The sequence below is a fragment of the Sphingomonas sp. SORGH_AS_0789 genome (genome assembly GCF_031453055.1).
Classification (GTDB): Bacteria; Pseudomonadota; Alphaproteobacteria; order Sphingomonadales; family Sphingomonadaceae; genus Sphingomonas.
Genome location: NZ_JAVIYV010000001.1, coordinates 4,012,487 through 4,127,829, shown reverse-complemented (window position 1 = coordinate 4,127,829; position 115,343 = coordinate 4,012,487). Strand labels below are relative to the sequence as shown.

The window sequence follows — 115,343 nt, the reverse complement described above, 5'->3', positions numbered from 1 at the left end:
CGGCGTCGCCAAGACGGTCGTCAGCCATCAGGTCGCCCGTCTGGAGGAGGAACTGCGTGTCGCGCTGCTCAAGCGCACCACGCGCAAGCTGCACCTGACCGATGCCGGGCGGCGCTTCCACGAACGTGCGATGGCGATCCTGCGCGATGCGGACGATGCGTTCGCCGAGGCGGCGCAGGGGGTGGAGACGCCGACCGGCACGCTGACGGTGACGGCGCCCAGCGATTATGGCCGGGCGGTGGTCGCGCCCGCCATGGCGGCATTCCTCGCGCGCTTTCCGGCCGTCCGGGCCGAGGTGACGTTCGACGACGCCGTCCTCGATCTGATCGATGCCGAGGTCGATGTCGCCATCCGGCTCGGCTGGTTGCCGGACAGCGGGTTGCAGATGCGTCGGCTGGGCAGCTTTCGCCAGTTGCTGGTCTGCACGCCCGACATGGCGCGCCGCGCCGTGGACGCCCTGTCGCCGGACGCGCTTGGGGCGATGCCGTGGATCGGCAACCGGCTGCTGCGTCATCCGCTCGACTGGACTTTCTCCCGCGAGGGGGAGGAGCGTCGCTGCACCGGGTCGCCCGTGGTCATGGCGGACAAGACGCCCGCCACCCATGCCTGTGTCCTGGCCGGGTGTGGGCTGGCCGTGCTGCCGGACTTCGTGGTCGCGGCGGACCTGGCGGCGGGGCGGCTCGTCCATCTGCTTCCCCAATGGTCGCTGCCGGACGGGGGCGTCCATGCGGTCTTCCCCGAGGCGCGGTTCCGCTCGGCGCGGGTGCGGCATTTCATCGACGTGCTCGCGGACATCGAGCGCAGGCGATCAGCCTAGCCCGGTTCAGCGGCCTGCGGCGCGGAAAATGGCACGCAGCGGCGCCAGCATGTTGCGACGGTCGACACGGGCGCGTTCGGGCGTTTGCCCCAGCCGGGCCGACAGCCGCCGATGTGCCGTGGCGAGCGCGTGATAGGGGACCGACGGCAACAGATGATGCAGCGCGTGATAGCGGAGACCGACCGGCGCCCAGAGCGCGGGCAGCAGCGCGGGCGGCGGCACATTGACCGAATCCAGATATTGCGCGGTCAGGCTCATCGGCGTGCCCGCCTCATTCTCCCACAAATGCGCGACGAGCGTGCGGAACTGGTTGATGACCGCCAGGCCCGAGCCGAGGAGGAGCGCCAGCCCCGCCTGTGTCATGCCGACGGTCCCGGTGGCGACCAGCAGGATGACCGCGACGGCCCATGCGGCGGCCGCGATTTCGAGGCGGAGCCATTCGCGACGCGCCTGTCCTTGCGGCTCGGTCCGGCGAAAGGCCGGGTTGATCGCCAGCGCGGAATAGCGGGCGACGGTCGCCCGGCGCAGGCGGGCGCTGCCGATGCCGAGCGGCGCCAGCAGGCCGAAGCGGATCAACAGGCCCAGCGGGGCCAACCCCGCCGCCATGAGGAAGAGGATCAGATGCTGCGGTCGCATCGAGGCCAGCGGCAGATATTCCGGGTCGCGCGTCGTGCCATAGATGGGGCGGGCATGATGCCGGACATGGACGTCGTCATAGAGGAAGGACGGAGTCAGCAACGGAATGCCGAACAGGAGATTCCAGGCAGCCGTGAACCCCGGAAGCTGCGACCGGCGCAGATGCGCCAACTCGTGGATGAAGCTGAGTCCGCGATAAAAGGCGAGCATGGCGACCAGGCCCAGGACGATCGTCGCGCCCCCGAGCGGAAGCCGCATCACGCCCGCAAGGCTGGCATAGGCCACCATGGCGGTCAGCAGCAGGTCGGCCCAATAGATGCGCGGATCGGGTCGCATGAGGTCGCGGCCGATCGCGGCGGCGGCCGCCAGCAATTCGCGATCCTCGGGGCGCTGCGCCGTCGGGTCATCCATGAAGCGTCTTCCAGCGCGATACGAAGGCGGCCGCCCGGACGGCCACATCCGCGGCCGTGTCGCCGGGGCGGTAGAGCGCGCCGCCCAGCCCGAAGCCATCGGCACCCGCCGCGACATAACGGGCAAGGTCCTCGGGCTCGATGCCGCCCGTGGGGCAGAGCGGAACGCCGGGGCCGATCACCGTCCGGAACGCCTTCACCGCGCTCGGTGGGATCATCTCCGCCGGATAGAGTTTCAGGCCGTCGGCCCCGGCGTCCAGCGCCGCGAACGCCTCGGTGGGCGTGGCGACACCGGGCAGGGTGACGAGTCCGCGCGCACAGGCGGCGGCGATCAGCGCGGGATCGCCATGAGGCGTGACCATCAGGCGGCCACCCGCCTCGATCAGCCGGTCGAGTTGGTCGACTCTGCGGACGGTCCCCGCGCCGACGATCGCGCTTTGTCCCCATCGCCCGGCCAGACGCGCGATGCTGTCGAACGGATCGGGCGAGGTGAGCGGCACCTCGATCAACCGGAACCCCGCCTTGACCAGCTCGTCGCCGACCGCCTCGACCTCCGCCGGTGCGATCCCGCGCAGGATCGCGACCAAGGGAAGGTCCGCCATGATCTCGGAAAAAAGCGTCTTCATGCCGCCGCCTCCATGTCGGTGGTCGGCCAGGTCGTATCGCTGTTCATGTCACGCGCTCCGTCGCAGCGTTCGGGGTCAGGGGAGGAGCCAGTGGCGGATGAGGCTGGCGACGATACCGAGCGTCAGCACGCTCGCCAGCCAGATCGCGGCCATCCAGCCGAGGCGGCGCCACAGCGGCGCGGGGGGCTGGCGGACCATCAGTGATAGCCTTCGGTGACGGTCTTCCCGCGAAACACATAATAGGCCCATGCCGTGTAGGTGATGATGATCGGCAGGATGAAGACGGTGCCGACCAGCATGAAGATCTGGCTCTTCTCCGGTGCGGCGGTGTCCCAGATGGTCAGCGCGCGGGGCACGATATAGGGGAACATGCTGATCCCCAGACCGACAAAGCCCAGCGCGAACAGGATGAGCGTGACCAGGAAGGGCAATGTCTCGCGACCGCGCTTCAGGCTCCAGAAGAAGATGAAGCCGAAGACGATCGTGGCCAGCGGCACTTGCGCGGTGAACAGGACGCCGGGCATCCGGAACCAGCGGTGCCAATAGTCGATCGCCAGGAACGGCGTCGCGGCACTGACCGCCGCCATCGCGACGAGCGTCGCGATGCCGAGGCGGAACGCCATGCGCCGCGCATGGTCCTGAACGTCACCATGCGTCTTGCCGATCAGCCAGCTCGCGCCCAGCAGCGCGTAACCCGCCAGCAGCGCGACGCCGGTCAACAGGCTGAACGGCGACAACCAGTCGAACGAACCGCCCGCATAGGCCCGGCCCGCGACCCGGATGCCCTGCAACACCGCGCCCAGCATCACGCCCTGGGCCAGCGTCGCCACCACCGAACCGCCGCAAAAGGCGATGTCCCAAAAGGCCCGGTGCCGGGGGTCGCGCCAGCGAAACTCGAAGGCGACGCCGCGAAAGATCAGGCCGAGCACCATCGCGATGACGAGCGGATAGGTGGCGGGCAGGATGATCGCATAGGCCAGCGGGAAGGCCGCCATCAGGCCGCCGCCGCCCAGCACCAGCCAGGTTTCGTTCCCGTCCCAGACCGGCGCGATCGAATTCATCGCCTGATCGCGCTCTTCGCCGACCTTCAGCGTCGGAAACAGGATGCCGATGCCCAGGTCGAAGCCGTCCATGACGACATAGGCGAACACGGCGAAGGCGATGATGAACGCCCAGATGGTGGCGAGATCATAATCGTAGAACATCGCCGGTCACTCCTTGTCGAGCGCGGGGGCGGGGGTGATGCCCGCCGCGCGTTGCGGGGTGGAGGCGGGCTCGGTCTCGTGCGCCTCCGGCGGCTTGGCCATCAGGCGGAGCAGGTAATAGGTGCCCGCCCCGAAGACGACGAAATACACGACCACGAAGGTCAGCAGCGACGTCGCCACGGCGGAGGCCTTGAGCGGCGAATGCGATTGTGCCGTCAGCAGATAGCCATAGACGGTGAAGGGCTGGCGGCCGACCTCGGTCGTGATCCAGCCCGCGATCACCGCGACGAAGCCGGACGGCCCCATGGCGATCGCCAGCCGGTGCAGCGGCGTCCAGTCATAGAGCTTGCGGCGGAACCGGGCCGCCAGGCTGGCCAGCCCCAGCAACAGCATGACCATGCCCAGCCCGACCATCACGCGAAACGACCAGAACAGGATCGCCACGGGCGGCTCGCGGTCGTCGGCGACGGTGTCCAGACCGGCGAGCGGCGCGTTCGGATCGTGCTTCAGGACGAGCGACGACGCCTTGGGCACCTCTATCGCATAGTCGATATGCTTCGTGGCCGGGTTGGGAATGCCGAACAGGATCAGCGGCGCGCCGTCGGGATGGCTGTCATAATGACCCTCCATCGCCATGATCTTGGCCGGCTGATGCTCCAGCGTGTTCAGCCCGTGCGCGTCGCCCGCCAGGATCTGGGCGGGGGCGGCGATCGCGACCATCCACATCGCCATCGAGAACATCTTGCGCGCGCCCGGATTGGTCCGGTCCTTCAGCAGGTGCCACCCGCCCACCGCGCCGACGACGAGCGAGGTGGTGAGATAGGCGGCGATGACGACGTGCAGCAGGCGATAGGGGAAGCTGGGGTTGAAGATGATCGGAAGCCACGATCCGGCGGGGACGAACTGCCCCTGCGCGTTGATCGCGAACCCGGTCGGGGTGTGCATCCAGCTGTTGGTGCTGATGATCCAGGTGGCGGAAATGAAGGTGCCGAGCGCCACCATGCAGGTTGCGAAGAAATGGAGCCGCGGGCCGACCTTGGTGATGCCGAACAGCATGACGCCCAGGAACCCCGCCTCCAGGAAGAAGGCGGTCAGCACCTCATAGGCCATGAGCGGGCCGACGATGGGCCCCGCCTTTTCGGAGAAGACCGACCAGTTGGTGCCGAACTGGTAGGACATGACGATCCCGGACACCACGCCCATGCCGAAGGCCACGGCGAAGATCTTCAGCCAATAGCGATAGAGATTGGCATAGACGCCGCGCCCGGTCCGCAGCCAAAGCCCCTCCAGCACCATCAGGAAACTGGCCAGCCCGATCGAAAAGGCCGGAAATATGAAGTGGAAGGAAACCGTGAACGCGAATTGCGCACGGGCCAGTAACAGGGCTTGGTCACCCATGGCGAACTCCTTGTCTCGGGCGCGCCGTCGGGGCGCGTGACAACACGGCATGGCTTTCGCCACGCGGCAAAGAAAATGCGTCGGTGCGTTCGGTCCGGCGGACCGGATCGGATCAAATCAACTCAGATCAGCGATATCTTTCGCGTGGCGTCCGGCGCGATCATCGCACCGAGCAATCGCAAGCCCCGCTCCAGCCGGTCGTGGGACAGCATCCCGCCGATCGACACCCGCAGCGCCGAGGACACCGCCGAACGATCGACCGCAAAGGCCTCGCCGGGAATGGCCGACAGGCCATGCGGGCGGACCGTCTGCGCGATCGATCCGGCGTCGGCATCGGCGGGCAGGGGAACCCACAGATGATAGCCTTCGTCCTGCATATGATAGCTCCCCCTGGGCAGGCATTTGCGCACCATCGCCTGACGGGCCTGCGCCTCCCTTCGCACCGCCGCCACCAGGCGCGCGAAGGTTTCGCCGCCCACCCAGTCCGCGACCGTCGCGGCATTGAGGGGAGGGGCCATGATCGCGGTTTCGTGCATGTCCGCCGCCAGTCGCCAGGCCTTGGCGATGTCGGGCACATGCAGCCAGGCGACGCGCAGGCCCGGCGACAAGATTTTCGACACGCTGGCGATATGCCATGTCCGGTCGGGGGCGAAGGATGCGATCGGCGCGAGCGGCCGTTCCGGCAGCAGTCCATAGGCGTCGTCCTCGATCACCATCAGTCCGTGCCGCTCCGCTACCTCGGCGATGGCGCGGCGACGATCCAGGCCCATCGTCGCGGTCGTCGGATTGTCGTTGGTCGGCACGATATAGACGGCGCGTATCGTCCCCGCGCGGCAGGCGGCGTCCAGCGCGTCCGGGACCATCCCCTGGGCATCCACCGAAACCGGCTGGAGCAGTACGCCGTAGCGCCGCGCCAGCGCCAGGAGGCCCGGATAGGCGAACGGCGCCACCGCCACGCGATCGCCCGCCGCCAGCTCGGCCCCGAAAAACGCGTGCAGCGCCTGTTGACCACCGGCGGCGAGCAGGACCATGTCCTCCTGCGTGGCGATGCCGCGCCGCCGCAACAGCGCCGCCCCGGCTTCGCGCAGCGACGGCAGGCCGCCGGTCGGCTGATACTGGAACAGCGCGCCGCCATCCGGCCCGCCGAGCAGGGCGGCAATCGTCTGGCGAAAGGCATCGACCAGCTCTCCACCGGGGAGTTCGGGCGGCGCATTCATGCCCGGATCGATCCGCTCGACCAAAGGAGGCCGCGCCATGTCGGGTGCGGCGGATCGGACGGGCTGTTCGCGCACGAAGCTGCCCCGGCGGCCATCCCCCTCGATCAGCCCGAGCCGCTGCGCTTCGCCATAGGCCCGCGTCACCGTCGTCAGGTCGACCCCCAGCGTCTCGGCCAGCGCGCGTTGCGGCGGCAGGCGGTCCCCCGGTCCCAGCATTCCGGCCTCGATGTCGCGGGCCAGCGCGTCCGCAATCGCCAGATATTTGGGTCCGGATGACGAATCGATATCGGGTGTCCAGCTTTGCATGGGGATTTCCTTATTCTTCGATCCATGCAATGTCCATGCATAATTCATCGGCTGGACATTTTGTCCTGTCAGTCGCGGTGCAGCTCGAACGCTTCACGACCCGCCAGCGCGGCGCGAGCCATGGCGCCCCCATCATGCACGGCCAGCGGCTCGCTATGCGGGTGCGCTTCCCACAGGGTTTCGTCGGCATAGCATCGCAGGGCGCGTTCCAGCCGCTGGACCTTTGCGGCCATGCCGCAGAGCGCAAGAAGCCCGACGCGGACTTCCGGGAAATCGTCTCCGCCGCCCGCCCGGATGATCCGGGCATCCTCGTGGCGACCAAGGCTTTCCAGCAGTTGCGCCGCCGCGCGACGGGCGTCCTCCCGCAATTCGCCGGTCACCCGGTCAGTCGCCGAAGCGGTTGTCATCCCGTCCATCCATCCGGTTCCAAAGCGCTTCGGTGCCTGCTTCCACCGACCGGTTCACATATTGCGATGCGACCAGCCACCCCTTGATCGGACGCAGCGGCAGGAGGCAGCCGAGCAGCATCAGCGGCATGGAGGTTAGCAGATGGACCCACCAGGGCGGGCTATAGGCGACCTGTATCCACACCACGACGAAGGTCAGCGGGAACGCGACGATGCACAGCGAGAAGAAGGCCGGCCCGTCATCGGGGGCGGCAAAGCGATAGTTCAGGCTGCAGCATTCGCATTGGGGCGCGAGCTTCAACCAGGACGCGAACATCCGGCCCTTGCCGCATCGGGGGCAGAGCCCCTTCCAGCCACTCTTCAAAATCCGGCGAAAGCCGTCGGAAAGGATATTTGCAGGCATAGCAGCACCATCGCATGGTCGTTTATCCATGCATAATGCATTATGTATGGTTTGTCGAATCTTATGTATGGCTGGGCGAATTTCCCAAGGGAGCGAACTGGACCTGCATCCACTTGGCGACCGCCCCTTGAGATTATCGGGGCGCCATCGCCAAGTGGGTGCAAATCATGGGCCCTGGCCCTAACGCGCGGGCACGCCGACGATAATGGGTGCGGGGGTGCTCAGCGGCGGCGGTTCGCCTCCTCCTACAAAGCGGAACAATTCTGCCATCTTCTGCAATACCCGGAGGCCGCTGACCTGTTTCTGCGTATAATTCGAAAGCTGGTTCTGCTTCGCTTGAAATAACGCCTGCTGGCTATCGAGCAGATCGAACACGGAACGCTGACCGGATCGAAACTGTTCGCGGTAGAGCGTTACCACCTTTTGAGCAGCATCGATCTGCGATTCGATCGTGGCCATTTTCTCATTGGCTGCCTTGAGCGACTGGAAATCGACTCTCAGATCCTGTTCGACGTCGCGCCGAACTTTCAGCAACTGGTAATCCGCCTCGCGCAGCCTTGCTTCGATCCTGCGTTTCAGCGCCATGTCCGCGCCGCCGTTGAGCAGATTGTAGCTGATCGTGACGACGGCGCGAGCATCGTCGGCGCGTCCCGTGCGACCCAGCACCTCGTAGCGATGGTTGCCCTGGAGATCGAGGCCGATGCGCGGGAAGAAATTGCCTTTTTGACTGGCAAGCTGACGCTCGATCGAGCGGCGATCCTGACTCGCCTGCGCCAGATCGGGGTTTCGCTGTTCGATCACATCGACGGCGGAATCGGGGTTGGGCGGCAGGGCCGAGTCGACGGGTGGCAGATCGGTCGCCCGGTCGGGAAGGCGCCCTGTCAAACGGCGATAGGCTTCGCGCTGCTGTTGAAGCTGACTCTGCGCGTCGAGCAGCAACTGTTGAAGATTGTCCTGTCGGACCTGTGCGCGGCTGACATCCGCGCTGGTCGTGAGCCCCAGATCCTTCTGCACCGCGATCATCTTGGACATTTTCGCTTGCGTCTCGATCTCCTCGCCGATCAGGTCGACAAGCTTCTGCTTTTCCAGAACGCCGAGATAGGCGGATGATATTTCGAACGATATCTGTTCGATCTTCTTGCGCGTGCCCCATCGCGCACTGGCATAAGCGGCGTTGGCGCGCTTGATGTCATTGATCGTGACACCGAAGTCCCATAGGTTCTGATGAATATTCAGCACGCCCTCGCGTCGCTGGAGCAGCGAGTCGCTGGCCGCATTCGGTTGGACATATTCGGGGCCGCTGGCCAACGTCATGTCGACCCGGGGAAGATATGCCGCGCGTGCTTCGTTCACGCCATATTTTGCGTCGTCCTGCTGCGCGAGGGCGATCTGGATATCCGGGTTCTGCTTGAGCGACGCGACGATGGCGTCACGAAGCGACTCCTTCGCTACGGCACTCGGCTGAGCATCAGGCTGAACGGTGGTCGTGGGGGCGGCGGCGGCGCCGCGCCTCCCGCCCTGCTTGGTCGGAGAGCGTGTCTCCGCGCCACTGGCCTGTGCGGCTATCGCAATTGCAACCCCAAGGACAAGCCCGTTCCCGGCATACCACGACGGCTTGGATTTATTCGTCATTGTCGCATTCCCCCCGGAAAGAAAGATTGGTGGATCATCGTTATTCGCGGAAAGCCCCATCCCGCACACGGATCAGAGGCCCCAAAATGTAGCTGAGCACCGTCTGATGACCGGACCGGATGTCTACTTCTGCGGTCATGCCTGGCAGCACGGGCTTTGTTTTGTCGAACCGGCGTGTATCGGCGCGCAGTCGTACCCGATAATAAAGCTCACCCTTGGGATCTTGCAGGGCGTCCGCTGAAATATCCTCGACCTTGGCATCGAGTCCGCCGAAGATGGTGGAATCATACGCGCTGATCTTCACGACCGCCGGTAGGCCAATCCAGATGTTGCCGCGGTCGCGCGGCGAAACGCGCGCTTCGATCATGACGGCATCGTCGACGGGCACGATCTCGACCAGAGGCTCGCCCGGCTTGGCGATGCCGCCCAGGGTCTGGACAAGCAGCTTGTTGACATAGCCGTCGGTCGGGGCGCGAACCTCCTCGCGAAAATTGCGATCCTGAAAGGCGTTGAGCGCGTGCCCGGCCTTGGTCATTTCCAGCCTCAGGGTCGCGGCTTTCTCGCGGGTGTCGGACAGATATTTCGTCCAGGCTTCGCCGCGCTTCGCCGTCGCCTCCGCAAGCCCGGCCTGGGATTTGGGAATTGACGTGATCGTATCGGAGATACGGGTGCGGACCTGCTGCAGTTCGCCCTGTTTCTCGAGCACGGCATTTTCCGACACCGCTTCGGATGCCAGGGCACGCCGCAGCCGCTCCAGTTGCGTTTCGACCGTGCCCTCTTCTTTGCGGAGGCTGGCCAGTCGCGCCGTGGAACTCGCGATGTCGGCACGGAAACCCTGGATTTGATGGTCGTATACGCTGACTTGCTGCTGAATATCGGCGCGCTGGGACGCAAAGAATGCCTCTTCCGACCGAGCGATATCAGGAGCCAATCGTGCCAGTTCGGGCGGCGCAGTAAAATGATCTGCGCCGGATGCTTCGGCTTCAAGGCGAAGGATGCTGATATGTTTCGCCGCAACGTCGGTCTGGGCGTTGTCGAGTTCGGCGTTCGATTGCTGGTTGGATAGGCGCAGAAGGATATCGCCCTTGCGGACGCGTTGTCCTTCGCGAACCAGAATCTGCTTCACGATCCCGCCTTCCAAATGCTGGACCACCTGGTTTTGGATCGAGGGCAGGACGCGACCGGTGCCGCGCGTGACCTTGTCGATCTGGAACAGCGCCGCCCATAGCAGGAGGCTCGCAAGAGCAACGGCCAGCACTTTCAAGATGTTGAAAGACTTGGAAGTTTCAATTCTTGCACTCCAAGGTTGAAGTCCGTCTATCCTTGTAAAATTTAGGTTTTCCTGCGTTAACCCGCCATCGGCATGGAATATCCTGCTGATAGAGCATGATAAATCAGTAAGAAATCGAGTCATGCGTATTAGCATTGTTCCAATATGCCCTTGCGGTACCCTGTTTGTCTGTGATTTACGCTTAATATATAAAAAGAGTGTAGATGTGGAGATGCAATGAGGGAATCGTGCTTGTTATGAGGAAGCGAAAGTCATACTTTCAAATGTTTATCGCGACTGTGATGCGGAGTCGCGCGAGCTTCCGTGGCACGAAACTTAACGGCGTTGTTGGGCTTGGGCTGGTCGATGCAATTGTAAAAATTGCCGAAAATTCGGGTATTACTGTCGGCTCTGTCGATTTGAGCGCGTCACTGCCGATGAGCGGTGGTGATCTCGATGCCCGGTTCGCACCGTTCGCATGCGCGCGCGTGGATATGGATGCCAGATGGGAACGGCGCAACGTGCGGAAGCTGACCGAGGCGCATCTGCCTGCGGTGCTTTGCCTGATCGATGGGGGCTATCTGGTCGCCAGGGCGAAATCCAGCGCCGGAGAATTGACGATAATCGACGGTACGGGCGAACGGCTTGTCCCGATCGATGAGGTTGCCGCAGCGACCACCGATCAGATGCTGGTCGTGGGCCATGTCGATTCCGTCAACGGTAGTTTGGCCTGCGACCAGCGTGAACGCATACGGGCCAATCCCCGCACTTGGCTGTTCTCATGTTTTCTTTCGGAACGGCGAAATTTCGCACAATTGTTGCTGGCCGCGTTGCTGCTCAACATGTGCGCTTTCGCCATCCCATTGTATATGCGGGCCATTTACGATCGGGTGGTACCGAACCTGGCCGTCGATACCTTGTGGGCGCTCTCTTTCGGCGCTCTGCTCATCCTGGTCTTCGAATGCCTGTTCAAGCAGACGCGGTCGGTTTTCATCGACGCGATCGGTCTGCGCGTCGGTCAGGGCATACAGCATCGCGCCATGGCCTCGGTGTTGCACGCGCGGATCGACAAGTCGAACTGGACCGTCGGAAGCCTGATGACGGCGCTTCGCGATATTGAATCGATGGCGATGCTTGCACCGCACGCGGCGGCCACCTTCTGCGTGGAAATTCCCTTTTTCTTCGCCTTCCTTGCCCTGATTGCCATGATCGGCGGCTGGGTGGCGGTGGTGCCGCTATTCGGCGCTCTTGCGATGTCCCTGATCGGACTGGCTTCGGCCTATGGACTGAAGTTCGGCAGCCATCGGTCCAGCAAATTGGTGCAGGCGCGCAGCAACCTGGTCGCGGACGTCGTCGGCAGCCTGCATACGATCAAGAGCAATCAGGCCGAAGGGCGCTTTCTGCGCCGATGGGATATCCTCTCGGACCATGTCGGCATGAATGGCAAGGCCACCCGACATTGGCAGGAGATTCCGGCGGTCGCCTCGGCCTTCATCGTCCAGGCGGTGACGATCGGGATCGTCGTCATCAGTATCTATCAAATCCGCGCCGGGGTGATGACGGCTGGTGCGCTGATCGCCTGCAACATGTTGGCGGGTCGCGCCATGGGCCTCGTCTCGTCGGCGATCGGAATCATCGGCAAGGGCTATCAGAGTCTGACGCAATTCGGGGCGCTGGCCAAGCTCCTGGCGCTCGAGCCGGAGGTCGAAACATCGGACATGGCAGTCAAAGCCCGTCCCTTTGTCGGGCAATTGGCCTTCGAGAATGCAGGCTATTCCTATCCCGATACAAGCGCACCGGTTCTGCATGACATAAACCTGGAGATTAGGCCTGGCGAGAAGATCGGGATCATCGGGCTGGCCGGCTCCGGCAAATCCACGCTGCTCAAACTGCTAGGGGGCCTGGTCGCGCCCACTTCAGGCGCGTTCCTGATCGATGGTCATGCCGTAGAGCAATATGCGGCCTCTCTCCTGCGGGAAAACATCGCTTTCGCAACGCAGGATGCAACGCTTTTCGACGATACGATCTATGAGAATATCGTGCTGGGGCGTGCGGCTCCCGATCCGGCATTGCTGGAGCGGGCCCTGAAGACTTCGGGCGTCCATCAGTTCGTCACCCAGTCGAAGGAAGGTCTGAGCCGCACGGTCGGGGGCGGGGGCTGCCGGCTTTCCGGTGGTCAGCGCCAGGCGGTGGTGCTGGCGCGTGCCTTCATGCGCGACCCTCGCATCCTGTTGCTGGACGAACCCACCGCATCGATGGACATCGATGGGGAACAGGCCGTGATCCGCGGACTGCGGGAATTCAGCACCGACCGGACATTGGTCATCGCCACCCATCGGTTCGCCGTGCTCGACCTCGTGGACCGGGTACTTTGGATGGAGAATGGACGCATCCTGGCCGATCAACCCAGGGACCAGCTTCTGGCGCACCTGCGCCAGCGTCAGACGGCACGCGCCGCGTGAAGGGCGCCATTCACGGGCAAGCAACCGGACAATCAGGGAAAGGGGTAACGTGGCAGGGGCATCTGAAGACGGCGAAGTCAATCACTGGCCGGCATTCGTGGACGTACTGACCGCGGTGATCATGGTCGTGACCTTTCTGCTGGTCATCATGAGTGCGGCGGTCATGGAACTGTCCAAGCGGACGGTTCAGGTCATGCAGCAGAAGATCAATGAGATGCAGCAGAGCAACGGGCAGCGGGCGGTGGCAGGGGAAACGGCACCGACGGCGAGCAGCCCTGCGAATAAGGCGGCCAGCCGGGGTGTCGAGGGCATGCGGCCTGTCCAATCCCCGTCCGATGCAGCGTCGGGCAGTTCCATCGCGCAACTCGGCTCTCCACTGATGTCCGAAACCGCGACGAACGGAAAGGACCAGTTGTCCATCCTGACCCGGGATACGCCCGATACGATGCGCATCGCTGCCAAGTCGACGGAGCGGCCCAGCGAGACAAAGGGCATGCGCATCACCACCGCCTCGACGCTCTTGCGGGTCGACTTCGATCCGAACGCTGTTCGATACACCGATGAGGACGCGGCAAAGGTGCAGTCTTTCCTGAAAGGCGCGGCACAGCCAGGCCGGAAATATGGGATCTGGTCCTTGGTCAGCAGTACCGGGGCGATCTCCGAGCCGATGCGGATCGCATATTATCGGGCGGCGGCCACCCGCAACCTGCTGATCCAGGCCGGTATCAAGCCCGACGATATCGTCACGGAAACCCGCGTGGTGGACCCCAAGTCCGATGACGCGAACTCCGTCCGCATCGTCGTCAAGAATTGAGGGGCATGGCCATGAAACGCCAGATACGCGACGAACTCATCAAGATGTCGGCGGTCATGACGATCATGATCGGCGTCGGCGTCTATGCGCACGACTTCGTCATCGCGGGCATCAAGGCCAAGATGGCGCTGAACCTGTCGATATTTGCGCTGTTTTCCGTCGCTGCGATCATCGCCTTCCGCAACGTCCTGGCGCTGAGCAACGAAGTGCAGGCCCTGCGCGCGCTGCAACAGAGCAGCGCGATCCTGGAGGCGGACGACAGCGTCTACGAAACGCCCGCGAGCATCTTCCACGAGCCGCACCTGCTGGGACAGGGCTATCGCCTGATCGCGGAACAGCTCGCCAAGGACGGGGTCGTCAATCTGCCGTCCAAGGTGGCGGAATCGCTCGTCCACAGCGTCGACCAGCGCATCAACGAACAGAAGTCGGTCATTCTCTACTTCTCGGGCCTGATGGTCTTCATGGGCCTGATCGGGGCGTTCATGGGCCTGATGCATACTGTCGGGTCGGTGGGCGACCTGATCGGGGGTATGGATGTCTCCGGCACGGCGGGCGGCGACAGCTTCGGCAAGATGATCGAAGGCATGAAGGCCCCGCTGCGCGGTATGTCGGTGGGTTTCAGTTCTTCGCTCTTCGGCCTGTCCACATCGATGGTGCTTGGTGCGCTCGAGCGTTGCATGACCAAGGCGGCCAAGTCGCTGAGGGACGATTATGAGCATTGGCTGTCGAGCGTCACGACCCTCGAAGGTGCCACGGAAGTGGAGTCGCGAGGCGTAGTCGGGGCCGGGGCTCCTTCATTGGTGCGCGCGATGGACGTGGCGGCGCGTCAATTGTCGACCTTGCACCAGGCGGTGGAGCAGGGGCAGCGGAATGACCTCGGGATACAGGTGACATTGTCCCGTCTGCACGACGCCATGGCCGACCTGTCGAACATGGTGGCACGCGTTACCGACCCCACACCGCTGCTTCAGCCGATCGCCGATGTCGTGGCCGATCTGGGGCGGCACCAGGTTCGATTGGCGGCCGATATGGAATTGCTCTTCGCTGAGGTTCGGTTCGACCGCGCCCATTTGCATGACGTGATGACGTCGCTGCGCGAAATGGCCTGGCAGCAGCGTCATGCCGAGAATGAGCGCGAGGATCGTATCGTCCGAACGCTCGACCAAATTCTCGCATGCGGGGAAGCTTTGCTCGATCGGGAACCCGTAACCCTGCAATGGCCGGTCATGAAGGACGATGCATCCACGCGCTTCGATGCGCGAATGCTGCATCATCGTCTTCTGGCGGCTTTTGGCAGGCGGCGGGACGAAATCCGGACGAAGCGTGACTATCGCCGGTTCGCCATTGAGATCCGGGAGACGATGGAACGGCAATATCGTCTCCAAGAGGAATTGCAGCGGGAAGTCGCCCGGTTTCGGAATGCCGTCTCGGCCGACCGCGTCAAGGCAGCCACGCTTCTCGATGCGCTGGCGCAGGAGAGCGAACGTCTTTCCGCGCTGGCCGGGATGATCGAAGCCAGCGGAATGGCGGCGACCGTGCGGGGCGAGCTTGAGCATGCCCGTGCGCATATGAATGTTCTGACCGCACGTGCGGAGCGTCTGCGTGACGATATCACCGAGACGCGTATCAACGACAATCTGGGGAAAAATTGATGGGCATGTCTCGCGCCAAGGCGGTCGTCTGGAAAGTCTTCCATCGGGATTATGCCGCCGCCCGATCTCAGCGTCGGCTCGAATGTCGGCTGGATGCCAGCCTGACACTGATCGAGAGCGGTATCGTTCTAAAAGGAAAGATACTGGATATCGCCAGCAAGGGGGCGTTGTTTCGTCCGCCGCAAGTCTATCTCCTCAATCGCGCGGGAGGCTTTGTGCGATTGTCGGTAGGAGAAAGTGTCGTGGAAGGTGTGATCGTCAACACCACGCCGCGCGGCTATGGCGTTCATTTTAGAGAGATGTTGTCACTCGACGCGATCATATCCTGATCCGAGTCGAAGGCGGCGTCTTCTCCAAAAGCCTATTGCATTACACGGGCGGCATTGTCGGAATGATGGCGAGTTCACCCGTTTTATTTGATATTTAACCTCAATCGGTCTGGCAGGTCAAAAATGGTTCAGGCGAACAAGGCAGCGCAGCAGGGCGCAGGCAAACCGGATAAGACCAACACGGCGTCGCAAACGACGATGCCGGGTAACGGTGAAGCGGCGATGCTGGGCGATATCCCCTCCCTGGGTGCCTTGAAGGTCGTGCAAATGGGCCCCGATGGAAAGGCGCTTTTGGGAATTCCCTATGCGTCGTTCACGGCCCAGATCGCCGATGTCGATCTCATTCTGGTGTTCGCCGATGGTAGCCGGGTCGTCATTCCCGGCATGGCCCTGGCGACCTTCTCCGGGCAAACGCCGACCTTGGTCTTCAACGATAAGACGATCACGTCCGCGCAGGTCATCAATACCGTCGGCGAGATCAACGATAAGAGCGCGCTGATCAACGTCAGCCTCTCGTCGGATCAGGCCGATGAGAAGGCCGCTAAGCCGCGCAAGGAACCGTCCGCCACCAAAGAGGATCAGGCGCAGGCTCAGGCTCAGTCCCAGATCCAGCCGCAGGATGCCACCCAGATCCAGCAGGCCGAAGTCCAGAAGCAGCAGCAACAACACAAGTCGGACGAGGATCGCCAACGGCTGACGCAGAAGATCAGCGATACCAACGCGTCTTCCTCGCCCCCACCCAGCAGCGGCAACCCGGCTGGCACTTCACAATCCAAGGACACTGTCGACAAGGGAACGGGCATAGGGCTGGGCAAGCTCGTGCCGACGCTGACCTTCACCCTGTACAATCAGGAGGGCGTCAAGACGACGTCGGAGAGCGGGGCGAACCACATCACCGGATCGACGGGCGGGGCCAGTTCGTCCACCGACAAATCCTATGGAGCGCAATCGGCGCGGGAGACGATTTCGGGAACCGGCAGCGACGACGTGATCGTCGTGGACAGTGCGGCGCAGGCGCCGTCCGGCACCAGCTCGCGCACCCTGCATGTCGAGGCGATGGTGCCGGCGGGCAGCCTCGCCCTGCAGCAGGTGCTCGTCCCCACCCTGCCGGACGGCTATTCGGTCCAGAACGCGACCAAGACCGACAAGGGCTGGGTCATCTCGATCGACCAGGGCAATATCAAGGTCGTCACCTCGGGCGTCGACGCGACGGGCGCGACCGTGACCTATCCGTCGACGGAAACGCACTTCACCTTCGACGTTCAGCTGACTTACGTTCTGCCGAAACTCGGTACGCCGGTGGCATCCAGCGGATTCCAGAACGAATTCTTTCTGCCGATCGCGCTGGGCCTCTCCACGGGGGGAGCCGATTACACCTATTCCGTCGACGTTTCGACGCACTTCGGCATCCACATGGTGTCCGGCGAAGCCGACATGAAGGCGGTCGATCCAGTCACGGGCGCGCCGATCTATGTGCTGTTTTCGAACCCGCCGGGCAATATCGTCAACGCAGGCGACGGCAACGACCTGATCGTCGCGGGCGCGGGCGCCGACCAGATCGATGGCAGCGGCGGCACCGACACGGTCAGTTACACCATGTCGAACGCCGCGGTGACGGTCGACCTGAAGGCGGGGACCGGCAAGGGCGGCTATGCCGAGGGCGACAGCTACACGTCGGTGGAGAATGTCATCGGCACCGCGTTCGACGACACGCTGACCGGCAGCGACGCCGACAACGTGCTGAAGGGCGGCGAGGGCGCGGACAAGATCGATGGCGGCGGCGGCTTCGACACCGTGTCCTATGCCGATGCCTTCGCCAATGAGAAGACCCCGCCCGCCGATAAGACCAAGGGGTTGGAAATCCACCTCGACGGCACCGCCAGCCATGGCGGCGATGCCGAGGGCGATATGATCGTCAACGTCGAGCATGTCATCGGCTCGGATCGCAACGACGCCCTCTATGGCGCGGCGGCGAACGACACGCTGGAGGGCGGTAAGGGCGATGACCTGCTGGTCGGTGGCGGCGGTGCCGACACGCTGACCGGCGGTGATGGTATCGATACCGCGAGCTACGCCACCGCGAGCGCGGGCGTGAAGGCCTATCTGGACGGCACGCCGGGGAGGGGCGGCGACGCGGACGGCGACAAGCTGTCGGGGATCGAGAATCTGGTCGGGTCCGCGTTCGACGACAATCTGTACGGCGATGCGGGCGACAATGTGCTGACCGGCGGAGCCGGGGCGGACCATGTCGACGGCGGCGCTGGCATCGACACCGTCAGCTTTGCCGATAGCAAGGTCGGCGTCAGCGTCTATCTCGACGGGCGGGTCAGCCATGGCGGTGATGCCGAGGGCGATACCTATGCCAATATCGAAATCCTGGTCGGCTCGGACCTGAACGATCGCCTGGTGGGCGATGCCGCCGACGATATTCTGAGCGGCGGCAAGGGCGACGACATTCTGGAAGGCGGGGCCGGGGCCGATACGCTGAAGGGCGGCGACGGTTTCGACATCGCCAGTTACGCCGGTGCGGCGTCTGGCGTGCAGGCATCGCTCAACGGATCGCCGATGACGGGCGATGCGGTGGGCGACACGTTCGTCTCGATCGAGGGGCTTGAGGGCTCTGCCTTCGATGACGTGCTGACCGGTGACGACACCGCCAACACGCTGATCGGCGGCGCGGGCAACGACAATCTCGTCGGTGCGGGCGGCGCGGATGTGCTGGACGGCGGCGACGGGGTGGATACCGCCGACTATAGCGGCTCGCGCGCGGGCGTGACGGCCTATCTCGACGGAACGGCCGGTGTGGGCGGCGATGCCGAAGGCGACAGGTTGCGCAACGTCGAGAATGTCACGGGTTCCGTCTTCAACGACGTTCTGACCGGTGACGCGGGTGCGAACCGCCTGAGCGGCGGGGCCGGTGACGACGTGCTGGTGGGCGGCGCGGGCGCCGATACGCTGGACGGCGGCGCGGGCCATGACATCGCCGACTATGCGAACAGCGCGGCGGGCGTGCAGGTCGCGCTCGATGGGTCCGTGTCCCATGGCGGCGATGCAGATGGGGATATGCTGACCGGCATCGAGGAAGTGCATGGCTCCGCGTTCGACGATGTGCTGAAGGGCAGCGCCGGAGACGACGTGCTGGTCGGCGGTACGGGCGACGACATGCTGGTCGGCGGCCTGGGTGCCGACGTGCTGGACGGCGGCGACGGGTTCGACACCGCCGATTATTCGGACGCCTCGGCCGGCGTGAACGTCTATCTGGACGGCCGTGCCTCCACTGGCGAAGCGATGGGCGACCGGCTGATCAACATCGAGCGTGTGTTGGGCGGTGGATATGACGATCTGCTGGTCGGTAACGCGGGGGCGAACGACCTGGCGGGCGGTGGTGGTGACGACGTCTTGGTGGGCGGCGCGGGCGCCGACACGCTGGAAGGCGGGGCGGGCGAGGATATCGCCGATTATTCCGCCTCCAGCGCCGGGGTGACGGTCGACCTGTCGACGGGGCAGGGGCATGGCGGGGACGCCGAGGGCGATCGCCTGAGCGGGATCGAGGACATCATCGGTTCCGCGTTCGACGACGTCCTGATCGGCGACGACCAGAACAACCGGTTCGTCGGCGGCACGGGCGCTGACCAGATGGTCGGCGGCGGCGGCATCGACACGGCGGATTTTTCCGGCTCGACGGCGGGCGTGTCCGTCTCGCTGGACGGCAGCGTCGGGCAGGGCGGCAGTGCGCAGGGCGACACATTGTCGGGCATCGAGAATCTCATCGGGTCCGACCTGGACGATCACCTGGGCGGCGATGGCGGTGCCAACACGCTGACCGGCGGCAAGGGCGACGACGTGCTGACCGGGCGTGGCGGGGCCGACCAGCTGATCGGTGGCGCGGGCTTTGACACGGCGGATTATTCGGACTCGACGAGCGCGGTCGATATCGGGCTGGACGGTGGCGCCAACCATGGCGGTGACGCCGAGGGTGACGCCTATGACAGTATCGAGGCACTGGTCGGTTCGGCATGGAACGACCGCCTGCGGGGTTCGGACCGCGCGGACGAGCTGCACGGTGGTGGCGGCGACGATATGCTGACGGGCTCGCTGGGCGCGGACGTGATGGACGGCGGTGCCGGGTTCGATACCGCGGACTATCATGCGTCCTCCGCCGCGATCACCGTCGACCTGCAAGCGGGGACGGGCGCCGGCGGGCTGGCGGGCGGCGATACGCTGATTTCGATCGAGCATGTCGTCGGAACCGACTTCAACGATATGTTGAAGGGCAGCGCCGCAGACGAGACGCTGGAGGGCGGTGCGGGAGACGATATGCTGTCCGGCGGCGGGGGTGCCGACACGCTGGACGGCGGCGTGGGCTTCGATACCGCCAGCTATGCCGATTCGAGCGCGGGCATCACGATGGCCATGGACGGCTCGGTCGGCAGCGGCGGTGACGCGCAGGGCGACCGGCTCGTCTCGATCGAACATGTCATCGGCTCCTCTTTCGACGATCGCATCACCGGCACGGCCGGGGCCGATACGATCGACGGCGGGGCGGGGGCCGACGAGCTGATCGGCAACGACGGCGACGATATCCTGTCGGGCGGCAGCGGCGACGACCGTCTGATGGGCGGCGCTGGCGCGGACACGCTGACCGGCGGCGAGGGCGACGATGATCTGGTCGGTGGCGAGGGCGCCGACGTGCTGACCGGCGGCAGCGGCAGCGACACGGCGGACTATGCCACGTCTGCGGCGGCGGTTCGGGTGAACCTGGCGACGGGCCTCGCCCATGGCGGCGACGCCGAAGGCGACACGCTGTCGGGGATCGAGAACCTGACCGGATCGTCGGGCAATGACGTGTTGACCGGCGATGGCGGCGCCAATGTCCTGACCGGCGGGGCGGGGGACGACCTGCTGACCGGCGGGGCGGGCGCGGACACGCTGGTGGGTGGCGACGGCGTCGACACGGCCGATTATGCCGCCTCGTCCGCCGGCGTTGCGGTCGACCTGACGACCGGCTTCGCACAATATGGCGATGCCGAGGGCGACCGACTGAGCGGGATCGAGAATGTCATCGGCACCGCCTTCGCCGATCGGCTCCGCGCGGCAGCGTCGGGCAGCAGCCTGACCGGCGGGGCCGGCAACGACGTGCTGATCGCGGGCGCGGGTGCCGATCGGCTGGATGGCGGCGCCGGTATCGATACCGCGAGCTTCGCCAATTCCGCGGCGGGCGTGACCGTCGACCTGAAGGCGGGCCGCGCGGATGGCGGCGATGCGACCGGCGATACGCTGACCAGCATCGAAAGCCTGATCGGATCGGCCCATGACGACGTGCTGACCGGCGGGGATGGCGGCGCGGTCATCGACGGCGGCGCGGGCGACGACGTCGTCACCGGCGGTGCGGGTGCGGACACCCTGATCGGCGGTTCGGGCGACGACCTTCTGGTTGGGAGCGCCGGGGCGGATAGCCTGCAGGGTGGCGCGGGCTTCGACACTGCGGACTATCGCGCATCGGGTGCGGGGGTGACGGTCGATCTGTCGGCGGGCACCGGCCGGGGCGGCGATGCCGAGAGCGACCGGCTGAGCGGCATCGAAGCCGTCCTGGGCAGCGCCTATGGCGATGTGCTGACCGGCAATGCCGGGGCCAATAAGCTGGTTGGTGGCGCCGGGGACGACGTGCTGATCGGCGGCGCGGGGGCGGACGATCTCCAGGGCGGCGCGGGCATCGACGCCGCCGACTATAGCGCGTCGAGCGCGGCGGTGACGATCAACCTGACGACCGGCGTCAACAGCGGCGGCGATGCGCAGGGCGACGTGCTGGACAGCATCGAGCGCATCGTCGGGTCGACGTTCAACGACGCGCTGACCGGATCGGACGCGGCCGACACGTTGCAGGGCGGCGCGGGCGACGACGTGCTGACCGGCGCCGCAGGCGCGGACGTGCTGGACGGCGGCGACGGCCGCGACACCGCCAGCTATGCGCAATCGGCCGATGGCGTGCGCGTCGACCTTGGAACCGGTGTCGGCCATGGCGGCGATGCCGAGGGCGACGTCCTGATCTCGATCGAGAATCTGACCGGGTCCGACAATGATGACGTGCTGATCGGCGATGCCGCGGCGAACACGCTGTCGGGCGGAGCGGGTAGCGATCGGCTCGATGGCGGAGCGGGCAATGACGTGCTGCGCGGCGGTTCGGGCGACGACATCCTGGTCGGTGGCGCCGGTGCCGACACGCTGCAGGGCGGTGACGGGGTCGACACCGCGGATTATTCGACCTCCGGAGCGGGCGTGTCGGTCGATTTGTCGTCCGGCACGGCATTGGGCGGCGATGCCGAGGGCGACACGCTGTCGGGCATCGAAGCCGTGGTGGGCAGTGCCTATGACGATGTGCTGGTCGGTGCGTCAGGCATCAACAGGCTGTCGGGTGGAGCGGGCAACGACGTCGTCCGCGGCGGCGCGGGGGCAGACGTGCTCGACGGCGGCGTCGGCAACGACACGCTCGATTATACCACTTCCGCACAGGGGGTGACGGTCAACCTGGCCACCGGCGCGACAGCGGGCGGCGATGCGCAGGGCGATCAGATCAGCGGGTTCGAGAACGTCACCGGCGGCAGCGGCAACGACGTGCTGTCGGGCTCCAGCGGCGCGAACGTGCTGCGCGGCGGAATGGGCGACGACGTGCTGGCGGGCCTGGGCGGCGCGGACGTGCTGGATGGCGGTGACGGCAGCGACACGGTGGATTATTCCGCCTCGTCCGCTGGCGTGACGCTCGACCTTGCGGCGGGAACGGCAAGCGGCGGCGATGCGACGGGCGACGTGCTGGTGTCGATCGAGGATGCGATCGGATCTGCGCATGACGACGTGATCCGCACGGCGGCAGCGGGGTCGGTGATCGTCGCGGGTGCCGGTAACGACGTGATCTATGCCGGGGCCGGTGCGGATACCATCGACGGCGGTGCGGGGAGCGATCGTATCGATTATTCCGCTTCCAGTGCGGGGGTCAGCGTCAGTCTGGCGACCGGCACGGGTACGGGTGGTGACGCGGCGGGGGATCGCATCTCCGGCGTCGAGGATGTCACCGGCTCGGCCTTTGCCGATCGGCTGACCGGCGATGCGGGCATCAACCATCTGGTCGGCGGCGCGGGCGACGACGTGCTGGTCGGCGGCGCGGGGGCCGACACGCTGGAAGGCGGCGTGGGCTTCGACACGATCGACTATAGCGCGTCGACGCAGGGCGTGACGCTGGATCTGGCGAGCGGCACGGGCCAGGGCGGCGATGCGGAGGGCGACAGCTTCTCGGGCATCGAGGCCGCGATCGGCAGCAACCAGGGCGATGTGTTCGTCGGCGACGCCAATGCGCATGTCCTGTCGGGGCAGGGCGGCGACGACCGGCTGGAGGCGGGTGCGGGGGCGGAGAGCTTCGACGGCGGTTCGGGCACCGACACGGTCGACTATTCGCGCTCCACTGCGGCGGTGACGGTGGACCTTGCCGCGGGGACGGCGAGCGGGGGCTATGCCACCGGAGACGTGTTGCGCAGCGTCGAGGCGGTGGTCGGCAGCGGGTTCGACGACGTTCTGAGCGGTACGGCCGGGGCCAATACGCTGCTGGGCGGGGCCGGCAACGACGTCATCCGCGGCGGGGGCGGGGCGGACCAGCTCGATGGCGGGGACGGGATCGACACGCTCGATTATGCGACGTCGCAGAGCGGCGTGACGGTCAATTTGACGACCAACACGGCGAGCGGTGGCGACGCGAGCGGCGACCAGATCGCAAATTTCGAGAATGTCACCGGCTCGGCAATGGCCGATACGCTGACCGGCACCAGCGGTGCGAACACCCTTACGGGCGGTGCTGGCGACGACGTGCTGGCGGGTCTGGGCGGTGCCGACTTGCTCGACGGTGGCAACGGATTCGATACGGCGGACTATAGCGCCTCGGGCGCTGGCGTGACCGTGGACCTGTCGACCGGCACCGGGGCTGGCGGCGATGCGGCGGGCGATCGCCTGATCTCGATCGAAAAGGTCATTGGTTCCACCTTCAACGACCGACTGGTCGGCGTCGCCGGTGCCGAGACGCTGCTGGGCGGCGCGGGCGACGATATCCTGGTCGGCAGCGACGGTGCGGACACGCTGTCGGGTGGCGACGGTAACGACACCGTCGATTATTCCGGCTCCGCCGCTGGCATCGTCGTCGGACTGGACGGATCGGTCGGGCATGGCGGGTACGCCGAAGGCGATGTGCTGCGCGATGTCGAGAATGTGATCGGCACCGCGCAGGCGGACACGATCACCGGCAATGGCGCCGCCAACACGCTGACCGGCGGTGCGGGCAACGACATGCTGGACGGCGGCGCGGGCAATGACGTGCTGGACGGCGGCATCGGCGACGACGTGCTGCGGGGCGGTGTCGGCGCGGACGTGCTGCGCGGCGGCGACGGCTTCGACACGATCGATTATGCGACCTCGGGCGCCGGGGTGACGATCGACCTGCAAACCGGCACCGCCAGCGGCGGCGACGCGACCGGGGACAGCTTCTCCAGCATCGAACGGGTCGTCGGCTCGGCCTATGACGACAGCCTGTCGGCGGCGGCAACGGGATCGACGCTGGACGGCAATGCCGGCGCGGACGTGCTCAGAGGCGATGCGGGCACCGACGTGCTGCGCGGTGGCGAGGGCGACGACCTGCTGGTCGGCAGCGGCGGCGCGGACGTCATGGACGGCGGCAGCGGCGTCGATACGGCGGACTATTCCGCCTCCACGGGGGCGGTGACGGTCGATCTGGCCGCAGGTACCGGCCGGGGCGGCGATGCCGATGGCGACACGCTGACCTCGATCGAGCGGGTCATCGGTTCGGCGGGCGACGACGTGCTGATGGGCGACGGCAATGCCAACACGCTGATTGGTGGCGCGGGCGACGATCTGCTCGCCGGTGGAGCCGGCGCCGACGTGCTGGACGGCGGGTCCGGGAGCGATACGGCGAACTACGCCGGGTCGGCGGCGGCGGTGACCGTCGACCTGACCAGCGGCACGGGCATCGGCGGCGATGCGCAGGGCGACACGCTGCTCCGCATCGAGAATCTGGTCGGCTCGGCAATGGCCGATACGCTGACCGGCGATGCGGGGGCGAACCGGCTGACCGGCGGTGCTGGCGACGACGTGCTGGCGGGCCTGGGTGGCGCCGACGTGCTGGACGGCGGTGACGGCAGCGACACGGCGGACTATAGCGCATCGGGTGCGGGCGTGACGGTCGATCTGCTTGCCGGGACGGCGCAGGGCGGCGACGCGCAGGGCGATGCGCTGGTCTCGATCGAGAATGCGATCGGCTCGGCCTATGCCGACGTGCTGACCGCAGCGGCGGCGGGCGGTCGGCTGACCGGCGGCGCGGGCGACGACCGGCTGGTGTCGGGCGCGGGCAGCGACACGCTGGACGGCGGCAGCGGCACGGATATCGCCGATTACGCCCGCTCGAGTGCGGGGGTGACGGTCAATCTGGCGACGGGCACCAATAGCGGCGGCGATGCGCAGGGCGACACGCTGGTGTCGATCGAACAGGTCGTCGGCTCCGATTTCGCCGACATTCTGACCGGCGACAGCGGTGCCAACATGCTCGTTGGCGGCGCGGGCGATGACATGCTGGAAGGCGGCGTGGGCGCGGACGTACTGGACGGCGGCGCTGGCAACGACACCGCGAGCTATGCCAATGCGACGGCGGGCGTGGCGGTCAGCCTTGCATCGGGTCAGGGCAGCGCGGGCGAGGCCACCGGCGACGTGCTGGTCGATATCGAGAACCTGACCGGATCGCGCTACGCCGACACGCTGACCGGCGACGCGGGCGCCAACGTGCTGATGGGTGGTGCCGGCGACGACGTGCTGGCCGGCCTGGGCGGTGCGGACGTGCTGGATGGCGGCACCGGCAGCAATACGGCGGACTATTCGGCGTCCATGGCGGGTGTTCAGGTCAACCTGTCGACTGCGACGATCACCGCCAACCAGCTGACCGGCGGTGCGATCACGGCCGGTTCGGGGCAGGGCGGCGATGCGCAGGGCGACACGCTGCGCAACATCCGGAACGTCATCGGCACCGCGTTCAGCGACTATCTGATCGCAGGGGCGTCGGGTGGCCGTCTGTCCGCTGGCAGTGGGAATGACGTTCTGTTGGCGGCCGTCGGCGCGGACGTGCTGGACGGCGGTGACGGCAGCGACACCGCGAATTACTCGCTCTCCACGGCAGGGGTGGTGATCGATCTCTCGCTCGGCACCGCCAGCGGCGGCTATGCTGCGGGCGACACGCTGATCGCGATCGAGGCTCTGTACGGCTCGAATTTCGCAGACACGCTGACGGGCACATCGGGCAGCAACGATATCCGTGGCGCCGCCGGCGACGACGTGATCGAGGGGCTTGGCGGCGCCGATCTGCTCGACGGCGGCGCTGGCATCGACACGGTGTCCTATGCCCGGTCGGGCGTCGGTGTCACCGTCGATATGGGCCTGGCCACCGCGCAGGTGTCCGCAGGCGATGCGTCGGGCGATATCCTCAGCGGGTTCGAGAAGGTGCTGGGCTCGGCCTATGCCGACCGGCTGACGGCGGCGGCGACGGGCAGCACGCTGATGGGCGGCGCGGGCAACGACACGCTGGTCGCAGGCGCCGGTGCTGACACGATCGACGGCGGCGCCGACAATGATACCATCGACTATTCCGGCTCGACGGCGGGCGTAACGGTCGATCTGGCGACGCAGACGGCCTCGGGCGGCGATGCGCAGGGCGACGTCATCACCAATGTCGAGAACGTCATCGGCACGGCCTATGCCGATACGCTGACCGGCGATGGCGGCGGCAACATCCTGCGCGGCGGCGCGGGCGACGACGTGCTGGCGGGTCTGGGCGGTGCGGATGTGCTGGACGGCGGCGACGGCATCGATATGGCGGATTACAGCGCGTCGTCCAATGGCGTCACCATCAACCTGACGGCCGGCACGGGGGCGGGCGGCGACGCCGATGGCGATACGCTGATCGCGATCGAGAACGTCACCGGCGGCAGCGGCAACGACGTGCTGACCGGTACGGCAGGCGTCAACCTGCTCAAGGGCGGCGGCGGAGACGATGTGCTGGCGGGCCTGGGCGGCGCGGACGTGCTGGATGGTGGCGCGGGCAGCAACACCGCCGACTATAGCGCCTCGGGTGCGGCGGTCTATGTCACGCTGGGTAATCTTCAGATCGCAACCCCGTTGGGGATGGTCACCAGTGCGGTGGGGCGTGGCGGCGATGCCGAGGGCGACACGCTGGCCAACATTCAGAACCTGATCGGGTCGGCCTATAACGACATTCTCGCCGCGTCCGCAGGCGGAGGCAAGTTGCAGGGCGGCGGCGGCGGCGACAATCTGGTCGCCAATGCCGGCGCCGATCAGATCGACGGTGGCGCCGGCTTCGATTTCGTCAACTATGCATACAGCAACGGCGGCGTGACCGTGAACCTCACCACAGGGGTCGGGTCGGGCGGCTATGCGCAGGGCGATACCTATACCGGGCTCGAAGGCATCTATGCCTCCGGTAACGCCGACACATTGACCGGCACCGGCGGCGTCAACATCATCAAGGGCTTTGCCGGCAACGATATCATCGAGGGGCTGGGCGGCGCGGACACGCTCGATGGCGGGGACGGCATCGACACCGTGTCCTACGCCAATTCGGCGCAAGGCGTCACGGTCAACCTGAACCTGACCACGGCGCAGCTGTCGGGCGGGGACGCATCGGGCGATATCCTGAGCAATTTCGAGAATATCCTCGGTTCGGCGCAGGCGGACATCCTGACCGGCAATGCGGGTGCGAACACCCTGACCGGCGGCGCGGGCGACGACGTTCTGGAGGGCGGCGCAGACGCGGATACGCTCGACGGCGGCACGGGCAGCGACACGGCGAGCTATGCCGGGTCCGGCGCGGGCGTGACCGTCGATTTGAGGGTGGCGACGGCGCAAAGCTCCACGGGGGATGCGTCCGGCGACGTGCTGACCGGGATCGAGAACCTGACCGGCTCGGCGCTTGACGACATGCTGACCGGCAATAGTGGCAACAACGTCCTGCGCGGCGGTGCGGGCAACGACACGCTCGTGGGGCTGGGCGGAGACGACACGATCGACGGCGGCGACGGGACCGATACCATTACCTATGTCGCCTCGCTGACGGGTGTCACCGTCAACCTGACCACCAACGTCAATCTGGGCGGCGACGCGCAGGACGACCTGATCCAGAATGTCGAGAATGTCACCGGCTCCGCCTTTGACGACACGCTGACCGGCGACGCCAACGCCAACGCCCTGCTGGGTGGCGACGGCAACGACGTGCTGGCGGGCCTGGGCGGCGCCGATACGCTGGACGGCGGCGCAGGCAGCAACACGGCCGATTATTCCGCATCGGGTGCGGCCGTGTCGGTTAATCTGAGCCTGGTCAACGGCACCTATGCCAATGCCGGTCAGGGTGTCGGTGGCGATGCGCAGGGCGACACGCTGGTCAATATCCAGAACGTCATCGGTTCGGCGTTCAACGATTATCTCTACGCTACTGATTCGGGCGGCGTGCTGAAGGGCGGCGCGGGCGACGACGTCATGGTCGCAGGCGCGGGGAATGACGTCTTCGATGGCGGTGCGGGCAATGATCTGGTTAATTATTTGCGGTCAAATGCGGCCGTTACGATCAATCTGACCACCAGAACCGCATTTGGCGGCTATGCCACTGGCGACACGTTGACCGGTATCGAAAGCCTGTGGGGATCGACGTTCAACGACACGCTGACCGGCGATGCGAATAACAACAAGATCAGCGGTGACGCAGGCAACGATGTGATCGACGGCGGTGCGGGCGACGATACGCTCGATGGCGGTGCAGGCACCGACACGCTGAGCTATGCCAGCGCGACCAGTGGTGTCATGGTTGTCGCGAACTATAACGGGTGGTTAAATAACGTCTGGCAATATTTGCCGCGCAATACCGTCGGCGCTGGCGCAGACATCACGAGCAACTTCGAAATCCTGGTCGGTTCCGCATATAGCGACATTCTGAAGGGGACTCGGGAACTCTATGGGTTCCAGGCTGGCGCGGGCAACGACCTGATCTATGCGAACAGCAATGCGAACAGCATCGATGGCGGCGCAGGCATCGACACGCTGACCTATGTCGAAACGAGTAGCTGGGGTGGCGTAACGGTCGATCTGGGCGCCAACAGCAATGGGGCGACCAAGGCATCGGGTGGCTGGGCCAATAACGATCAGATCACGAATGTCGAAAACCTGATCGGGTCCAACTTCACCGACTATCTGGCGGGTGATGGCGGGGTGAATGCGCTGGACGGCGCGGCGGGCAACGACACGCTGGTCGGCGGCGGCGGCAACGACGTGCTGTTCGGCGGCGACGGGGACGACATCCTGATGGGCGGCACGGGAGCGGACGCCCTCATTGGTGGCAGGGGCACCGATACCGCGAGTTGGGCGGGGTCCAGTTCCGGTGTCAACGCGAGTCTCGCGACGGGCGTCGCCTCTGGCGGCGATGCGGGCACGCCCGGCGCGGCAACGCCCTATGCCAATGCCAGCCTGATCGCCGGCTGGAGCTTTTCGGAAGGATCGGGCAATACCGCCACCGCAATTGGCGGGACGCAGAGCATCGTGCTGAGCAACGCCAACTGGGTCGCCGACGATCATGGCGGCAAGGCGGTCGATTTCGCGGGGAACAGCAACAGCAATGCAAGGGTCGGCGCGCTGACCTTCGGCGAAAGCTTCACCATCGCTACCAAGGTCAATTTCGATCAGCCTGCCGGCTCGAACGAGGGAATATTCCGCTTCGGGATCAGCAACTCCACCAATTCCGCCGGCCAGATCTTTCTGAACCGCACCACGTCGGGGGGGCTGTACTTCGAGATTCGTGATGGTGTGACCGGCAACGTTTTTGGGGCCCAGACGGCCGCCGGCCTTACCACCCCAGGCACTTGGTACGACGTGGCGGTGACCTATCAGGCTGGTCGCATGACGATCTATCTGAACGGGAATGTGGTCGCCAATTCGGAAAACACCGTGGTATTGGCGAACGCCACCTATTCCGACAACTATATCGGTCGGGACTGGTCGAACACGCGCGCGCTCGATGGGAAGATGGACGACTTCGCCGTCTTCAAATCCGCGCTGACCCAGGCGGAGATTCAGCAGCTCGCGACGCAGACCAAGGGGCAGGAAGGTTCCGGCCTGGTGACCGACACGCTGTCGGGGATCGAAAACCTGACCGGTACCGATTATGCCGACACGCTGACCGGTGATGCCGGTGACAACGTGCTGGACGGCGGTCTGGGCAACGATACGCTTTCCGGCGGTGCGGGGGACGATGTCCTGATCGGTGGCATCGGCGCGGACCGGCTGGACGGCGGGGCGGGATCGGATGCCGTCTCCTATGCGGGATCCGCAGCGCCTGTCACTGTCAACCTCGCCACGGGCGCTGTCCTGGGCGGGGATGCGCAGGGTGATACGCTGATCAGCATGGAAAGCGTCACCGGGTCGGTCGGCAACGATACGCTGACCGGCGACGGTAACGCCAATGTCCTGACCGGTGGGCTGGGCGACGACACGATCGCTGGTGGCGATGGAAACGACACCATCTATGGTGACGGGGCGATCCCTGGCGATCTCAGGAACCTGATCACCTATGGCAATCCGGCCAATTTGTTGGTGAACGGGAATTTCGAATCCTATACCGGCGCGGCGCGTGGTACCAATACGTCCTTTGCGGCGACCGCCGCGACCGGCTGGAGCAGTCCGGCCGGAAGAATCGATATCTTCAGCAACTATACCAACTCCGACGGAACGCCGCTGAATCAGGCGATGCGCCTTCAGTCGGGGCAAGTCGCCGATGTCTGGCAGAACGTCACGACAACCGCCGGTGAAACCTATATCCTGAAATTTGATCTGGGGAACTGGAACGCAACTACAACTGGTACGGTCAACGTGCTGTTCAACGGCACGGTCATCGCCACGATTGATACGGCCAATGCGGCCAATAGCTGGCAGAGCTTCGCCTATCTCGTCACCGGCACGGGGGGCAGCGACAAGATCGAATTCACCACGGCAGGCGGCGGCCTCCTGATCGACAAGGTGGTCTTTGCCGATGCCGGCGGCAACGACACCCTGTCGGGCGGCGGTGGCGACGACGTTATGGATGGCGGATTCGGCAACGACCGGATCTCTGGCGACGACGGCAATGATACGATCATCGGCGGCAGCGGCAACGACGTCATAAATGGTGGTGACGGCGACGACACGATCAGCGGTGACACTAATGCCTTTGGAACCAGCGGTCTGGAAACCTTCGATACCGGAGCATCGGGCTGGAAGAATGCGGCTGGGTCGGTTCCTGCCACCTACACCCTGCTAGACGGCAGCGTGGTTCTGGGACCGTTCGCCGGTTCGGGCAACACCAACGTCTATTCGCAGCAGATCAGCAAGAGTTACATTCTGGATGCCCCCGGGGCGGGGACGACTCAGGTCAGTTTCGATCTTTACTTGCTCGACTCGTACGACACGAACGAAGGCGTGTATGTCTATGTGAACGGCGTCGCAACGCTGATGATCGTTGCGCCGCGCGGGATGAGTTCGTCCAGCCTCTCCGACTTCACGATCACGCCCGTCAACGGTGCCACCTGGACCGGCAGCATGACGTCGGGGAACTATTCGAATAGCTGGAGTGGGGGTGGGCTCGATACCAAGCTGACACTGACGCTGACGGTTCCGACCCCGGCTTCGGGAGTCCTGACGCTTGGCTTCGGATCGAACATGAACGAGGCGGTGACGAACGAAAGCTTCGTGATCGACAACGTCACTGTCCCGGGCAAGGGCACCGACCCCATCACCGGGGGTGGCGACGATGTCATCCGCGGCGGCGCCGGTGACGATCGTATCGACGGCGGTGGGGGCGTGGACACCGCCATCTATTCCGGCAATCGCGCCGCCTATACCGTCTCCTACAACGCGACGACGCAGACCTATACGATCAACGGGCCGGACGGAAACGACACCGTCACCAATGTCGAGAAGTTCCAGTTCGACGACGGCACGCTAAGCGCGGCGCGGTTGATTGCGGGCATGACGATCACGCCGACCGGCACCATCGCCGAGAACAGCGCCGCCGGCACCGTCGCCGCGACGCTGGCGATGGCGGACGGCAACAGCGCGACCTATGCGATCACCGGGGGTCCCGATGCGGCGTCCTTCACGGTGTCGGGCAACACCATCGTCCTCGCCAACGGGGCGTCGCTGGATTACGAAGCGGGGGCGACCCGCAACGTCCAGGTGACCGCGACCGATGCGGACGGATCGACCCATATCCAGACGGTGACCATCGCCGTCACCAACGTCAACGAAGCGCCCGTCATCACCTCGCCAGCGACCCTCTCGATGGCGGAGAACGGAACGGTAGTGGGAACGCTGACCGCCAGCGATCCTGATGCGGGCACGACGCTGAACTGGGCGATCGCGGGCGGCGCGGATGCCAATCTCTTCACGATCAACCCCAACACGGGGGCGTTGACCTTCCGCTCCGCGCCCGATTTCGAGGTCCCGCATGATGCGGGCGGCGACAATGTCTACAACCTGACGGTATCGGCGAGCGACGGCACCAACGTCACGACGCAGAACCTGGCCGTGACCCTCACCAACGTCAACGAGGCCCCGTCGCTGACGCTGAGCGGTGTCGGCACGGTGATGGAGAAACAGATCGCGGCGACGGTGGCGACGTTCGTGGCCAGCGATCCCGATGCCGGGGATACGCTGACCTATACGCTGGGCGGTGCGGATGCGGCGCTTTTCATGGTGGACGGCAATATTGTACGCCTGAAGGACGGCGTCAGCCTCGACTATGAGCAGGCGGCGACCCGCAGCCTGACGCTGACCGTGACGGACTCGCACGGTCTGTCGCAGACACGGGCGCTGACCTTCAATGTCGGCGACGTCAACGAAGCGCCGGTGTTCACGACGCCGACGACGGTATCGATGGCGGAGAACGGCATGGCGGTGCAGGTGGCGCATGCCAGCGACCCCGATGCGGGCGCGGTCCTCACCTATTTGCTGGGCGGCACGGACGCGGCATTGTTCGCGATCGATCCGCAGACCGGCGCGATCACCTTCCGCACCGCCCCCGACTTTGAGGCGCCGCAGGATGCGGGCCGCGACAATGTGTACGACCTGACGGTGTCGGCGAGCGACGGCACCAACGTCACGACGCAGAACCTGGCCGTGACCCTCACCAACGTCAACGAGGCCCCGTCGCTGACGCTGAGCGGTGTCGGCACGGTGATGGAGAAACAGATCGCGGCGACGGTGGCGACGTTCGTGGCCAGCGATCCCGATGCCGGGGATACGCTGACCTATACGCTGGGCGGTGCGGATGCGGCGCTTTTCATGGTGGACGGCAATATTGTACGCCTGAAGGACGGCGTCAGCCTCGACTATGAGCAGGCGGCGACCCGCAGCCTGACGCTGACCGTGACGGACTCGCACGGTCTGTCGCAGACACGGGCGCTGACCTTCAATGTCGGCGACGTCAACGAAGCGCCGGTGTTCACGACGCCGACGACGGTATCGATGGCGGAGAACGGCATGGCGGTGCAGGTGGCGCATGCCAGCGACCCCGATGCGGGCGCGGTCCTCACCTATTTGCTGGGCGGCACGGACGCGGCATTGTTCGCGATCGATCCGCAGACCGGCGCGATCACCTTCCGCACCGCCCCCGACTTTGAGGCGCCGCAGGATGCGGGCCGCGACAATGTGTACGACCTGACGGTGTCGGCGAGCGACGGCACCAACGTCACGACGCAGAACCTGGCCGTGACCCTCACCAACGTCAACGAGGCCCCGTCGCTGACGCTGAGCGGCGTCGGCACGGTGATGGAGAACCAGATCGCGGCGACGGTGGCGACGTTCGTGGCCAGCGATCCCGATGCCGGGGATACGCTGACCTATACGCTGGGCGGTGCGGATGCGGCGCTTTTCATGGTGGACGGCAATATCGTACGGCTGAAGGACGGCGTCAGTCTCGACTATGAGCAGGCGGCGACCCGCAGCCTGACGCTGACCGTGACGGACTCGCACGGTCTGTCGCAGACGCGGGCGCTGACCTTCAATGTCGGCGACGTCAACGAAGCGCCGGTGTTCACGACACCGACGACGGTCTCGATGGCGGAGAACGGCATGGCGGTGCAGGTGGCGCATGCCAGCGACCCCGATGCGGGCGCGGTCCTCACCTATTCGCTGGGCGGCACCGACGCGGCATTGTTCGCGATCGATCCGCAGACCGGCGCGATCACCTTCCGCACCGCGCCCGACTTTGAGGCACCGCAGGATGCGGGCGGCGACAATGTCTACAACCTGACGGTGTCGGCGAGCGACGGCACCAACGTCACGACGCAGAACCTGGCCGTGACCCTCACCAACGTCAACGAGGCCCCGTCGCTGACGCTGAGCGGTGTCGGCACGGTGATGGAGAACCAGGTCGCGGCGACGGTGGCGACGTTCGTGGCCAGCGACCCCGATGCCGGGGATACGCTGACCTATACGCTGGGCGGTGCGGATGCGGCGCTTTTCATGGTGGACGGCAATACCGTACGCCTGAAGGACGGCGTCGGCCTCGACTATGAGCAGGCGGCAACCCACAGCCTGACGCTGACCGTGACGGACTCGCACGGTCTGTCGCAGACGCGGGCGCTGACCTTCAATGTCGGCGACGTCAACGAAGCGCCGGTGTTTACCACGCCAACGACGGTATCGATGGCGGAGAACGGCATGGCGGTGCAGGTGGCGCATGCCAGCGACCCCGATGCGGGCGCGGTCGTCACCTATTTGCTGGGCGGCACCGACGCGGCACTGTTCGCGATCGATGCGCAGACCGGCGCGATCACCTTCCGCACCGCGCCCGACTTTGAGGCACCGCAGGATGCGGGCGGCGACAATGTCTATAACCTGATGGTCTCGGCGACGGACGGCACCAACGTCGTGACGCAGAACCTGGCCGTGACGGTAACCAATGTGAACGAGGCGCCCCAGATCACCTCCACCACGGCGGCTACCGTGGTGGAAGGTACGACGGCGGTCGCCACCGTGGCTAGCACGGACCCGGAAGGACAGACGCTGCGCTATGGCCTGTCCGGCACCGACGAGGCACGGTTCACGATCGACCCGACGACGGGCGTGTTGCGGTTCATCGCGGCGCCCGATTTCGATCACCCGACGGACCTGGGCGGCAACAACCGCTATGACATCGTCGTTTCGGCCAGTGACGGCACCAATGTCACCACACAGGCGATGACCATCGACGTGGTGCGCGATCAGCGGCCGCCGACGATCACCTCGCCAGCGACGTTCACGATCGCCGAGAATGGGACCAGTGTCGCGACGGCCACCGCGACCGATCCCAATGCGGGCGATACGATCAGCTGGTCGATCGCAAGTGGAGCGGATGCGGCACGCTTTACGATCGACAGCAGCACGGGAGCTTTGCGCTTCGTCGCGGCACCGGATTACGACACCCCCTCCGATGCGAATCGCGATAATCAGTATCAGGTCGTGTTGCGTGCGACGGACCAGACCGGGCTCTTCAGCGACAAGGCGGTCACCGTGACCGTGACCGATGTCAACGAGGCTCCCGCTTTCGTGACGGGCGCAGCGCTCAGCGTGCCGGAAAACAGCACGGCGGTCGGGACGATCCTGGCCGTCGATCCAGAGCATGGCGCGGTCAGCTATTCGATCGTCAATGGCGGTAATTCCGCCCTGTTCACGATCGACAGCCGGACAGGCGCCTTGTCGCTGGTGTCGCCACAGGACTATGAAACCGTCGGAGCGGCCCATTATCAGGTCACCATCGCGGCGTCCGATGGCACGCTGAATGCGACGCAGACCTTCGATGTGGCGATTACGAACGTCAATGAAGCGCCTGTGCTGACCCCGACCGCGACGGTGACGGTGGCGGAAAACCAGACGGCGGTGACGACGATCGTCGCGCATGATCCCGATGCGGGTGCGCAACTGGTCTACGCCATCGCAGGCGGCGCGGACGCCAATGTCTTCGCCATCGACTCGCGTACCGGCTTGCTCAGCTTCCGCACCGCTCCCGATTACGATGCCGGCCCGCATAGCTATGAGGTGAAGGTGCTCGCCTCCGATGGCTCGCTGGCGACGACGCAGACGCTGACGGTCAACGTCACCGACGTGGACGAAGCGCCTGTAATCACCTCGCCCAACAGCGCGACCGTGGCGGAGAACGGCACGACGGTCATGACGATCGCGGCGCGCGATCCCGAAGGGCATGCGCTGCAATATTCCATCACGGGCGGGGCGGATCGGTCGCTGTTCTCGATCTCGTCCACCGGCGTTCTATCGTACAAGACCGCGCCGGATTACGAGACCGGCAGCCATCTGGACGAAGTGCAGGTGTCCGTATCGGACGGCACGCTAACCACCAGCCAGATGATCCGCGTTGCCGTCACCGACGTCAACGAGGCTCCGGTCATCACCTCCGGCGATTTCACGATCGACGAGAACCAGCTTGTGGTCGGAACGATCCAGGCGCGTGATCCAGAGGGCGCGTCGTTGATTTACGCGGTGGGCGGCGGCAATGACGGCGCGCTCTTCAATGTGGACTCCGCCACGGGGGCGATCAGTTTCCGTAACGCCCCCGACTTCGAGGCGCCCAGTGACGCTGATGGCAACAACATTTATGACGTCGATGTGCTGGTGTCGGACGGCACGCTGGTGACGATCCAGCATGCCCATGTCACCGTGCGTGACGTGCAAGGTGAGGTGGTCGTCGGCACCAGCGGCGACGATTTCCTGAATGGCGGCGTCGGCAACGACAGCCTTTCCGGTTTGGGCGGAAACGATATCCTGATCGGCGGTGTCGGCGCGGACCGGCTCGATGGCGGAGATGGCAGCGACCAAGTGGATTATGGCCAGTCGTCCGCGGGCGTGACGGTCTATCTGGACGGAACACCGGGGGTCGGCGGCGATGCCCAGGGCGACGTGCTCGCGGGGATCGAGAACATAAACGGATCGTTGTACAACGACGTCCTGCTCGGCAGCAGCGGTAGCAACGTCATCGATGCTGGACCCGGGGACGATGTGCTGAACGGTCATGGCGGGGGCGACACGCTGATCGGCGGTACCGGTACCGATACCGTCAGTTACGCCGATGCCACGACCGGCATCGGGATGACGCTCGGCATGGGGTCGGGGCAGGGTGTCGGTACGAGCGGAGCCGCCAATGGCGACACGCTGAACGGTATCGAGCGGGTCATCGGGACGGATTATGACGACCAGTTCGTCCTCAGCCTGTCGGGAGGAATTTCAATCGACGGCGGGGCGGGGAACGACATGGTGACGCTTGCGCCCGGAAGCGGTTCAGTCACGAACACCGATCTCACCTCCGTGCTAAGCCATGTGGAAGAGATATCGTTCACGCAGAACAATGTCAGGGCGAACCTGACCGTGGACGCGGATTTCATTCGTGCCCTGGCTGGTGCAGGCAATAGTTCTCATTTGACGTTGCATACGGACGGGAACGACACCCTGACGATGGGCGCGAACGTGGTCCAGAACGGCAACGAATACACCTTCTATAGCGATAGCAGTCACCAGCTTCAGATCGCATCCTTGACACTTGCGGGATAAATCGAGTGCCTGTTGCTGCGCCAGCCGTCCGAAGCCTCGGCAATCCGCCGTGACGTTCGTCGTCAGCGGTCGTGTGCCGGGCGTCGATCGACTCTATGATGCGATGCGCGGCACCACCGCTGTTCCGACGAAAACTTCGCCCGCCTATGCATCCTGTGGTGCGATCCGCGGTACGAGGCGGGCGAGCGCTTCAGGGATACTTATCCGGGATGCGGATATTCTGGGCCAGGATCGCAGGTTGGCGAACCTGTTCGATCGCTTGATGCCGAACAATCGGGACGAGGAGAGCTTCAAAATAGAGGCTGGTGTGGAGTTGCGTGGATTGCTGCTCATCCGTGATGGGATAGGCGTTTGTCACAAGCCATATCCCTCAGACATATGCGGCGAGAATGGCCGCCGAATGTGCCATGCCCGCTATTTTACACAAGGCTGTCGGCCAGCAGGAGGCACGACCTGTGTGAGGTGTTCAACGTGCTTTGCAGCATCGTGAAGACAATCGCCCCGTGGCGGTGGATGCCCAACGATCTGCCGCCTGGGTAGCGGTGTAACAACGCAGGTCTGGTTGACGCCCGGGGCCAAGCCGAAGAAGATCTCGAAGATCCACATGGCCATCACTTCGCCGGATCATCTGCTGGCTGTCCTTATAGCGCGGCTTTGTCCGTCTGCCATGAGGTTGGGGCGAGCGGTGATTTGCATCGGCAACCCGCTTCGCCGCCTCGTCGAAGACTATAAGCGTTACGCCGAAGCTCGCCGGACTGCATCATGATGAACCAGGCTGCCGCCCTCGCCGCAGATGCATAAAATCCTTCACGCCGAGTGGTATAATTCGGTCAGGATCAACCTGCTCTCGAACATGGCTAACGCGGGAATGTGAGACGCAATGGCATGCCCGAAGCGAGAAATTTCGATCGATGAGGGGGGAGCCTCGAGCCATCGTGGTCAGGCTGTTTTGAATGGACCAGGCGATGTCGCTAATCCCACCATGTCCGCAAAAACCGCAGATTTCTGCGGCTTTTGCCTTGGAAATGGTGACCCCTACGGGAATCGAACCCGCTCAATAAGCATTGGAGAGCACTATAGAGCAAGTAAATGGCTGAAATCGCCAATCTGATGTGCTCTGTTATGCTCCTGAATGCACCGTAACTCCCACGCTATCTCCCACGGCGATTTGTCGCTGGTTGGGTTTATATGACGGACACTTACCAATCTGTGAAAAGTGGGGGTGCGGAATGAGGGTTAACGGCTTGCTCGACCATGTATTTGAACGCTTGCCGGTTACTCGATGGTTCAAAATCCAAATGGTGTATCTGGGCCGCACGAAGTCATGATCCGGTTGCAGGGAAGGGTAACGGGGCGTTATGGTTGAGGCGATCTGCGGGCCTTGGCGTTCTGAAGCTGCCGCCTGGGCAGGCCGCACGAGCGTCAGGCCTCTCCGGACCAGAGCCGGCCGCTCGCGTTCACTCCAGCGAACGTCTGCTCCCAACCGTAGCTGTCGTTCGCCTTGATCAAGGCCAGTGACCGGAACATGCCGAATGGACGAACGTCTGCGCCGCCCCCAAATCTTGGGCCGCAAACCGGCACGCCGGAACTCTGGTGGGGGGCGGATTGGCCGCTGTGGAGCCGCGAACTTCGTATTTGGCCGTTCGTTCACCCGCACCGATACCCCACGCGCGCGGCAACGTTGATTGCCTGCCCCCGGACCACCGACTAGACAGGTCGCGATGGCACGGATCAACCTCAAGAAATTTATCGCCGAGCATTACAAGGGCGGTGTCACTGCCCGCGACGTCATTCGCGAAGGCGTGACCAATTCGATCCATGCCGGTGCCGACGCCATCACCGTGGATCTGTGGTTCGATCGCCAGCCGGGCCTGTTCGGCGACGAGGTGCGGAATGTCCTCGAGAAGATCACGATCACCGACGACGGCGAAGGCTTCACCCAGGACAATCTCAATTATTTCGATGAGATCTGTACCGGCCATAAGGACGATATCGGCGGCAAGGGCGTGGGCCGGTTGGCTTTCCTGAAATATGCCAACCGCGTCGAGGTCCGCAGCCAGCTAGCGAGCGAGCTCGTCGAATTTCGATACACGCCGGATTTCACGCTAGGCGACGTGAAGCGGACCGCTTCGGCCGGTCGCCGGGAAACGACGATCACGATCTCGGAGCTCAAGGAGAAGATCAACACACAGGTCACCAAGCTCGTCAATGCGATGTGCGACGATCTCCGGCTGTTGCTGTTCCTCAAGAAGCAGGCCGGGCGGACCATCGCGATTCGGTTCGCGCACAACAGCAAGCAGCCTTTCCCCGACGAGTTCACCTTCTCGGGCGAGGCGATCGAGGCGCAAAAGACTCGCTCGTTCGAGCTCGAGGGAGAGACCTTCGACTGCTATCTGTTCCGCGACGAGGCGCCGCGCCGTGGGATCGTCGCAATGCTGTGCGCGGACGAGCTGTGCGTCGAGGAGTATCAGATCAGCAGGCGGTTCGACATCTGCCGCTATCTCATCTCGATCACCTCAACCTATCTCAACCGAAGCTCGAATATCGAGCGACAGAAGCTCGAAATTCCAAAGAGTGATGCCGACGCCGACATGGCTTCGCCGATCAGCCGGGAAGCGCTGATGCCCCGCATCCATGCAGAATGCGTGGCGATGATCAACGAGGCGGCGGAAGGCGACATCGAGGCGTTCAAGCTCGCGAACGTCGACAAGCTCCGCAAATATTATCCGTTTATCCAAATCGAATCGCTCAACGGCGAAGCCGCCATGCTCGACGCGGACGAAATCGTGCGGACCTACCGCGCGCAGCAGGCGCGGCGCGAAGACCAGCTTGTGGAAGCGCTGGAGGAAGGCCGCATTGTCGCCTTTGACGACATCTCACATCTCGCGAGCGACGACTTGGCCCGCTTCATCGTCCACCGCGCACTGGTCATCGACTCGCTTGCCAAAATGCCGCGCGATTCGGCCGAGGACGTCCTGCACAACGCCATCCTGCGCAAGCACAGCAATGGCAGCGACATCCGTGAGAACAATGTGTGGCTCGTGGACGACAAGTTCCTGTCCTACAGCAACATCTATAGCGACGAGACGCTGGCGCGGATCGTTCGCGAGGTCGGGGTCGAGACAGAGTCAAAGCAGCAGCGCAAGCCGGACGTTGCCGCGTTCTTTTTCAAGGATAATGAAGGGCGCCCGAACAAGCTCGTCATCATTGAGTTCAAGAAGCCAGGCGCTGCATCTTCGAGAACAACAAGGCCTTGGTGCAGTGCCGGCTCTACGCGAGCGAGCTGGTCGATCGCATCGCGACGGTGCGGGAAGTGTTCGCTTTCTCCGTCGTCGAGATCGACGACGAATTCTACAAGGACATGAAGCGCACCGGTTTTAAAGACGTGTTCTCACTCAGCGAACGTGTGGTCTATGACGATTTCGTCATCGGCGTCTCCGACGATATCCCGCTACATCTCTATGTGATGCCGGCTGCCTCGCTCATAACGGACGCCAAGGCGCGCAACCGTGTCTTCGAGGAAGTTCTGCGGTTCAACATGGACAAGGAAATGCCGGCCGCGGGCGGGTAACGCCGCACCCTGACCTGGCATGGCTCAGTCTCCCTCGTGGGCCGGCGCGACATTGGCGAGCAGCAACGCTTGCTCGGCGTCGAGCTGCGCCGCCTCATAGCGATGTCCCTCGAAGCGGGCCGCGATCTGCTGCTGAATGGTAAGCGTGGTCAGCAGGCCACCTTGCGGTAGCGCCGGTAGCCGGGATGCTTGTCGCCTTTGACGAGGGCGCGAGCGGTGCGGGAAGTTCTCGGTTCTACGACTGGTCATACGAGCACTCGTATGACCAGTCGGATGGAGGTGGTCGGCCGGGTGTCGGGTCGACGGCGATGGTCTGACGCGGAGAAGCTGGAGATCTTGGCCGAGGCGTTCCGGCCGGGGGTGCGGGTTTGCGACGTCATCGCGCGGCGCGAGGTGTCGAGCAGCCTGATCTACACGTGGCGCAAGCAATTGCGTGAAGGCAAGCTGGCGGGCGTCGTGGCTTCGTTGCCGGTATTTGCCGAGGTACAGGTTGTCGCCCCGGTCGCGCCGACACCGCAGCCGGCACCATGTCCACCGGGGTTCATCCATATCGAGCTGCCGGGCGGCGTGCGGGTGAGCGTGGATGCCGCGGTGGATGCAGGCGCGCTGACACGGGTGCTGTCGGTGCTGCGATGAGCCCGACGCCGCTACCGACACGGGTGTTCCTGGCGTGCGGTGTGACCGACATGCGCAAGGGGTTCGATGGCCTGGCGGTGCTAGTGCAGGAGGTGCTGGCGCAGAACCCGCATTCAGGTGCCTTGTTCGCGTTCCGGGGCAAGCGCGGGCATCTGGTCAAGCTGCTTTGGTTCGACGGCCAGGGGCTTTGCCTGTTTTCCAAGAGGCTCGACCGGGGCCGCTTCGTCTGGCCGGTGACCGCGACCAGCACGGTGACGCTGACGCCCGCGCAATTGTCGATGCTGCTGGAAGGCATCGACTGGCGGCGGCCCGAGCGGACGTTCGCACCAACGCTGGCTGGGTAGGAACGGCGGTTTTTCGCCACTTTCCCTCGCTCGCCGACCTGCAATCTGCTATGGAAACAGGGTGTCGGAAGCGCCCGTTTCCCCTGTTGATGCCACCGCGCGGATTGCCGCGCTGGAGGCTTCGCTCGCCCGGGCCAATGCCGCCCTGGCTGCCCGCGACCTGCTCATCGATACGCTGCGCGGACAGATCGCGCGGCTGCGACGCATGCAATTCGGCGCCTCGTCCGAGAAGCTTAGCCGCGAGATCGCGCAACTCGAACTGGCGCTGGAAGAACTCGAGACGGAGCGCGACGCGCCTGTACCCGAGGCAAGCATCCCTGGCGTGCTGGCGCGTCCCGTGCCCGTCCGCAGTCTACCCGGACATCTGCCGCGCGAGGAAGTCGTCCATGAGCCGGCGTCGGGTGCCTGCACCTGTCCGGACTGCGGTGGTGCGTTGCGTCCGCTCGGCTCGGATGCGCACGAGATGCTCGACATCGTGCCGGTGCGCTGGCGGGTCGTGCGCAACGTCCGCCCCAAATACAGCTGCCGGTCCTGCGAGAAGATCGTCCAGGCACCCGCGCCGGTAAGCGCCATCGCGCGAGGCAAGGCGACCTTCGCGACGCTGGCGCATGTCGTCGTCTCCAAGTTCGACCACCATCTGCCGCTGTACCGCCAAGCCGAGATGATGGCGGCGCAAGGGCTCGACATCGACCGCTCGACATTGGCGGGCTGGACCGGACAGGCCGCAGCACTTCTCGACCCCATCGTCAGCCGCATCCGGGACGAAGTCCTTAAGGCCGACAAGGTCCATGCCGACGACACACCCGTGCCGGTGCTCGACCCCGGCCGGGGCAAGACCGCGACCGGGCGGTTGTGGGTGTATGCCGCAGACGACCAGGCATCTGGCAGCACGGCGCCGCGTGTGACCTGGTATCGCTTCACGCCAGACCGCACCGCGGCGCACCCGCTGGCCCATCTCACCAGCTTCCGCGGCTTCCTCCAGGCCGATGCCTATGCCGGCTATGACGGGCTCTACCGCAGCGGCGTGACCGAAGTCGCGTGTTGGGCACACTTTCGCCGAAAGGTCTTCGACCTGCATGAGCGGTCACCCACGCCGCTGACCACCGACATCCTCGAGCGGATCGGCACGCTTTACGCTGTCGAGGCCGAGGTCCGTGGCCAACCACCCGACGTGCGATGTCGAGCCCGACAGGAGAAAAGTCGACCGCTGGTCGACGCCTTGCGCGAGGTGCTCGACGCCAGCTTGCGCCGCCTGTCACCGAAGTCCGACATGGCAAGGGCCATCGCCTATGGCACGAAGCGCTGGACAGCGCTGTCGCGCTTCCTCGACGATGGCCGCTTGGAGATCGACAACAATATCGCGGAGCGTGCGCTGCGCGGTGTCGCGGTCGGACGCCGCAACTGGCTGTTCGCCGGTTCGCGCACAGGCGGCGAGCGGGCCGCGGCCATCTACACCGTCATCCAGACCTGCAAGGCCAATGGCGTCGACCCGCAGGCCTATATCGCCGACGTCATTGCCAGGGTCGCGGGCGACTGGCCTGCCAGTCGGTGGGACGAACTCATGCCCTGGAACTGGATGCCCCCGGCAGATCAGCCAACCGCACAAGCTGCGTAATCTGCGGCCTCCACGCCGCGCTAACGCTGAATGTCGCCGGGGGCCACTTGCGACACGAAGTGGAGGTCGAGGAAGTTACGCAGCGCGAAGCGGTAGAGCAGCGGGGCGAAATGGCCAACGAACCGACCGCTTTGCGCAATCTGCAGCGACTTCACCGTCACTGGGTTGCCGTGCAGAAAGTCGTTCCGCACACGGTACAGCCGATCATAGAGCTTTTGGGCGAGAGTCACGCTAAGCTGCCGTCCGCCATAGCGGACCCGGTAGAGCCGGGCATTTAACCTGCGCATGTGGAACGGCTTCATGTTGAGCAGCGCGAACACGTTGGCGAGATTCGCGCGGCCATGTTCGAAATGCGCGAGAATCTCAAACGCGCTGATCCATAATCCGCATTGGCGCCCATAGTCGAAGATTGTCGCGGCCGTCGCCGCCGGCATTCGCATCGCAGCGGTCGCCATGTTGAGCGAGCGGAACAGCGCGCGGTCCATTGGCGTCATCCGCGGCTGTCCATAGGCGGCGTTCCAATGGTTGAGAATCTCGCCGAGTAGAATGCGATCGATGCTGGTCCGCGGGAGCGTATGAACAGGTGATCCGGGCAAAGGCTGACCGGCAAAGTCGTTGACCCGGTGGATCGCCATGCTAGCCGGCGTGATGCTGATCATACGGTCGAAATCACGATCGAGGTTCCAAGGATAGAAGTCGAATGGATCGGTGAAGAGGATGCGGTGTCCCTGAGGGTACAGCAGCTCGACCGCGGTCTGCTGGAGCACGGTCGATACGGCCAGCGCGTTGCGGATACCGACCATCGCCTCGCCGGTGCGCTTAGAAACGGGAGCCTGCGCATCGAACAGCAGGATCGCCGGGTGGATCACCCGTCCGTGCGAACCTGTGAATCGCGCGAGGAATTGGTCCAGATTTGGGTGCTCGCCTCGCAAGGCAACGACGCGCTCGTCCGTTGGCGGCACGATGGCGACCTGTTCGGCGGCGACCTCAACGCGCAAGTCGATGTTCGGGAGGATAGAGAGGATAAGCCAGGACATGATTACGGTCTGCCCTCAACCCGGCAGCTTGAATAGATCGCATCGTTGCGACGCATGGGGATGGTCGCCGCCGGCTCGAGCGTCGCAAGGCCGAGTTGCGCGACGAGTTCAACTCTGCCTCACGCACCAGCCAGTACCCGCTCCGCGTGATGCGGCTTCGCCGCCCGGACGGGTTCGTGCTGACCGTGGGCGCGCTTCAGTCCCGCGAAACTGCCGAGGAGATCCTCGACGAGCGGAAGCGCCGTCCGACGCCTCTCACCATGACGCTGGTGAGGTCGGACGGCGTGGTCCGACCCAGCGACCAGTTGCCCGGCGGCATCCGTGACGCGTCGGTGAACGCGCCCGATGCCGGACGGCTCGGATGAGCTTGTTTAAGAAGTATCCGACCTGATGGCACTCTCTGTAGAGGCGCCAGCCGATGGCGGGCTTGGCGGTTCGGCTCGGATTGGCCTTGATATGCGCGGTGGCGTCAAGGTCATCAGCGATGAAGGTACGCAGCGGATCGCTATGATAATGACCTGCTTGCTTCGAAATATGAGGCTGTCACCAGCTACCGCTGACTGTACTGCTTCATGTGCTGCGGGCGATCCTTTCTGAAAGCAAGCGACCGGCGCGAGCGCCGGCTGGCGTCAGCTGTGCGCCACGGTGGCACAGACCCGGGGCAGCAGAAACCAGGGCGTCCGATTAGGGAACAGCAGTGCTGCCAACATCGCCGCTGTCCTCTCCTCGCCGGATGCTTCGGCGGCGGGGTGCCATGCCGCTTCCAGTTCGCTCACGGTGAAAACGTCGCCGCCGATGCGATATCCCGCGTTTACCCCGCCGCGAACGGTATCTGCGCCGAACCCGACATAGTCATCCGGCAGGAAGGCGTTGAGATCGGTACCGTCCAAGCGGATCAACCAAGAATCAAACTCGTCGTCGAGTCCGAACAGCGAAGCGCCCCTCAACATGACCGTGAGTAGCTCCGTAGGTCGCGCCAACGCCGATCGCACACGATCGAACTCGCCCGTCGAGCGGGCGATCAAGAATCGCAGGATATCGCCCCCGTCGATGCTCGCGCACGCGACGTTTCCGCCGGCGTCGATGGCGGAGGCGAAGAGCGCGCCCAGCAGCGTCTCGGCCTCGGGTCGGGCATCGCCGGTCCGAGCGGCTGCCAGGATGCATGTCAAGGGTGCGGCTTGGGAGTCGCTTATCGCAACCAGCGACGTCGCGAGCTGCGCGATCGCAGCAGTTAAGAAGCGCCGCAGCACGCAAGTGTCGGTGGTTTCTCCCTTCCAGGAGCGGATCAGCTGAGCGACCGCGGCCCAGCCGGCGAGCCGTGTCAACCTGAGCGGCAGAACGAACAGGTCGGAGATGCCGCCCGCAGAGCTCAGAAGCGCGAACCTGTCCGCCTCGAGCGCCGCCGAGGCGCTATCGACCACCCGCTCAGCGTGAACCGCCACCTCCGTTGCCAGCGATCCCATCGTACCCGCAACCTCGGATTCACTGGCGTGAGGGAGAGCGGCGACAATGATCGCCGCGCGAACCTCCACGGAGCGGAGCCGGTCCGAGGTCGCGTCCGTCTTTATGGTGGCCGCAGCGGTCAGCCTTTCCAGCAGTTGCCCGCGGCTGGCGCTGTCCGGCAGGGAAGCAAGGGCGCCCGTCAACCCGTCGACGACCTCTCGCATCGAGAGATCAGGATGGTCGAGCCGGTCCCAAACGCGCCAGAGGGCGGGCATCACAGCCTCCACCGCGCGTCGGGTGGTGGGACTGTCCCAGTCGCCAAGCGTCGCCCTCAGCGGTCCTGCTCCACCGCCGAAGGCAGGGTTGCGGCAGAAACGTCTCGGCCCGAAAAGGTTTAGGCCCCAGAGCACCGGTGCCTGCCCACCGGCGACCGAAAGCGCCTCAGCGACCCGGTGCCCGATCTCCAGCAGGTCGAGCGTCGGCCGGCTGTCCGAGACGAAGCTGCGCCCCTCGATGCAGTCGAGGAGGGCGGTGGTGCCGACACCCGCGCCATCGATCTCGATCGCATACTGATCGCGTGCCGCCATCGCCAGCACGGTCACCCCGGGTGTGCTGGTCGCACCGAGGTCCTCGGGCCGGAGCAACGCGCGGACGTCGCCGGCCACGCCGCCCGCCTCGCACGCGTCGACGATCAGGTTCGTCTGCAACGGCGCTGCCTCGGCGATCATCGCGAACAGCTCGGCGGTCGATAGCGCCGTGGCCGACAGCAGCGCGGACGAGGCGTCGCGCGGTAGCAGGTGGAACGTGCCGGCCTTCACTCCGCCATGGCCCGCGAAGAAGATGGTCAGGGTGTCGATCGGTCCGGGTCGGATCAGGACACGCCGGATCGTCTCACGCACCTCGCCCAGCGTCGGGGAGAGGAGGAGGTGCGAGTCCGCAGAGTCGTAGTCGCCGACATCCGCGCGCATCAGCGCGACGAAGACGTTGCTTGCGTCGGCTTCCGCGCCGGTGAGATCGTTCTCGGTGTCGTAGCGATCGCAGCCGATAGCGATCAGGCAGCGCCGGCTCAATCCGGCGACGCCTGCCGATAGCGTTCTAGCCGCGCCCTCTCCCGCGATAGAGCTCCGGCCTTCTTCTCCGCGATCATCGCCTCGGCCCGCGCCTGGAATTCGGGCGGCTGAGTTTCTAAGCTCGCCAGCATCCTCTCGCCCATCCCCGGACCGACCGCGATGGTGGGCATTTCCACCTCGCCGTTCCGATCGATGCCAAATTCGATCTTCTCGAGCATTTCCATGAAGGCGTCCGGCAGCGCTCGATTGACGGCGTCGACGACGTTGCCGCTGCTGTCACAGGCCTTGGTGATCGCCTGGAAGACGTTGATCACCTGCTGTTCCGCCATGCCCTCGGCGGCTCGCGTGATCGTCGCCAGAACCTTCGAGAGGTTCTGGTCGGCCACGTCGGCGAAACCGATGGAAGTCTCCTGCCGTATCGTGACCATATCGTCCGGCGCGCGGTCGGGTGAGGCGGGGGAACTCCACCCCTGGCCATGAAAGAAGCGGCGGGTGTTCTCCTCCGGAACCAGCGCGTGCACCTTCTTGCGCGCAAGAGCGGCTATTGCCTCGCCGACGGCGTTCCTGATCGCCCTGGCCTCGCGTGGATAGCTGCCATACTCGCGGCGCGGGGGTGCGACTTGCTGATCCTCGTGGACGTGCATTCACCTAGGCGTAGCCGTTCGGGTACGATCGCGCCAGTCGATCTGGGGTGTTCCGAACAGCAATTCTCCACATGAACGACTGTGGACACGACCAGCGGCGTGCGTGAACTCAATCTAGCGCTCTTCGCATCGAGATAACCATGATTCGGCCGTTCGGACGCAGCGAGGCAATGCCGATAAATTTCGTTCTTCCGTCTGCATCAGCAGTAGGTAATCTCCTGATGAACGACAGGAAAATACGGCGGCACGAAATGGATATCGCAGAGGCTATTGAACTGGATCGTGGCGCCCGCTTCTTCCGCGGCGATCTCCATATTCACAGCATCGCCGGCTCGCATGATGTTACCGACCCGGCCGCAACGCCGGAGGCGATCGTGCGGACCGCCATCGCCGAGCGGCTCGACCTCATCGCTATCGCCGATCACAACGAGATCTGCGGCGTGGCTACCGCTATTGCCGCCGCCGAAGGCACATCCTTGCTGGTCGTACCGGGCGTCGAGCTGTCGACCTCGCATGGTCATCTTCTATGCTATCTGCCGACCCTTGATGCACTGACCCGCTTTCACGCCAAACTGACGCTGGCCGATCGCGGCTTGGCGAACTCGCGCTGTTCCAACGGCGTGGTCGACATTCTCAATCTCGTGGCGGAGGGGCGCGGCTTTGCCGTCCTTGCCCATGTCGATGGGGGCAAGGGTCTCGAAACTGAGGTGCCGGGCAGCCCGCCGCACAAGCGGGACATCCTTTGCCATGCGGCACTGCTCGGCATTGAACTCAAGCGTGCCGATAGTGAAATATCATATTCTGACCTGGACCCAGATGGCGATCGCAAGCTTCTAGGGCGGCAGCGGATCGAGGCACTCGGGCTCGGAAAGAAGCAGTTCCTGGCACGTCTGCTCAACTCCGATTCGCATACGCTGACGGCGCTGGGCCGAAACGCGGCCGGTGATCGCAAGGTCACCCGCTACAAAATGCAGACGGTAACGTTCGATGCCTTGCGGCTCGCGCTCGAAGATAGTGACGCGCGCGTGCGCATCGAGGAAGAAGTACCAGCTCGGATACCCGTCGTCCGCGCGCTGTCGATGGAAGGTGGCTTTCTCACTGGCCAGGGCGTGCACTTCAGTCCCAACTTGAATTGCATCATCGGTGGCCGCGGCACGGGCAAATCGACTACCTTTGAGGCCATTCGCTGTCTGACCGGCCAAGCGGACACCGGCGAAGTCGTCGATTCCGAAGTCTGGCCGGACCTGATCGACCTGCTCGTCGAGGACCAGTCGGGCCATGAGTTGAAGCTACGGCGCCGGCGAAGCGGCGAGGTCGAGGACGCCGATGACCCCGATGCGCTGCTGCCCGAATTCGGCGTAGAATGCTATGCACAGAGTGAAGCGGCGACGATCAGCCAGAATGCGACCAGCGACCCTGCAGGCTTGTTAAGCTTTCTCGACCGCTTCATTGGTGTGGCCGCGGATGCAAAGGAAGAGCGTGAGATACGCCAGTCGCTGCTTGATTCCGAAACGGAGCTAAAGATGGCTGCCGACAATGTAGCCAAGATTCCCCAGGTCGAGCGAGACCTCCGCTACAAGAAGTCGCAGCTCGCCGCTTTAGAAGCGCAGCGAGGCAAGGAAGTAATCGTGCTCATCCGTAAGCTCGACCAGGAAAGGGAAGTTCGTCTATCGCTTCGCCGCGATCTTCAGGAATTGCTTGGACTGACCAGTAACGATGCATTGCGCGAACGCATCGAAAGCATCGAGACGTCGGTCGACCCAACGGAACTGACGATCGGCGGACCGGAATACCAAGCCATCGCGCACCAAGCGGCGGCATTTAAGGCCAAGGTGGCGAGTGCCGAATCCGATCTTCAGGCCGCCGCAAGGTCACTGAGCGACGTTGTCGAACGGCAGCTTACAGCTTGGCGCATTAAGGAGGCGACCGCAAAAACCGAGATCGACCATAAGCGAGCCGCGCTCGAAGCCAGCGGTGTGCGCCTCGATATGGTCTTCATCAATAGCCTGTCTACCGATGAGGCACGACTGACAGAGAACCTGCGCAAGCTGAAGACATGGGAACCCGGGCTCGAGCGCCGTCGCAAGGAGCGCGCCGATCTCGTCAGGAAGCGCTGGGAGGTCCGCAACCGGATCGCCACCAAGCGCAGCGCGTATGGCGTAAAGGCAAGCCGAACGCTGAAGTCGGTGCTGACCGATCTCAGTGTGTCGCTCAAGTTCCTGCACAGTGCGCATTCTCCCTCCGGTTGCGCGGTGATCACGGAAGCAATGGGGTGGCGGACCTCCCAAGTGCCCCGCGCACCGCTCCTGATCGAAAAGCTCTCGCTGCCGGGTCTGATCCAGGCGGTCACCAAGAAGGACAAGAACGCCATCAGGGCCGTGAAGGCGAGCGATGGCGCGACGGTCTTCGCCGATGCGGATGCGCAGGCGATCATCGACAATCTCTCGGCACCCGAAGTGATGCACAAACTACAGGCGGTCGAGGTCAGCGACACGCCGCAGCTCGTCGTGACCAAACAGGTAACCGGGCAATCCCGACCGGTCACTCGCGATTTCAGTCGATTGAGCCTCGGCCAAAAGCAGTCAGTGCTACTGGCGCTGATGCTGTCGGCCGATAGCAACCGCCCCCTGATCATCGATCAGCCGGAAGATCATCTCGACAGCGAGTTCATCTATCAAACGCTGGTACCAGTCCTGCGCCGCGCCAAGGAACGCCGGCAGGTAATTATCGTCACCCACAACGCCAATATCGCTGTCCTCGGGGACGCGGAGCAGATCATCGTGCTGAAGGCACAGGACGACACCGGTCGGATCGTGTCGCGCGGCTCGATCGATCACGGCCCGACGCGGCAATTCGCCTGTGACATCCTCGAAGGCTCGACCGAAGCGTTCCGGCGCCGCGCCTCCATCTACGGCGTCTCGTAATCCTTCGAAGGCCGGCGATCGTCATCGTTCCCGACCACACCCGCCGCATTGACTCGTCCGTCATGCGCGGTTTGGTGGCCTAACAGGCTGTGGGGAACGCTCGAACGCCGCAGCACTATGAGCCGTCAAGCCTCTGGAATCGTTGCCCTCATCAATCTCCGCGGGGTCCACGCCCATGTTCTGGCTGCTTTGCGCTAGAATGCCGGATCAGGCGCGCACCTTGAGCCTGTCCTAGCGTGCCCCATAAGCCTTCTATCGAGGTCGGCCTTGGCCTTTGACATAATCGGACCCATGTCGGGCAAGGGAGGACGGTATGGTCGACTATCGTAACGACGCCAGGCGCGAACTCGCGCGCGCCAAGGACGAGCTCGGGTCCGTGGATGATGAGCGCCTGAAGTACGCCGCGCTCGAGCTTCGTATGGCGATGGAGTCGCTTACCTACGATCGGGCCTTGGCCTACAAAGAGGAATTTCCGCCAGCTGAATATGAAACCTGGCAGCCACGTAAGGTAATGGCCGTGCTCCTCGAGATCGACCCCAACGCGGACAAGGACAGCAGCTTGGCCTTCGGTATCGAGCCATCACTCGGCGTGACGCCGGAGGTTATGGAGGCGTTGGGCAGCGAGAAGGTCCTGAACATGACCACAATCAAGCGCCACTACGATGCGTTGGGGGCCCATCTCCATGTGCAGACGATCAAGCAGCGGAAAGGCGGCGCTCCGGTGGACCACGCCAAATTTCGAGCGCGCTGCGATGAAATCGCCGCCTATTTGACGGAGGTGCTCGCGTCGCCGATTTGGAATGCCACGATTGGTACGTTCGCGTCGATCGACTGTATGAAATGCGGCCATCCGGTTCGCAAGCGGATGCCGCACGATCAGTCGGTGGTCAACGCCAAGTGCTTCGAATGCGGTGCGACCTACAAGGTAACGGACGCTGGCGAGAACGAGGCGCTTTTCGAGCCCGACCAGATCGAGGTCAGATGCGCTAATACGGAGTGCAAGACTTCAATCTTTCCCTGGCGCGCCGAGATCAAGGCTGGCGTCGGCTGGAAATGCGAAGTCTGCGGTGGGCAAAACGACGTTAAACTTATGGTCCAGCATCGGCCTGCAGCCGTCGCCGACGACGCAGCGCACGAAGGCTCCGACGCATGATACGGGTCGATGTTCATCACCTGATAGCGTCACTCACCTACCTTGCCGGCTCGCACAAGCACCTCGTGCTGATGCGACGCCAAACCATTGAGAATAGGAGCATCGGTCTGATCGAGATTGAGCGCTTCGCCGAAATGAGGGAGTGCTCACGCCGGCTAGGGAACATCGCGGAGGCGCTGGAGATGCCCGCCGCGCGAGCGAGTGCAGCCCGATTGGCGCAAAATCTCGACAAGGTTGCGCCGTTCCACGTTGCGTTAACGCCAGACCGCCTCAGCTTGGTCGCAGACGAAATGGCAATTTTGACCTCGGCGTTTCACGATGAACTAGAAGCGCGCCTCCTGTTTGCGTTTCCGCCGGCGAGCGCCCAGTATTTCTCCTCCGATCCGCTCTTCGGTGAGCCCGTCGAGGATGCCTTCCCGGATGTCGCCTTCGACATTGCCGAGGCCGGAAAATGCCGAGCCCTCGGCCGCTGGACGGCCGCCGTCATGCATTTGATGCGCGTGCTTGAATCCGGTCTCCATGCCCTCGCCAAACACGTCGACGTGCCGTCTGGCGAGAACTGGAACACCGTTCTCGGCGCGATCGAGGGCAAGTTGCGCGAGGTTCGGCGCAAAGTGGATGGCCGTGAGGAGGAGCAGTGGGCCGCCGAAGCGGGCGTGCATCTGCGCTTCATCAAGAACGCGTGGCGCAACCACGCGATGCACCCGCTTGAGCGGTACGATGAAGAACGTGCCGTGCAGATCTTCGACAATACGCGTGCATTCATGCAGCATCTGGCCAGGAAGCTGTCGCCGTCTGACTTGGGCGACGCCGACTAACTACGATCCTGGTCGATGGAGCGGTGGCTGCCTGATCGGGTCTCAATGGACGCCGTGAGTGATTTCCCCCTCGGGGGTCAGCAGCATGTGATAATGTCCACTTATCGCTGTAGCGATTGGCCCTTTGGGCCTAGTTAGTCTAATCGATTTTCGAAGTTGGGGAGCGCAGCAAGCAGTCTAACAACCGCCTTTGGGCCTTTTCCCCGCCGCGGCGCAGGGCGAGATCAAACACCTAGTCCATTGACAGACCATGCGTAGCGTCTGCTGCGTGATTGGCGTTGGGACGCTCGCCGCGAACGACGACAATGCTGCCGATCACGATCAGCAATCCGCCCAGCAGGACAGGCCATCCCACCGGATCACCGAACAGGCCGATGCCGAGCGCGGCACCGATCAGCGGCTCGATGTTTATGAACACGCCTGCACTGGCGCTGTCGACTCGGGCCGCGCCATACTGCCACGCCGCCGTGGCAAGGAAGGTGGAGAGGAGACCCTGCCCAATGATCCCGCTCCAGGCGACCGGGCTCAGCGCGAGTGGGGGCGCACCATGGAGCAACAGAGCGATAGGCAGCACGGTGAGCGTCGCCACCACCAATGTGACAGCAGGCACAGCCATCGCTGATCGCGTCGCAGGCACGCGCTTCAGCGCTAGCAGCCACGCCAGGAAGATCAGTAGCGATGCCAATGAAAGTACGATGCCGATCGCAGTGCCGGCGCCGCCCGGCTTGCCAGCAATCAAAGCCGCGCCACCCGTTGCTGCGACGACGCCGATCCACGAGGCGCGCGTGACACGTTCGCCCATCAGATACGCCGAGACTGCGATCAGCGCGGGCATCGCTCCGACCAGCAGGGCAGCAAGCGTGACGGTGACCCCGGCCAGTCCCTCGAACTGGACCACGAAGGCCAGTCCGTAAAGCGCACCCGCCAGCAGCACCGGTGGCGAACGGAACAGCGCACGAGCCTCCTTCGTGGCAATGGCGAATGGACAGGCGACAATGCTGGCAACGATGAAGCGGAGCAGCACCATATGCGCCGGGTCGAGTTCGCGCAGGGCTAACTTGCCGAGAGGAAAGCCAAGCCCCCAGGCAAGTCCGGCCAGGGAGAGGGCAACACAGGCGAGACGGTTCATGCCGTCTCGTTGCCGTGTTTCGCAGCTTTTGGCGATAGGCGGTGCCCGATGAACCGACGCCTACTTTTGCAGGGCCGGACACGAGCCGCGAACGGCCGAAAATGAGCCCTGCGGCCGACAGCGGCCAAACAGCTCATCGGAAACGTCAACTGCGCGGCAAAGGCGAATTTGGCTTCGGCTTCGGAGAGACAGCCTTGCGCATCCAGCCACTTCTACACGCTGCCGATCGCTCGCGTCGTGAGCAGAGCAGGGCGCCTGCACAAGCGTTGTGCCACGGAAAGCGATTGGTTTTCCAAAGGTTAGCTGGGGGTCTCGGCCACGTGATTCTGCGTGACCCTGCATTTGCCAGCTAATTCAAGCTTTTAGCTTGGTGAGCCAGATTGGACACGTTTCGAACTTTTTTCGACATCCGTCTGCCGAGGCTCGGCGAATTATCGAAGCTTTCAAGGCGCTTAAAGTTGAGGCGGCATGATGGGCACATTCTTGAAAGCAGCCAGTCCGTTTTCGGCACCGGGCCTCGCAGGCTGGCGCTTGCTCAGGTGGGTGCTCATGTCGGCTGTCGACCAATGCACGAACCCGCTGCGCGGGAGGGTCGCTTGGGGTGAGGTAGCGTAGTATTTCAAAGGCTTTGGGCGGGGAGGTGTTGCCGTCCGACCATGCGGGTTCCTTCAACGGAAAGGAACTCGTCATGGATGCTGCTACTATCGCCACCCCGAACAATTCGCTCCGCCAGCGTATGCTGCAGGATATGAAGATGCGTGGCCTTGGGGAGCACACGCAGAAGGACTATGTCCGCCACGTTCGGCGCTTTGCCGCATTTCTCGGCCAGCCTCCCGATACCGCTACGGTTGAAGACCTCCGGCGCTTTCAGCTGGATCAGCATGAACGCGCCGTTGGTCCCGCGACCATCAATGGGGCCGTATCGGCACTGCGTTTCCTATTCGGTATCACCCTCAAGCGACCGGAGATGGCGCTGGGGCTTGTTGTCCTGCATTACGCGCCCAAATTGCGGGTGGTCTTGAGCGTCGAGGAGACCGCGCGGCTGCTCGAGGCGGCGCCAGACATCAAATACAAAGCGGCCCTCAGCGTGGCCTATGGTGCGGGCCTGCGGGTCTCGGAGGTCGCCCACCTCAAGGTCGATGACATCGACAGCGCCCGGATGCTGATCCGCGTCGAACAGGGCAAGGGACGCAAGGATCGCAATGCCATGCTTTCACCGCACCTGCTGGATCTGCTTCGTCAATGGTGGCGCGAAGGCAAACGGCGCGGGGTGATGTTGCCCCATGGCTGGCTGTTCCCCGGCCGCAGCGGCACGGATCCGGTCTCGGCTCGCCAGTTGCACCGGGTCGTGCAGGAATCGGCCGAGCGCGCAGAGGTCCACAAGCGGGTAAGCCCGCACACATTGCGCCATTCGTTCGCCACTCACCTGCTTGAGCAGGGCGTCGATATTCGGGTCATTCAAGTCTTGCTGGGACACGTGAACATCAACACGACCGGCATCTACACTCAGGTCTCGAGCAAGACCATGCGGGCGGTGACCAGCCCGCTCGACCAGATCGTGGCCGTGATGGAAGGCAAGGCCCCTCCCGGATAAATCGGTGCGCACCTCGCTCGAGGTCGCTGATATCTTCCGCAGCGCCGGACCCGCCTATCGGGCGGCCCACGCCGGGCATCTCAGCCTCGGCCAGCTCAAGGTCATGACGGCGATCGAGAATTGCCGCACCGCCGCGCTGGGTGGTCACGTCGAAGCCTGCGACGACTGCGGGCATTGGCGGATCGCCTACAACTCCTGCCGCAACCGGCACTGCCCCAAGTGCCAGGGCGCCGCAGCGCGCACCTGGCTGGCCGCGCGCGAGGCCGATCTGTTGCCGGTCGGCTACTTCCACGTCGTGTTCACCGTGCCCGCAGAGATTGCCGCCATAGCCTGGCAGAACAAGGCGGCGGTCTATGACCTGCTGTTCCGCGCGGCGGCCGACACGATGTTGACCATCGCGGCCGATCCCAAACACCTCGGCGCGCGGATCGGCATCACCGCCGTGCTGCACACATGGGGCTCGGCGCTGACCCACCACCCGCATGTACACATGATCGTGCCCGGCGGTGGCATCGCGCTGGACGGCACGCGCTGGATCTCGTCGCGTCCGGCCTTCCTGCTGCCGGTGCGTGTGCTGGGCGCCTTGTTCCGCCGGCTGTTCCTCACGCGTCTCCTGGCGCTGTTCGATGCCGGCAAGCTGTCCTTCTTCAACACCCTGGCGGGCCTGGCGACACGCAAAGCCTTGCTGCGGCATCTCTCGCCCGTCCGGAAGAAGCGCTGGGTGGTCTATGCCAAGCCACCCTTTGCCGGGCCGCAGGCGGTGCTGGCCTATCTTGCGCGCTACACCCACCGCGTTGCCATCTCGAACCGGCGGCTTGTCGCCTTCGACAAGGGCGGCGTGACGTTCCGCTATAAGGATTACCGTCGCGACGGGGCTGACCGCCAGCAGGTCATGACGTTGGCGACCGACGAGTTCATCCGCCGCTTCCTGATCCACGTCCTGCCGCGCGGCTTCCACCGCATCCGGCATTACGGCCTGCTCGCCAGTTCGACGCACAAGCAGGCCATGACGCTCGCCCGCAAACTGCTGGGCGTTGCTGTACCGGTCGACGAGGCCGAGGCCGAAGCCCACGAACCGCCCGACCATCGCCCGCCATGCCCATGCTGCGGCGGGCACATGACCATCATCGAGACCTTCGCCCGCTGGTGCCAGCCCCGCGCGCCGCCGCAGCCAGCGCCGCTCGCCCGGAGACGCACGCCATGACCCGGCATGGCCCATCCTGCATGACGGTCACGCCCATGGTGTCCTGGCCGGTGGCCCGGCACATGCCCATCTCGGAATTGCGGCCAGCGCAAGGCACACCGGGCAGCAAAACCAACGCCACCGGCAATCTGACACCGCACGAAATCACGTCCATCGGGCCAGCAGCGACACCTCTGGATCGGCAGCGCTTACCCGCCAGAACCATTCCAAAGCCTATTTACCCATAGACCAGCACCTGGGGGCCGCGGGTTCCTGCACTGGAGGCTTTCGTACGCAAGCGCCCGAAACCCTTCACAGACCCGGTCGTTCCCATAGCAACCTCCGAATGTCAGCTCCGGACGTAAGCGGCCACTAACGGTCCCGGACCAGACAATCCGCCATTGCCCAATCAAACATGCTCGGCTGCTTGCCTTACCGTTCGGGTGCCGGTGGCGCTACGCCGCTCGGCAGTCCCGTTTCTCCATCTCCAGCGGACAGTTTTGGGAAATGGCAATCGTGAACAGATTTAGGGAAAACCGCGGAGTCTAGGCAGGGCAGCTTCGGTCGCACGCAGTTTGTCCCGTTGGAGGTTTCTTTGCGGGAACATACCCACACGGGTTCAATCAAGGCCGAAGCGGCCGATCAGCAAGTCGGCTAGGAAGTCGGCCTGTTGGAGGAGGCGATCCGTGGCCCCCAGTTCATCGGTGGCATGCTCGGTGAAGCTGGTGATGAGGATGGCCGTCGTCTCAACGGTGAAGTCGAGCGCCTCCGGGACGCGATCCCGCAACGCGTCAGCCAAGAACCGATGGAACAGCGCGGTCCCGCGTTCGAGCAGCGCCTTGAACTCGGGCGTCTCGCGCAGTTCCACCGAAGCCGCCCGAAGCCCACGACGCAGTTCCACCTCAGCGGCCTCGACGAGTATCAGCTCACGCACGAACGCTCGCAGCCGCTCTGCCGGGCTCGCGCCTCCATCGGTCAGAATGGGTTCTAGCCGCGCGAACTGCTCGGCCCATGTTTTGGTGACGATATGGAACAGCAGCGCCTCTTTGTTCGGGAAATACTGATAGAAGGACGCGACATTTACCCCAGCACGCTCGGCGACCTTATTGGACGTGAAATCGGCCAAGCCGCCACGGCTTAAAATGTAAGTAGCTGCCTCCACGATCGCCGCCACGGTCGCGACGGCGCGCGCCTGCCGAGGCTGCTTTTTCGAGGCAATGTTGGGCTTGCGCGCCATTAGCCGAACACCCTGATCCGTATGTGATTAGCGGATGCAAGCCATAGCTTATATTTTGGGGGCATCAAAATTGTCGAGGAACCTGACATGCCGACTACCGAAGAAATACCCGTCGTCATCATCGGCGCCGGGGCCGCCGGGCTGACGCTCGCGACGTTGCTGGACACTGCCAAGGTGCCGTGCATTGTCCTTGAGCGGCAGGACCGTACCTATATTGAGGGCCGCCAGCGGGCCGGTGTGGTGGACGCGCGCGGAGTTAGGATGTTCGAGCGCTGGGGGCTGGCGGATCAACTGCTCGCCGGACCGGTCGCGCAGACCATCGACTACCGCGTGAACGGCGTCGGCCGAGTGTTCGAGATTGCCGGCGACAATGGCAGCGAGGGCCGCTTCTGTACGCAGCAGATGCTCGTCAACAATCTGCTCCGCGAACTGATCGACATGAGAGGCGGCGACGTGCGGTTCGACGTGACGGACGTGACGATCACTGACGAGGACGGCCAGCGCCCCCAAGTCCGCTATACCCGCGAAGGGCAGGTGCACACGATCGCCTGCGACCACATCGCGGGCTGTGATGCGGATCGTGGTGTCAGCCGGGCTTCCATCCCTGCCAGTGTCCTGACGACGATTAGCCACGAGTTCGGCTACGCTTGGCTGGCGGTGCTGGTGGAAGCGCCGGTGGTGGCTCACCCCATCATGGCGGCGAGCGACCACGGCTTCGTCGCACAACTTCCACGCGGGCCTCAACGCAGCCGCTACTATCTGCAATGCCCTTTGAGCGACGGCACGCAGGACTGGCCGGACGCGCGCATTTGGGATGAGATCCGCTTGCGGCTCAACGATGACACGATCCCGGACGCGGTCGTACTCGACTGCGAAGTGGTGCCGCTCCGCTCCGTGGTCCACGCCCCGATGCAGCACCGCAACATCTACTTGGCGGGGGACGCGGCCCATCTGGTGCCGCCCACCGGTGCCAAGGGCATGAATATGGCGCTCTACGATGTGGATGTGCTCGCGCAGGCGCTGGTTGACGCGGTAAACAGTGATGATGGATCGACACTGGCGGGCTATTCGGCGACGGTTCTGCCCCGCGTCTGGAAATATCAGGAGTTCAGTGCCTGGATGACGGACATGATGCATGATGGCGGCGACCCCACGCAGAATGGCGCGTTCCGCCAGATGACGGCGCGCGCGCGTCTTGATGAATTGTTCAGTTCACCCGTGGCGGCGCGACTTCACAGCGACTTCCAACGCGGCGTCGCCTAACAATCCGGTGTCCCCCGCGTTTCAAGGCGAGGGCCATTCCCTAAATAGCATCCCAATGGGAATGCCGCCGGCCGTCTCGCTCGCAGTTCGTTTTTGAGAGGCCAGCTCCCTTCGCTTGACGCACAGTGTACACGGACTAAACTGTTAAGCGCCTAAAAAGACAGCGATGCAGGTATGGTGACAACCTGCGGTCTCTTGCGAGACAGTCACGCTTGAGCGGGTGATGCCGCTCTTGGCCATGGCCGGACACAACGAGGATTGCGCTCGTGCGTGGCCGGTCGTCGTTGTCTGACCACGATCGGCTCGTGTCCGTCTCACCAACGGAAAGGCACGACCATGAAGCTGAACCACATCAAACTTTACAGCCACGACACCGAAGCCGACCGCGCTATGTTCGAGCATTATTTCGGGCTGCGCACGCTAGTCGTGCGCGGCACGAAGATGGCGATCATGCAGGACGATGATGGCCTTGTGCTGATCGTCAACCATTTCGAAAGCAAGCTCGACGGCTTCGACTACCCAAAGCAGCTCGACATTCTGCATGTCGGCTTCATCCAAGAGTCGCGCGATGCCGTCGATGCCCTGCATGCCCGCCTAAGCGGCGACGGCGGGGAAACGCAGGCGCCGCACGAGGCGCATGGTGCCTGGTCTTTCTATTTTCGGGCAAAGGGCGGCTACTGCATCAAAGTGACGACTCTGACGCCGATAGGCCCCGAAGAAGCGTATCCTGGTGACCGGCAGTAAGGTTCGTTTTGGGGTCGGCGGAGCCATCCGCCGGCCATTTCCGGCTGCGATGCCGTTCAAACGAACCGGCGTACAGCCCAGCCTGCAATCCCGTATGTCCGGTCTTATTCCTGGGATGACATATGTTCACGCACATCATGATTGGCAGCAACAACCTTGAGCGATCCAGAGCCTTCTATGACGCTACGTTCACGGCACTGGGCGGCAAGCCAGGCGAGAGGGATGAGAGAGGCCGGCTGATCTACGATCACGACGGTGGGCGGCTGATGATCACCCGGCCGATCGATGGCCACCCGGCGACTGTCGCCAATGGCGGAACCATCGGCATCGCCGCCATCAGCGCGGATCATGTTCGCGCTTGGCACGAGGCCGGCACCGCGCGTGGCGGCACATCGATCGAAACCCCACCGTGCGAGCGCCCGAATGGCGTTTTCGTCGCCTATCTCCGCGATCCCGATGGCCATAAGCTGACCGCGCGGACGAAGGCGACGCGGTAGCTTCATGGAACTCGACCATTCAGCTGGGCAAGGAGGCTCATGTCCATCGGCATCAGCCTGATCGTCCTTTTCGCGGCGGTTCTGCACGCGAGCTGGAACGCCCTTCTGCGCGGAGGCTGCGACCGGCTCTGGTCGATGACGATCATGTGCATCGCCATTGCACTCGCCTGTGCCCTGATGGCGCCCTTCGTGGCGGTTCCCGCAACAGCGAGTTGGGGCTGCATCGCTTTATCGGCGCTGCTGCACGTCGGATACAACCTCTTCCTCGTGCGCACCTACCGGCAAGGCGATCTCGGGCAAACCTACCCGATCGCCCGCGGCGCCTCGCCGCTTCTGGTGTCGCTCGGTGCCGCAGTCTTCGCGCGCGAGCTGCCAGACGCGCTCAGTCTGACGGGCGTGCTGCTGGTGTCGGGCGGCATCGTTGCGCTGGCCTTCCAAGGGCGGGCCATCGGGCGGCAGACATTACTTTTCGCGCTCGGCACCGGCGGCTTCATCGGTGCCTACAGCGTGACCGATGGCGTCGGGGTGCGGCTGTCCGGCTCGCCTATCGGCTACACCGTCTGGATGTGCCTGTCGTGGGGCCTGCTCGCGCCGGCGACCTACATCGTGCTGCGGGATGCCCGTTCTCTGGTGCGCGGGCGCAGGGAAATGCTGGTGGCAGCCGGCGGCGGGCTCGCCTCGCTTCTGGCCTATGGCATCGTCATCTTTGCCATGGCGCACGGCACGATGGGACCGGTGTCGGCGCTGCGGGAGACAAGTGTCGTCTTAGCGGCACTGATCGGACGCGTCTTCCTGCACGAAAGACTGAGCCGTTATCGGATCACGGCCTGCCTGGTTGTTGCCATGGGGGCTCTTCTGATCGGACATGCAGGCTGAAGAGAGGACAGATCGGAACGTTGCTGGGGCGAGCGACCGCTCGCGATCCGGATGAGCGCGTCTTACCGCGTGAGGCGGCGAGGTTTCGGGGATCAGAGCAGTTCATGCCCGGCGCTGCGCAAAATACTGTGCTGGCGTGCTGCCGAGCGCCTTGCGGAACATCGTGATGAACGCGTTGACCGAATCGTAGCCCAATTCGGCCGCGACCTGCTGGACGCTGGCGCCGCTCGCCAGCTCGCGTAACGCAACGACGAGGTGGAGCTGTTGGCGCCAGCGGCCGAAGGTCAGGCCGGTCTCGCGCAGCATCAGCCGCGCCAGCGACCGCTCGCTCATCGCGACGCGGACGGCCCAGCCGGCGAGCGTGCTGCGGTCCGACGGCGCGGCGGTCAGCGCGTCGGCGATAACGCGAATCCTGCTATCGCCTGACACCGGCAGGTTCAGGCGCTGGCGCGGCATTTCGGCCAGCTCGTCAAGCATCACCCGGGCCAGGCGGGCGGCATGTCCGTCCGGGGAATAGTCGCTGGGCTCGTGCGCCAGGCGATCGATCATCGCGCGGATCATCGCGGTCAACTCCAGTGCGCAGCAATGGTCGGGAAGCCTGCTCGCGCCGGGCTCGACGAACAGATAGTCGACCCGCGCATTTGCGGTCGCGCGCGCGCTGTGCGGCACCCCGCCCGGAATCCAGATGCCGCAGCCCGGCGGCACGATCCACACATCGTCCGCGGCGATACAGGTGACCGCGCCGTGCGACGCCAGGATCAACTGCGCCTTGCGATGGACATGGGTGGGCACTTCGGCGGCATGGTCGGTGAAGTCTAGCCGGTGCGCGATCGCGGTCGCGTCCGCCGCGTCCGGATCCAGGATGGCAGTGGCTAGCATAGGTCGTGACATCAAGATGGCAGTTTATAGGGATAGATTGGCTGGATAGCTAATATCATCGCTTGCTGAGAGTGACTATCAATAAGCGATGGGATATTGGCTTTTCTGGTATGGCGGGTGGATCGGACCCGAAATCGCGCTGCCCCAGTGGCAGTGGCCGCGATGGCGGAACCCGCTGCGCAATCCGGTCGTCAAGACGGATGTCGAGGCGCTACTGTTCGCCGCCAAGAGCTTCGTTGCCGCGCTGCTGGCCTATTATGTCGCGCTTCGCATCGGGCTGCCGCGCCCGTCCTGGGCGATCGTCACAGTCTACCTCGTGTCGCAGCCTAGCGCCGGAGCCTCGCTGGGGCGTGGCGTCTACCGGCTGGCGGGCACGCTGGTCGGTGTGATCGCGACGGTGGCGATCATCCCGATATTCGCGAACGAGTCGCTGGTGTGCAGCGTGGTGCTGGCCGGATGGATCGGCCTGTGCCTGTTCCTGTCGCTGCTCGACCGGACACCCCGCGCCTATGCCTTCGTGCTGTCCGGTTACACCGCCAGCCTGATCGGCTTCCCTGCCGTCGCGGCACCGGACACGATCTTCGATACCGCATCGGTGCGGGTGCAGGAGATCGCACTTGGGATCCTGTGTGCGGTGCTGGTCCATCGCTACGTGATGCCTCGACCGATGACCGGCCAATTCAAGGCGAAGCTGGCGGCGACGTTGCGCGATGCCCGCCAGCTCGCTGGCGACGCGCTGCGCGAGGTTTCAGAGAACGAGCGCCGCGAGGATCGCCACCGGCTGGCCCTGGACCTGCTCGCGCTGCGGGGGCTGGCGATGCACCTTCCTTATGATCCGGTCGCGGGAAGGCCGAGTGCTGCGTCGGTGCAGCTGATGCACGACCGACTGGCGCGGCTGCTGCCGCTCCTCGCCGACGTCGAGGAGCGGATCGATGCCCTTCGTGCCCGTCGCTTGGGCATGCCGGTGGAACTGGCGCAGCTCGTGCTTGACGTTCGCGCCTGGATCGCCTCGGACGAACTTGTCGAGCGGGAGGCGGGCGCGCTCTGGTTGATCCGTCATGCCCGTTCGCTCGCACACGGTGGATCCGACACCGGAGATGCGCTGTCGGCCAATGTCGCGGGGCACCTCGCCGACCTGGTCGGCCTGCTCCACGACGGCGACCGGCTTGGGCATGAGGTAATCACGGGGGCGTCGGCGTTCGCGGTAGAGCCGCTCTTCGTCAAGAAGCGGGTTAAAGGCTACGTTTTCCACCGCGATCCCGTCATGGCGGCACGCGCCGGGGCGGGCGCCATCGTCGGGATCACGCTCGGCTGTTTCGCCTGGATCTGGTCGGCATGGCCCGATGGCGGGCTGGCTGTATCGGTGCTGGGGGTCACCTGCGCGCTGTTCGGCAATGTCGACAACCCCGTTCCCTTCGTCCGAAAGTACATTGTCGGCTCGATCTACGGCGTCGCGATCAGCCTGGCCTACAGCTTCGTCATCCTGCCGCGCGTCTCCGACTTCCCAACCCTGCTCGCTGTGCTTGCACCCACCTTCCTGTTCGCCGGATCTTTGCAGGCGCGGCCCGCGACCGCCTTCATGGCGCTCGGCGTGACGTTGACAATTCCGATCCTGGTCGGGCTGGGGGCCGAATATGGCGGCGATTTCGCCGACGCCGTCAACAGCAGCATCGCCCTGTTCGTGGGCGTCGGCTTCGGCACGGTGAGTATGGCGCTGTTCCAGACCGTCGCCCCCGATGCCGCGATCCACCGCCTGCTGTGGCTCGGTCGCCGCGACGTGGCACGCCGCGCGCGAGGCGGTGGTCCGGCAGAGGCGGCATGGACCGGGCTGATGATCGACCGCGCCGCGCTGCTGATGCCGCGGCTCGCCCTGTCGGCGCGGCCGACGAAGGCGACGCTGGACGAGACCTTGCGCCACCTGCGCATCGGGCATGCGGCGGGACTGTTGCATCGTCGGCTCGGTCGGCAGGGCGGAGCGGTCGCGGACGACGCGCGGGCGGTGCTGGCGGACGTCGCTGCACATTTTGGGAGTGCCAGCGCGCCGAGCCTCGCCGAACTCAGCCGCAGTGTCGACGCGCTGGCTGTGAGGATCGCCGACGCGGCAGAGGCAGATCGCTCGCTGCTCGACCCACTCACTGACCTGCGGTTCGCGCTGGCTCCGGTGCCACAGGGCGAGGTCGCGGCATGATCTCCGACATCGTCATCGGTGGCGTGCTCATTCCCGGTCTGCTGGCAGTCGCCTGCTTGGCGCTGGTGCTGACGGTCGCGATTCTTCGTCTGCTTTCTGCCACCGGCGCATCTCGGCGGCTCGCCTTGCCGCCCGTCGTCGAGCTTGCCGTCCTCGTCATCGTCTTCGGCCTGCTCGTGCAGAGCCTGCCTGCCACTGGATTACTCCAATGAAGCCATATTTCGCCTTGCTCGGGCGCTACGCCGTTACGCTTTCGCTTGTCGCTATCGCCGCGCTGGTGGCGCTGCACCTGTGGGACCGTCACCAACGCACGCCGTGGACCCGCGACGGTCGTGTCCGCGCCGACGTGGTGCGCATCTCGACCGACGTCGGCGGTCTCGTCACCCAGGTGCCGGTCCGCGACAATCAGGTCGTCCGTCCCGGGCAGTTGCTAATCGTCCTCGACCGGCCACGCCTCACCGCCGCTATCGGCCGCGCCGATGCCGCCATCGCCGAGGCTCAAGCGCAGCTCGAACAAGCACGTAAGGAAGCGCGTCGCGATCTTGCGCTCGGAGATCTCGTCGCGACCGAGGCGCGCGAGCAGAATGTCGCCAAAGTCAGGACAGCCGAGGCGGCACTGGCGCGCGCGATCGCCGACCGCAACGTCGCGATGGTCGATATGCAGCGTACCGAAATCCGTGCCACTGTTGCCGGCACCGTCACCAACCTCGACATTCACCCCGGCGACTATCTCGCGGCGGGGGCGCAGGCGATGGCGCTTGTCGACACCGCCTCGCTGCGGATCGAAGGCTATTTCGAAGAGACGAAGCTGCACAACGTGGCCATCGGAGATCGCGCCCGCATTCGCCTGATGGGCGACGATGGCGAGATCCTCGGCCATGTCGAGAGCATCGCCGCTGCGATCGCCGACGACCAGCGCGACGATACCGGCAACCTCCTACCCAAAGTCGCGCCGACCTTCTCTTGGGTACGGCTCGCCCAGCGTATCCCGGTCCGCGTGCATATCGACCGGATGCCCGCGACGACGCGCCTGATCGCGGGGCGGACCGCAACGGTCGAGATCGTGCCCGCCGCGATCGCGGCGGGAGGCCGCCCGTGAGGCGCCTGCTCGCACCCCCCTTCGTGGCGAGCCTTGCGCTGCTGTCCGCCGGCTGCGTAGCGGGACCGGACTACCGCATGCCGCCCGCAGCCATCGTCAATCGACCACAGGCGTCCGCGCCGTTCTTGGGCAGTCGAGATCCTGCCGTGACCCAGGCAGACCTGCCACCGCATTGGTGGCGTCTCTACGGCGATCCCCGGCTCGATGCCTATGTGACCGAAGCACTTGGCGCCAACACCGATTTGCGCGTGGCCGATGCCAATCTGCGCCGGGCGAGCGCGATCGTGCGCGAGGCCGCGGCCGCGCGCACGGTCACGACAGGCATCAGCGGCCAGGCGGCGGGCGCCCGCATCGGCGGGCCGACCGGGACCTTGCCGGCGCCGCTCAGCTACGCGCTCGGCTTCGATCTCAACTATCCGCTCGATCTGGCGGGCGGCATCCGCCGGGGGATCGAGGCGGCGAACGCACAGGCAGAGGCGACACTTGCCGCGCGCGACCATGTGCGCGTGGTGGTGGCGGCGGCTGTCACCCGCAATTATGCGCGCGTCTGCGCCGACGGCGTCGCGCTCGCCGCTGCGCGGCACGTCGTCACGATCCAGCGTTCGACCCTCGACGTGGCGTTACGAATGGTGCGCGGCGGCCGCGGCACACGCTTCGACAGCGATCGCGCACGCGCGGCCGTCTTCGCCAGCGAAGCCACCATCCCCGACATCCTCGCCGACCGGCGTGCCGCGTTGTTCGCGCTGGCGGCGATGATGGGACGCGTTCCGGCCGACTATCCACGCGAGCTGGAAGGCTGCACGACAATACCGTCGCTCCGCCGCCCGCTGCCGATCGGCGACGGTGCGATGCTGCTCAAGCGCCGCCCCGACATCCGGCGAGCCGAACGGCTGCTGGCCGCCGCAACCGCCGGCATCGGAGTCGCCGAAGCCGATCTTTACCCCCGTATCAGCCTCGGCGGTTCGGCGGGAACCACTACGTCAGTCGGCCGTGCGCTGGCGCCTTCGTCGTTCGGCTTCAGTCTCGGCCCGCTGGTCTCCTGGTCCTTTCCGAACCGCAAGGCGGTCCGTGCGAGGATCGATGAGGCCGGTGCTGATGGCGACGCCGCGCTCGCGGGCTTCGATGGTTCGGTGTTGCTGGCCCTTCAACAGACCGAAACCGCCCTGTCCGCTTATGCGCGGTCACGCGACCGACTGGACGCGCTGGAACGGGCGGCGGGAGCTGCCGACAAGGCAAGCGGGGACGCCGAAAAGCTGCAACGCTTCGGTCGCACACCGTTCCTCGACGTATTGAACGCGCAGGCCAGCTACGCCGACGCGCAAACAAGCCTGTCGTCCGCGCGCGCCAGCCTGGTCGATCGGCAGATTGACCTCTTCCTTGCACTCGGCGGCGGTTGGGAGTGAGGCCGATAAAACTTGTGGTTCAAGCGCTACATCCTGATTATCCGCGCTTGCCTGAGGCCAAGCGCCGTTGTTTGGGCGGTCGACACAGACTCAAGCAATGAATGGCCGTCATTCGGGAACGTTTATGAGAGCCGTTCCGCTTTCCCATAACTCGATTGACGTGACCCCGGTCTTTCATCCAACGGCAACCAGAGACCGACCGGTGTTGTCGCGCATGAGCGCGGGTGAAGCAACGGGCGGGGTTAACCCCGCCCGTTGCTGTTCGAGCCCGGCAGCGAAGGCTGCCGGGGTAGCGTAGCCGAGCGACGAGTGCGGCCGCTCGGTGTTGTAGTCGTCGACCCAGCGCGCCAGGATCGAGCGGGCCTGGCGAACCGTGAAGAACAGCGTCTCGTTGAGCAGCTCGTCGCGCATGCGACCGTTAAAGCTTTCGACGAACCCGTTCTGCGTAGGCTTGTCCGGCGCGATGTAGTGCCACTCGATGCGGGCATCGCCGGACCAGGCGAGCACCGCGTTCGACGTCAGTTCGGTCCCGTAGCACATCGGGAAGCGCTGGAACGGGAGCCACTGTGGCCCTGATGAAGACAAGGCCGCGAAGCGGCCGCAGGCTTCATCAGGGCAAGCCATGGTCGGCCAGCAGGTATCTAAAGTGAATTTGTCGAGACAACACTTTGGAGGCCGACCGACCATGACCAAGCTCACCTCTACGCCTGCCGGCGCCGTGCTGGTAGCCATCGACATGTCCAAGAACCGGCAGGAGGTCCTCATAGAGCGACCGGAAGGCGGCCGGCGCCGGCGGATGACCGTCATGGCGACCAGGCAGGACTATGACGGCTTTGCCGAGCAACTCGCTGCCATCGGGCGCCCCATCATCGTCGGGTTCGAGGCGACGGGTAATTACCATCGCACGCTGGCACACCGGCTGCTGACGGCGGGGTTCGAGCTGCGCCTCATCTCGTCGGTCGCGCTCGCCCGAACGCGTGAGGCGCTGCACAACGGCTGGGACAAGAACGACCCCAAGGACGCGCAGGTCATCCTGCATATGCTGCGGATCGGCGCGACGCAGCGTTACGTCGACCCGCTGGTGGCCGGGATCAACGACCTGCAGGAGCTGTCGAAAACCCACGAGACGATCTCCAGGATGAAGACACAGACCTGGCACCGGATACTGACCCACTACCTGCCGCTGTACTTCCCTGAGATCGCCCGCTTCGCAGGCAACAGCCGGTCCGACTGGTTCCTCGCGCTCATCGAGCGGTTTCCGACACCGGCCACCATCACGGCGCTGGACCGCGAGGCATTCTCGGCTGCGGCATGGCCGCTCATCGGCCGCAAGGTCTCCAAGGCACGCCTCATCAACGACATCTACGAGACGGCGTCCGCCTCGACGGCGCTGCCGGTGCCGGAGGACTCAGCCGCCATCACCATGTTCCGCATGGTCATCGCGCAGGGCCGCAGCCTCATCCGCCAGCGCGACGAGATCGAGCGGCTGGCCCATGCGCGGCTCACCGATGACGTCGACTACCAGCTGCTGCGCAACATTCCGGGCATCGGTCCGATCAACGCGCTGACCATCCTGGCCGAGGCCGGCGATCTGCGTCGCTTCAACCATCATCGCCAGTTCCTGAAGTTCTGCGGTCTCGATCTCGCGACCTGCCAGTCGGGCACGTTCCGTGGCCGCACCAAGCTGTCCAAGTACGGTAACGCGCGCCTACGCCGGACCTTCTGGATGGCTGCTCAGGTCGCCGCGCGTCAGCGCGACAACAGCTTCCGCGACAAGCTCGGACGATATGTCGCCGGGCACGCGGACGATGCCGACCGTCGCCGTAAGGCGATGACGGCGCTCACCGCCAAGATGGCGCGCGTGGCTCACGCCGTCGTCAAGACGGGGACAGAGTACCGGCCGTTTCTCGAACGGTCGGATGCCAGGTGGAAGGACCCCTCTCTGCAAGTGCCGTGAGGGCGCTCGTCGAGCGACCCTGTAGATAATGTTCGGGCCTTCCACCTGGGTGCGTATCTCGTTTTAAGGATGGTGAGGACCACGGCCGCCCCGGCGCCGCTGGATCCTGTGTTTGCTATGGCAGGGAGCGATCCCGTTGACGGTGGGAGCCATCTGGCTCAAATTGCATACCGCGCCGATGGTTGTCGGCGCTTGGATATCTGCTGGCCAAAACCCACCGCTGCTTCCCGACATAGGACGTTGTCGCTGACGATCATCGTCGGTTTGCCACGCTCGGCGATTAGATCGGTCAACTCGCGAACGACCCGCCGGCCCGAGATCGAGGTGTCCACTACCGCCCGGAGGCACTCACGCGTGACGTCGTCGACGATATTGAGCACGCGGAACCGCCGGCCGGTGACGAGCTGGTCGTGCACGAAGTCCAGGCTCCAGCGCTGGTTGGGGAGCGCCAGCACCGGCGCGGGTGCGCCCCACGCGACAACACGCGGCTCACCGGACGCTTACGATAGGACAGATGTTTTATTGCACTGCGTTGCACCTGTGCGGGAAGCGACGCGCCGCCTCCCGTCGGATTGACAGCTTGCTCGGGAATACTGCGGAAATCGGACCTCCCGGCGCGACGGGAGCAAAGACGGGTGCAGGTTCGAACTTCGACCGAAACTGGAAAAGCGGCGGTGCGAAACGCCTAACTACGCCTCGCGGTGACCTGCCTCATCCGTTGCGCAAGTCATCGTGATACTCCGACAGATCCAGCGCACTGTGTTCTGGCCGCGCAGTATCGCCGTCGAGGGCAGACGTGCCAGCGATTTCCTTCAGACCCACGGCACGCTGTTCCAACTGCTCGGAAGTGGCTGGTATCATCCCGACCATGCCCTGCGCCACAGTCGCCTGGTTCACCTCGACGAACGGGCGGAGCTTTCGCTCGTAAGCCGTGAAGGCGTCCCGATGGTCGGGATGGCGGGCGAGCTCACTGGCCAGCACATAGGCGCCAGTGAGCGCCAGGCTCGATCCCTGCCCGGTCAGGAAAGACGGTGCGTAGGCTGCATCTCCGACCAGGGCGACCCGGCCGCGTGTCCATGCGGGCATTCTGATCTGTTCGACATGATCGAAATACAGATCATCCGCCGTTTGCATCGCCCTCAATAACTCGGGAACCTGCCAGCCCGCACCTGCAAACGCCTTGGCAGTGAGGTCACGCTGGAATGCCGGGTCCCGCGCGTCGCGCCCGAGCCGGTAAGGATGTGCGAACGCCATCAGCACGAACACCTTTTCTGGCAAACTTCCAGCTGCGTAGATCGCCACCATCCGGCCCGGTACGTTGGAGATGAGGGCCTCGCGGTCCAGACCAAGCGTGTTGGAGATAGAGAAGCCTGCGAAGCAGAAGCCGATAGGCTTGGAAAACTGGGCTTCGTCACCAAAGACCAGAGCGCGCGTGTTGGAATGTACGCCATCGGCACCGATCACGATGTCGAACCGTCCCCGCGACCCATCGTCGAAGGTGACTTCAACGCCTGTGCCATCCTCTTCCAGGGCCGCGATCGAGGTATTGAACCGCCGGGGAATCCGATCCTCGGTCAGGCCGGAAAGAAGCGAGGTCAACTCGCCGCGCGCGATTTCGACGTCGCGGCCGGGGACGCCACCATGGATCCACTTGGGATCGAGTGCGACAACCACATCGCCATCACCATCAAGGAAGGTGACTCGCTGCGAGTCTATATCGGCATCAAGCAGGGCGGGACGAAGGTCCATTTGCTCGGCGACGTCCATCGCGACAGCTCTCAAATCGATAGGATAGCCGCCCAGCCTGATTGTGGCTGCCTTTTCGACGAGGGTGACGTCGAACCCATACCGATCGAGCCAATAGGCGGTAGCCGGACCTGCGATGCTGGCACCGGAGACAAGGACGCGGCGCCCGTTTGCGGGGCGGGAGGGCGGGGTGGTACTAGCTTTGTTCACGTCGAAAGCCTTTCGTCACATGTTGCAAGATGGAACTGCTATCTCGAAGTTGGGCGCGATCTGATCTCACGGGGCCAAAGCAATGGCAGAACCGGAAGCAGGAATGTGCCCATCATCACGGCGGCGATTGCCGGGTCGCCAAGCACCGACCACAACCACACAAAGAACGCGATTCCCCCGCTGACGGGGACGCCCGCCAACACCGCGATGACCGCAAATCGTCGGGCGGCACCAAGGCTGAGGCGCGATCCGCGATAACTTCGCGCTTTGCGCATGGCTTGTGATCCGCGCCTGCGTCAGAAGGCGTAGCCGAAGCCGAGCACCGCCATGGGCGACCAGCCACGCTGATTGAACGGACTGTCGGCTACCCGATCGAGGTTGCGAACGAGCATGCCAACACCCACGAGGTTGACCCTTTGCGTCAGTCGGTAGCTGACGGCCAAGCGGGCATCGACATCCTTGAATCCGCTCGACGGGCGATAGATGGGCAGGCCCGATGCCGCCGACTGCTCCTCGTCGACGCCGAAATATCGCCGTAGATGCTTCGCGTCGGCCCAGCTCACGCCGATGCCCGGACTGATCGTCACTTTCTCGCTCAACCGGAAAGAGCGGGAAATGCGCGCGTTCACGATGACCCCTTTCGCATCGCCGCCGAACACTGGTGATGTCACGGACAGGTTGCCGGTGAAGCCTGCGACCTGCCCTGTCACGAAAGCCCGCCCACCGAAGGTATCGTTCAGCTTTCCGATACCATCGGGTACATCCTTTCGATCATAGCCGAGCATCCAGGTTACACTGACGCCCGCTTGTAGCTTCTCCTGATTGATCAGGTACAGACCGATGCCTTCCCCTGCCTTGGCGAAGAACCGGCCCTGTTCGACGTCTATGACCAGGGCGGGCTGAACCTGAAAATCGCGCGAACCCTGAAATTGCGGAAGGACCATCGTGCCCATGCCGACGACGACATGATCGCGATTATTCCGCTCGACTTCCGGCGCCGGCGAGATCGTCAACCCATCATCCGCCTGTTTAGCAGCCGCAGGCGAAGAAAGCCCGATCGTCAACACGCACGCGCTGGATGCGAAAAGGACGCGCGGCCACGGCCACGGAAGTGCGGCTATTGTCACACTGAAACTCCCGATATAAGATGCGAACCGGCATCTACGAGAATGTCTGCATTGGGTCAAGATGCATTAGCGCATCTTATATGGGGCGAGATGTGACTGAGCGAAGGCGGGGAGCAGACCTGGAACATGCATTGCTAGATGCAGCGTGGCTGGAATTGACGCTAAGTGGCTACACAGGGCTGACGATGGAAGCGGTCGCGGAACGTGCCGGTACCAGCCGTCCAGTGATCGCGCGTCGCTGGGACGGGAAGGCAGCGCTGGCGGTTGCGGCTATCCGCCGACAGATGTCGCGATACTCGCTCGATGTACCGGATTGCGGTGATGTCAGAACGGAATTACTTCAGTATCTTACGCGCGCGTCGCAACGCGCGGAAGGTATTGCTGCGGCACTTTCGCTATTCACCAGCGAGTATTTCTCGGAAGATGGATCGAACCCCGAAAGCTTGCACAATGCGCTGATCCGTGGCGAACAGGAAATCGAGACGGCAATCCTGAAGCGGGCGGTTGCTCGGGGTGAAGTGTCTAAGGATAAACTGGTTCCACCGGTCTTGACATTGCTTGGTGATCTATTTCGGCATCACGTGATCATGAACTTCGCCGCGCCTTCGGAGATCCTGCGAGCAGCTTGGGTCGACTCGATCTTTCTTCCGCTGATCCGAGTAGACCGATAGGTGCAGACGCCGGTCGCAATAGCGTACTGAACACATAGCGTTGTCGGATCGCCCAAACTTGGCGTCGCGACCAAACGGTTGCGACGCCAATCATCGCCGTTCAAAGCGCTTAACCGGCGTCGATCGTATTCTCGATTGATGCTGTGCTGTGGTTTTGGGAAGCCTTAGGCATTCCCGGAACTCGATCCCAATGAGAACGCCCCAGCAGCCGTCTCGCTGGCCGTTCCCAAGTGGGAACGGCTACGCTAGCTTTGCAGATGCGCCGCAAACCCGGTCAGGGTAGGTGCGGCGGCCTCCTCCCGTAGTTCCATGGAGGGGATGGCATAGTCGCCCGCGTTCTGTCGGCGGTATGGAATAGGCTCGTCGGTGAACAGCGCGCGCATCCGGCCGCGCAACATGTCGGACGTGGCGCGAGGTCCGTCGTCGTCCATTCGATCAGCTTGGTAGACAACGAATGGCGGCAGCATGTCGTAGCCCGGATAGAACAGCACGCCGTGGTTGATCGGGAACACCAGATCGTCGATCGGGCTGTTGATGCCGCGGCCCGTCATGTGGCTCCCAACCACCGGCAGTGACGATCAGCATGGCGCGCTTGCCGGCCAGCTTCCCCTCACCATAGCGATCACCCCAGCGCTGGTCGCTATGCTCGCCCACCCCGTAGGCGAAGCTGTAGGAATAAACCCGGTCGATCCCGCCCTTCAGGATCGCCGGCATCGAGAACCACCAGAGCGGGAAGGTCAGGATCAGGGCGTCGGCCCACAGCAGCTTGTCCTGCTCCGCGACCACATCCTCCGTCGGCGTGCCGTGGGCGAACGCGTGGCCCGATGCGGCGGGCACGCGCCAACGCTCGCGTCGCTATCCAAGCGCTGGCCCCATCGCTCGGAACGCCATCTCGACCAATCGGGCTTCCCGCGCAGTGCCTTCCGGATCATCGGGAAGTTGAGTCAGCAGCGCGAGCAATTGCAGGAAATCGTCGGCATCTAGCGGCTGGGCCAAGGCGCCGGTTCCTGCACAAGCCTGCATCAATTCTCGCACCGCACTCGCCAAGGCCTGGTAAGTCGCTGCAAATTCCCGATCGGACATGACCGCGCGGACCATGTTCGCAATGCCGTGCTTCTTTCGGCTGTAGTCGCTGAAACGTCTCGTCCAAAGCCGGAGCGCATCGAGCGGCGGATGCTCGACAAGCAGCCTCGGCGCCAGCGCCGCCAGTTCGTCGATGCTGTCCTGATAAACGGCGAGGACCAGCGCTTCGCGGCTTGCGAAATGGCGATAGAGCGTACCTTGCCCCACCCCCGCCAGTTTGGCGATCGCATGCAGCGGCGTGAGCGGGTCGCGGCCAAGCGCATCCCTCGTGATTGCGATCAACCGTGCACGATTTCCCCGCGCGTCAGAACGCATCTTGTCGTCGCTACCCATCTCATCCTTGCTAATCGGACAGCTGTCCGTTACGCACTGTAAGCGGACATTTGTCCGAAGATACGACAGGAGGCTGCGATGCTCTACCGTAAACTGGGCCATACGGGCCTCGACGTGTCGCCGATCTGCATCGGGAGCATGGGGTTTGGAGAGCCTGGGGAAGGTCATCCTGCCTGGTCGCTCGATGAGGACACGTCTCGTGGCATCATCCGGCACGCGCTGGAGGCGGGAATCAACTTCTTCGATACCGCGAACCTGTACTCGCGGGGCACGAGCGAGGCGTTTCTCGGTCGTGCGATTAAGGACTTCGTCAACCGGGATGCGGTGGTCATCGCCACCAAGCTGTCGGCGGGAATGCGAAACGGTCCCAACGCCGTCGGCCTGTCGCGCAAGGCGATCATGATCGAGGTGGACAACAGTCTCCGCCGGCTCGGCACCGACTATATCGATCTGTATCAGATCCATCGGCGCGATCAGATGACGCCGTGGGAAGAGACGCTCGAAGCCCTTCACGACATCGTCAAGGCCGGCAAGGTTCGCTATCTCGGCGCGTCGTCGATGAAGGCTTGGGAATTTGCCAAGGCGCTCCATCTGCAAAAGGCGCATGGCTGGACGCGCTTCGTCTCGATGCAGCACAATTACAATTTGCTGGCGCGGGAGGAGGAGCGCGAGATGATCCCGCTTTGCGCGGACGAGGGCGTGGCGACGCTGATCTACAGTCCGCTCGCACGCGGCAAGCTCGCCCGTCCCTGGGGAACGACGACCGAGCGTATGCAGACGGAACCCGCGGGTGCCGAACAGAACCCGGCCACGATCGAAAGCGACCGCGCTATCGTGGAGGCGGTGAACGCGATCGCCGCCGAACGCGGCGTTAGCGCGGCGCAAGTCTCGATGGCATGGCTATGCCGCAATCCCGTCGTCGCGGCACCGATTGTCGGCGCTCTCAAGCCCAAGCACATCGACGATGCGGTCGCGGCGCTGACACTCCGTCTCACGGACCTGGACGTAGAGCGGATCGAGAAACCCTATACGCCCAGGCGGGATGGTCAGGGCGTGTCGGATCCGGCGCTGATCCACCGCGCCATGGAAGCCGCCACAGGCTTCAAAGCCGACGCGCCGCTCATCTGAGATGATGTCGCGCCATCGTCCCGGGTGGCGCGACAGCGATCGACAGGAAGCGTCTATTGTCGCAAACGAATGGCACGTTGTGCAATCGCGCGGTAGGTAGGCCGAACGGCCGAAATCTGGCCGCGTCGCCGACTCGCGAGCCGCGACAACGGCCTTTCGACCTCCTGAATCTGTCCTTCCATTCAAGGCGTTCAGCAAATCAGCGCGACGTGCCCTAAGCAACCATTCGCATGGCTCCGTGGCCAGTCACGATGCGAAGCTCGTCGATCGGGAAAGCGCGTCCCACCGGTCGCGTTCTTCTTTCATCGCCTCCAGCTTCTGGTCGACCAGGCCAAGCGCGTCGGCGCCGAGGAACAGCCGCGTCGGCGGCGTTTCCGCGTCGATCAGGGTAAGCAGCGCCTGCGCGGCCTTGGCCGGATCGCCCGGCTGGTGGCCGCTCTTGGCCTGCCGTGCCGCGCGCAGGGGGTCCATGACCGCATCATAGTCGGCGATACTGCGCGGCGTGCGGTCCATCGAGCGCCCCGCCCAATCGGTGCGGAACTGACCGGGGGCGAGCGCGGTGACACGGATGCCGAAGCCGGCAACCTCCTTGCCGAGCGCTTCCGAGATACCCTCCAGCGCGAATTTGCTGCCGCAGTAGAAACCGATTCCCGGCATGGTGATGAACCCGCCCATCGAGGTCACGTTGACGATATGGCCCGCCCGGCGCGCGCGCATGCCGGGGAGCACCGCCTTTATCATCGCCACCGGCCCGAACACATTGGCGGCGAACTGGCGTTGGAGATCGTCGATCGACGATTCCTCGACCACGCCCTCGTGACCATAGCCGGCATTGTTGACCAGCACGTCGACCGCACCCGCCCTCCGCTCCGCGCGGGCGACGGCGTCAGGGATGGCGGCATAGTCGGTCACGTCCAGCACCAGCGGATGAGCGCGATCGGGATCGAGCGCCGCAAACGCATCGGCGTCGCTCTCGCGCCGGACGGTGCCGATGACCCGGTGCCCGGCATCGAGCGCCCCTTTCGCGAAGGCGCGGCCCAGGCCCGAGCTGACACCGGTGATGAGGAAGGTCTTTGGCGCGGCGGAGTTCATACGATAACCCTGTAAAACCGAATAACTATATCACGATATAGGTGCGTATGACGTTAAGCAAGCCCAACGGCTCCCCCGGCGAACGGGGAGAACCCGTCCGCCAGCGGGTGCTCGAAGCGGCGGAACGGCTGCTCCGCTCAGGCAAGGCCGAATTTTCGATGCGCGATCTGGCGGCCGAGGCGGGGGTCAGCTTTGCCACCCCCTTCAACCAGTTCGGCAGCAAGGCAGGGGTCATGCACGCCCTGTCCGGCCGACGGATCGAGACGATGGCGATGCGCTATACCGCTGCCACGCCGCCAGCGGATGCGGCAGGCCGCGTCAGGATGGCGGTCGAGATCGCGGTTGCCGTCATGCTGGAAGAGCCGGACGTGAATCGCGCCGTGATGGGATCGATCGGGACCGCTGGCCTGACTCAGACAGATGCCTTGGAACGATCCGCAGCCTTTTGGGCGCTTGCATTGACGGGCGAGGACAGTGTCAGAGTTTCGCGTCGGCAGTCACCAAACGACTTGCCTCGCCATCTCGCTCTCGCCTTCCGCGGTGCCCTATCGTTTTGGTGCGCTGGCGAGCTACCCGACGACGAACTTCGTCAGGCAGCCCTTGCCATCGCGGACGCGCTGATGCTCTCCGCTTAGGAGTAGCAACGGCCGTTAAGGGTGTAAGGTCAAGCCGCTAGGTTTATCCCTTCTGATGGACGAGGTTTCTCGTCACAAACGTACTGAAGGTGTTCATCCAGTTCTGGAAGAAAGCCTGACTTCCGTCGGCAAAGATGCCATCTTCGTTCACCAGATCGGCCTGCCATTGAATGTAAGTCTCAGGCTGCCCGAACATCGGCATGTCGAAAAACGTGAGGACGCTGCGCAGATGTTGTTGCGCGATAGCTGTGCCGGTGCCGCCGGGGGAAACGCCGACGATTCCTGCGGGACGACCCGACCACGAGTTGTTGCCATAGGGGCGTGAGCCATGATCGAGGGCGTTTTTCAGCGCGCCGGGTATGGAGCGGTTGTACTCCGGCGTGACAAAGAGGACACCATCCGAAGACTCGATGGCAGCCTTCATCCGGAGTACTGCCGCGCTTTGGTTCGCGTCATCGTCCTGATTGTAAAGCGGAAGGTCGCCGATCGACACGTCGATGAAATCGAAGTTCGACGGGGCGAGACGTATCAATGCGTCCGCGACGCGGCGGTTGATCGAGTCCGCGCGCAGGCTGCCGATGATGGTGGCAATGCGATAGGTCATGGATAGCCTCTCGGGTTGGATGGCGGCTCAGGCTTCGATGCGCCCGCGGTCGCTCTGGTAGACATTGGGGTCGAGGCCGAACGAGCTCTGGTTCTGGTCGAGCGCGGAGATGCGGGCCATGTCGTCCTCGGACAGCTCGAAGTCCCAGGCGGCGACGTTGTCGGCCAGATGCCTGGCGTCCGCCGCCTTCGGTATGACGACGAGGCCGCTCTGGATGTGCCAGCGAAGGACCACCTGCGCGGCCGACCGTCCAAGGCGCTGCGCGATCTCGATGATCGCTTCCTGCTTCAGGATCAGGCCATGTTCCAGCGGGCTCCAGGCTTGTGTCAAAATGCCCTTGGCGGCGTTGTAGGCGCGCAGTTCGCGCTGCTGGAAACGCGGGTGCAGTTCGACCTGGTTGATGACCGGCATCACACCGGTTTCGCCCGCGATCCGGTCGATCATGTCGGCGGTGAAGTTGGCGACGCCGATCGAGCGGACGCGGCCCTCTTCCTGCAAGCGCACCAATGCGCGCCAGCTTTCCGCATACAGGTCCTTGGCGGGCTGCGGCCAGTGGATGAGATAGAGGTCGATCGACCCGATCAGCTTCTCGCTGGCATCGAAGGCGCGCAGGGCATTGTCATAGCCGTGCATGCCGTCCTGCAACTTGGTGGTCACGAAGACCTCGCGGCGGTCGAGGTCGAGCGAGCGCAGGCCTTCGCCGACTTCCCCCTCGTTGCCATAGACGGTCGCGGTATCGAAGTGGCGGTAGCCGACCTTGGCCGCCTCGCGCATCAGCGCGGGCAGCGTGCCTTCGGGCACATACATGACGCCCAGGCCCATTTGCGGAATGGCGGCACCATCGCGCAACGGCAGCGTCCGTGCGGTATTATCCATGAAAGTCTCCGGTATGGCGCGCAGGGAATGGCACTGGTGGTTACACCAGCCCCAAAAGCCCTGAGCATATCGATGTTGGTATGGGCGGCGCTGGTGCCGCCCGGCTCGCATCACTTGTCCTGCTGAACTGCCGGCAGCTCGGTCTTGATGAGGGCGGCAACGTCGGTGACCGGAATACCCTGACGGTCGTTGAACGTGCCTGCCTTCGGCCATGACATGCCGCGTCCGATTGCGAAGGCGGCGCGGTACTTGCGCATCATGTTGTTCGGATCGTTCGCCAGCTCTTCCATCAGGAAGGGAACAGTCCAGACCGACCGCTTGAAGGGGCGGCCGAACGCTGCCTCCAGCTTGTCCGCGACCTCGCCGTAAGTGACGGTGTCGCCAGCGAGGAAGACGATCTCGTTGCGGATCGTCGGCTCGTAGAACACGATCTCGGCGGTCAGCACGCCGATGTCGTCGGGCGTCGTCAGCGTCACGGCAGTGTCGAAGCTGCCGAGCGCATGGACCTCGCTATTCTCCAGATCGACGACGCCGAAGTCCGGCTCGAACAGATAGCTCATGAACATGCCGGTGGAGATGATGACCCACTCGGTCTTGTCCTGCGCGCGCAGCAGCTCGCGCACGTCGAGCTGCGCATCGAAGATGTCCTGCGGTCCACCGCGACCGATCGCTTCGAAGTCGACGCCGAACTGCCACGGGAAGTAGCGTGGGATGCCCGATTGCAGCGCCGCCTTGGCGAGCTTCATCGGCGTGTTGATCCCCGCCGCATAGCCCGCACAGCCGATCACGGTGTCGTAGCATGCGAACAGCTCGGCAAGCTCGTCGATCGTGTCGTTGACCAGATCACCGAGGACGATTGCGATGCCCGCCGCACGGATTTCGGCAATGTCGCGTTGCTTGGCTGGATCGCCGGACTCGATGGCGCTTTCGCGCAGCAGGACGCTGATCTTCGCGCCGTCGATGTCCTTCGCGCGACGCCCCAGGTTGCGCAGCACTGGCATGCCAAGCTCGCCTGCACCCAGGACGAGGATGTTCAGTGACTTCACGGAAGAGGTTGTATCGTTCATCGTTCTTGCTCGTTTTCACCTTGGTTGCCCGCGATCTGGCAAGCCTCGGACAAGCGCGAAAGATGGGTACATGCGTGATACTGCTATTAATTCCCTGAGCCAGGAGGACATCCTTCGCTACTCGCAGACGGTTTGTGACGGCCTGCGCGACGATGACGACGGCGTGCGCCGTGAGGTGCTTGCTCATGCCGGTAACCGCTGGTCGCTCGGCGTCATTCACACGCTCGGCGTCTACGGCCAGCTTCGTCACGCGGAGATCGGGCGCCGCATGCACGGCATCACGCAACGGATGTTGACCCGTACCCTGCGGCACTTGGAACGCGACGGGCTGGTGATACGTCACGACTTCGATGAGATCGTGCCGCACGTCGAATATTCGCTGTCCGGCACAGGCCTAGAACTTTTGGTCAGGCTCGTTCCACTGTGGACGTGGATCGTCGGGAACGTCGATAGCTTCCGCGCCTCCCGAGAAACGTTCGACCGGCACCATCCAGTAGAAGAAGCTATCTGACTCGCAACCTCAGGCTTTGTCCCAAAATACCATGTTTTTAGGACGCTCGCGAACGGCAGCTCTCGGTTAAACCCGCCTTTCGGCTTAGCCTCTGCGGATGACGGATTTGTCCCAGGCCTACCAAAGTCGGCTCCCCGCCAGCGGAACGGGGAGCCGATGGTTCAAATCTCGGTGTTTTCGGCGAGAGCAAGCGCGTCTTCCACATCGATACCAAGATAGCGGACCGTATTCTCGATCTTGCTGTGGCCGAGCAAGATCTGGACGGCGCGCAGGTTGCCAGTCGCCCGGTAGATGATCGAAGCCTTGGTTCGGCGAAGCGAATGCGTGCCATATTCGCTCCGCATCAGGCCGACACCCGTCACCCATTCGTCGACAAGCCGGGCATATTGTCGGGTGCTGAGATGACCACTGTGATCAACCCGGCTTGGGAAGACGTAATCGTCCACAGTGCCGCCCCGTCGCTCAAGCCACGCCAGCAGGCTGGCCCGGGCATCGGGGAGAAGTTCGAATTGAACAGGCCGACCCGTTTTCTGCTGCATGACGATGGCCCGCGTTCGGATCTGCCCTCCGCTGACGACATCGCCAATTTTCATGCGAACGAGGTCGCAACCGCGCAGCTTGCTGTCGATAGCGAGGTCGAAAAGGGCACGGTCCCGCAAGCGGCGGCGCTGATTGAGGTAGAAGCGGATCTCCCAAATTTGCTTGGGCTTCAGGGCCCGCTTCGCACCGACTGCGCGCCCCGCATTCCAGACCGGGCGCTTGAGGGAAGCATTCGCGGTTTCTGACATTTCCATGATCATTCTCCGATGGCCAGAAGCGGCCATTTTGGAGAACGGCTGCAACCCCCACGGAGAGAATGGTGTGAGGCGTGGGGCAGGCAACACGCGGGAGATCGTGGGGGCGGACCATAGCTTCCTATCAATTGACAAACTTTGCCAATCTTTGCTATTTTTCCGACCTTGGAGGTTGCCATGGCCACGATGAATATCTCACTGCCCGACCCTATGAAGCAATGGGTGGAGGCGCAAGCTGACACCGGCCGGTATAGCAATGCCAGCGACTATGTGCGCGACCTTATCCGCCGTGATCAGGAACGCGCCGACAAGGTTTCCGCCATGCAGCGCCTGGTCGATGAAGCCCGAACGAGCGGTCTAAGTGATGAGACGATGGCGGACATCCGGGCCCGGGCGATCAGCCGGGCTGGCTTGCAAGCCTGATCGTGCCTCGCTTCCGTTTAACACGCGCCGCAGTCGATGATCTGACAGCTATCTTTCTTGAGGGCATCGAGCAGTTCGGTCTACCTCAGGCCGACGCTTATCACGAAGGGTTGAGCGCGATTTTCGCGTTTCTCGCAGACTATCCCCATGCCGCGCGCCTGCGCGAGGAGATATCACCGCCTGTTCGCGTGCATCCCTACAAGGCCCATCTCGTGATTTATGAAGTGAACGATGACGACGAGGTCATCATTCTGCGTGTCCGGCATGGTCGGGAAGATTGGATATCCTCGAATTACAACGGCTAGCCTTGGCGAGATAAGGGCATGCAGCAAAGCCGCAGAAATCCCGCCCCACTTGGCGCTTCATACTGAGCGATAAGATTCTGGACGCGATCGGAATGCGTCGTTGCGATTTAGAGACGGGGACGTCGGTCTACGCCAAAAGCGGCCACTTCTACGCTTTGCCCCGTCGATCTCTGCCGCGCCAGCGCCGCCATTTAGAGGCTCATTTGCGGCCGTCTCGTCCGCCATCAGGCTGCCGTTGCTTCCTCGACAGCCCCAATGAACTCGGAAAGATCATTGGCGCGAAGGCAGGCGCGAGCCGTGGCCGCGTAGGCTGCTTTTGGTCCTGCCGCTTCGCTTAGTTTTCCAATCAAACGCTGCACTCGCTGATGATCCTGAAGGGTGCACGCTTCATATGTGTCGGGACACGCCAAGCGGTATTCCTCGATTAAATTCGAGATCTCGCGCCATTTCTTTTTCCTCGCAGCTACGAGACGGGGGCTATCAAGATAAAGTAAGTGAACCGTCGTTTCGACACGCTTTTTCACGATCACATTGTTCGGATCGACGGGAAGCGGCAGACCCTCTTCGTCGAAGGTCATCAGCTTTGGATCAGTCTTGCTAGCGGGATCTAATAGCAGCACCGTCTCGTTTGCGGTGCTTCTTTGAGCCCATGTCGCCCTGACAGATCCGGGCGACAATGGAAAGAAGTCCCACTTACCCCTAGTTGTCCCATGATCATCAGTGTGAGGGGAATTGGGATAGCTCCCTGCAATGCGATAGTTTTTCCAGTCGAACGCCAGCCAAGGGTATCCGTCGTGAGCCGTTCGGTCCTCATCAAGCGCTCTCAATTTTGGCCTGAAGTGGTCAACATGCCAGTCAGAGACGGCATCGGGAGCCTCAGAGTACCAGCACTTATTGTGCGACATCTCGAGAAGAGCGTTTTTCACCTCGCCCCAGATTGCCACTCTGCCATCAATGTAAGCCTTTCTCTTGGCCTTCGTATCGAGTTGATCAAGGGCGGCTTGCAGTGCGGCAACTTTTTCCAGCCAGCCTGCTGGAAGCTTCGTTTCATCTTGGAAAACGTAAATCATGTCTGCTCGCCCTTTGGGGCCATGATCTCGGCGAGAATCCGCTTCGCGACCTTATTACGCTGCGCAATCGTTTCAGGCGAAAGCGCTGCCCGCCCTTGCTGCTTCAACTCCGTTAAAGCTCGAAGGAACAATTCGTATTCCGGCTCCCGATCTTCCAGAACAAATCCCAGTCTCCTCAGCCGTTCGCTTAGTTCCAGAAGGCGGTGTTCTTGGAGGGTGGTGCGTCCATGCAGGCGAAGAAGACTGTTCCGCTCATCAAGCTCACTCTGGGTATCGGGATCCAGTGTGGTTGGAAGGCCAAACACCTGAGTCAGAATGCTGGTAAAGCCTAGTCCGCGGGGATCGACCTCCGGCGGGCTCGCGGTGACAGTCCCTGATTTGGAACGTGCCATTACTTGGACTTGTGACGCCTTCAGGCTTCCAATCGTCAGCGGATCATGGGTCGTAAGAATAATGTGACTTTCGCCGCGCTGCGCCACGTCCTTTACCAGATGAAGATAATCCCATTTCCAGTTCGGATTAAGGTGTGTGTCGGGCTCATCAAGCAGAAATAAGCTCTCGTCTTGACTCGTGAAGCGCATAAGCCCAAGGACGCTCAGAAGCTGCTTTTCACCATCGCTAATCTCGTGGAACGGGATTTCGCCAGTAACATCCTCTTTGTTGACCCAGATACGGACTTCACGAATTAAGTCGGAGATGTCTAGAGTTTCAAGAAGTGCAAAGAATGTCCTCTCGTCTTCAAATGATCGGGCTACGTCGTTGAGAGTATTTAGGTCCTTTAAGAAGATATAGATCTGCTCTTCGTTGGTTGGCTTCGCTCTGTAATCATCTTGCTCCCGTGCGCGATCAGCTATGGGTGCTAAAGCCTGATCCCAAAGTTTATCGAGGAGGGTCCGAACCAGCCCAGAGGAATTCCAAAATGTCTGATCGGTTACCTTCGTCTGGCCCGCTGAAGAGCTCCCGTCAGCCCAGCGGGGCTTACGCAGGACAAGCAGAGCACTGTCGAAACCTGTGATGCCCATATGCTTTTTTAGGAATGTCTTCGCCGAGTCTGATCCAAAGGCAAAATAACTTAGTAGCGCCAGTTGCCCGTAGGCTGGTCTGCAGTAGAACAGCCGGCGAAGATCCAAATTTTTGATGTCCGTCGCAGAGGACTTAGGGGAAATTACTCTCTTGTAATATCGGAGCTGATGCCTGTCGAAAAGCTGCTCGAGCCGTCTGCTCGATCCGGAATAGTAGCCAAATACGTTTGCAGGAAGGTAAGTGGACTTCTTTAAATTGAAGGCAGACCGAGTTGTCGGATCGCCGTCAACGCGCACAGAAAACGTGCTTTCATCGGCTGAGTTTTCAATCTCGATCCGGTGCCCGTGGCAATTATAAGCGAGAGCATATGAGAACGGCGTCTGCTCACCGAGGTCCAAGTCGCGAAAAATGGTGACCAATGCCTCAATTACATTTGACTTCCCGGTTCCATTTTCACCGACGATGACAGTTGATAGCTCACCCTCATCAAATTTGATCTCGATATCGACGAGATTCTTAAACTGACCAAGCTTTAGCCAATCAAGCCGCATCTAGGACCACCAAATCGTCTTGAGTACGGCCGATTGCCACGTCTCCTCGAGCCATTTCTAACCGTAACTGCTTATAAAACTCGTCGATCACCATTTCGCTTTTACGCCAAAGATCCTTCGCGGAAGCCGTGCCGCCCATGTCTGCGAGAGTCAGTTTGAGATAGTCGGATGCGACATCCGCTCTCCTTTTTTCAGCCACGAGCGGTCCTTTCCTGATCGTGCGTGTTTCGGTCTCGGGTGCTAGGCCACGCCGATGCCGTGGGGCGGCATGGGTGTTTTTCGCCTGCTTGATCCGATCAAGCAGGATATTCGTGGGCTCGTCGTCCGGTGAGGGCTTTACGAGTTCGCCCCGGAACGCCTTGGCGAGGACAGCCTTTTGAAGTTGTCCCAATGCTTCAATGGCTTCGCCGGCAGTGGTTCGCAGAGCTTCGATCGCTGTAAATTCTCGATCAATGAAGTCCGCAGCTCTTCGAAAGTCGCGGCCTGGAGGGATTGGAATGGGCAACCCGCGAAGGGTGCTGCCGCTTATTTTCGGCATGTTTCCGGCCGTACCGGTGGCGTGTGCCCGCACATATCGGCGCGCGGCAGCGGAGTTGAGGTAGCGCCAGAGATACCGGCGCCGGTCGGCGTCGGCGACTCGCAAGCGCATCATCAGATCAGGGTAGATATAGGTCTGCTCTGGTCCGTCGAAAATCGCCGCGGCACCGAGATGCTCGAGGGCATTAGCGCGCTGAACCAGGAGATCACCAGGCTTCAGCCAATATCTTGAGTCATCGCTGGGTCGCTCATAAATTCGCTTCACCGCGGCCTCGTCGAGCCTTAGATATCCCGACGTCGTCGCAGTAAGTCGCAGAGCTAATGGTCCGGTGGCATCGGGGCCCGTTTTTGGCGACCAACCGTTCGTCGGGCCTTCATCCACCAGTTCGATCAACGGCATGTAATCCGGACGTCGCCCGCCTTGGCCGGCGTCCTCCTCAAACACCTTTCGAAGCACAGCGTCCTTATATTCCTCGCTGGCCGCAAGCGCCCCCTGAATGCTGGTCTGAGCTATCCGGGCCCTATTCTGATAGGCCGTAACCGCCGCTGCGATCCGGCGCTGTTCATTCGTAGGGGGAAGGCTGATCTTCGTCTGCTGGAACGTGCCTTTGGTGATGTGTCGGAGCCCGACACCGCCGTGAGCCTGGTCAATGAGCTCGTCTAACGTCTCGTTGATTGCGTGCTTGAAAAATATCGGGTCAATCAGATCCCGATCAAAGTCCATCCGAAAGATATGCTGATTCAACACGGCGGGCCCGCCGTCCCACAAGTGGGCGCCGAACGACGTTCCTGGGGTGCCCGACCATGCAAACAACAGGTCGCCATCATTAACGGAGAACCGGTCCTCGATAGGCCCATCGAAGTAATTGAAAGCCGCGGTCGCCCTATTGAGATTTTGAATCCTGACGATCGGTCTTCCCGTCTCAGTCCACTCTGACGGCTTGAACGCACGCCCGTTTATAAGTTCACAAATGTCACCAATCGGCACGGTTGCCCAGTGTGGTGGAAGCGAAGTCATCAAACTTCACCTCCGTCGGCAATCAGCTCGTCATTCAGGAGGTCAATCTGCTCAATGGCGACACGAAGTAGCTGCGAAATGCGGGCAGCAAGCTCCTCGGGTTCCGCCGTCGTATCCGGGTTTTCCTGATCGGTGCGGAGCCAAGCAATATCTAGGTTGTCGTCGCGAGCAGCTATCTGCTTTCGCGTGAAACGTCGGAACCGACCCTGTTCACCGAGGTCCTTGCGCTTACTTGTTCCAAGAGGATCCGGCCCGAAACACGCCTCGAACTCCGCGAAGTGTGAGGGTGCGAGTGGCTGCTTTTTGCCAAACGCCGGCATGCCGGCCCGCATATCGTAAATCCATGTCTCTTTGGTATTTCCATGAGGCTTTTCTCCTCGTGAAAAGAACAAGACGTTCGTCATCACGCCTTGGGCATAGAAGATGCCGGTGGGGAGCCGAACGATCGTGTGCAAATTGCATTTTTCGAGAATGTCCTGACGAACCTTTCTCCCGACGCCATCTTCGAATAGCACGTTGTCTGGCAGTACGACCGCTGCTCGACCTCCCGGTTTAAGGCCAAGGTAGATGTGTTGCAGAAATGCGAGTTGCTTGTTGGCTGTAGGGAATGGAATGTCGTGGCGCTGTCTCCGAGCGCCTCCGGCCCGGGCGCCAAAGGGCGGGTTGGCCAAGATGACGTCAGGCGCTGTCAACTGAGCGGAGTCAGCGGTCAGCGCGTCACCCATAATCAGCCGCAGATCCAGCCCATGCAAAAAGGCGTTCATCAGGCAGATTCGGTATGTGCCCTTCTCGATTTCCATGCCTTCAAAACGAGGCTTTCGCTTGGGCGCGCTCGACTTGGTCTGTTTGAGGAAAAAATCGTTAGCAGACACAAGAAAACCGCCGCTGCCCGCAGCTGGGTCCTGGATCAACTCGCCGCCCTTAGGTTGAACAAGGCGGACGATAGAATCAATGAGAGCGCGTGGGGTGAAATACTGACCGGCTCCAGATCGCGCATCCTGGGAATTCTTTGCGATCAAACCTTCATAGATGTCGCCCATCATGTCGGTCGAGATGGACCGCCAGTCGAGTCTATCTATACCGTCAATGACGGCTCGCAGGTTTTCACTGTGTGAAAACACAGTGGTCGGAAACGCATAGATTTTCCGAACACGATCGTCTTCTGCGTGACCGCCGAGGAACGTCAGAACATCTCGATAGTGGGTGAGAAGGTCACCCCCGGTGTAACCAACAATATCGTCCCAGCGATACCCAAGCGGTATAAGTTCCTCGGTGTTGTTTTCCGCAGCAATCTTGAGGAACAAAAGATAAGTTAGCTCAGATATGTACTCATGGTAACTAACGCCGTCGCCCCTGAGAACGTGACATAAATTCCATATCTTTTGAACGATGTTACCGTATTGCAAATCCATGGCCCCCGGGTCTTATCGATGTATTGCGGACTAAGCAGGCCTTCTTTGCCGCGCCGAGGTGTATCTTCCTGCACCCCGATCAGCTGCCAAGTCACCAAGGTTATGAAGGCGCAGCAATGGCAGAGCCGGCAACTTCACCGTAAGCTCAAGTCTTCCACCAATCGCTTCGACATAGCTCCGGAGCGTCGACAAACGCATATCCGCTTGGCCCTCGATCTTCGAGACCGAAGGTTGTTTGATGTTGAGCGCGGTCGCAATGTCAGCCTGAGCCTTTCCCGCAATCTGGCGCAGTTCCCGGAGACCTTCGACTTCCTGCTTCAATTCCTTGCCCCGCTCTTCGCCCGGACGCGAAGCATAGCCCGTGAGCTATATTCGATCAATCCGAAGAACGCGGTAACCTGACAAGAGACGCGCGATGACGCCATACGAACCGGACCTTCCGGAGACCATCCAACTTTGGTCGTTCGCAAAGCTGATCCGAGCATAATGAATGAAGGGCAGTTTGGCCCCTGGAACGATCCGAAGGAGGCAAACCGGAGTGTCAACAAGCCCGGACATAGAAGAAATGGCCGTCACGGCCCCGGGGAATGGCGGGTTTCTGCCTAACTCGACATTCCTGGGCATGGTGGCGACCGGCCGCTTTGTCCCAACTTACGCCGTTGCTGTGTGGGCGGCTCGGCGCGTCCAAGCGGTCAATCCTCTTTCATGAACAAGCGACTGGTTTCGGACGCTCGAAATGTGCGGGTGAGTCAGCGGAAATGGATATCCTCATCAATGAGGAACGCTTGCGTTCGTGAACGAGCATGTCGATCCTGTGTTTGGGACGTCAACATAGAGTCGCCTCACGCACTGAGCGCTGTCAATGAGGGTGTTTGCCGACGGAGATGCATTATTCCCGCCCGTCCGTCCCATCAGAGAGCCGTCCCGAGGGCAACACTTCATCAAGAGCAAAGGGACTGCCGCGCTGCTTCGTCAGCGATCGGTTGTCGCTACCCGCTCAATACTTGAGGCCAGTTCATCCTTGCGAAACGGCTTGATGAGGCGTGGCAAAGTAGCGTCCAGGCCCTCGACCTCTGCGAAGCCCGATACGATGAGGATCGGCGTCTCCGCGGATCGCTGCCGCACCTCACGCGCCAGATCGACGCCGGTCATGCCCGGCATCAGGTGATCGGTGACCAGCAGATCGACGCGAACGCCGTCGTCCAGGAAGCGCAGCGCCTGTTCGGCCGACGATGCCTCGATCACCTCGTAGCCGAGGTCCGCCAGCATGTCCGCGGTGCTGAGCCGGACCAGTTCCTCGTCGTCCACCAGCAACGCCCGGCCGCTGAGCGGGGCGACCTGATCCTCTTTGCCCTTCGGTTCGGGAGGCGAGGCGATGGCGGCGCTCTGCGGCAGCCATAGCTCCATGTTGGTGCCCACCTCCAGGCGGCTGTGGATGACGAGCGCACCCCCAAGCTGCGAAGCGAGCCCATGGACCATCGACAGGCCCAGACCCGTGCCTTGGCCGATTCCCTTGGTGGAAAAGAAGGGCTCCACCGCGCGTGACAGCGTCACCTCGTCCATGCCAGTCCCGGTGTCCGCGACCGACAGGCGGATGTAATCGCCGGGATCAAGGCCGTGGACTGAAGGTTCGGCTACCCGTCCCACACTGGCCGAAATGCGCAGCGTTCCACCGTCCGGCATAGCATCGCGCGCGTTCACGCTGAGGTTGAGCAGCGCCATTTCCAGCTGGTTAGGATCGGCCATCGCTGGCGGCAGGTCGGTCGCCGCCTCGACGACGACCTTGATCTGGGGACCGGTCGTGCTGGACACGAGATCACCCATTCCGTGAACGAGTTGCGCGATGTCGACCGGCACCGACTGCAATGGCTGGCGCCGGGCGAAGGCGAGCAAACGCTGAACGAGCGTCTTGGCACGCTCCGCCGACTGCATCGCGCCCGCGATCAGCCGCTGTTCGCGTTCATTACCGAGGCGCTTGCGTTGAAGCATATCCAGGCTGCCGACGATCGGGGTCAGCAGGTTGTTGAAGTCGTGCGCGACACCGCCCGTCAATTGCCCCATCGCCTCCATCTTCTGGGCCTGTCGCAGCGCTTCCTGCGACATCATCAGTTCTCGCGTCCGCTCGCCGACACGCTGTTCCAGCGTCTCGTTGAGATCGCGAAGCTCAAGCTCCATCGCCTTCCTGGCAGTGATGTCGATCGCCGTGCCCGTGACGCGGATGCATCGCCCCTGTTCGTCGAACACGCCACGGCCCTTCGCAGCGACCCAGCGCACGACACCGTCTTCCTTGCCGATCGTGCGGTACTCGACGTCATAGAGCGCGCGGCGCAGCGGGTCGGCTGCGGCGGCATAGGCTTCGGCAGTCGCCTCGGCATCATCCGGGTGAAGGCCATTGTAGAAGTCGTTCATCGTGACCGGGGCATCCGCCGAGATCCCGAACATCGCCTTGGTTCGCGGCGGCCAATGAAGAAATTCCGTGCCGCCCTCGACATCCCAGAAGCCGACCTCGGCATTCTCGGTCGCGAGGCGCAGCAAGGCCTCGCTTTCGAGCCGCGCCTCATCGGCTTCGTGCTCGGCGGTGCGGTCCCGAAACATCTTCACATAGCCGCCATGGTCCATCGCCAGCGGCATCATGAGTCCCGAACCCCAGAAGCGCTCGCCGGTCTTCCTGCTATGCCAGCGCTCGTTGACGGCCCGACCTTCCTGCCGGGCACGCGCCATTTCGGCGGTGAAGACGCCGGCGGCCAGGTCCTCTTCCGTGTAGAAAAGGCTGCCGGGCTGCCCGAGCGCCTCCTCGCGCGAATAGCCGGTCAGGCGTTCGGCACCGCTGTTCCAGCCGGAGATGACGCCCTTTGCATCCATCGTGACGATCGCGAAGTCTTCGGCACCCTCGACGATCTGCCGATAACGGGCCTCACTGCGCAAGGCGATGAGTTCGCCGCGTGCCCGCTCGATGACGAGCCCGGCGGTGTGAATGACGAACTCGACGATCTCGAGATCGGACGGCAGCGGCTCGCGCGGCTCACGATGATACATCGCGAACGTGCCGAGGACGTCGCCGTTCGCCGACCGTATCGGAGCCGACCAGCAGGCGTGCAAACCGTTGTCGCGCGCCAGATCACGGAAGTCTGCCCATAGGGGATCATTCATGATGTCGTTGACATAGACTGGCTCGCCGCGGTGGACCGCGCTGCCGCACGATCCGACAGCGGGACCGATCGCGATGCCGTCGATCGCTTCGTTATATGCCTGCGGCAGGCTCGGAGCTGCGCCATGGCGCAGGTGCCGGCCGTCCTCATCGAGCAAGAGCACCGATCCCAGCACTCCCGACTTCGACAATCGCTCGACCGTGAGGATGATCGCATCCAGCGTCTCCGCCAGCGGTGCGTTACGCACAACGCGTTCAAGGATTCTGCTTTGCGCCGCAGCGAGGTCGGCCGCGCGATCCCGCGCTTCGATCAGCCGCACATTCTCGATCGCGATCGTCGCGAGCTGCGCCAGGCTCTCAAGCCGTTCGATCGTGGCGGCATCGGCGGTTCGCACCGTCGACCAATAGGCCCCGAGCGCGGCGATGGGATCAGGGGCGCCGATCGGCGCGATCACCATGCTGCGCACGAAGGTATCGCGGTACAGGCCTTGCGGCACCCGATCGTCGTTTTGCGCATCGGCGATGGCGATCGTCGCGCCATGGCGCATCGCCAGCCCGGAGACACAGCCTCCGGCCTCGAACCGGCGCCCGCACCACAGTGGCCCGATCGCATCCTCCGCGACGTAATGGCACAATGCGCCGTCCCGCACGATCACCGCGATGCCGTCCGCCCCGATCGCCGCGCGGGCAGTGCGGCGAAGGACATCCACGACATCGTCTATCGACCGTGCGGCAGCGAGCTGGACGCTGGCCGCTATCAGGAACGAGGCGGTTTGTGCGCCTTGCTCATCCTCCGGCATGATACTTCCGATCATCGTCGTTCCTCACCTGGAGTATCGCTAGTCCGTACATGGATCGAGCAGATGCGATACCGGCAATTCAGACGATAGACGGTTACGGGTTTGAGCGACATCGCATAACTGGTCGGCGTCTATCAAAAAACCGGACATTCGACGCTTTCATCGCGAAGGGCAGGGGCGTCACACATCGTGCTCTTTGTTGCGAGACCACGCTCGGTTTCTCACCTCGTATGGGCGCACGAGGCGTACAGTCGAGTTCACGATCCGCGAAGCTATGGAAGGAGGGGGAGCGCGGCAGATGTGTGTCAGTGGTAAGTCGGACCGCTGATCCCCAGCATTTCCCGTTCCGGCAGACGATGGTAGAAACTCGATCTGAGAGGTGTCGATCATGAAAGACGAGTCGCGATCTTCGGATGAATTTATGTGCCGTGACCAGACGGAAGATGCGCCGCTGTTTGCTTCCGATTGGCTTTGGCGACCGTGGTATGCCAAACTGTGGTGGTGTACGATACCCCTCTACTGGGGCGGACGTATGGCCTCGGTCAAATTTCCTGTTCTTTCGAGCTTCTACGATTCCTTGCTAGCTGGCTACCTCGCGATTTTCTGTAATCCGTTGATCATATTGCTTCTACTGGGCTTCGGCTTTGTTCGTGCAAAGCTGAATCGAGGCGATTGGGTGATTACGCCTGATGTCCCGGAGAAAATGCTGCGGCCCGGTGACCTGTCTGATCCGTATACCGATCCGACGGACCCGCGGTCTGGTGTCCGGCATCTTCGACATCTGGGTGTACTGAAAGACGGAAGTCACTGATCCCTCCTGGACTTGAAGGACGGATCACCATCTGTCGGGCCACCCGCAGGATCGAGCGACATTCTTCCGGTTCGAGCAATCGAAGACTGCTCCATGGATGTGAGCGGCGCCGAGGGATCTAGGACTCCTCGTGCTGCATCCGCTTGCTCCAAGTAGCGGTTACGAAGTCCATCGTTTCCGAGAACTTTTTCTGCAAGATAACCTGTAAAAACTGTAGCTGGATTGGTTGAGCGGGCGGCTGCTCGTTCCGCCAAGGCGATAACATCACGAACATTGTAATTTACGATGTCAAGCGAGGAGCTCCCAGTCTCGGCCGTCGCGCCTCGGTCGACGCTCTCTATACCTATACTGCCGGATGTACGGCCAACGGTGCCACCGGTTGACGTTCGACCTTCGGCACCAGATGTCCCTCCGCCGCGCGATGCGGACCCGCTGATATTCCCGGAGATGCTTGTCGCTATTGACGCCGAATGTTCGGCGGATCGCGACAACGAACGTTGCCATCCGGTCTGCGCCATCACTGCGCTCACATCGCGCTGGATCGTATCCGCGACCTGCGGCTTGAGGCGCCAGTTGCCCTTGCGGTCCATCTCGAACCCGCCGCGCAACCAGTTGGCCATTGCGGCATGCCCTTCGGCGCCACCACCAAGAAAGTGCTCGATCGTGTCCGGCCCGGCCTGCTTGCCGGCCTCGAACCGGGTGCTGGTGTCGTTGCGGGCGGACCGGGAAAAGCCGGTGCTGCTGGAGACGAGCAGATCATTGTGGGCAAAGCTGAAGCGGGCGTGGCCGCCGTTCGCGACAGCGCCGAGCTGGCTTTCGTTGATAAGGCCGGCTTTCCACATTGCCGCGGCCGTCTGAGGCGTCAGGTTGAGGTTGAGATCGCCATTCTGATCCATCGCGATCTGCCGCCGCGACAGTTCGATGCCATGCTCGTGGAGCAGTCCCCGCATGCGGGTCAGACGCTCGTTCTCGACAACTCGTGTCAGCCGCTCGTTGCGCGCACGATCGGCGATGCCGGCCGCACCGCCCTCGGCCATCTCGACCTGGTTCCCGGAAGTGCGCGACAGCGCCTGGATGAAGCTGTCGAGCCGGGCGGCCTCACGCACCGACACGCCGGCCTCTGCGGCGCCTTCGGCAAAACCGGCATTGTCGGCCTGACGTCGCTGCTCGCTGATACGCGCGGCGGCTTGCGTACCGTCGTGCCCGACCTCGCGCTGGGCATCGAGCTTGCCGGCACGCTCGGCGACGTCATAGCCGGCGGTCTCACGGGCGCGCCCATAGACGCTGCTGCCCTCGCGAGCGGTTTCCGCCGTCGCGCCATCGGCGGTGCCGACCTGCGTGGCGGCGGTGTACGTCTCCAGCGCGTTGAGCACCTGAGCCTCGTTGCGCCCGGTCGCTCGGCTTAGTTGCGAGATCGCGGAGGCGCGTGCCTCGCCCGACAGGGCGGTGATGAACCCGATCCGCCGCGACGTCTCTTCGACAGGAATCCCCAACATCGCTGCGGCCCGACGATGACCCGCGTTGCTGCCCGTTCGCCACGCCTGCTCGGTCGCGACATTGCCGCGCTCGGTCGCTGCGACATGATCGCCGGCTTGATCGCGCCGCCCCTCCATCGCACCGACCCGGACCTGTGCTCCAGTCAGGTCGTTGCGGAGCATCGCTTCCTGATCGAAGGCATTGGCGGTCAGCTTGGCAAAGGTCGGATCGGCAGACGCCTGCGCGATCACAGTGGACGCCTTCAGCGCGGCATCGTCCTGGGAATAGCCACCACGCTGAAAAAATCGCTCCGCACCCTGACGCATCATGTCATAGGCGCGGTTGTCGCCGAACGCCTTCCACTGCGTCATACCGTGTGTGAACGCGGCGAACGCTCGTTCGCCGGCCTGACCCTGACCGAAATAGGTCGTGCCCAACGACCGCAGCGCATCCTTGTCGGCGAAGTTGTGGATCGCGGTCGTGGTGGCATTCGCCCGGACAGCCTGTGCGACCGCCGGATCATTTGGGTCACGGCCACGTAGGGCAGGGGAGAGCCCACCCAACTCGCGGGCGGCGTCGAGCCCACCCATGCCGAACGCCGCTACACCCGGTGCACCGCCGCCATGTTCGCCCAGCACTGCATCGGCTGCACCGAACGCGCGCGTCGTGCCGAAGGTCGAGCGTTCACCGAAGTCGCCGAAGCTGGACACCGCTGCCCGCTTCGCAAAGGTGCCGCCGGCCGAGGCCTGGGCCTCGAGCGCGGAGGCATAGCCTTCGCTGGTGCCGATGCCGGTTGCGGCAGACGTGCCTTGCGCCTGCGCCTGTAGCGAACCGCTGGTCAGCGCGGTGAAGACGTTGCCCGAGAAGCGGAAGACGGTGAAGACGAATGCGCCGGCAAGGCCTGCCGCGGCGGTGCGGAAGCTGCCGAAGATGGCGAGCGCTTTCATCGCTGCCGACGGGGCGAGGATCCAGGCGTTCGCGCCGAGATGGTTGGTTCGCATCTCCGCAAGCGCCGCCATCGCCCGCCCGAGCGTCAGCTGGTAGATTCCGGCATCGATCACGCCCCAGAGCGCCACGAAGACGAACAGGCCGAGCGCGAAGCTCGCGACGCGCAGGTTGATGGGGGTGAGGATGAACAGCATCGCGATCGGCACCATGAACAGCATGATCGCAAAGACCGTCGCGCGGATCGTCGGCATCCATTCGTTGGCGACCGACATGGTGGCCAGCCCGCTCGACATCATCGCCCGATTGGCCATGGTGCGTGCGGCCGCCGCTGGGCTGTCCTCGAAGAGCACGTCCCCGACCGTACGGCCCAGCAGCACGTCGGTGAGAAAGCCCTGCAGCGACAGCGAGGTCCCCATCATCATCCCGCCCATCTGGCCGAGGCGCTGGCGGCAACGCGCCAACTGACCCGCATGATCGACCGCATAGCCGGTGCGCTGGCAGATCTGGCGGGTATAGCTGTCGAACAGCGTCGGATCGGACAGCCGGTTCGAAATATGATCCCAGGCCTCGCTGCAACTTGCCGTGCGCCCGCCCTTCGCGGAGGCCGTGTAGATCGTGGAGTAGGTCGCGGGCCCCGCCATGGCGGCAAACGCGCCGGGCAGATCGGTCGTCGTGCGAAACAGCGTGTCGTCATCGACGCCGTACGCCGGCGAGACCCGTGCCACGGGATAGCAGCGGCGCACATAGTCGCGCAGCGTCGCGTCGATGAAGCTGTCGGTCATGGGGGCAGCCGGCGAGACGGCGTTGAGGAACAGATCGAAGCTATGGCCGCCCGCGCCCATTTCGAGCTTGGCATCGGGATCGAGCGTGTTGTCGTCGATGACCTCGGACAGCGCCCGCTCCATCATGTTGGTCGCGCCGGCCACCAGCACGATCAGGTTGGGCACATGGCCGACCGGCTGATAGGCGTTCCGCACCCGGTCATAGACGTGGACCGTGCCGGTGGTCGCGATCAGGCCGACGAACAGCCCGACACCGACCAGCATCTGGAAGCCATAGGCGACGAGCCCCATGCCCTGACCGCGCACGCTGGCGATCACCGCGCCAAGCGCGATGCCGACGACGCCGACGATCAGGACGAGGGTCATGTAGCGGGGATCGGCGAAGATCATCGCGACGAGGCGGAAGGCATCGACGGTCTCGGCGAAGCCGTCCCAGGTGTGGAAGCTGGTGTTCATCACGGTGCTCAGCGCCGCACGTCGGCACCGGCGGCGTCGCGCGCATCGCGATCCCGCTGGCGGACGAGCCCGGCATAGTTGGCGGACAGGTTGGCGGCCCCGAGCGCGGCGACATAGCTCTGCCGCATCTGCGCCCGCTGGCGCAGCACCTCGTCGCGAAGACCGCGCAGCTGCTCCATGCCCTTGGTGAGGATGCCAGTCTGGCAGAGGTTCGGACTGCCGGCGTCGAGGGCACCGGCGGCATTCGCGCCGCGCTCGGCGTTCGACAACGCGAAATCGATCGTCCGGGTGAGATCGTTGAGCATCTGATAGGCGAGGGTGAGCGCGACCAGCTCGTCGGTGTCGCCGATGACGGAATCGGTGACGCCTTCGCGGACTCCCCATTCGAGCATCCGGTAGATCGGCAGCGTGCGGACATTGGCGACGAACTGGCGTTCCTCAGTCGTGAGCGCGGTCCGGTTGCGGATCTTGGTCGAGATCGCCTGCATACGCTCGCGCGCGAGGACGAGAGCCCCCCGGCCCGAACCGTCCGGCGAACAGTCGTTCGCGGTCGCCGGAATGTTGAGCGCGCGGCGCTGGACGCGGCCGGTGAGAAAGTCGTCGGCGGACTCGCCGTCCTGGCGCGGGCAGGCGGGAATCGCCGCGAAGACTGGTACCTTGTCGGTCTCGCTCCAGCGCATGTAGACGTCGCCGACGCGCGCGCGCATCACGCCGGCCCAATCGCCGGCGCCGACCCGCGCCGCGGCATGGGCGAGCAACGATCCGGTCCGGAAGATATCGGTGACTTCGCGGGGACAGTTGGCGAGCGCGTCCTTCAGGTCTTCAGTCGGATTGCCCCGATTGGCCTGGATCTTCTCACGGCTCTGCTGCCAGCTCTTGGCGAAGCCCTGGCGGACGGACTTGTAGCCGGTCATCTCCTCGACGATGCCCGACATGTTGTCGTCGCCTTTCGCGATCTGGACCATGCGATTGGCGAGCCGGCAGTCGTTGACCTGGATCGAATTCAGATAGTTGGTCGCCGCCTCCATCTTCGAGATGACGTTGCCCATCTTCTCGTCGAGCGTTTCGAGCAGATACTGGAAGGCGACAGCGGGCGCGGCCTGGAGGATCGTCTCCAGCTTCTGGACCAGATAATCCGGGTCGAGGAACGACATGCCGCCAAGGAACATGTCGATGCCGCCGCATCCCGCCTTCACCTTGGGCAGCGTCAGGCTCATCAGATAATCGTCATGGACATCCACCCGACCCGACATGCCACCGGCGGTCACATAGCCGCGCGCCTGGTCCTCGAAACTGCCGGGTTGGGTATAGGTGACGTTGTCGAACCAGCTTTCCGCCCAGCTCTGCGCCTCGGAAGGCGCGGCGATCCCACACGACAAAAGGGCAGCGCAGGCGGTGGTGTACAGGCGAGCACGAAGCGACAGCATGTCGGCGATCCTCAGGAAGGACGAAAAGGGGACGCGGGGTTGCCCATGTCAGCGCCGCGCAGCGTGGATGGATGTCGGCGATGCGGCACCGACGATTCCGGTGAATTTCGACATCGCCCGCAGGCCCACTCCAGGCTTCAGGCCCGTCAGCATCCGGGCAGCCAGCCAGGCGTTGCGCGCAAGATTGGCGTCATGGTCGGTGCCAACGGCAATGGGGACGACGCGCGATGGATCGGCGATCGGGCGAACCCAGATGACGGGGTGCCCGACCCAGGGAAGACCCAGCCGACCCGAACGCAGCAATGCCTCGTCCTTGCTGAGGACGCGGACCTGCCAGCCATAGCGGGCGCGAAACGTCGTAAGTCTCGCCCAGGCGTCGGCGCACGGTACACATCCGGGTGCGCTGCTCATCTCGATCGTGAAGAGTGGTGCCTGGCTGCGCAGCGACGCGGCAAAGTCGGGTGGAAACGCGCGCGTTACCGGCACCCGGTCCAGCCAGCTGCGCATGTCGGTGACGGTCGTGACCGGGTGGATGGCCGCCCGACGCGCGGCGTCACCCGACGGCATCTGGGCGGTTGTCGGCGACGACAAACCGAGCAAAAGTATAGCCGTCAGGTTGAATGTAAGGACGATATGCCTTACTTTCGGCGGTGACGATCGGAGGTTCGCGATGACCATGTTGACGGTGACGGGCAAGGGCCAGATCACGCTGCGCAAAGACCTGCTCAGGCATCTGGGCGTCCATGCGGGCTCGAAGATCGCGGTTCGCAAGCTGCCGAACGGACGGATCGAAGTCGAAGCGGCGCGGTCGGATGGCCAGATCTCGGACGCATTCGGCATGCTCAAGCGGGAAGGGCAGCGTCCGGTCTCGATCGAGGAGATGAATGAGGCGATCGCTGCCGGCTGGACCGGCGAGCGATGAGGATCACCGCCGACACCAACATCCTTGTCCGGGCAGTCACGGAAGACGATCCGATCCAGAGCCCGATCGCACAGAAGCTGCTCGCCGAGGCCACCGTCGTGGCAATGCCTGTGACAGCGTTGTGCGAGTTCTGCTGGGTGCTCGACCGGCTCTACCGCGTCGACCGGGCAGACATCGCGCGGGCGATCCGGACGTTGACCAATGCCGCCAACGCGGTCGTCGACATGCCTGCCGTCGACGCCGGGCTCGCCATCCTGGAGCAAGGCGGCGACTTTGCGGATGGCGTGGTCGCCTACCAGGGCAAATGGCTGGGCGCCGATACCTTCGTGTCGTTCGACCGCAAGGCGATCAATCTGCTGGAACGCGGCGGCCAGGCGGTATTGCTGCCGAGCTGATCCTCGGACGGCGCAAGGTGCGTGCCGCATCATCGCCCCGGCTCCCCGACGGGATCGGCATCGTCATTCGCGACCCTGGGGTCGCGAGCACTCACCGGCCCATTGGCGAGCGCGTCGAAAAAGCCGCCTTCCTCGCCGGCGCCGGTCAGGAACTGCTGGGGCCGGATGTCGCCGGTGAGCAGCTTCACCGCCTGATAGGCGGTCTGGGCAAGACCCGGATAGGCCTCGATGCCGGTGGCGATCACCATCCGCTGTGCCGAGCCCCGCCGGATCACCATCGTGGTCGGCGTCACCGAGACGCCGAACCGGCCGGCCAGGTCCGGCCTGCGATCGATGTCCATCAGGGTGACCTGCCAGCCGGTTTCCTCACGGAACCGCTCGATGATCGGCCATTGCACGTGGCAGTATCCGCAGGACAGCCTCGAAAACATGACGAGGGCGAACTCGCCGGCATGGGCGCGAAGATAGGCGAGCCGGGTTGCGTCCTTCATCGCGCCCATCCGGTCGCGCGCCTCCCCGACTAGCGGGTTGGCGCTGCGCGCGTTGAGTTCGGGATGCTGAAGCATCGCGACCTGCGTCACCCCGGCAAAGGCGCGCGCCTTGCGCCGCGCAAAGTCCTGCAGCCGCCAGAAGTCGGTGACAGCATCAACCGTCAGCACCGTTGCCGCATAATCGCGCTGGGCTTCGATCAGCTTGCGGATCCTGGGCGGCGTCCAGGTCGCCAGTTCGGCCATGGGCGGGATGACCGGTTTGACGAGGTCGTCGGGTGCGGCCGGTTCCGCTACCGGCTTTGGTGGTGCCTGATACCACCAATAGCCACGCTGGTTGGCGCTCGCCTGTTGTGCCGGAGACGGGGCTGCGATCCCGGCGAGCGCGACCGCGATGACCGAAAGCTGCGGCTTCATAGCACCCGCTCCATGCGGGCGAGGCGGTCGATCGCGACCGGGCCATAATAGCGGCTGTCGAAGCCACGCTCATGGCTCGACCCGACATAGATGGTGCCCGGCAGGATACGGGGGCTGCCCGGATGCCAATGGTCGAGCCGCCGACCGTCGTGCGCGAGTGCCTTGCTCACCCCGAGCAGGTGTCCGTTGCAATAGTACCAGCCATCGGTCAGGCCACGTGTCATCGACGGCTTCTCGGTCACTGCGATGCGGTCGCCCGGCATGCAAAGCGCGTACTTTGTAACGGTGATCGGCTTCGGCCCCGCGATCGGGTGCGACAGGGTGAAGGTGACAAGATCGCCGCGCCGGATGACGCCGGGCGCGGCGCGGACCGCCCACGCATCGATCGACGGGCTCATCACCCAGGTGACCTGCGGGATCGCCCACCAGGCGGCGAGGCCGACTGGCAGGACGATAGCCATGCCTTTCCACAACCGTTCGGGCCGTGGCGGCTCACCAAGCCCGGCGCTGCCGAGCGCGACTGCGGCGCGCAAGGGGAGCAGCTTCACCTCAGGCCAGGCGCGCCTAGCGGTGTTCCAGACGGCGACGAGCATCGCGTACCTCCTCCTTGCCGCCGAGGCGAGCAAATTCATCGAGCAGACCGGAGAGCGCGGCGTCGCCATAGACGAGATGGGGGCTGCGCGGGCTGCCCTCCTCGCGCTCGCAGTAAGCCTGGGTGGGATCGCCGGGGATCATCGCCAGTGCCGGCACACGAGTGATAGCGTGCTGGCGGAAGACGAGAGGATCGACGATCACCTGCACGTTGCGCATCGCGCACGCCGGACCCGAACATCCGGGCTCGCGGCGCAGGATTTCGGCCGACAGTTTCGCCATCAGCGCAACGCGGGTCATGCCCCCCGGCATGCCGCGAAAGGCGAGCACGCCGCCGACGCGCTCGAGCTGGCTGGCATAGGTGCGCAGCGTCGTGACCGGCATTGAGGATGAGACGAACAGCACCGGCACCCAGCCGCTGGTGCCGGGCGCCGCGGCACCAGCGATCGCGGCCATGTCAGGAGCGGTAAGACCGAGTGCCTGGCCGAGCCGCTTCGCCATCGCGTCACGCTGTGCCGCAAGTGCCTCCCGGCCCTTCGTCACACCGCTTCGGGCGCGGTCGCCCATCGCCAGCAGTGAGGGGCGGCGGCGTAGTGCTTCGCCCGCGCGGCGCTGAATGGACGGATCAGGGCGTTGAGGCAGCGTCGGCGCAATGCCGGTCTCCGCCTTGCGACGAGCGGTCGCCTGCTTCAGCCGCTCCATTGCGGCATCGCCCTCGACGGACAGGCGTGCGCGCGCATCCGGCGGTTGCTGTGGCGTGGGCGGCACCTGCGCGGCCGCGCTTCCGGCGAGCAGCAGCATCCTACCGGCCCATCGTACGGGAATAGGCATCGATCCGATCCTTCATGTCGGTCTGAATCTGGCCCTGCGCGCGGGCCTCGATCTCGGAGTAATATTCGGAGAGATCCATCCGGCTGAAATCGAGCGCCTGGAACTCTTCCGCAGTGAAGCCCCGGCAATAGGGCTTCTTCGGCGTGCCCCAGCCGAGGCCGGCAAACGACTTCAGTTGCGGGCGACCCTGTTCCTGGATGATGCGGCCAAGCTTCGTGTTGAAGCAGCATTGGCCGCGCGCCTTCTGGACGCAGATCCCGAGAATCTTCGAGGCGCAATAGTCGCCAACCTCGTGGCACATGCCCGATCCCTTGAGCATCGCCGTTTCCATGTCCTGTTGGTCACAGCCCTGAAGGAGCACGTCGATCATGAGGTTGATCGCCACGCTGATCGCCAGACTGGTAGGGTCGATGCCGACGATCAGTGCCTTCGCACCCGCCGAGGCCGCCTGGGTCGCGGTCGCGCCGGCCTGGAAGGCGGTGTAGGCCGCCTTCATGCCAGTGAAGACGCCTTTGGCGACTGCGACGGTGCCTGCGGTCGACGACAGCGCCGAGCCGGAGCCGTCCTTGACGATTCTACCCTTGTCCTTGCAGCAGTTGGAGAAGGTCGTGTTCAACCCAGGCGGGCGGCAGCGGACGGCGCGGCCCGAGAAGATCTCGATCGTACCGGTGCAGTTGCCGGCCGCATCGGCCGGCCCGTCCGCCGGCGTGCCCGGATCGTCGACGACCGTTTCCTGCTCGACGCCGCCGCCCGGCGCACCAGGAGCGGTACAGGCGTGCGGCGAGCAAGTCGGCGCGGCATCGTCCGTCACCGAGGCACAGGAGAACTGTGGGCCGAGCGGGCAGCTATAGGCGCCGGCCGGATCGGCGACGCATTCCACCCGGTCGATCGGGCACTGCGCGCCACCATCCGCTACCGCATCGCAGATCGCGGTCTCGCCTTCATCAGTCGCATCGCCATTGCCGTTGCGATCGGCGGCACAGATCTGCGCCTGGGCCGGCGCAGTCGCGGCGACGGCAGCGAAGCCGGTAAGCGAGAGCAGCGCCAGCCGGTGGGGAAGCAGCCAGCGGATCATCGCGGCGCCCCCGTGCAGACGAGGTCCGCGCCGCCGAGCCGTACGGTCTGCATCATCACCGCCGCTTCCGGGAAGTCATCGAGACAGCCGCAGGGCGAAACGACGTCTTCACCGGGGCCGGCCGGACAGACATTCGACGCGGTGCAGGCGTGGTAGTAGGTCTGCCAGCCTGTAGCCTGGATCTGCCGCGCCCCCACGACACCGTCCGCTGTCGCGGCGGTGTTCGCGACCGGCGCGCGCGTCTTGCACAGGGTCTCGCAGGCCGGGACCGAGCCGCGGTCGGGAAGCCCGAACGCCCGGGTGGTCGTTGCGGTCGCTCCATCGGAGCCATGCGTGCGATCGGCGAGCATCGTCTCGGTCGAATGGTCGATGATGAAGGCATCTCTTTCGAGGTTGGGCTCCGGGGTCAGACCGCTACGGACGACGCAGGCATAGCGCCGATCCTTCCGGAAGAAGTCGCGCGTCACGCTGACGCTGCACGCGCCAGTGCCGAATGCACGAGTCTGCTGGAGCGGCTTGAACCCGGTGGCGATGCCGGATTGCACGGTGACGACATCGTCGACACGTTCGTCGGTGAGGCGGCACGCTTCGTTCCCGGCATAACCGGCGCAGGAGTCGATGAGGCGCTCCGACGACTGGCATTGCGTATCGATAGTGGCCGCGATTTCGGCGAATGCCTCGCCCCGGCCACCAACTGCGACGCGCAGCCAGATCTCGTGATCGCCATTCGAGAGATAGGGCAGCAGATCGAGATCGGGAGCGCCATACCAGGTCCGCTTACGCTCGCAGCGGTTCGCCGGGGTACCGCTGCCCATCCAGTTCCAGGGATCGGCGACGATCAACCGCCCGTCGATCCGAAGCTGCAGCCAGTCGTCCATGAAGTAGCGCGAGAGCCGCGAGCTCTTCAGCCGCTGAGCATCGCCGACCCGCAGGGTCATGCGGAAATCGAAGAGCCGGCAGTTTCCCCCGCTCAGGCTATCGTTGGCCGGAGACCCGAGCTGGAACAGCCGCGTGTCCGGCGTCGGCGCCAGTGTGGCATAGCCTCCGCTGACCCGCGCAATGATGGCGTCGGGGTTCACGTCGGCGACGCGGACCTCGCGTTCGACCGTGCAGCTGGCGGTCGTCTCGAAACGGTCGCGCCCGGCCAGCGATCCTTTCAGCGACTGGAACACGCTGTTCGACCGGGATGCGGCAAACGCGTCGCCGGGGATCGCCGACGGGTTGGCGCGATAGGTCGTGGCGGCGAGGTCGGGCGCGGCGGCGCACGCGGTCGTAGCGGCACCGGTGTAGCGGATCACCGGACCATCGATCGACGCCTCGGCGACGCCGATGCGGGGATCGACGCTGGTCAGCGCCCCGACGACCCCGCCGCCGAGATCCTTCAGCACCGAAGGCAGATTGCCCATGACGAGGTTGGCGCCGCAGCTTCCATTGACACAGTAGCAGCCCGCCAGCCTGGTCAGGTCGGTTTCCGCCAGTTTGACCGCCCCGCCGGACCCGATGTCCCATCGGTAGTAGCGGCAGCCGTCCCAGGTTCCGGGCGCGCAGGCGACGACGCCATCGGCGCACACCCCGGAAATGGGGAAGGGCGCGGTCAGGCTGGAGTCGAAGCGGCCATCGAGATCGCTGTCCCGCGCGACGGTGAGGCGGGCGATATCGCCGGTCGCGCCGGGCTGCACCATCAGCTCGAGCATCGTAGCCGTGCGCCGGCAGGCGATATCGGCCGTGAAGCGGGCGCGCTCGTCGACCGTCGCAATCGGCTGGCCGGCCAGGCCCGGCGTCACATAGTTGCGACGCAGCGCCTCGCTGTCGCCCGAACGCCCGCGTGTCGCGGTGGCGGCCGCTCGCGCGCGATCCTCGACCGTTTGCGCAGTGGCATTCATACTCGAAAGCACGAATCCGAGACAGCATGCCAGCACGACCGACGGACGACGGGACGGGGGAAGGGGGCCCGCCGCCGGCGGCCGTGCTGGTGGTGCGATACCGGGCAGGGGATTTCCCGATACCGCACCGCCCCCGCACGCGCCCGGACAGCCACCATGGCTGTGGCGGGCAGACCCGGGCACATCCCGGACGCGCGCGAAGAGGAGGGGTGATCGCCGCTCAGGGCGTGGAGATGCCGGCACAGCAGATCACCTTTTCGAAGAGCATGAATTCGGCATTGTCTTTGCCCGGAGCGTGCTTGGCGCTGGTCCACAGCGAACCGGGCCTACCGATGTTGACGCATTGGCCGCCCTTCACGGGCTCCATCAGCTGGAGCTTGTACCGCGACTTGGTCCAGATCGGCTGGGGCCGGAACGAGCAGCCATCCTCGGACGAGATGGTCAGCGCGCCGAGGCGGCCCATCAGGAAGGTGCCGCGCGCGGCCAGCCCGGCCCAAGCCTCGACGGAATCTCCGAAATGGATGTCGCCGGCGATCGGATAGGTCGCGCCCCAGCTTCCCATGCACCAGAAGAGCGGATCGATGACCTTGCCCGCTGCCGCCGCGGCGCTGTCGGCCATGCAGGCGAGACCGGCGGCCGGATTGCCGAACAAGACCGCCTCGGGCTGGACGATCGCGCCGAGCGTCGCCGACCGCCAGGTCGGCAAGAATTCGGTCATTAGCGCGACGTCGAACCCGTCGTCCTCGATGCACGGCAGGTCGGTGAACATGTCGAGCATCTTCCAGACCGGCGCGACATAATAGTGCATCTGCGCGAACAGCTTGCGCGTGTTGGTCCCGTCTGACAGGCTCGTCTGGCTGCCCTGGAGGCGGCCATGGGTGTTCATGATGTCCGCGCCCAGCGCCATCATGCAGCCGGGTTCGGTCACGACATCGACCATGCGATTGGGCGACCAGAAGCTGACCTTCACCCCGAAGGTGAACGTCGCGCCCTTCCGGCACGCACATAGCGGCTTGGCAGCCGTCTGCGCATCTAGCGCCTTGCCCAGTGGATCGGACTGACCGACCTTCACCCCGCCGATCGTGATCGGGAAGATGCAGCTCCACCGCACCTTGGTGATCGGGTTGAAGGCGCCGCTTTCACATTTCGACGCCCGGGCCGGGCTCGCGGCACCGAGCAGGGAGAAGGCGATCATCGCTGCGCCGATGCGCAAGCTTGTTGCGAGACGGCTCATCGCCGACCTCCGGCAGGTTCGAGCCGCACCTCGGTCAGCTCCAGCTTCTGGCCGACCTGGCGGACGATGACGGGTGCGACCGTGAGGCCGAGCCGCTCCTTCACCCGCGGCTCAAGCAGGAAGATCGGTCGCTGTGCCTTCTCGGACAAAGCGACCGGATCCGCGCCCTTGCCGGCGGCGAGAAGGATGAAGTCGGCCGGCCGGGCCTGTGCCACCGCCCAGGCAAGATCGCGTGGTGTCACGACGACCAGTCGCTGCGGCAGGGTGACATAGGCCAGCGGATTGAAGGTGAAGCCCTTGGGGTAGACGATTCGGCCATCGGGCGTGCGAATGTCGATCTCGAGAATGTGGAAGGGAACGACCGTACGCACCCGCGATTGCGCGGCGGGGGCGAGGCTTGCCGCGCGCATCGCCGACCATCTTTCCCGCGGACCGAACTTCGAGGCGATGTCGGCCGGCTGACGACCGACCCGCGCCTCGATTTCCGACAGCGCGTCGGGTTCGACGATCGGCCAGGTGCGCCCGATCGTCGTCGTGTCGGCGACGGCGGGCGAAGCCAGCAATCCGAGCGGGATCGCCAGGATGTTCAGCCGCAGCGACCGGGTGATGGAAGGCTGTCCAGCGCTCATCGCGGCAACCTCCAGGGACGATCGTGATCCGCACCATCGCCGATCACCGCAGCGACACTGGCCAGCGCCGCGATCAGCGTGACGCCGAGCACTGGCACCCGGAACGCGCCGAGCAGATCGTCTCCGAGCAGAAGCAGGACGGACTGGATCAGCAGCAGGCCGTCGGCGGCGACGACCAGTCGGATCGCGCCTTGGCCGGGCCGCGCGGACAGGATGCCGTTCATCGCGCCGCCTCCTTCGTCGCGAAATGGACGAGCCGCCGAATGATCGTCGCCCAGGGCAGGACGACGAGGGTCGACATGGCGGCCGAGATGCCGACGAGCATCGCAACCTCGATTGCCTTGAGCGGCGAGAACCGAAGCGACAGGGCGACGGCATACGCGGCGGTCGCCGCGAACAGCGTGGCAGCCGTGATCGCTGTGGCAAGCCTCCGCCGGGCGCGGCGTTCGGTGCGTTGCATGATCCCAGCCACTTCAAGGGCGGTGGTGTGGATGATGAGGGCATCCTGGCGGAGCGCGGCAAAGTCCTTTGCCAGCGCGGCGAACGGATCGCGGTCGGATGAGACGGTCATCGCCCCCTCCACCGATAGAAGCGGGCGACGAGCACGGCCGTGATCGCCGACAGGCCGACGAACAGGAGGCCGCTCACCACGCAGGCCACGCCGACGCCGATGGCGACGTGGAGCGTTCTGGCGACCGGCTGGCCAAGCGAGAAACCAGCCAGCGCGACCAGCGCCACCATCATCACCGCCTCAAAACAGATCAGGCGGATGCGCCAGCGGGTCGCGTCGCGTTCGGCGCGGATCGCGACCCGCGCCTCGATCATTCGCTCGAGTTGGGCGTCACGGCTCCAGTCGAGCGGAAACTGGTCGGGGTGAGGCTTGCGGGCCATCACAGCGTCTCCATGGCGGGTGCGTTGTCGGGGCGGCCTGCGCCGAGGATCTCGGCTGGGTCGACGCCGGCAAGTTCGCAGACCGCCTCGAGCGGCGAGCGGCCGGCGCGGATCAGCGCCTCGAAAGCGGCGACCTCGTTCGGCGCCGATGTGTTGATCCAGTAGCTGAAGGGATCGACCACCAGCCGCGCGACGCCCAGGCCCAGCGGCGAGTCGATGAAGACCTCGGAGTAATGCGGCTTGTGGTTCCGCACCGACTTCAGCAGGTCTAGGACGAACCCCGAATAGTCGAGGATCTTGTTCTCGACCGCCTTGTCGTAAGTCGATCCCTGGAGCAGGAACCGGGTCGCGGCATTTTCGAGGATCACCTGACCGGTCCCACCGAACAGCAGCAGGTCGTTCATCGATTGAAGCACGACCCCGAAACTGCCCTGATATTTGCGAGCGCGGCGATAACCCTGGCCGAACGCCTCGGCGAGGCGCGACAGATCCTGGCCATCGCTGCGGGTCATGAACTGCGCGGCTTCGTCGCACAGCACGAAGCGCGGACGGTCGCGTGCCGACAGATAAAGCTCCTGCGTCACCGCGTTGACGACCACCATGACGATGACGTTGAAGAGATCGGGCATGCCCTTGAGCCGTTCGAGCTCGAGCACGACGAATTCATCGGCCGAGATGTCGAACGTCGAGGGGCCGTTGAAGAAGTGGCCGTAAGCCCCGTCCGATCCGAAGTCGCGCAGGTTGAAGGCCAGTTCGCGCGCCACCGGCACGAGATGCTCGACCCGGTCGAGACCGGAGGATGCGAATTCTGGGTAGGCGCCGAGCCAGGCGCGCACCGCATCGATGCCTTCCTCGGCACGGCCGCCATCGATCGTCCATTGCACGGCCGATTTCAGCAGGTTCCATTCCGAGGTCGTCACGCCCTTGCGGGTCGCCGCATTGGCCATTTCCGCCACGATCGCGACCGCCATGGCGATGGCGGATTGACGATCGTCGCCGTCGAGCGCGAAGCCCATGTCGAACGGGTTGAGGACGAGGCGCTCCTCGCCGATATCGATGTAGCGGCCCGAGCAGAGCGTACAGAGCTTGCGGTACGACCCGCCGATATCGATGATCCGGACGAGCGCGCCTTGCGCATAATATTGCTGGCAGAGATTGTTGAGCAGGAAGCTCTTGCCCGCGCCGCTCTCGGCCGAGACGATGAAATTGTAATTGTTGATGCGCGGATCGAAGAGGTCGAGCGTGACGAGCTGACCCTTGCGGCCCGCATAGAGCAGGGCGGGGCGACCGCCGCCGCGAAAGTCGGCCTGCACCGGTGCCATCAACACCGCCGCCTTGGCCGGCATGCAGAGATCGCGTTCGAGCAGGCGCAGGGTGCGCTTCTCGGGGTACAGCCCGAACGGCAGGCTCATCGGCAGGAGGACGGGATTGAGGTAGCTTTCCTCCTGCATCATCCAGGGCAGCGGTTCGGACTCCCACAACCGCTTGGCGCGGGCAGCCATTTCGCGCGCCTCGGCGCGGCTGCGGCCGAACACCCACATGGTCGGGATCACAGTCACGAACCGGCTGTTGCCGGCCTCGTCCAGAACCCAGCCGATCTCCTCGACCTGCTTGCCCACCTCGACCGCGAAGCTGCCCGCCGCCTTCTGCGCGGACAGGATTTGCGCGCGCTTGTGGATTTCGAACTGCGAATGATCGAACAGGATGTTGAGCGTCAGCAGGAACGGGCCGCCGATCTGGTCGCTGTCCTCGCTGCTCCCGCGCATGCCTCCCATCAACCGGTTCGCGCGCTCGGCAGTGATCCGCCGTGCAGGCGCGCGCGGCGTCAGGCAGCGCGCGACCTGGTTGCCGAAGAACACTTCCGGCCCTTCGAAGCGGAGATCAGGACCGGCATCGATGATCTGCTTGCGGATCGGACGTCCGTTCGTCCCGCCATCCGCGAATACGCCGGGCGCGGGCGTGAAGACGCCGTTGAAGATCCGGCGGTACAGCGCGACCAGACCCTCCGGCGGCATCCGCCGGATGCCGAGCCGCGAGAGCTGCTCTTCGATCTGGCGACGCAGATCGGCGTCCAGGGGAGCACGGGTCTTCACCGACAGGAACAGGCGGAAGTTGCGCAGCGGGATATGGTTGAGCGCCGGAAGGCCTGCCGTGCCGGCGCGCAGATACTCGGCGGTCCGCCGCGCCGATGCCTGGATCAGCGGATCGGGCCGGGTCTTGAGATCGAGGAACCCATCTAGCGCATCGTCGATCAGCGGATCGGCAAAGGCGTGAAGCTGCACCACCGTTCCGGCCGGGAAGGCGACGTTGAACAGCCCGACCAGCGCCTGGTGGACGTGCGAGAACAGATAAGCCGAGGGCGTCAGCTCCCAGGCATGGCCCCAGCCATCATCAATGCAGAGACAGGCTTCGCTTTCCGGATGCCAGGCGACGAGCGGCAGGAAATCGGAATAGCGGTCGCGGGCGACCGCGCGGTGCAGGTCCGAAAAGGTCAGGCCGCCGCCGGTGCGGGTGCCGGGCGCCTTCATCGGTCCTCTCCGAGGTCCGGCACGACGGGGGTCGGGATCGCGGCGTCCACCGGCTTGTCCCGGACCTGTCCAAGCACCGGCGCGCGCACCGCCGGGCTGACCGGATTGACCAGATAGTCGCCCACCACCCATTGCGGCGCATCCAGCACCGAATAGACATAGCGTGGCATGTAGAGGCGGTCCGGACGCTCGCGGTCGGCATAGGGCAGGATCAGCGTGCGGATGGTGCGACCAGGCCGGAGCATCGGCGTGACCGGCTGATCGATGAGGCCCTTCAGCTCCTGATAGACGCTGTCGCGATAGCCTTGAAAGGCGGTGGCGGGGACGCCCGCGCGATCGGTCCGACCGTGGGTCTGACCGGAGGCGGGTGCCGCTTTCGCCAGCATGGCCTTGTCGCGCGTCACCGCTGGGTCGGAGCGGGGCGTGCGACCGGCGACCGCGTCGGCATAGGCCTTGTCGGGGGCGATGCACTGGCCGTGGTCGCTATTCTTGCACGAGAAATTCTCGGCATAGGGCGACAGCGTCTGACCGAGCGACGCGCAGCCGGCGAGCGATGTCGCGGCGGCGAGCGGCAGCCAGATCGTCGAGCACGATCGTGCGAGCATGAAGGACACTCCATTGAAAGGGGGCAGGCGGCGCATCAGAATTTCACTCCCGCGCTCGCCTTGATCTCGAGGGTCACGCCCTCCTGGATCACGACGACCACGTCCTTGGCGGCGCCGACCTCGACGATGGGACCGGCCTGGCGCGCGAGATCGAGATAGAAGTCGGCTAGCTTGTCGGAGGACTTGCCAAGGCCCCCGGCGATGCCGCTCTTCGCCGCATCGCCGGGATCGAGCGTGCGGACATTGCCGAGCGCCGAGGTGGCGGTGCTGCCGAACGTGCCCTCGACGGTCTGGCTGATTCCGGCGATCGTGCCGGCGATGAAGGTGCGGGCAAGGCTCGCGCCGGCCCGGGTCACCACTTTGCCGGACAGGCCCTTCTTGCCGTCGGTATCGACGAAGAAGCCCTTGATTGGCTGATCGACGACAGAACGCTCGTCGAAGTCGACGCAGGACAACGACACGAGCTGCACCTCGACGCGTTCCTTGGCGAGGCTTCCCGTCGCATTGCCGACGACGAAACAGCCCGAGAGGTTGGCCTTGACGTCATTGGGCAGCACGGCGGGCGCCTGGACGCGCGCGATCAGCGGCTCGGGGTTGGACGTCGCGTCGCGGCTCGCCAGCGCGTCGATCCCGGTCAGCAGCCGCGCCTTCATGAAACCAGGCGGCAAATAGATCGTCCGGGTCTTTTTTTTAGCGTTCGCAGCCGTGGTGCCGCCCGCACCGGCAGCAGCCGCGATCGGTCCCGTCGCGCTGCCGATCCCGCCGACCGTCTTTTCGACCGGCGGTGGTGGCGGGGCGGGCGGGCCGACCGGCGCGGGCGGCGGCGGAATGTCTCCCTTGGGCTCGACTGCGGATGTGTCCGGCGACGGCGGGAAGGCGGGGGCACTTCCCGGGAGCGCCGGCGGCAGATCATCGCCTTCCGCATTCATGCCCGGCGGCAGGCCGTTCAGACCAGGTTTGCTGCCCGGCACCACCCGACCTTCCTCGATCGCGGTGATGCGTTCGCCGAGCAGGTTCTGCCCGTCGAGCACCTTCTTCAGGTCGCCACGCAGCTTCAGCTCGAGGCTGTCGCCGCGAAGCCCTGCACCCATGTCCATCTTTGAGGTGGCGGGTGCGGTCTCGACCGCGTTGCCCGAGCCGTTCGACGCCGTGTACAGCCCGTATCCCAGCGCCGCGACCGAGACCGCGACGCCCAGTTGCTTGGCACGCAGTCGCGCCCTGGCATCCATCGCTGCCCAGCGCGCCTTCAGGTCGAGGAGTGCTATCCCGGGCGCGGAGGTCGCCGGCGTCGCCGTATCGGCCGAGCCGATATCCGTGTCGTGGCGATCGTTCACCGAACGTCTCCCCGACGAACGACGATCACCCGAGCGGTATCGCCGGGCCGGAGCACCAGCCGGTCGGCACTGACAGCGAAAATCCGCGAACCCAGCCGGCGGTCGAGCAGCACCCGCTCGTCAAGCTCGACCGGCGCGCTGGCCGACACGAGATACTCCGAGGCGGAGAGACCTGCGCCATCGATCTCGACCCGGCGGCGTTCCCGCAGGGTCGCGCCGGAAAGGTCGGCCAGCCGGATATCGTTGGCCTCCGGCGCGACGGGGGTGAAGCTTGCCGGTACGCGGTCCTGCAGCATCGCCAGCGTCACCGAGACGGCGCGTTCCTCCTCGACCAGCGGTCCGAGCAAATCCTGGTTGGCGCGGGCGCGCTGGGTTGCGCCGGGAACCAGCAGGACCGTCTGCGCCGGGATGTCGGCGGGCTCGGCATAGAGCGGGTAGATCGCGCCGTTGCACGAGACGAAGAATTCGGATGGCGTCGTCACGAAGGCGCGAGTGACCTGGCCTGCATCATCGGTTTCCGTGACCAGGAACTTGATCCAGGCGTCGGCGCCCGCCTTTTCGACGGCGAGTCCCTTCTCGGCCGAGAACTTCACGTCCTCGATCTCGCCGCCCTGACAGACGACATGGTTGATATCGCGGTTGGAGAGCCGGATGGTGCTGCGCTGGTCGGGCAGCGCGGTGATCGACTGCGCCATCGCCGGCGCGGTGGACATGAGCATGGCGATCAGCGCCGCAGGCGCGGCCGTGCGATTACCGGAGTTCGGCATCGAATTTCTCCTCGGTGAGGCGGGTCAGCCAGAAGCGGCCATTGTCGATCGTGAAGCCGATCCGGAGCGTGCCCCGGAACTTGCGCACGACGCCGCCGATCACGCGGACCTTCTCGACCGGCACGACGATCTCATGGTCGCTGAAGGTGACCGGCTGGTCGGGGCGGATATAGGTCGCGATCGAGAGCGTCGGATTGTCCGCCAGCTCGTCGAGCACGCCGTTGAAGCTGTCGCGCAAACCATTGAAGGCGGACGGATGCGCGATGCCGAGCAGCGCCTGGAATTGGGTGTCGGCGCTGTAGGCCGAATAGGTGCCGGCGAGCGCGACGATGTTGCGCGTCATCGCCTTCAGGTAATCGGCGGACGGCTTCGAGCCGGTGACGTAGAGGTCACCCCCGGAGGCGAAGGGCACGACCACCGTGCGGCGGTTCTGGTCGGCGCTGTAGACGACAGCGCCCAGCACTGCGGTGATGCCGAACAGCCCGGTGATCGCGAACTTCAGCAGCCGGTTTTCCTCGAAAAGGTTCGAGGACCCCTGCACGAAGCGGTGGATGCCGAAGGAGGCCGGCTTGCCGGTCAGCGGATCACTGTCCGAAGTCTGGCGATGGAAGAGGGACATGGCGCCGCTCACTCGAAAAAGCGGGTCTGCGTCGGACCCGGATAATGGGGGAAGGAAACCAGGCCCCAGCGCCAGGCGAGGTGGGCCAGGAAGCCGCGCGGCTTGGTCCGCTTCCACGGTATGAAAAGGAGAAGGGCGGCGATGAACGCCCAGCCGATCATGCCGCCGACGATGACCGCGACGAAGATCGTCGCCATCACCACGAGAAACTCGTCGGCCCCGAACCAGAGGATCTGGACCGGTCGGTGGAGGTATTGCGGCAGGCGTTCGTCCATCGCCCTTCTCCCCTGCTTCATCACCCCGTGGCGGGGCGGTTTCCCGGCGCCGGGATTGGCGCCGAGGACGGGGGCAGGGTGCCGATCGGCACCCTGCCGATCGGATCAGATCACCATGCCGAAGGTCTGCAGGATGGCGTCGGACTTGATGAGACAGACGGCGGCGACGATGGTCGGGATGCCGACCATGATGTTCGAGAACAGCCGGCTGACCCCGAAGAGGAAGGCTGCGACGCCGGCGACGAAGCCGAGCGGTCCCTTGACGCCCTTGTTCACGACGATGTCGTAGATGTCGTAACCGAGGTCACCGGCCGTCGGCGCGGTGAAGGCATGAGCGACACCCATCGACAGCGCCAGCATGGCGAGCAGGGGAACACCGACATTGGCGACGGGCATGGCGCGGCGCCCGAGTACACGGATCATGAAGTCACTCCTTGTTGTGGAGACCGTCCGGAAGATGCCTGGCCGCGGAGACGAGCCTGTCGTTCCCGGCCGGGCGGCGCGTCGGACAGCCCCCGTTTAGGCCCGCGCCCCCCGGCATTCCGGTCCGTCGGGCGGCAGGCGATGCGTTCTCGCGCGCCATGTCGCCGACGATTCCGCCATGAACCCTCAGGGCTTGCGCCCATGCTCCTGCGCGAGGAACGCCTCGAGTTCGTCCTGTCGGAAGCCGGAGACGATCCGGCCGCCGGCCACGATGGTGGGCGTGCCGCCGATCGCCATCCTTGCCACCGTCGCCTCGTGGGCGGCGAGGTCGGCCTTGCCCTTGTCGCAGGTCAGCAGCGGCTTGGGGGCGGCGCCCTTGTAGATGGCGGCGAAGGCGGCAGCGGGGTCGGGCGAGCACAGGATGTGCTCCGCCTTGGCCGCGGCTTCCGGATGGATGCCCGTGACGAAGAATACGAGCCGCCGGACCGGTTTTCCCTCCGCAGCCTTGGCCGCCCAGAAGCGGTCGAGCGCGCGGCAATAGGGGCAGTCGGGATCGGTGAACTCGATGACGGTCGGCGCCGTTGGTGGCCCGATGGCGAGTGCCTTGGCGGGGTCGATCGCCTTCAGGTGCCGCTGCGCTGCCGCTTCCTGCGCCAGCGCCGTGACGTTGATGCCGTTCTTGTCGTAGACCGCTGCGAACAAGAGGTGTTCGCTCTTCGGTGCGAAATAGACGATGCGACCCCCGGCATTGGCCTGATAGATCGGTCCTTCCACCGGCGATGGGCCGAAATCCTCGAACTGGAGGTTTGTGAAGGTCTGGTGGAGTTGCCTCTGCGCCAGTTCGGCTTCGCGGCTCAATTCGGCAGCGGACGTTGCCGTCGTTGCCTGAGCGTTTCCTGGCGACTGAGCCATCAATCCAGCCGCCAGCGTGAGCATGGCGGCAGCGGCAGAATATACGACCCGGCTCATTGCTCGGTTTCTCCGGCATCAATGGTCTCAACACCGAGCAAATCGGTGTCCACCAGAATCGTGCGGCCGATCGGGATTGTCGGTCGCCTTGGAGGGGGGGCGCGCCGCACGAGCACGAAGCCAGCGCCGTGGGGCCGGACCACCACGTGCGACCGAGTCTCGCTAGAAGACTCGCTCACTGGCTGAGAATGTGGAATCGCATCGGGCGGCATCGGCGCAAGCAGCATCGGGCAATATCCCTTCTGTCCGGCAACAAGCGGTCCGCACCGCCCCCGGAGGTAGTAGAATGTCGATCGTCTATGGGCGGGGCAGTCTTTCGACCCTCGCCGCAGTTCCCTCGCTGGAACAATGGTTCGATGAACGATGGACGATCACGCTGCAACGAGCAGGGCACTGATGTTCCGGTCACGGAACGAGAGATCCGGAACCGGAACGTCAGTTCCGGTGTGCTGGTGAGAAAGGCTGCCAGCGCAGAAGGGTTGCCGCACTGCGATGGTCAAAAAATTGGGAGGACAGTCGTGACAAGCCGAAAATCGAGAACCTACAAGCTGCAATTATCGCCAGCGGGACTCGCTTGCTTTATTCAGTGTCATGCACGTATCGTGACATATTCCACCGAACTCATTCCTTACGGAATGACGTTGCTAACAGCCCTCATTATTTTCTCGAAGCTCGATGCATCTGATCAGTCGGCAACTTACGACGGCGCAGACACCCGTAGACTGTGGGGGCCTAACGTTCACTTCGTCGGGAGTTCGACCGCGCTGCGAGAGTTAGTCGAGGCGATTTGCGTAAGATTGGAGAATGGGGATTTACCGATATGGCAGCCGCGAGTTGCCTTGATCTACGCCGCAGCGCTGCAGGCATGTAGTGAAGCGGACGTCGCCGTACTTGGCGCAGCGTATCAGGCCGCCCGGGAAAGTACCCGATCGAGTCGATGACGTATTCGCTGTCTCCGGTATGATACTTCACCTCCCGCCAGACGATGACTTTCAAAATGGAGGCGAAATACGTTGCTATGCGTTGTGGTGCACAACGCTCCTTTTACCAGCTCGAGGCACAAGGAATCCTGATGAAATGTCAGGAAGGTTCCGGACATGCCCATGCGAGCCCACTACCGTATCGGATTCGCCGAACGGCTTGCTGAGTTGAAGGCGATATCAGGCTGGTGCATCGAAGGCCGGCGCCGGCATCTTAGTGTCGCGCAGGAACGCCTTTCCCAGGATACGGGAATTACCAGTCGGTGGATCCGAGAAATTGAAAGCGGCAATCCAAAATGCACGCTCGACGACCACATTAAATGCCTCGCTGCGCTCGACATTTCGGCGGGCTGCATTGCCATCCCGATGCTTTTCCTCGAACGCGGCGTCCGGTTCCCACGCGAACTGCTCCTGACCGAGGCGGAGGCCATGGGAGACCAGTGCATGGAGGCTGTTTCCGATCAAATTATTGGGCGGTGGCGTCGCACGCTGAAACCTGCCTCGGACGATCAAAACTCACCTCGCTAGGTGACCGTACGACGTTGCTCGGCTCCGCGGCTAACCCTCCCACTTTCAAATTGGAGGCGTTTGATGTGGACCCGTAGAGCATGACGTAACATCATGAGTAGCCGCACAATCCGGTGCGGAAAATCTTGGAGTTTGTCATGGACCGCAAGGAAGACGTGCAGGACAATATCGTCTGCGAACTCGGGGTGGCCAGCGTCGAGACCCAGGGACAAGATCTCGGTATCCCTGAAGATCAGGGTCGAGTGCTCGGTATGGGCATGTCGGACGATTGATCCCGTCATGGGTGGCGTGGTTGCGTCTGAAATAGGCCAAGCACGCCACCGTTCTGCTTC

The 115,343-nt window shown here is 64.1% G+C and carries 93 protein-coding genes and 3 pseudogenes (2 of these 96 running past the window's edge); 39 read left to right on the top strand and 57 right to left on the bottom strand.

Annotated features, from left to right (window positions below; all coding sequences use genetic code 11):
• Positions 1 to 817, top strand: the 3' portion of a protein-coding gene (locus tag QE360_RS18600) for a LysR family transcriptional regulator (protein ID WP_309694141.1). 83 nt of this gene lie to the left of the window's left edge; only the last 817 of its 900 coding nucleotides appear in the window; its start codon lies off the left edge, out of view; its stop codon occupies positions 815 to 817.
• 6 nt (positions 818 to 823) lie between these two features.
• Here the strand turns inward: QE360_RS18600 and QE360_RS18595 are convergent, their stop codons facing one another.
• The 10 genes from QE360_RS18595 to QE360_RS18550 form a co-directional block, all read right to left on the bottom strand.
• Positions 824 to 1,864, bottom strand: coding sequence for a fatty acid desaturase (locus tag QE360_RS18595; RefSeq protein WP_309703976.1), 1,041 nt, complete (start codon positions 1,862 to 1,864; stop codon positions 824 to 826).
• A complete protein-coding gene (locus QE360_RS18590) occupies positions 1,857 to 2,489 on the bottom strand; it encodes a 2-dehydro-3-deoxy-6-phosphogalactonate aldolase (RefSeq protein ID WP_309703974.1) in 633 nt (210 codons plus the stop codon). Before QE360_RS18590 ends, QE360_RS18595 begins: the two co-directional genes overlap by 8 nt.
• Before the next feature lie 75 nt (positions 2,490 to 2,564).
• Positions 2,565 to 2,687, bottom strand: a complete 123-nt coding sequence (locus QE360_RS18585) for a DUF2474 domain-containing protein (protein ID WP_309703972.1) — start codon at positions 2,685 to 2,687, stop codon at positions 2,565 to 2,567.
• Positions 2,687 to 3,694: a cytochrome d ubiquinol oxidase subunit II gene (gene cydB / locus QE360_RS18580; RefSeq protein ID WP_309703970.1), complete on the bottom strand. Its 1,008-nt coding sequence runs from the start codon at positions 3,692 to 3,694 to the stop codon at positions 2,687 to 2,689. The genes QE360_RS18585 and cydB overlap by 1 nt, the downstream gene beginning before the upstream one ends.
• A 6-nt stretch (positions 3,695 to 3,700) precedes the next feature.
• Positions 3,701 to 5,092 (bottom strand): cytochrome ubiquinol oxidase subunit I, encoded by a 1,392-nt coding sequence (locus QE360_RS18575; RefSeq protein WP_309703969.1) that lies wholly within the window; start codon positions 5,090 to 5,092, stop codon positions 3,701 to 3,703.
• A gap of 122 nt (positions 5,093 to 5,214) precedes the next feature.
• A complete protein-coding gene (locus QE360_RS18570) occupies positions 5,215 to 6,615 on the bottom strand; it encodes a PLP-dependent aminotransferase family protein (protein ID WP_309703966.1) in 1,401 nt (466 codons plus the stop codon).
• A 68-nt stretch (positions 6,616 to 6,683) separates the two neighbouring features.
• Positions 6,684 to 7,022, bottom strand: coding sequence for a hypothetical protein (locus tag QE360_RS18565; RefSeq protein WP_309703964.1), 339 nt, complete (start codon positions 7,020 to 7,022; stop codon positions 6,684 to 6,686).
• A complete protein-coding gene (locus QE360_RS18560; RefSeq protein ID WP_309703961.1) occupies positions 7,000 to 7,425 on the bottom strand; it encodes a DUF983 domain-containing protein in 426 nt (141 codons plus the stop codon). The genes QE360_RS18565 and QE360_RS18560 overlap by 23 nt, the downstream gene beginning before the upstream one ends.
• Before the next feature lie 180 nt (positions 7,426 to 7,605).
• On the bottom strand, positions 7,606 to 9,057 hold the full coding sequence (locus tag QE360_RS18555; RefSeq protein WP_309703959.1) for a TolC family protein: 1,452 nt from the start codon (positions 9,055 to 9,057) through the stop codon (positions 7,606 to 7,608).
• Between the two features lie 40 nt (positions 9,058 to 9,097).
• Positions 9,098 to 10,315 carry an HlyD family type I secretion periplasmic adaptor subunit gene (locus QE360_RS18550; RefSeq protein WP_309704246.1) on the bottom strand — a complete coding sequence of 406 codons (1,218 nt, stop codon included), beginning with the start codon at positions 10,313 to 10,315 and terminating at the stop codon, positions 9,098 to 9,100.
• 296 nt (positions 10,316 to 10,611) lie between these two features.
• On the opposite strand from QE360_RS18550, the gene QE360_RS18545 reads away from it, so the two are divergent.
• From QE360_RS18545 to QE360_RS18530, 4 genes are read left to right on the top strand one after another with little or no spacing between them, the layout of a single operon-like run.
• A complete protein-coding gene (locus QE360_RS18545; protein WP_309703957.1) occupies positions 10,612 to 12,789 on the top strand; it encodes an ATP-binding cassette domain-containing protein in 2,178 nt (725 codons plus the stop codon).
• A 49-nt stretch (positions 12,790 to 12,838) separates the two neighbouring features.
• The gene (locus QE360_RS18540; RefSeq protein WP_309703955.1) at positions 12,839 to 13,603 is read left to right on the top strand and encodes a hypothetical protein; all 765 of its coding nucleotides are present in this window, start codon (positions 12,839 to 12,841) and stop codon (positions 13,601 to 13,603) included.
• Between the two features lie 56 nt (positions 13,604 to 13,659).
• The gene (locus QE360_RS18535) at positions 13,660 to 15,255 is read left to right on the top strand and encodes a hypothetical protein (RefSeq protein ID WP_309703953.1); all 1,596 of its coding nucleotides are present in this window, start codon (positions 13,660 to 13,662) and stop codon (positions 15,253 to 15,255) included.
• Between the two features lie 5 nt (positions 15,256 to 15,260).
• Positions 15,261 to 15,584: a PilZ domain-containing protein gene (locus QE360_RS18530; protein WP_309694170.1), complete on the top strand. Its 324-nt coding sequence runs from the start codon at positions 15,261 to 15,263 to the stop codon at positions 15,582 to 15,584.
• 117 nt (positions 15,585 to 15,701) lie between these two features.
• On the opposite strand, the gene QE360_RS18525 is transcribed toward QE360_RS18530, so the two are convergent.
• A complete protein-coding gene (locus QE360_RS18525; protein WP_309703951.1) occupies positions 15,702 to 16,274 on the bottom strand; it encodes a hypothetical protein in 573 nt (190 codons plus the stop codon).
• A gap of 129 nt (positions 16,275 to 16,403) precedes the next feature.
• On the opposite strand from QE360_RS18525, the gene QE360_RS18520 reads away from it, so the two are divergent.
• Positions 16,404 to 37,259, top strand: a complete 20,856-nt coding sequence (locus QE360_RS18520; protein WP_309703948.1) for a cadherin domain-containing protein — start codon at positions 16,404 to 16,406, stop codon at positions 37,257 to 37,259.
• A 190-nt stretch (positions 37,260 to 37,449) separates the two neighbouring features.
• Here QE360_RS18520 and QE360_RS18515 read toward each other — a convergent pair whose 3' ends face one another.
• A complete protein-coding gene (locus tag QE360_RS18515) occupies positions 37,450 to 37,617 on the bottom strand; it encodes a hypothetical protein (RefSeq protein ID WP_309703946.1) in 168 nt (55 codons plus the stop codon).
• 1,363 nt (positions 37,618 to 38,980) lie between these two features.
• Here QE360_RS18515 and QE360_RS18505 point away from each other — a divergent pair.
• Both QE360_RS18505 and QE360_RS18500 read left to right on the top strand, forming a co-directional pair.
• The gene (locus QE360_RS18505; protein WP_309703943.1) at positions 38,981 to 40,624 is read left to right on the top strand and encodes an ATP-binding protein; all 1,644 of its coding nucleotides are present in this window, start codon (positions 38,981 to 38,983) and stop codon (positions 40,622 to 40,624) included.
• Positions 40,621 to 40,830, top strand: a complete 210-nt coding sequence (locus tag QE360_RS18500; RefSeq protein ID WP_309703941.1) for a hypothetical protein — start codon at positions 40,621 to 40,623, stop codon at positions 40,828 to 40,830. Before QE360_RS18505 ends, QE360_RS18500 begins: the two co-directional genes overlap by 4 nt.
• Before the next feature lie 24 nt (positions 40,831 to 40,854).
• On the opposite strand, the gene QE360_RS18495 is transcribed toward QE360_RS18500, so the two are convergent.
• A complete protein-coding gene (locus QE360_RS18495) occupies positions 40,855 to 41,079 on the bottom strand; it encodes a hypothetical protein (protein WP_309703940.1) in 225 nt (74 codons plus the stop codon).
• A 12-nt stretch (positions 41,080 to 41,091) separates the two neighbouring features.
• On the opposite strand from QE360_RS18495, the gene tnpA reads away from it, so the two are divergent.
• Genes tnpA through tnpC form a run of 3 tightly spaced genes read left to right on the top strand, consistent with a single transcriptional unit; the run spans position 41,092 to position 43,425 of the window.
• Positions 41,092 to 41,466, top strand: coding sequence for an IS66-like element accessory protein TnpA (gene tnpA, locus QE360_RS18490; RefSeq protein ID WP_309703938.1), 375 nt, complete (start codon positions 41,092 to 41,094; stop codon positions 41,464 to 41,466).
• Positions 41,463 to 41,810: an IS66 family insertion sequence element accessory protein TnpB gene (gene tnpB, locus QE360_RS18485; RefSeq protein WP_309703936.1), complete on the top strand. Its 348-nt coding sequence runs from the start codon at positions 41,463 to 41,465 to the stop codon at positions 41,808 to 41,810. Before tnpA ends, tnpB begins: the two co-directional genes overlap by 4 nt.
• A gap of 43 nt (positions 41,811 to 41,853) precedes the next feature.
• The gene (gene tnpC / locus QE360_RS18480) at positions 41,854 to 43,425 is read left to right on the top strand and encodes an IS66 family transposase (protein WP_405052689.1); all 1,572 of its coding nucleotides are present in this window, start codon (positions 41,854 to 41,856) and stop codon (positions 43,423 to 43,425) included.
• Between the two features lie 20 nt (positions 43,426 to 43,445).
• On the opposite strand, the gene QE360_RS18475 is transcribed toward tnpC, so the two are convergent.
• Positions 43,446 to 44,462: a hypothetical protein gene (locus tag QE360_RS18475; RefSeq protein ID WP_309703931.1), complete on the bottom strand. Its 1,017-nt coding sequence runs from the start codon at positions 44,460 to 44,462 to the stop codon at positions 43,446 to 43,448.
• A gap of 95 nt (positions 44,463 to 44,557) precedes the next feature.
• On the opposite strand from QE360_RS18475, the gene QE360_RS18470 reads away from it, so the two are divergent.
• On the top strand, positions 44,558 to 44,827 hold the full coding sequence (locus tag QE360_RS18470) for a hypothetical protein (protein ID WP_309703929.1): 270 nt from the start codon (positions 44,558 to 44,560) through the stop codon (positions 44,825 to 44,827).
• Between the two features lie 264 nt (positions 44,828 to 45,091).
• Here QE360_RS18470 and QE360_RS18465 read toward each other — a convergent pair whose 3' ends face one another.
• Entirely contained in the window at positions 45,092 to 46,975 is a 1,884-nt protein-coding gene (locus QE360_RS18465) for a caspase family protein (protein WP_309703926.1), read from the bottom strand.
• On the bottom strand, positions 46,972 to 47,619 hold the full coding sequence (locus QE360_RS18460) for a hypothetical protein (RefSeq protein WP_309703924.1): 648 nt from the start codon (positions 47,617 to 47,619) through the stop codon (positions 46,972 to 46,974). The genes QE360_RS18465 and QE360_RS18460 overlap by 4 nt, the downstream gene beginning before the upstream one ends.
• A gap of 140 nt (positions 47,620 to 47,759) precedes the next feature.
• Between QE360_RS18460 and QE360_RS18455 the strand changes: the two genes are divergently transcribed.
• The 3 genes from QE360_RS18455 to QE360_RS18445 all read left to right on the top strand — a co-directional run bounded on the left by QE360_RS18455 (position 47,760) and on the right by QE360_RS18445 (position 52,514).
• Complete coding sequence (locus QE360_RS18455) at positions 47,760 to 50,543, top strand: TrlF family AAA-like ATPase (protein ID WP_309703922.1); 2,784 nt, start codon at positions 47,760 to 47,762, stop codon at positions 50,541 to 50,543.
• Positions 50,544 to 50,856: 313 nt separating this feature from the next.
• Entirely contained in the window at positions 50,857 to 51,696 is an 840-nt protein-coding gene (locus QE360_RS18450) for a hypothetical protein (protein ID WP_309703921.1), read from the top strand.
• Positions 51,693 to 52,514 (top strand): hypothetical protein, encoded by an 822-nt coding sequence (locus QE360_RS18445; protein ID WP_309703919.1) that lies wholly within the window; start codon positions 51,693 to 51,695, stop codon positions 52,512 to 52,514. Before QE360_RS18450 ends, QE360_RS18445 begins: the two co-directional genes overlap by 4 nt.
• A gap of 232 nt (positions 52,515 to 52,746) precedes the next feature.
• On the opposite strand, the gene QE360_RS18440 is transcribed toward QE360_RS18445, so the two are convergent.
• Positions 52,747 to 53,643 carry a DMT family transporter gene (locus QE360_RS18440; protein WP_309703917.1) on the bottom strand — a complete coding sequence of 299 codons (897 nt, stop codon included), beginning with the start codon at positions 53,641 to 53,643 and terminating at the stop codon, positions 52,747 to 52,749.
• Between the two features lie 688 nt (positions 53,644 to 54,331).
• On the opposite strand from QE360_RS18440, the gene QE360_RS18435 reads away from it, so the two are divergent.
• Both QE360_RS18435 and QE360_RS18430 read left to right on the top strand, forming a co-directional pair.
• Positions 54,332 to 55,237, top strand: coding sequence for a site-specific integrase (locus QE360_RS18435; protein ID WP_309703914.1), 906 nt, complete (start codon positions 54,332 to 54,334; stop codon positions 55,235 to 55,237).
• 4 nt (positions 55,238 to 55,241) lie between these two features.
• Positions 55,242 to 56,441: an IS91 family transposase gene (locus tag QE360_RS18430; RefSeq protein ID WP_309703909.1), complete on the top strand. Its 1,200-nt coding sequence runs from the start codon at positions 55,242 to 55,244 to the stop codon at positions 56,439 to 56,441.
• A gap of 598 nt (positions 56,442 to 57,039) precedes the next feature.
• On the opposite strand, the gene QE360_RS18425 is transcribed toward QE360_RS18430, so the two are convergent.
• Positions 57,040 to 57,657: a TetR/AcrR family transcriptional regulator gene (locus tag QE360_RS18425; protein WP_097383931.1), complete on the bottom strand. Its 618-nt coding sequence runs from the start codon at positions 57,655 to 57,657 to the stop codon at positions 57,040 to 57,042.
• An 87-nt stretch (positions 57,658 to 57,744) separates the two neighbouring features.
• Here QE360_RS18425 and QE360_RS18420 point away from each other — a divergent pair, with 87 nt between their 5' ends.
• From QE360_RS18420 to QE360_RS18405, 4 genes are all read left to right on the top strand, one after another.
• Positions 57,745 to 58,920, top strand: a complete 1,176-nt coding sequence (locus QE360_RS18420; protein WP_309703905.1) for a 4-hydroxybenzoate 3-monooxygenase — start codon at positions 57,745 to 57,747, stop codon at positions 58,918 to 58,920.
• 336 nt (positions 58,921 to 59,256) lie between these two features.
• Positions 59,257 to 59,664, top strand: coding sequence for a VOC family protein (locus QE360_RS18415; RefSeq protein ID WP_309703903.1), 408 nt, complete (start codon positions 59,257 to 59,259; stop codon positions 59,662 to 59,664).
• Positions 59,665 to 59,786: 122 nt separating this feature from the next.
• On the top strand, positions 59,787 to 60,161 hold the full coding sequence (locus QE360_RS18410) for a VOC family protein (protein WP_097383934.1): 375 nt from the start codon (positions 59,787 to 59,789) through the stop codon (positions 60,159 to 60,161).
• 39 nt (positions 60,162 to 60,200) lie between these two features.
• Entirely contained in the window at positions 60,201 to 61,037 is an 837-nt protein-coding gene (locus QE360_RS18405; protein ID WP_309703900.1) for a DMT family transporter, read from the top strand.
• A gap of 102 nt (positions 61,038 to 61,139) precedes the next feature.
• Here the strand turns inward: QE360_RS18405 and QE360_RS18400 are convergent, their stop codons facing one another.
• Positions 61,140 to 61,916 (bottom strand): helix-turn-helix domain-containing protein, encoded by a 777-nt coding sequence (locus tag QE360_RS18400; protein WP_235654548.1) that lies wholly within the window; start codon positions 61,914 to 61,916, stop codon positions 61,140 to 61,142.
• Positions 61,917 to 62,004: 88 nt separating this feature from the next.
• Between QE360_RS18400 and QE360_RS18395 the strand changes: the two genes are divergently transcribed.
• The 4 genes from QE360_RS18395 to QE360_RS18380 are packed head-to-tail and all read left to right on the top strand — an operon-like array spanning position 62,005 to position 66,606.
• On the top strand, positions 62,005 to 64,104 hold the full coding sequence (locus QE360_RS18395; RefSeq protein WP_309703899.1) for an FUSC family protein: 2,100 nt from the start codon (positions 62,005 to 62,007) through the stop codon (positions 64,102 to 64,104).
• Positions 64,101 to 64,316 (top strand): DUF1656 domain-containing protein, encoded by a 216-nt coding sequence (locus tag QE360_RS18390; protein WP_097383938.1) that lies wholly within the window; start codon positions 64,101 to 64,103, stop codon positions 64,314 to 64,316. The genes QE360_RS18395 and QE360_RS18390 overlap by 4 nt, the downstream gene beginning before the upstream one ends.
• Positions 64,313 to 65,203 (top strand): biotin/lipoyl-binding protein, encoded by an 891-nt coding sequence (locus QE360_RS18385; RefSeq protein WP_097383939.1) that lies wholly within the window; start codon positions 64,313 to 64,315, stop codon positions 65,201 to 65,203. Before QE360_RS18390 ends, QE360_RS18385 begins: the two co-directional genes overlap by 4 nt.
• Positions 65,200 to 66,606 carry an efflux transporter outer membrane subunit gene (locus QE360_RS18380; protein WP_309703895.1) on the top strand — a complete coding sequence of 469 codons (1,407 nt, stop codon included), beginning with the start codon at positions 65,200 to 65,202 and terminating at the stop codon, positions 66,604 to 66,606. Before QE360_RS18385 ends, QE360_RS18380 begins: the two co-directional genes overlap by 4 nt.
• 174 nt (positions 66,607 to 66,780) lie before the next feature.
• Here the strand turns inward: QE360_RS18380 and QE360_RS18375 are convergent.
• Positions 66,781 to 67,137: pseudogene (locus tag QE360_RS18375) on the bottom strand (transposase); the annotation flags it as partial.
• 154 nt (positions 67,138 to 67,291) lie between these two features.
• Between QE360_RS18375 and QE360_RS18370 the strand changes: the two are divergent.
• Positions 67,292 to 68,588 (top strand): annotated as a pseudogene (locus tag QE360_RS18370) (IS110 family transposase).
• Positions 68,589 to 68,802: 214 nt separating this feature from the next.
• On the opposite strand, the pseudogene QE360_RS18365 reads toward QE360_RS18370, so the two are convergent.
• From QE360_RS18365 to QE360_RS18355, 3 genes and pseudogenes are all read right to left on the bottom strand, one after another.
• Positions 68,803 to 69,033: pseudogene (locus QE360_RS18365) on the bottom strand (DDE-type integrase/transposase/recombinase); the annotation flags it as partial.
• Positions 69,034 to 69,274: 241 nt separating this feature from the next.
• Positions 69,275 to 70,519 (bottom strand): FAD-dependent monooxygenase, encoded by a 1,245-nt coding sequence (locus tag QE360_RS18360; protein WP_097383940.1) that lies wholly within the window; start codon positions 70,517 to 70,519, stop codon positions 69,275 to 69,277.
• A 296-nt stretch (positions 70,520 to 70,815) separates the two neighbouring features.
• Positions 70,816 to 71,586 carry a MipA/OmpV family protein gene (locus QE360_RS18355; protein ID WP_309703891.1) on the bottom strand — a complete coding sequence of 257 codons (771 nt, stop codon included), beginning with the start codon at positions 71,584 to 71,586 and terminating at the stop codon, positions 70,816 to 70,818.
• A gap of 80 nt (positions 71,587 to 71,666) precedes the next feature.
• On the opposite strand from QE360_RS18355, the gene QE360_RS18350 reads away from it, so the two are divergent.
• A complete protein-coding gene (locus tag QE360_RS18350; protein ID WP_309703889.1) occupies positions 71,667 to 72,317 on the top strand; it encodes a TetR/AcrR family transcriptional regulator in 651 nt (216 codons plus the stop codon).
• A gap of 245 nt (positions 72,318 to 72,562) precedes the next feature.
• Here QE360_RS18350 and QE360_RS18345 read toward each other — a convergent pair whose 3' ends face one another.
• The 3 genes from QE360_RS18345 to QE360_RS18335 all read right to left on the bottom strand — a co-directional run bounded on the left by QE360_RS18345 (position 72,563) and on the right by QE360_RS18335 (position 73,733).
• Positions 72,563 to 72,868 carry a hypothetical protein gene (locus tag QE360_RS18345; RefSeq protein ID WP_309704248.1) on the bottom strand — a complete coding sequence of 102 codons (306 nt, stop codon included), beginning with the start codon at positions 72,866 to 72,868 and terminating at the stop codon, positions 72,563 to 72,565.
• Positions 72,753 to 73,103, bottom strand: a complete 351-nt coding sequence (locus QE360_RS18340) for an NAD(P)H-dependent oxidoreductase (protein WP_309704244.1) — start codon at positions 73,101 to 73,103, stop codon at positions 72,753 to 72,755. Before QE360_RS18340 ends, QE360_RS18345 begins: the two co-directional genes overlap by 116 nt.
• 69 nt (positions 73,104 to 73,172) lie before the next feature.
• On the bottom strand, positions 73,173 to 73,733 hold the full coding sequence (locus tag QE360_RS18335) for a TetR/AcrR family transcriptional regulator (protein WP_309703887.1): 561 nt from the start codon (positions 73,731 to 73,733) through the stop codon (positions 73,173 to 73,175).
• 78 nt (positions 73,734 to 73,811) lie between these two features.
• Here QE360_RS18335 and QE360_RS18330 point away from each other — a divergent pair, with 78 nt between their 5' ends.
• Positions 73,812 to 74,861, top strand: coding sequence for an aldo/keto reductase (locus QE360_RS18330; RefSeq protein WP_309703884.1), 1,050 nt, complete (start codon positions 73,812 to 73,814; stop codon positions 74,859 to 74,861).
• 246 nt (positions 74,862 to 75,107) lie between these two features.
• On the opposite strand, the gene QE360_RS18325 is transcribed toward QE360_RS18330, so the two are convergent.
• Positions 75,108 to 75,953, bottom strand: coding sequence for an oxidoreductase (locus QE360_RS18325; protein ID WP_097383945.1), 846 nt, complete (start codon positions 75,951 to 75,953; stop codon positions 75,108 to 75,110).
• A gap of 47 nt (positions 75,954 to 76,000) precedes the next feature.
• Here QE360_RS18325 and QE360_RS18320 point away from each other — a divergent pair, with 47 nt between their 5' ends.
• Entirely contained in the window at positions 76,001 to 76,588 is a 588-nt protein-coding gene (locus QE360_RS18320; RefSeq protein WP_097383946.1) for a TetR/AcrR family transcriptional regulator, read from the top strand.
• 43 nt (positions 76,589 to 76,631) lie between these two features.
• On the opposite strand, the gene QE360_RS18315 is transcribed toward QE360_RS18320, so the two are convergent.
• The 3 genes from QE360_RS18315 to QE360_RS18305 form a co-directional block, all read right to left on the bottom strand.
• Positions 76,632 to 77,192, bottom strand: coding sequence for an NADPH-dependent FMN reductase (locus tag QE360_RS18315; protein ID WP_097383947.1), 561 nt, complete (start codon positions 77,190 to 77,192; stop codon positions 76,632 to 76,634).
• Positions 77,193 to 77,219: 27 nt separating this feature from the next.
• Positions 77,220 to 78,068 carry an aldo/keto reductase gene (locus QE360_RS18310; protein ID WP_097383948.1) on the bottom strand — a complete coding sequence of 283 codons (849 nt, stop codon included), beginning with the start codon at positions 78,066 to 78,068 and terminating at the stop codon, positions 77,220 to 77,222.
• 110 nt (positions 78,069 to 78,178) lie between these two features.
• Entirely contained in the window at positions 78,179 to 79,114 is a 936-nt protein-coding gene (locus QE360_RS18305) for an aromatic alcohol reductase (RefSeq protein WP_309703875.1), read from the bottom strand.
• A gap of 91 nt (positions 79,115 to 79,205) precedes the next feature.
• Between QE360_RS18305 and QE360_RS18300 the strand changes: the two genes are divergently transcribed.
• A complete protein-coding gene (locus QE360_RS18300) occupies positions 79,206 to 79,646 on the top strand; it encodes a helix-turn-helix domain-containing protein (protein ID WP_309703872.1) in 441 nt (146 codons plus the stop codon).
• Between the two features lie 161 nt (positions 79,647 to 79,807).
• Here the strand turns inward: QE360_RS18300 and QE360_RS18295 are convergent, their stop codons facing one another.
• Positions 79,808 to 80,440 carry a tyrosine-type recombinase/integrase gene (locus QE360_RS18295; RefSeq protein ID WP_309704241.1) on the bottom strand — a complete coding sequence of 211 codons (633 nt, stop codon included), beginning with the start codon at positions 80,438 to 80,440 and terminating at the stop codon, positions 79,808 to 79,810.
• A gap of 177 nt (positions 80,441 to 80,617) precedes the next feature.
• On the opposite strand from QE360_RS18295, the gene QE360_RS18290 reads away from it, so the two are divergent.
• Complete coding sequence (locus QE360_RS18290) at positions 80,618 to 80,863, top strand: type II toxin-antitoxin system ParD family antitoxin (protein ID WP_309703870.1); 246 nt, start codon at positions 80,618 to 80,620, stop codon at positions 80,861 to 80,863.
• A 2-nt stretch (positions 80,864 to 80,865) separates the two neighbouring features.
• A complete protein-coding gene (locus tag QE360_RS18285; protein WP_309703868.1) occupies positions 80,866 to 81,168 on the top strand; it encodes a type II toxin-antitoxin system RelE/ParE family toxin in 303 nt (100 codons plus the stop codon).
• Positions 81,169 to 81,392: 224 nt separating this feature from the next.
• Here QE360_RS18285 and QE360_RS18280 read toward each other — a convergent pair whose 3' ends face one another.
• Genes QE360_RS18280 through QE360_RS18265 form a run of 4 tightly spaced genes read right to left on the bottom strand, consistent with a single transcriptional unit; the run spans position 81,393 to position 86,779 of the window.
• Entirely contained in the window at positions 81,393 to 82,238 is an 846-nt protein-coding gene (locus tag QE360_RS18280) for a hypothetical protein (protein ID WP_309703866.1), read from the bottom strand.
• Entirely contained in the window at positions 82,235 to 83,812 is a 1,578-nt protein-coding gene (locus QE360_RS18275; protein ID WP_309703864.1) for an AAA family ATPase, read from the bottom strand. The genes QE360_RS18280 and QE360_RS18275 overlap by 4 nt, the downstream gene beginning before the upstream one ends.
• Positions 83,802 to 85,367, bottom strand: coding sequence for a restriction endonuclease subunit S (locus QE360_RS18270; protein WP_309704239.1), 1,566 nt, complete (start codon positions 85,365 to 85,367; stop codon positions 83,802 to 83,804). Before QE360_RS18270 ends, QE360_RS18275 begins: the two co-directional genes overlap by 11 nt.
• On the bottom strand, positions 85,367 to 86,779 hold the full coding sequence (locus QE360_RS18265) for an N-6 DNA methylase (protein ID WP_309703862.1): 1,413 nt from the start codon (positions 86,777 to 86,779) through the stop codon (positions 85,367 to 85,369). The genes QE360_RS18270 and QE360_RS18265 overlap by 1 nt, the downstream gene beginning before the upstream one ends.
• A gap of 102 nt (positions 86,780 to 86,881) precedes the next feature.
• On the opposite strand from QE360_RS18265, the gene QE360_RS19170 reads away from it, so the two are divergent.
• Positions 86,882 to 87,181 carry a hypothetical protein gene (locus QE360_RS19170; RefSeq protein WP_405052652.1) on the top strand — a complete coding sequence of 100 codons (300 nt, stop codon included), beginning with the start codon at positions 86,882 to 86,884 and terminating at the stop codon, positions 87,179 to 87,181.
• Between the two features lie 570 nt (positions 87,182 to 87,751).
• Here QE360_RS19170 and QE360_RS18255 read toward each other — a convergent pair.
• Entirely contained in the window at positions 87,752 to 90,742 is a 2,991-nt protein-coding gene (locus QE360_RS18255; RefSeq protein WP_309703858.1) for a PAS domain S-box protein, read from the bottom strand.
• A gap of 373 nt (positions 90,743 to 91,115) precedes the next feature.
• Between QE360_RS18255 and QE360_RS18250 the strand changes: the two genes are divergently transcribed.
• Positions 91,116 to 91,538, top strand: coding sequence for a hypothetical protein (locus tag QE360_RS18250; protein ID WP_309703857.1), 423 nt, complete (start codon positions 91,116 to 91,118; stop codon positions 91,536 to 91,538).
• On the opposite strand, the gene QE360_RS18245 is transcribed toward QE360_RS18250, so the two are convergent.
• Genes QE360_RS18245 through QE360_RS18235 form a run of 3 tightly spaced genes read right to left on the bottom strand, consistent with a single transcriptional unit; the run spans position 91,532 to position 97,194 of the window.
• Positions 91,532 to 95,200: a conjugal transfer protein TraG N-terminal domain-containing protein gene (locus tag QE360_RS18245; protein WP_309703855.1), complete on the bottom strand. Its 3,669-nt coding sequence runs from the start codon at positions 95,198 to 95,200 to the stop codon at positions 91,532 to 91,534. The genes QE360_RS18250 and QE360_RS18245 overlap by 7 nt on opposite strands.
• A gap of 8 nt (positions 95,201 to 95,208) precedes the next feature.
• Entirely contained in the window at positions 95,209 to 96,627 is a 1,419-nt protein-coding gene (locus tag QE360_RS18240) for a conjugal transfer protein TraH (protein WP_309703853.1), read from the bottom strand.
• A 48-nt stretch (positions 96,628 to 96,675) separates the two neighbouring features.
• Entirely contained in the window at positions 96,676 to 97,194 is a 519-nt protein-coding gene (locus QE360_RS18235) for a hypothetical protein (RefSeq protein ID WP_309703851.1), read from the bottom strand.
• Between the two features lie 103 nt (positions 97,195 to 97,297).
• Here QE360_RS18235 and QE360_RS18230 point away from each other — a divergent pair, with 103 nt between their 5' ends.
• Together QE360_RS18230 and QE360_RS18225 are read left to right on the top strand one after the other, a co-directional pair.
• Positions 97,298 to 97,549 carry an AbrB/MazE/SpoVT family DNA-binding domain-containing protein gene (locus QE360_RS18230; protein WP_309703849.1) on the top strand — a complete coding sequence of 84 codons (252 nt, stop codon included), beginning with the start codon at positions 97,298 to 97,300 and terminating at the stop codon, positions 97,547 to 97,549.
• A complete protein-coding gene (locus tag QE360_RS18225; RefSeq protein WP_309703848.1) occupies positions 97,546 to 97,944 on the top strand; it encodes a type II toxin-antitoxin system VapC family toxin in 399 nt (132 codons plus the stop codon). The genes QE360_RS18230 and QE360_RS18225 overlap by 4 nt, the downstream gene beginning before the upstream one ends.
• Before the next feature lie 29 nt (positions 97,945 to 97,973).
• On the opposite strand, the gene QE360_RS18220 is transcribed toward QE360_RS18225, so the two are convergent.
• The 18 genes from QE360_RS18220 to QE360_RS18135 all read right to left on the bottom strand — a co-directional run bounded on the left by QE360_RS18220 (position 97,974) and on the right by QE360_RS18135 (position 113,470).
• Complete coding sequence (locus QE360_RS18220) at positions 97,974 to 98,849, bottom strand: conjugal transfer protein TraF (RefSeq protein ID WP_309703846.1); 876 nt, start codon at positions 98,847 to 98,849, stop codon at positions 97,974 to 97,976.
• On the bottom strand, positions 98,846 to 99,442 hold the full coding sequence (locus tag QE360_RS18215) for a S26 family signal peptidase (RefSeq protein WP_309703844.1): 597 nt from the start codon (positions 99,440 to 99,442) through the stop codon (positions 98,846 to 98,848). Before QE360_RS18215 ends, QE360_RS18220 begins: the two co-directional genes overlap by 4 nt.
• The gene (locus QE360_RS18210) at positions 99,414 to 100,241 is read right to left on the bottom strand and encodes a type-F conjugative transfer system pilin assembly protein TrbC (RefSeq protein ID WP_309703843.1); all 828 of its coding nucleotides are present in this window, start codon (positions 100,239 to 100,241) and stop codon (positions 99,414 to 99,416) included. Before QE360_RS18210 ends, QE360_RS18215 begins: the two co-directional genes overlap by 29 nt.
• Position 100,242: 1 nt before the next feature.
• Positions 100,243 to 101,346: a conjugal transfer protein TraN gene (traN, locus tag QE360_RS18205; protein ID WP_309703841.1), complete on the bottom strand. Its 1,104-nt coding sequence runs from the start codon at positions 101,344 to 101,346 to the stop codon at positions 100,243 to 100,245.
• On the bottom strand, positions 101,343 to 103,229 hold the full coding sequence (locus tag QE360_RS18200) for a hypothetical protein (RefSeq protein ID WP_309703839.1): 1,887 nt from the start codon (positions 103,227 to 103,229) through the stop codon (positions 101,343 to 101,345). Before QE360_RS18200 ends, traN begins: the two co-directional genes overlap by 4 nt.
• Before the next feature lie 220 nt (positions 103,230 to 103,449).
• Positions 103,450 to 104,424 (bottom strand): TraU family protein, encoded by a 975-nt coding sequence (locus tag QE360_RS18195; RefSeq protein ID WP_309703837.1) that lies wholly within the window; start codon positions 104,422 to 104,424, stop codon positions 103,450 to 103,452.
• 35 nt (positions 104,425 to 104,459) lie between these two features.
• Positions 104,460 to 105,092 (bottom strand): conjugal transfer protein TraW, encoded by a 633-nt coding sequence (locus QE360_RS18190; RefSeq protein ID WP_309703836.1) that lies wholly within the window; start codon positions 105,090 to 105,092, stop codon positions 104,460 to 104,462.
• The gene (locus QE360_RS18185) at positions 105,089 to 105,316 is read right to left on the bottom strand and encodes a hypothetical protein (RefSeq protein ID WP_309703834.1); all 228 of its coding nucleotides are present in this window, start codon (positions 105,314 to 105,316) and stop codon (positions 105,089 to 105,091) included. Before QE360_RS18185 ends, QE360_RS18190 begins: the two co-directional genes overlap by 4 nt.
• Positions 105,313 to 105,663, bottom strand: coding sequence for a hypothetical protein (locus QE360_RS18180; protein ID WP_309703832.1), 351 nt, complete (start codon positions 105,661 to 105,663; stop codon positions 105,313 to 105,315). Before QE360_RS18180 ends, QE360_RS18185 begins: the two co-directional genes overlap by 4 nt.
• Complete coding sequence (locus QE360_RS18175; protein ID WP_309703830.1) at positions 105,660 to 105,983, bottom strand: hypothetical protein; 324 nt, start codon at positions 105,981 to 105,983, stop codon at positions 105,660 to 105,662. The genes QE360_RS18180 and QE360_RS18175 overlap by 4 nt, the downstream gene beginning before the upstream one ends.
• Entirely contained in the window at positions 105,983 to 108,511 is a 2,529-nt protein-coding gene (locus tag QE360_RS18170; protein ID WP_309703827.1) for a TraC family protein, read from the bottom strand. The genes QE360_RS18175 and QE360_RS18170 overlap by 1 nt, the downstream gene beginning before the upstream one ends.
• Complete coding sequence (locus tag QE360_RS18165; RefSeq protein WP_309703826.1) at positions 108,508 to 109,116, bottom strand: TraV family lipoprotein; 609 nt, start codon at positions 109,114 to 109,116, stop codon at positions 108,508 to 108,510. The genes QE360_RS18170 and QE360_RS18165 overlap by 4 nt, the downstream gene beginning before the upstream one ends.
• Positions 109,117 to 109,151: 35 nt before the next feature.
• Positions 109,152 to 110,426 (bottom strand): TraB/VirB10 family protein, encoded by a 1,275-nt coding sequence (locus QE360_RS18160; protein ID WP_309704236.1) that lies wholly within the window; start codon positions 110,424 to 110,426, stop codon positions 109,152 to 109,154.
• 20 nt (positions 110,427 to 110,446) lie between these two features.
• Complete coding sequence (locus tag QE360_RS18155; protein WP_309703824.1) at positions 110,447 to 111,217, bottom strand: type-F conjugative transfer system secretin TraK; 771 nt, start codon at positions 111,215 to 111,217, stop codon at positions 110,447 to 110,449.
• A complete protein-coding gene (locus QE360_RS18150; RefSeq protein ID WP_309703822.1) occupies positions 111,201 to 111,836 on the bottom strand; it encodes a TraE/TraK family type IV conjugative transfer system protein in 636 nt (211 codons plus the stop codon). The genes QE360_RS18155 and QE360_RS18150 overlap by 17 nt, the downstream gene beginning before the upstream one ends.
• An 8-nt stretch (positions 111,837 to 111,844) precedes the next feature.
• Positions 111,845 to 112,111, bottom strand: coding sequence for a type IV conjugative transfer system protein TraL (gene traL, locus QE360_RS18145; RefSeq protein WP_309703820.1), 267 nt, complete (start codon positions 112,109 to 112,111; stop codon positions 111,845 to 111,847).
• A 105-nt stretch (positions 112,112 to 112,216) separates the two neighbouring features.
• Complete coding sequence (locus tag QE360_RS18140; protein WP_309703818.1) at positions 112,217 to 112,534, bottom strand: hypothetical protein; 318 nt, start codon at positions 112,532 to 112,534, stop codon at positions 112,217 to 112,219.
• 186 nt (positions 112,535 to 112,720) lie between these two features.
• Positions 112,721 to 113,470, bottom strand: a complete 750-nt coding sequence (locus QE360_RS18135) for a DsbC family protein (protein ID WP_405052647.1) — start codon at positions 113,468 to 113,470, stop codon at positions 112,721 to 112,723.
• Between the two features lie 1,130 nt (positions 113,471 to 114,600).
• Here QE360_RS18135 and QE360_RS18130 point away from each other — a divergent pair.
• The 3 genes from QE360_RS18130 to QE360_RS19165 form a co-directional block, all read left to right on the top strand.
• A complete protein-coding gene (locus QE360_RS18130) occupies positions 114,601 to 115,011 on the top strand; it encodes a transcriptional regulator (RefSeq protein WP_309703816.1) in 411 nt (136 codons plus the stop codon).
• 137 nt (positions 115,012 to 115,148) lie between these two features.
• A complete protein-coding gene (locus QE360_RS18125; protein ID WP_309703812.1) occupies positions 115,149 to 115,283 on the top strand; it encodes a benenodin family lasso peptide in 135 nt (44 codons plus the stop codon).
• 7 nt (positions 115,284 to 115,290) lie between these two features.
• Positions 115,291 to 115,343, top strand: the start of a protein-coding gene (locus tag QE360_RS19165) for a lasso peptide biosynthesis B2 protein (protein ID WP_405052646.1). It continues 664 nt past the right edge of the window; 53 of the gene's 717 nt are visible here — the first part of the coding sequence; the start codon lies at positions 115,291 to 115,293; the stop codon falls past the right edge of the window.

Coding starts and splice junctions, on each gene's coding strand:
- QE360_RS18595 (WP_309703976.1), bottom strand. CDS start 1,864: ATGGATGACCCGACGGCGCAGCGCCCCGAGGATCGCGAATTGCTGGCG.
- QE360_RS18590 (WP_309703974.1), bottom strand. CDS start 2,489: ATGAAGACGCTTTTTTCCGAGATCATGGCGGACCTTCCCTTGGTCGCG.
- QE360_RS18585 (WP_309703972.1), bottom strand. CDS start 2,687: ATGGTCCGCCAGCCCCCCGCGCCGCTGTGGCGCCGCCTCGGCTGGATG.
- cydB (WP_309703970.1), bottom strand. CDS start 3,694: ATGTTCTACGATTATGATCTCGCCACCATCTGGGCGTTCATCATCGCC.
- QE360_RS18575 (WP_309703969.1), bottom strand. CDS start 5,092: ATGGGTGACCAAGCCCTGTTACTGGCCCGTGCGCAATTCGCGTTCACG.
- QE360_RS18570 (WP_309703966.1), bottom strand. CDS start 6,615: ATGCAAAGCTGGACACCCGATATCGATTCGTCATCCGGACCCAAATAT.
- QE360_RS18565 (WP_309703964.1), bottom strand. CDS start 7,022: ATGACAACCGCTTCGGCGACTGACCGGGTGACCGGCGAATTGCGGGAG.
- QE360_RS18560 (WP_309703961.1), bottom strand. CDS start 7,425: ATGCCTGCAAATATCCTTTCCGACGGCTTTCGCCGGATTTTGAAGAGT.
- QE360_RS18555 (WP_309703959.1), bottom strand. CDS start 9,057: ATGACGAATAAATCCAAGCCGTCGTGGTATGCCGGGAACGGGCTTGTC.
- QE360_RS18545 (WP_309703957.1), top strand. CDS start 10,612: ATGTTTATCGCGACTGTGATGCGGAGTCGCGCGAGCTTCCGTGGCACG.
- QE360_RS18535 (WP_309703953.1), top strand. CDS start 13,660: ATGACGATCATGATCGGCGTCGGCGTCTATGCGCACGACTTCGTCATC.
- QE360_RS18530 (WP_309694170.1), top strand. CDS start 15,261: ATGTCTCGCGCCAAGGCGGTCGTCTGGAAAGTCTTCCATCGGGATTAT.
- QE360_RS18505 (WP_309703943.1), top strand. CDS start 38,981: ATGGCACGGATCAACCTCAAGAAATTTATCGCCGAGCATTACAAGGGC.
- QE360_RS18500 (WP_309703941.1), top strand. CDS start 40,621: ATGAAGCGCACCGGTTTTAAAGACGTGTTCTCACTCAGCGAACGTGTG.
- QE360_RS18495 (WP_309703940.1), bottom strand. CDS start 41,079: ATGACCAGTCGTAGAACCGAGAACTTCCCGCACCGCTCGCGCCCTCGT.
- tnpA (WP_309703938.1), top strand. CDS start 41,092: ATGACCAGTCGGATGGAGGTGGTCGGCCGGGTGTCGGGTCGACGGCGA.
- tnpB (WP_309703936.1), top strand. CDS start 41,463: ATGAGCCCGACGCCGCTACCGACACGGGTGTTCCTGGCGTGCGGTGTG.
- QE360_RS18475 (WP_309703931.1), bottom strand. CDS start 44,462: ATGTCCTGGCTTATCCTCTCTATCCTCCCGAACATCGACTTGCGCGTT.
- QE360_RS18460 (WP_309703924.1), bottom strand. CDS start 47,619: ATGCACGTCCACGAGGATCAGCAAGTCGCACCCCCGCGCCGCGAGTAT.
- QE360_RS18455 (WP_309703922.1), top strand. CDS start 47,760: ATGATTCGGCCGTTCGGACGCAGCGAGGCAATGCCGATAAATTTCGTT.
- QE360_RS18450 (WP_309703921.1), top strand. CDS start 50,857: ATGGTCGACTATCGTAACGACGCCAGGCGCGAACTCGCGCGCGCCAAG.
- QE360_RS18445 (WP_309703919.1), top strand. CDS start 51,693: ATGATACGGGTCGATGTTCATCACCTGATAGCGTCACTCACCTACCTT.
- QE360_RS18440 (WP_309703917.1), bottom strand. CDS start 53,643: ATGAACCGTCTCGCCTGTGTTGCCCTCTCCCTGGCCGGACTTGCCTGG.
- QE360_RS18435 (WP_309703914.1), top strand. CDS start 54,332: ATGGATGCTGCTACTATCGCCACCCCGAACAATTCGCTCCGCCAGCGT.
- QE360_RS18425 (WP_097383931.1), bottom strand. CDS start 57,657: ATGGCGCGCAAGCCCAACATTGCCTCGAAAAAGCAGCCTCGGCAGGCG.
- QE360_RS18420 (WP_309703905.1), top strand. CDS start 57,745: ATGCCGACTACCGAAGAAATACCCGTCGTCATCATCGGCGCCGGGGCC.
- QE360_RS18415 (WP_309703903.1), top strand. CDS start 59,257: ATGAAGCTGAACCACATCAAACTTTACAGCCACGACACCGAAGCCGAC.
- QE360_RS18410 (WP_097383934.1), top strand. CDS start 59,787: ATGTTCACGCACATCATGATTGGCAGCAACAACCTTGAGCGATCCAGA.
- QE360_RS18405 (WP_309703900.1), top strand. CDS start 60,201: ATGTCCATCGGCATCAGCCTGATCGTCCTTTTCGCGGCGGTTCTGCAC.
- QE360_RS18400 (WP_235654548.1), bottom strand. CDS start 61,916: ATGCTAGCCACTGCCATCCTGGATCCGGACGCGGCGGACGCGACCGCG.
- QE360_RS18395 (WP_309703899.1), top strand. CDS start 62,005: ATGGGATATTGGCTTTTCTGGTATGGCGGGTGGATCGGACCCGAAATC.
- QE360_RS18390 (WP_097383938.1), top strand. CDS start 64,101: ATGATCTCCGACATCGTCATCGGTGGCGTGCTCATTCCCGGTCTGCTG.
- QE360_RS18385 (WP_097383939.1), top strand. CDS start 64,313: ATGAAGCCATATTTCGCCTTGCTCGGGCGCTACGCCGTTACGCTTTCG.
- QE360_RS18350 (WP_309703889.1), top strand. CDS start 71,667: ATGCGAACCGGCATCTACGAGAATGTCTGCATTGGGTCAAGATGCATT.
- QE360_RS18345 (WP_309704248.1), bottom strand. CDS start 72,868: ATGACGGGCCGCGGCATCAACAGCCCGATCGACGATCTGGTGTTCCCG.
- QE360_RS18335 (WP_309703887.1), bottom strand. CDS start 73,733: ATGGGTAGCGACGACAAGATGCGTTCTGACGCGCGGGGAAATCGTGCA.
- QE360_RS18330 (WP_309703884.1), top strand. CDS start 73,812: ATGCTCTACCGTAAACTGGGCCATACGGGCCTCGACGTGTCGCCGATC.
- QE360_RS18325 (WP_097383945.1), bottom strand. CDS start 75,953: ATGAACTCCGCCGCGCCAAAGACCTTCCTCATCACCGGTGTCAGCTCG.
- QE360_RS18320 (WP_097383946.1), top strand. CDS start 76,001: ATGACGTTAAGCAAGCCCAACGGCTCCCCCGGCGAACGGGGAGAACCC.
- QE360_RS18315 (WP_097383947.1), bottom strand. CDS start 77,192: ATGACCTATCGCATTGCCACCATCATCGGCAGCCTGCGCGCGGACTCG.
- QE360_RS18310 (WP_097383948.1), bottom strand. CDS start 78,068: ATGGATAATACCGCACGGACGCTGCCGTTGCGCGATGGTGCCGCCATT.
- QE360_RS18300 (WP_309703872.1), top strand. CDS start 79,206: ATGCGTGATACTGCTATTAATTCCCTGAGCCAGGAGGACATCCTTCGC.
- QE360_RS18295 (WP_309704241.1), bottom strand. CDS start 80,440: ATGGAAATGTCAGAAACCGCGAATGCTTCCCTCAAGCGCCCGGTCTGG.
- QE360_RS18290 (WP_309703870.1), top strand. CDS start 80,618: ATGGCCACGATGAATATCTCACTGCCCGACCCTATGAAGCAATGGGTG.
- QE360_RS18280 (WP_309703866.1), bottom strand. CDS start 82,238: ATGATTTACGTTTTCCAAGATGAAACGAAGCTTCCAGCAGGCTGGCTG.
- QE360_RS18275 (WP_309703864.1), bottom strand. CDS start 83,812: ATGCGGCTTGATTGGCTAAAGCTTGGTCAGTTTAAGAATCTCGTCGAT.
- QE360_RS18270 (WP_309704239.1), bottom strand. CDS start 85,367: ATGACTTCGCTTCCACCACACTGGGCAACCGTGCCGATTGGTGACATT.
- QE360_RS18265 (WP_309703862.1), bottom strand. CDS start 86,779: ATGGATTTGCAATACGGTAACATCGTTCAAAAGATATGGAATTTATGT.
- QE360_RS19170 (WP_405052652.1), top strand. CDS start 86,882: ATGAAGGCGCAGCAATGGCAGAGCCGGCAACTTCACCGTAAGCTCAAG.
- QE360_RS18255 (WP_309703858.1), bottom strand. CDS start 90,742: ATGATCGGAAGTATCATGCCGGAGGATGAGCAAGGCGCACAAACCGCC.
- QE360_RS18250 (WP_309703857.1), top strand. CDS start 91,116: ATGAAAGACGAGTCGCGATCTTCGGATGAATTTATGTGCCGTGACCAG.
- QE360_RS18245 (WP_309703855.1), bottom strand. CDS start 95,200: ATGAACACCAGCTTCCACACCTGGGACGGCTTCGCCGAGACCGTCGAT.
- QE360_RS18240 (WP_309703853.1), bottom strand. CDS start 96,627: ATGCTGTCGCTTCGTGCTCGCCTGTACACCACCGCCTGCGCTGCCCTT.
- QE360_RS18235 (WP_309703851.1), bottom strand. CDS start 97,194: ATGCCGTCGGGTGACGCCGCGCGTCGGGCGGCCATCCACCCGGTCACG.
- QE360_RS18230 (WP_309703849.1), top strand. CDS start 97,298: ATGACCATGTTGACGGTGACGGGCAAGGGCCAGATCACGCTGCGCAAA.
- QE360_RS18225 (WP_309703848.1), top strand. CDS start 97,546: ATGAGGATCACCGCCGACACCAACATCCTTGTCCGGGCAGTCACGGAA.
- QE360_RS18220 (WP_309703846.1), bottom strand. CDS start 98,849: ATGAAGCCGCAGCTTTCGGTCATCGCGGTCGCGCTCGCCGGGATCGCA.
- QE360_RS18215 (WP_309703844.1), bottom strand. CDS start 99,442: ATGCTCGTCGCCGTCTGGAACACCGCTAGGCGCGCCTGGCCTGAGGTG.
- QE360_RS18210 (WP_309703843.1), bottom strand. CDS start 100,241: ATGCTGCTGCTCGCCGGAAGCGCGGCCGCGCAGGTGCCGCCCACGCCA.
- traN (WP_309703841.1), bottom strand. CDS start 101,346: ATGATCCGCTGGCTGCTTCCCCACCGGCTGGCGCTGCTCTCGCTTACC.
- QE360_RS18200 (WP_309703839.1), bottom strand. CDS start 103,229: ATGAATGCCACTGCGCAAACGGTCGAGGATCGCGCGCGAGCGGCCGCC.
- QE360_RS18195 (WP_309703837.1), bottom strand. CDS start 104,424: ATGATCGCCTTCTCCCTGCTCGGTGCCGCGAGCCCGGCCCGGGCGTCG.
- QE360_RS18190 (WP_309703836.1), bottom strand. CDS start 105,092: ATGAGCGCTGGACAGCCTTCCATCACCCGGTCGCTGCGGCTGAACATC.
- QE360_RS18185 (WP_309703834.1), bottom strand. CDS start 105,316: ATGAACGGCATCCTGTCCGCGCGGCCCGGCCAAGGCGCGATCCGACTG.
- QE360_RS18180 (WP_309703832.1), bottom strand. CDS start 105,663: ATGACCGTCTCATCCGACCGCGATCCGTTCGCCGCGCTGGCAAAGGAC.
- QE360_RS18175 (WP_309703830.1), bottom strand. CDS start 105,983: ATGGCCCGCAAGCCTCACCCCGACCAGTTTCCGCTCGACTGGAGCCGT.
- QE360_RS18170 (WP_309703827.1), bottom strand. CDS start 108,511: ATGAAGGCGCCCGGCACCCGCACCGGCGGCGGCCTGACCTTTTCGGAC.
- QE360_RS18165 (WP_309703826.1), bottom strand. CDS start 109,116: ATGCTCGCACGATCGTGCTCGACGATCTGGCTGCCGCTCGCCGCCGCG.
- QE360_RS18155 (WP_309703824.1), bottom strand. CDS start 111,217: ATGCCGAACTCCGGTAATCGCACGGCCGCGCCTGCGGCGCTGATCGCC.
- QE360_RS18150 (WP_309703822.1), bottom strand. CDS start 111,836: ATGTCCCTCTTCCATCGCCAGACTTCGGACAGTGATCCGCTGACCGGC.
- traL (WP_309703820.1), bottom strand. CDS start 112,111: ATGGACGAACGCCTGCCGCAATACCTCCACCGACCGGTCCAGATCCTC.
- QE360_RS18140 (WP_309703818.1), bottom strand. CDS start 112,534: ATGATCCGTGTACTCGGGCGCCGCGCCATGCCCGTCGCCAATGTCGGT.
- QE360_RS18135 (WP_405052647.1), bottom strand. CDS start 113,470: ATGCTCACGCTGGCGGCTGGATTGATGGCTCAGTCGCCAGGAAACGCT.
- QE360_RS18130 (WP_309703816.1), top strand. CDS start 114,601: ATGCCCATGCGAGCCCACTACCGTATCGGATTCGCCGAACGGCTTGCT.
- QE360_RS18125 (WP_309703812.1), top strand. CDS start 115,149: ATGGACCGCAAGGAAGACGTGCAGGACAATATCGTCTGCGAACTCGGG.